Annotated in this window: 86 protein-coding genes, 1 tRNA gene and 1 pseudogene (2 of these 88 only partly in view); 43 read left to right on the top strand and 45 right to left on the bottom strand. The window is 73.7% G+C overall.

Annotated features, from left to right (window positions below; genetic code table 11):
• Positions 1-494 carry the 5' portion of a pyridoxamine 5'-phosphate oxidase family protein gene (locus ABZ945_RS01495; protein ID WP_361262096.1) on the bottom strand. It extends 97 nt beyond the left edge of the window, so 494 of the gene's 591 nt are visible here — the first part of the coding sequence; the start codon lies at positions 492-494; the stop codon falls past the left edge of the window.
• 142 nt (positions 495-636) lie between these two features.
• Here ABZ945_RS01495 and ABZ945_RS01490 point away from each other — a divergent pair, with 142 nt between their 5' ends.
• From ABZ945_RS01490 to ABZ945_RS01480, 3 genes are all read left to right on the top strand, one after another.
• Positions 637-1,896 (top strand): low temperature requirement protein A, encoded by a 1,260-nt coding sequence (locus ABZ945_RS01490; RefSeq protein ID WP_361262093.1) that lies wholly within the window; start codon positions 637-639, stop codon positions 1,894-1,896.
• 68 nt (positions 1,897-1,964) lie between these two features.
• Positions 1,965-3,053 carry a P1 family peptidase gene (locus ABZ945_RS01485; protein ID WP_361262891.1) on the top strand — a complete coding sequence of 363 codons (1,089 nt, stop codon included), beginning with the start codon at positions 1,965-1,967 and terminating at the stop codon, positions 3,051-3,053.
• A gap of 150 nt (positions 3,054-3,203) precedes the next feature.
• Positions 3,204-3,962 carry a DUF6227 family protein gene (locus ABZ945_RS01480; protein ID WP_361262090.1) on the top strand — a complete coding sequence of 253 codons (759 nt, stop codon included), beginning with the start codon at positions 3,204-3,206 and terminating at the stop codon, positions 3,960-3,962.
• A 264-nt stretch (positions 3,963-4,226) separates the two neighbouring features.
• Here ABZ945_RS01480 and ABZ945_RS01475 read toward each other — a convergent pair whose 3' ends face one another.
• Positions 4,227-5,786 carry a DHA2 family efflux MFS transporter permease subunit gene (locus ABZ945_RS01475; protein ID WP_361262888.1) on the bottom strand — a complete coding sequence of 520 codons (1,560 nt, stop codon included), beginning with the start codon at positions 5,784-5,786 and terminating at the stop codon, positions 4,227-4,229.
• Positions 5,787-5,984: 198 nt separating this feature from the next.
• Here ABZ945_RS01475 and ABZ945_RS01470 point away from each other — a divergent pair, with 198 nt between their 5' ends.
• A complete protein-coding gene (locus tag ABZ945_RS01470; RefSeq protein ID WP_361262087.1) occupies positions 5,985-7,052 on the top strand; it encodes a YafY family protein in 1,068 nt (355 codons plus the stop codon).
• A gap of 336 nt (positions 7,053-7,388) precedes the next feature.
• On the opposite strand, the gene ABZ945_RS01465 is transcribed toward ABZ945_RS01470, so the two are convergent.
• Entirely contained in the window at positions 7,389-8,399 is a 1,011-nt protein-coding gene (locus ABZ945_RS01465; protein WP_361262084.1) for a sigma-70 family RNA polymerase sigma factor, read from the bottom strand.
• Between the two features lie 400 nt (positions 8,400-8,799).
• Positions 8,800-9,606: a class III extradiol ring-cleavage dioxygenase gene (locus tag ABZ945_RS01460; protein WP_361262081.1), complete on the bottom strand. Its 807-nt coding sequence runs from the start codon at positions 9,604-9,606 to the stop codon at positions 8,800-8,802.
• A 109-nt stretch (positions 9,607-9,715) separates the two neighbouring features.
• Between ABZ945_RS01460 and ABZ945_RS01455 the strand changes: the two genes are divergently transcribed.
• Entirely contained in the window at positions 9,716-10,285 is a 570-nt protein-coding gene (locus ABZ945_RS01455; RefSeq protein WP_361262078.1) for a MarR family transcriptional regulator, read from the top strand.
• Between the two features lie 11 nt (positions 10,286-10,296).
• Here the strand turns inward: ABZ945_RS01455 and ABZ945_RS01450 are convergent, their stop codons facing one another.
• The 3 genes from ABZ945_RS01450 to ABZ945_RS01440 all read right to left on the bottom strand — a co-directional run bounded on the left by ABZ945_RS01450 (position 10,297) and on the right by ABZ945_RS01440 (position 13,088).
• Positions 10,297-11,460, bottom strand: coding sequence for a putative sulfate exporter family transporter (locus ABZ945_RS01450; RefSeq protein WP_361262075.1), 1,164 nt, complete (start codon positions 11,458-11,460; stop codon positions 10,297-10,299).
• Positions 11,460-12,080, bottom strand: a complete 621-nt coding sequence (locus tag ABZ945_RS01445; RefSeq protein ID WP_361262072.1) for a cysteine dioxygenase family protein — start codon at positions 12,078-12,080, stop codon at positions 11,460-11,462. Before ABZ945_RS01445 ends, ABZ945_RS01450 begins: the two co-directional genes overlap by 1 nt.
• A 102-nt stretch (positions 12,081-12,182) precedes the next feature.
• Positions 12,183-13,088, bottom strand: coding sequence for a LysR family transcriptional regulator (locus ABZ945_RS01440; RefSeq protein WP_361262069.1), 906 nt, complete (start codon positions 13,086-13,088; stop codon positions 12,183-12,185).
• 408 nt (positions 13,089-13,496) lie between these two features.
• Between ABZ945_RS01440 and ABZ945_RS01435 the strand changes: the two genes are divergently transcribed.
• Together ABZ945_RS01435 and ABZ945_RS01430 are read left to right on the top strand one after the other, a co-directional pair.
• Positions 13,497-14,801 (top strand): M6 family metalloprotease domain-containing protein, encoded by a 1,305-nt coding sequence (locus ABZ945_RS01435; protein WP_361262066.1) that lies wholly within the window; start codon positions 13,497-13,499, stop codon positions 14,799-14,801.
• Positions 14,802-14,969: 168 nt separating this feature from the next.
• Positions 14,970-15,431, top strand: coding sequence for a hypothetical protein (locus tag ABZ945_RS01430; RefSeq protein WP_361262063.1), 462 nt, complete (start codon positions 14,970-14,972; stop codon positions 15,429-15,431).
• 5 nt (positions 15,432-15,436) lie between these two features.
• On the opposite strand, the gene ABZ945_RS01425 is transcribed toward ABZ945_RS01430, so the two are convergent.
• A complete protein-coding gene (locus ABZ945_RS01425) occupies positions 15,437-17,095 on the bottom strand; it encodes a class I adenylate-forming enzyme family protein (RefSeq protein ID WP_361262885.1) in 1,659 nt (552 codons plus the stop codon).
• Positions 17,096-17,374: 279 nt separating this feature from the next.
• Here ABZ945_RS01425 and ABZ945_RS01420 point away from each other — a divergent pair, with 279 nt between their 5' ends.
• The 9 genes and pseudogenes from ABZ945_RS01420 (at position 17,375) to ABZ945_RS01380 (ending at position 26,536) form a co-directional block, all read left to right on the top strand.
• The gene (locus tag ABZ945_RS01420; RefSeq protein WP_361262060.1) at positions 17,375-18,613 is read left to right on the top strand and encodes an FAD-dependent monooxygenase; all 1,239 of its coding nucleotides are present in this window, start codon (positions 17,375-17,377) and stop codon (positions 18,611-18,613) included.
• Positions 18,614-18,848: 235 nt separating this feature from the next.
• On the top strand, positions 18,849-19,487 hold the full coding sequence (locus ABZ945_RS01415) for a hypothetical protein (protein ID WP_361262057.1): 639 nt from the start codon (positions 18,849-18,851) through the stop codon (positions 19,485-19,487).
• A 41-nt stretch (positions 19,488-19,528) separates the two neighbouring features.
• A complete protein-coding gene (locus ABZ945_RS01410) occupies positions 19,529-20,698 on the top strand; it encodes an inositol-3-phosphate synthase (protein ID WP_361262054.1) in 1,170 nt (389 codons plus the stop codon).
• Complete coding sequence (locus ABZ945_RS01405; RefSeq protein ID WP_361262051.1) at positions 20,695-21,549, top strand: SCO3242 family prenyltransferase; 855 nt, start codon at positions 20,695-20,697, stop codon at positions 21,547-21,549. Before ABZ945_RS01410 ends, ABZ945_RS01405 begins: the two co-directional genes overlap by 4 nt.
• Positions 21,546-22,512 (top strand): annotated as a pseudogene (locus ABZ945_RS01400) (sugar phosphate isomerase/epimerase family protein). Before ABZ945_RS01405 ends, ABZ945_RS01400 begins: the two are co-directional and overlap by 4 nt.
• Entirely contained in the window at positions 22,494-23,114 is a 621-nt protein-coding gene (locus ABZ945_RS01395; protein ID WP_361262882.1) for an EboA domain-containing protein, read from the top strand. The pseudogene ABZ945_RS01400 and the gene ABZ945_RS01395 overlap by 19 nt, the downstream one beginning before the upstream one ends.
• The gene (locus ABZ945_RS01390; protein ID WP_361262048.1) at positions 23,084-23,956 is read left to right on the top strand and encodes a TatD family hydrolase; all 873 of its coding nucleotides are present in this window, start codon (positions 23,084-23,086) and stop codon (positions 23,954-23,956) included. Before ABZ945_RS01395 ends, ABZ945_RS01390 begins: the two co-directional genes overlap by 31 nt.
• Positions 23,953-25,113 carry a metabolite traffic protein EboE gene (gene eboE / locus ABZ945_RS01385; RefSeq protein WP_361262045.1) on the top strand — a complete coding sequence of 387 codons (1,161 nt, stop codon included), beginning with the start codon at positions 23,953-23,955 and terminating at the stop codon, positions 25,111-25,113. Before ABZ945_RS01390 ends, eboE begins: the two co-directional genes overlap by 4 nt.
• Before the next feature lie 16 nt (positions 25,114-25,129).
• Positions 25,130-26,536: a nucleotide pyrophosphatase/phosphodiesterase family protein gene (locus ABZ945_RS01380; protein WP_361262043.1), complete on the top strand. Its 1,407-nt coding sequence runs from the start codon at positions 25,130-25,132 to the stop codon at positions 26,534-26,536.
• Here the strand turns inward: ABZ945_RS01380 and ABZ945_RS01375 are convergent.
• From ABZ945_RS01375 to ABZ945_RS01335, 9 genes are all read right to left on the bottom strand, one after another.
• Positions 26,466-27,254 (bottom strand): AfsR/SARP family transcriptional regulator, encoded by a 789-nt coding sequence (locus ABZ945_RS01375; protein WP_361262040.1) that lies wholly within the window; start codon positions 27,252-27,254, stop codon positions 26,466-26,468. The genes ABZ945_RS01380 and ABZ945_RS01375 overlap by 71 nt on opposite strands.
• Positions 27,255-27,317: 63 nt before the next feature.
• A complete protein-coding gene (locus tag ABZ945_RS01370; RefSeq protein ID WP_361262037.1) occupies positions 27,318-28,199 on the bottom strand; it encodes an ABC transporter permease in 882 nt (293 codons plus the stop codon).
• 7 nt (positions 28,200-28,206) lie between these two features.
• The gene (locus tag ABZ945_RS01365; protein WP_361262034.1) at positions 28,207-29,184 is read right to left on the bottom strand and encodes an ATP-binding cassette domain-containing protein; all 978 of its coding nucleotides are present in this window, start codon (positions 29,182-29,184) and stop codon (positions 28,207-28,209) included.
• Positions 29,181-29,612, bottom strand: coding sequence for a lasso peptide biosynthesis B2 protein (locus ABZ945_RS01360; protein WP_361262031.1), 432 nt, complete (start codon positions 29,610-29,612; stop codon positions 29,181-29,183). Before ABZ945_RS01360 ends, ABZ945_RS01365 begins: the two co-directional genes overlap by 4 nt.
• On the bottom strand, positions 29,609-29,869 hold the full coding sequence (locus ABZ945_RS01355; protein ID WP_361262028.1) for a lasso peptide biosynthesis PqqD family chaperone: 261 nt from the start codon (positions 29,867-29,869) through the stop codon (positions 29,609-29,611). Before ABZ945_RS01355 ends, ABZ945_RS01360 begins: the two co-directional genes overlap by 4 nt.
• The gene (locus ABZ945_RS01350) at positions 29,866-31,701 is read right to left on the bottom strand and encodes an asparagine synthase-related protein (protein WP_361262025.1); all 1,836 of its coding nucleotides are present in this window, start codon (positions 31,699-31,701) and stop codon (positions 29,866-29,868) included. Before ABZ945_RS01350 ends, ABZ945_RS01355 begins: the two co-directional genes overlap by 4 nt.
• Before the next feature lie 84 nt (positions 31,702-31,785).
• Entirely contained in the window at positions 31,786-31,914 is a 129-nt protein-coding gene (locus ABZ945_RS01345) for a lasso RiPP family leader peptide-containing protein (protein ID WP_361262022.1), read from the bottom strand.
• 166 nt (positions 31,915-32,080) lie between these two features.
• Positions 32,081-32,854, bottom strand: coding sequence for an ABC transporter permease subunit (locus ABZ945_RS01340; protein ID WP_361262019.1), 774 nt, complete (start codon positions 32,852-32,854; stop codon positions 32,081-32,083).
• Positions 32,851-33,831, bottom strand: coding sequence for an ATP-binding cassette domain-containing protein (locus ABZ945_RS01335; protein WP_361262016.1), 981 nt, complete (start codon positions 33,829-33,831; stop codon positions 32,851-32,853). Before ABZ945_RS01335 ends, ABZ945_RS01340 begins: the two co-directional genes overlap by 4 nt.
• Positions 33,832-33,960: 129 nt before the next feature.
• On the opposite strand from ABZ945_RS01335, the gene ABZ945_RS01330 reads away from it, so the two are divergent.
• Together ABZ945_RS01330 and ABZ945_RS01325 are read left to right on the top strand one after the other, a co-directional pair.
• Positions 33,961-35,166: a sensor histidine kinase gene (locus tag ABZ945_RS01330; RefSeq protein ID WP_361262013.1), complete on the top strand. Its 1,206-nt coding sequence runs from the start codon at positions 33,961-33,963 to the stop codon at positions 35,164-35,166.
• A complete protein-coding gene (locus ABZ945_RS01325; RefSeq protein WP_361262010.1) occupies positions 35,163-35,897 on the top strand; it encodes a response regulator transcription factor in 735 nt (244 codons plus the stop codon). The genes ABZ945_RS01330 and ABZ945_RS01325 overlap by 4 nt, the downstream gene beginning before the upstream one ends.
• On the opposite strand, the gene ABZ945_RS01320 is transcribed toward ABZ945_RS01325, so the two are convergent.
• The 9 genes from ABZ945_RS01320 to ABZ945_RS01280 form a co-directional block, all read right to left on the bottom strand.
• A complete protein-coding gene (locus ABZ945_RS01320; protein ID WP_361262007.1) occupies positions 35,845-36,585 on the bottom strand; it encodes a response regulator transcription factor in 741 nt (246 codons plus the stop codon). The two genes, ABZ945_RS01325 and ABZ945_RS01320, sit on opposite strands and share 53 nt — an antisense overlap.
• Positions 36,586-36,656: 71 nt before the next feature.
• Positions 36,657-37,316 carry a hypothetical protein gene (locus ABZ945_RS01315; protein WP_361262004.1) on the bottom strand — a complete coding sequence of 220 codons (660 nt, stop codon included), beginning with the start codon at positions 37,314-37,316 and terminating at the stop codon, positions 36,657-36,659.
• Positions 37,313-38,200 (bottom strand): ABC transporter ATP-binding protein, encoded by an 888-nt coding sequence (locus ABZ945_RS01310; protein ID WP_361262001.1) that lies wholly within the window; start codon positions 38,198-38,200, stop codon positions 37,313-37,315. The genes ABZ945_RS01315 and ABZ945_RS01310 overlap by 4 nt, the downstream gene beginning before the upstream one ends.
• Positions 38,201-38,246: 46 nt before the next feature.
• Positions 38,247-39,596 (bottom strand): PLP-dependent aminotransferase family protein, encoded by a 1,350-nt coding sequence (locus ABZ945_RS01305; protein ID WP_361261998.1) that lies wholly within the window; start codon positions 39,594-39,596, stop codon positions 38,247-38,249.
• Positions 39,589-40,704, bottom strand: coding sequence for an alpha-hydroxy acid oxidase (locus tag ABZ945_RS01300; protein ID WP_361261995.1), 1,116 nt, complete (start codon positions 40,702-40,704; stop codon positions 39,589-39,591). The genes ABZ945_RS01305 and ABZ945_RS01300 overlap by 8 nt, the downstream gene beginning before the upstream one ends.
• On the bottom strand, positions 40,701-41,765 hold the full coding sequence (gene hppD, locus ABZ945_RS01295) for a 4-hydroxyphenylpyruvate dioxygenase (protein ID WP_361261992.1): 1,065 nt from the start codon (positions 41,763-41,765) through the stop codon (positions 40,701-40,703). The genes ABZ945_RS01300 and hppD overlap by 4 nt, the downstream gene beginning before the upstream one ends.
• A 47-nt stretch (positions 41,766-41,812) precedes the next feature.
• Positions 41,813-42,034 carry an MbtH family protein gene (locus ABZ945_RS01290; RefSeq protein WP_361261989.1) on the bottom strand — a complete coding sequence of 74 codons (222 nt, stop codon included), beginning with the start codon at positions 42,032-42,034 and terminating at the stop codon, positions 41,813-41,815.
• Positions 42,035-42,055: 21 nt separating this feature from the next.
• Positions 42,056-54,946: an amino acid adenylation domain-containing protein gene (locus ABZ945_RS01285; RefSeq protein WP_361261986.1), complete on the bottom strand. Its 12,891-nt coding sequence runs from the start codon at positions 54,944-54,946 to the stop codon at positions 42,056-42,058.
• 53 nt (positions 54,947-54,999) lie between these two features.
• A complete protein-coding gene (locus ABZ945_RS01280) occupies positions 55,000-56,229 on the bottom strand; it encodes a cytochrome P450 (protein WP_361261982.1) in 1,230 nt (409 codons plus the stop codon).
• 541 nt (positions 56,230-56,770) lie between these two features.
• Here ABZ945_RS01280 and ABZ945_RS01275 point away from each other — a divergent pair.
• The 7 genes from ABZ945_RS01275 (at position 56,771) to ABZ945_RS01245 (ending at position 72,776) form a co-directional block, all read left to right on the top strand.
• A complete protein-coding gene (locus ABZ945_RS01275; protein ID WP_361261978.1) occupies positions 56,771-67,237 on the top strand; it encodes an amino acid adenylation domain-containing protein in 10,467 nt (3,488 codons plus the stop codon).
• Positions 67,225-68,970, top strand: a complete 1,746-nt coding sequence (locus tag ABZ945_RS01270; protein ID WP_361261975.1) for a condensation domain-containing protein — start codon at positions 67,225-67,227, stop codon at positions 68,968-68,970. Before ABZ945_RS01275 ends, ABZ945_RS01270 begins: the two co-directional genes overlap by 13 nt.
• Before the next feature lie 228 nt (positions 68,971-69,198).
• Positions 69,199-69,696 carry a hypothetical protein gene (locus ABZ945_RS01265; RefSeq protein WP_361261972.1) on the top strand — a complete coding sequence of 166 codons (498 nt, stop codon included), beginning with the start codon at positions 69,199-69,201 and terminating at the stop codon, positions 69,694-69,696.
• Entirely contained in the window at positions 69,696-70,874 is a 1,179-nt protein-coding gene (locus tag ABZ945_RS01260) for an MAB_1171c family putative transporter (protein ID WP_361261969.1), read from the top strand. The genes ABZ945_RS01265 and ABZ945_RS01260 overlap by 1 nt, the downstream gene beginning before the upstream one ends.
• Positions 70,871-72,055 (top strand): amidohydrolase family protein, encoded by a 1,185-nt coding sequence (locus ABZ945_RS01255; protein ID WP_361261966.1) that lies wholly within the window; start codon positions 70,871-70,873, stop codon positions 72,053-72,055. The genes ABZ945_RS01260 and ABZ945_RS01255 overlap by 4 nt, the downstream gene beginning before the upstream one ends.
• 83 nt (positions 72,056-72,138) lie before the next feature.
• Positions 72,139-72,214: transfer RNA gene (locus tag ABZ945_RS01250), tRNA-Arg, on the top strand.
• Between the two features lie 175 nt (positions 72,215-72,389).
• A complete protein-coding gene (locus tag ABZ945_RS01245; protein ID WP_361261963.1) occupies positions 72,390-72,776 on the top strand; it encodes a hypothetical protein in 387 nt (128 codons plus the stop codon).
• 71 nt (positions 72,777-72,847) lie between these two features.
• On the opposite strand, the gene ABZ945_RS01240 is transcribed toward ABZ945_RS01245, so the two are convergent.
• On the bottom strand, positions 72,848-73,432 hold the full coding sequence (locus ABZ945_RS01240) for a snapalysin family zinc-dependent metalloprotease (RefSeq protein ID WP_361261960.1): 585 nt from the start codon (positions 73,430-73,432) through the stop codon (positions 72,848-72,850).
• 365 nt (positions 73,433-73,797) lie between these two features.
• Between ABZ945_RS01240 and ABZ945_RS01235 the strand changes: the two genes are divergently transcribed.
• On the top strand, positions 73,798-74,964 hold the full coding sequence (locus ABZ945_RS01235) for a S1 family peptidase (RefSeq protein WP_361261957.1): 1,167 nt from the start codon (positions 73,798-73,800) through the stop codon (positions 74,962-74,964).
• 26 nt (positions 74,965-74,990) lie between these two features.
• Here the strand turns inward: ABZ945_RS01235 and ABZ945_RS01230 are convergent, their stop codons facing one another.
• Together ABZ945_RS01230 and ABZ945_RS01225 are read right to left on the bottom strand one after the other, a co-directional pair.
• On the bottom strand, positions 74,991-76,652 hold the full coding sequence (locus ABZ945_RS01230; protein WP_361262879.1) for an MFS transporter: 1,662 nt from the start codon (positions 76,650-76,652) through the stop codon (positions 74,991-74,993).
• Between the two features lie 771 nt (positions 76,653-77,423).
• Positions 77,424-79,670 carry a serine hydrolase gene (locus ABZ945_RS01225; protein ID WP_361261954.1) on the bottom strand — a complete coding sequence of 749 codons (2,247 nt, stop codon included), beginning with the start codon at positions 79,668-79,670 and terminating at the stop codon, positions 77,424-77,426.
• A 506-nt stretch (positions 79,671-80,176) separates the two neighbouring features.
• On the opposite strand from ABZ945_RS01225, the gene ABZ945_RS01220 reads away from it, so the two are divergent.
• The 3 genes from ABZ945_RS01220 (at position 80,177) to ABZ945_RS01210 (ending at position 82,611) form a co-directional block, all read left to right on the top strand.
• Positions 80,177-80,902 carry a GPP34 family phosphoprotein gene (locus ABZ945_RS01220; RefSeq protein WP_361261951.1) on the top strand — a complete coding sequence of 242 codons (726 nt, stop codon included), beginning with the start codon at positions 80,177-80,179 and terminating at the stop codon, positions 80,900-80,902.
• Positions 80,903-81,261: 359 nt separating this feature from the next.
• Positions 81,262-82,131: a helix-turn-helix transcriptional regulator gene (locus tag ABZ945_RS01215; protein WP_361261948.1), complete on the top strand. Its 870-nt coding sequence runs from the start codon at positions 81,262-81,264 to the stop codon at positions 82,129-82,131.
• 285 nt (positions 82,132-82,416) lie between these two features.
• Positions 82,417-82,611: a DUF397 domain-containing protein gene (locus ABZ945_RS01210; RefSeq protein ID WP_361261945.1), complete on the top strand. Its 195-nt coding sequence runs from the start codon at positions 82,417-82,419 to the stop codon at positions 82,609-82,611.
• Positions 82,612-82,733: 122 nt separating this feature from the next.
• Here the strand turns inward: ABZ945_RS01210 and ABZ945_RS01205 are convergent, their stop codons facing one another.
• From ABZ945_RS01205 to ABZ945_RS01195, 3 genes are all read right to left on the bottom strand, one after another.
• Positions 82,734-83,864, bottom strand: coding sequence for an ADP-ribosylglycohydrolase family protein (locus ABZ945_RS01205; RefSeq protein ID WP_361261942.1), 1,131 nt, complete (start codon positions 83,862-83,864; stop codon positions 82,734-82,736).
• A gap of 182 nt (positions 83,865-84,046) precedes the next feature.
• On the bottom strand, positions 84,047-86,650 hold the full coding sequence (locus ABZ945_RS01200; protein ID WP_361261939.1) for a bifunctional FO biosynthesis protein CofGH: 2,604 nt from the start codon (positions 86,648-86,650) through the stop codon (positions 84,047-84,049).
• 54 nt (positions 86,651-86,704) lie between these two features.
• A complete protein-coding gene (locus ABZ945_RS01195) occupies positions 86,705-87,532 on the bottom strand; it encodes a TIGR03619 family F420-dependent LLM class oxidoreductase (protein WP_361261936.1) in 828 nt (275 codons plus the stop codon).
• Between the two features lie 85 nt (positions 87,533-87,617).
• Here ABZ945_RS01195 and ABZ945_RS01190 point away from each other — a divergent pair, with 85 nt between their 5' ends.
• The 3 genes from ABZ945_RS01190 to ABZ945_RS01180 all read left to right on the top strand — a co-directional run bounded on the left by ABZ945_RS01190 (position 87,618) and on the right by ABZ945_RS01180 (position 90,754).
• Entirely contained in the window at positions 87,618-88,055 is a 438-nt protein-coding gene (locus ABZ945_RS01190) for a hypothetical protein (RefSeq protein WP_361261933.1), read from the top strand.
• Positions 88,042-89,160: a helix-turn-helix transcriptional regulator gene (locus tag ABZ945_RS01185; RefSeq protein WP_361261930.1), complete on the top strand. Its 1,119-nt coding sequence runs from the start codon at positions 88,042-88,044 to the stop codon at positions 89,158-89,160. The genes ABZ945_RS01190 and ABZ945_RS01185 overlap by 14 nt, the downstream gene beginning before the upstream one ends.
• Positions 89,161-89,242: 82 nt before the next feature.
• Positions 89,243-90,754: a CehA/McbA family metallohydrolase gene (locus ABZ945_RS01180; RefSeq protein WP_361261927.1), complete on the top strand. Its 1,512-nt coding sequence runs from the start codon at positions 89,243-89,245 to the stop codon at positions 90,752-90,754.
• A gap of 9 nt (positions 90,755-90,763) precedes the next feature.
• Here the strand turns inward: ABZ945_RS01180 and ABZ945_RS01175 are convergent, their stop codons facing one another.
• The 3 genes from ABZ945_RS01175 to ABZ945_RS01165 form a co-directional block, all read right to left on the bottom strand.
• Positions 90,764-91,081: a cupin gene (locus tag ABZ945_RS01175; protein WP_361261924.1), complete on the bottom strand. Its 318-nt coding sequence runs from the start codon at positions 91,079-91,081 to the stop codon at positions 90,764-90,766.
• Between the two features lie 197 nt (positions 91,082-91,278).
• Entirely contained in the window at positions 91,279-92,853 is a 1,575-nt protein-coding gene (locus ABZ945_RS01170) for an APC family permease (RefSeq protein WP_361261921.1), read from the bottom strand.
• A gap of 312 nt (positions 92,854-93,165) precedes the next feature.
• Complete coding sequence (locus tag ABZ945_RS01165) at positions 93,166-93,780, bottom strand: pentapeptide repeat-containing protein (protein ID WP_361261918.1); 615 nt, start codon at positions 93,778-93,780, stop codon at positions 93,166-93,168.
• A 225-nt stretch (positions 93,781-94,005) separates the two neighbouring features.
• On the opposite strand from ABZ945_RS01165, the gene ABZ945_RS01160 reads away from it, so the two are divergent.
• Both ABZ945_RS01160 and ABZ945_RS01155 read left to right on the top strand, forming a co-directional pair.
• Positions 94,006-97,146: a BTAD domain-containing putative transcriptional regulator gene (locus ABZ945_RS01160; protein WP_361261915.1), complete on the top strand. Its 3,141-nt coding sequence runs from the start codon at positions 94,006-94,008 to the stop codon at positions 97,144-97,146.
• Between the two features lie 272 nt (positions 97,147-97,418).
• Positions 97,419-97,670, top strand: coding sequence for a hypothetical protein (locus tag ABZ945_RS01155; RefSeq protein ID WP_361261912.1), 252 nt, complete (start codon positions 97,419-97,421; stop codon positions 97,668-97,670).
• Positions 97,671-97,885: 215 nt separating this feature from the next.
• On the opposite strand, the gene ABZ945_RS01150 is transcribed toward ABZ945_RS01155, so the two are convergent.
• Positions 97,886-98,467 (bottom strand): hypothetical protein, encoded by a 582-nt coding sequence (locus tag ABZ945_RS01150; RefSeq protein WP_361261909.1) that lies wholly within the window; start codon positions 98,465-98,467, stop codon positions 97,886-97,888.
• A gap of 136 nt (positions 98,468-98,603) precedes the next feature.
• Here ABZ945_RS01150 and ABZ945_RS01145 point away from each other — a divergent pair, with 136 nt between their 5' ends.
• Entirely contained in the window at positions 98,604-99,317 is a 714-nt protein-coding gene (locus tag ABZ945_RS01145) for a hypothetical protein (protein ID WP_361261906.1), read from the top strand.
• Positions 99,318-99,326: 9 nt separating this feature from the next.
• On the opposite strand, the gene ABZ945_RS01140 is transcribed toward ABZ945_RS01145, so the two are convergent.
• Together ABZ945_RS01140 and ABZ945_RS01135 are read right to left on the bottom strand one after the other, a co-directional pair.
• Positions 99,327-101,735 (bottom strand): PQQ-binding-like beta-propeller repeat protein, encoded by a 2,409-nt coding sequence (locus ABZ945_RS01140; RefSeq protein WP_361261903.1) that lies wholly within the window; start codon positions 101,733-101,735, stop codon positions 99,327-99,329.
• A gap of 246 nt (positions 101,736-101,981) precedes the next feature.
• Entirely contained in the window at positions 101,982-102,833 is an 852-nt protein-coding gene (locus ABZ945_RS01135; protein ID WP_361261900.1) for a VOC family protein, read from the bottom strand.
• 491 nt (positions 102,834-103,324) lie between these two features.
• Here ABZ945_RS01135 and ABZ945_RS01130 point away from each other — a divergent pair, with 491 nt between their 5' ends.
• The 4 genes from ABZ945_RS01130 to ABZ945_RS01115 all read left to right on the top strand — a co-directional run bounded on the left by ABZ945_RS01130 (position 103,325) and on the right by ABZ945_RS01115 (position 105,429).
• The gene (locus tag ABZ945_RS01130) at positions 103,325-103,972 is read left to right on the top strand and encodes a TetR family transcriptional regulator (RefSeq protein WP_361261897.1); all 648 of its coding nucleotides are present in this window, start codon (positions 103,325-103,327) and stop codon (positions 103,970-103,972) included.
• A gap of 226 nt (positions 103,973-104,198) precedes the next feature.
• Positions 104,199-104,870 carry a pyridoxal 5'-phosphate synthase gene (locus ABZ945_RS01125; RefSeq protein WP_361261894.1) on the top strand — a complete coding sequence of 224 codons (672 nt, stop codon included), beginning with the start codon at positions 104,199-104,201 and terminating at the stop codon, positions 104,868-104,870.
• Between the two features lie 41 nt (positions 104,871-104,911).
• The gene (locus ABZ945_RS01120) at positions 104,912-105,145 is read left to right on the top strand and encodes a hypothetical protein (RefSeq protein ID WP_248634820.1); all 234 of its coding nucleotides are present in this window, start codon (positions 104,912-104,914) and stop codon (positions 105,143-105,145) included.
• 20 nt (positions 105,146-105,165) lie between these two features.
• Positions 105,166-105,429 (top strand): CopG family transcriptional regulator, encoded by a 264-nt coding sequence (locus ABZ945_RS01115; RefSeq protein WP_361261890.1) that lies wholly within the window; start codon positions 105,166-105,168, stop codon positions 105,427-105,429.
• Between the two features lie 135 nt (positions 105,430-105,564).
• On the opposite strand, the gene ABZ945_RS01110 is transcribed toward ABZ945_RS01115, so the two are convergent.
• Genes ABZ945_RS01110 through ABZ945_RS01100 form a run of 3 tightly spaced genes read right to left on the bottom strand, consistent with a single transcriptional unit; the run spans position 105,565 to position 107,670 of the window.
• A complete protein-coding gene (locus tag ABZ945_RS01110) occupies positions 105,565-106,575 on the bottom strand; it encodes a BtrH N-terminal domain-containing protein (protein WP_361261887.1) in 1,011 nt (336 codons plus the stop codon).
• Between the two features lie 28 nt (positions 106,576-106,603).
• Positions 106,604-107,158 carry a hypothetical protein gene (locus ABZ945_RS01105; protein ID WP_361261884.1) on the bottom strand — a complete coding sequence of 185 codons (555 nt, stop codon included), beginning with the start codon at positions 107,156-107,158 and terminating at the stop codon, positions 106,604-106,606.
• A gap of 20 nt (positions 107,159-107,178) precedes the next feature.
• On the bottom strand, positions 107,179-107,670 hold the full coding sequence (locus ABZ945_RS01100; RefSeq protein ID WP_361261881.1) for a nuclear transport factor 2 family protein: 492 nt from the start codon (positions 107,668-107,670) through the stop codon (positions 107,179-107,181).
• 56 nt (positions 107,671-107,726) lie between these two features.
• On the opposite strand from ABZ945_RS01100, the gene ABZ945_RS01095 reads away from it, so the two are divergent.
• Positions 107,727-108,107, top strand: coding sequence for a hypothetical protein (locus ABZ945_RS01095; RefSeq protein WP_361261878.1), 381 nt, complete (start codon positions 107,727-107,729; stop codon positions 108,105-108,107).
• 68 nt (positions 108,108-108,175) lie between these two features.
• The gene (locus ABZ945_RS01090) at positions 108,176-109,444 is read left to right on the top strand and encodes an NAD(P)/FAD-dependent oxidoreductase (protein ID WP_361261875.1); all 1,269 of its coding nucleotides are present in this window, start codon (positions 108,176-108,178) and stop codon (positions 109,442-109,444) included.
• A gap of 26 nt (positions 109,445-109,470) precedes the next feature.
• On the opposite strand, the gene ABZ945_RS01085 is transcribed toward ABZ945_RS01090, so the two are convergent.
• The gene (locus ABZ945_RS01085) at positions 109,471-110,130 is read right to left on the bottom strand and encodes a TetR/AcrR family transcriptional regulator (RefSeq protein WP_361261872.1); all 660 of its coding nucleotides are present in this window, start codon (positions 110,128-110,130) and stop codon (positions 109,471-109,473) included.
• 147 nt (positions 110,131-110,277) lie between these two features.
• Here ABZ945_RS01085 and ABZ945_RS01080 point away from each other — a divergent pair, with 147 nt between their 5' ends.
• Positions 110,278-111,144, top strand: coding sequence for an alpha/beta hydrolase (locus ABZ945_RS01080; protein ID WP_361261869.1), 867 nt, complete (start codon positions 110,278-110,280; stop codon positions 111,142-111,144).
• A 27-nt stretch (positions 111,145-111,171) separates the two neighbouring features.
• Here the strand turns inward: ABZ945_RS01080 and ABZ945_RS01075 are convergent, their stop codons facing one another.
• Entirely contained in the window at positions 111,172-112,473 is a 1,302-nt protein-coding gene (locus ABZ945_RS01075; RefSeq protein ID WP_361261866.1) for an MFS transporter, read from the bottom strand.
• Positions 112,474-112,544: 71 nt separating this feature from the next.
• On the opposite strand from ABZ945_RS01075, the gene ABZ945_RS01070 reads away from it, so the two are divergent.
• On the top strand, positions 112,545-113,588 hold the full coding sequence (locus ABZ945_RS01070; RefSeq protein ID WP_361261863.1) for a helix-turn-helix domain-containing protein: 1,044 nt from the start codon (positions 112,545-112,547) through the stop codon (positions 113,586-113,588).
• On the opposite strand, the gene ABZ945_RS01065 is transcribed toward ABZ945_RS01070, so the two are convergent.
• Entirely contained in the window at positions 113,484-114,761 is a 1,278-nt protein-coding gene (locus ABZ945_RS01065; RefSeq protein ID WP_361261860.1) for an MFS transporter, read from the bottom strand. The two genes, ABZ945_RS01070 and ABZ945_RS01065, sit on opposite strands and share 105 nt — an antisense overlap.
• Before the next feature lie 316 nt (positions 114,762-115,077).
• Positions 115,078-115,343 carry the final stretch of a DinB family protein gene (locus tag ABZ945_RS01060; RefSeq protein ID WP_361261858.1) on the bottom strand. The gene runs 367 nt beyond the window's last position, so only the last 266 of its 633 coding nucleotides appear in the window; its start codon lies off the right edge, out of view; the stop codon is at positions 115,078-115,080.

Below are 115,343 nucleotides of genomic sequence, written 5' to 3'. Positions count from 1 at the left end.
GTGCGGATGGTGTCGCCGAAGCCGTGGAAGGTGCCGTCCGGCGAGGTGATGTGGTCCCCGTACTGCTCCTCGAACGCGGCGATGACCTCGTCCTGCCGCGCCGGATCCGTCACCCGTTCCGCCACGCCCTCGACCACGATGTCGAGGCCTTCGGAGAGCGAGGCGTGCCCCGTGGTGAGGGCGCAGTGGGGGTTGCCGGCCAGGTTCCTCGCCTTCTGCTCCCCCGTTCCGGTGCTGAAGTGCAGCGCCCCGTCGTGCCAGGCGGCGATCAGCGGGGTGACGTGCAGTCGGCCGTCGGGCCGGACCGTGGTGATCCAGAAGACCTCGGCGTCCCGCATGCGACGCTGGGCCTCGGCCCAGTCGGTGGCGGTGACGCTCTCGGCTCCCGGACGCGGGTTGAGCGCGGCGCTGTAGCGGGCGTCGAGCTCGGTCCTGGGCTGCTGGCCGGGCCGGCTCCCGGGCTGCTGCCGGCTCCCGGGCTGCTGCGGAGTCATGCGGCGCTCCCTTCCGTCTCCACAAGAGGCTATGCAGGACCGCCCGGTGGCGCATGGGCACGCCGCCCGGGTCATGACGGCCGGGGGTCTGCCGCCCTGAGGTCCGTAGGCGAGGGGCGGAGGTGTCTGGTGTGCTGGGGGCATGACATCCACACCACCCGAGCACCCGCTGCGTCCGCTGGTGGCGCGCAGCCGCCAGGAGGCCCACCGGGCCGCCACCCCGCTGGAGCTGTTCTTCGACCTCTGCTTCGTCGTGGCGGTCGCGCAGGCCGGGGCGGGGCTGGTGCACGCCGTGGCCGAGGGCCACGCGGGCGAGGGCGTGGCGAACTACGCCATGGTCTTCTTCGCCATCTGGTGGGCCTGGATGAACTTCTCCTGGTTCGCCTCGGCGTACGACAACGACGACGCGCTCTACCGGGTCGTCACCCTGGTGCAGATCGCGGGCGTGCTGGTGCTGGCGGCCGGGGTGAGCCGGGCCTTCGAGGAGCACGACTTCCTGGTGGTCTGGCTCGGCTACCTGGTGATGCGGCTGGCGATGGCCACGCACTGGTTGCGCGCCGCCCATCACGCCTCCGGGCCCGAGCGGACCATGGCGCGGCGGTACGCGGGCGGGGTGCTGCTCTGCCAGGTCGGGTGGACGGCGCTGGTGCTGGCGCCGGAAGGGGCCCGCCCCTGGGTGTTCCTGGTGATGGCGCTGGCCGAGCTGGCGGTACCGCCGCTCGCCGAACGGCACCACGCCTCCAAGTGGCACCCGCACCACATCGCCGAGCGGTACGGGTTGTTCACCATCATCGTGCTGGGCGAGACGATCGCGGCGGCCACCGTGGCGGTGAAGACCGGGGTCGCGGAGAGCGACGAGCTGGCCGAGCTGCTGCCGATCGCGGTGGGCGGGCTGCTGCTGGTCTTCGCCGCCTGGTGGGTGTACTTCGTGGTCCCGGCGCACCAGCGGCTGCTCTCCAGCCGCCAGGCCTTCATCTGGGGCTACGGCCACTACGGCATCCTCGGCGCGGCCGCGGCGATCGGCGCCGGGATCGAGGTCGCCGTCGAGCAGGCGGTCGGGGTGGCCCATCTGTCGGCGACGGCCGCCGCGGCGGCGGTCACCCTACCCGCGGCGCTGTATCTGCTGCTGGTCTGGGGGCTGCACGCGCGGTACTTCAAGGCGGGGATGGCGCAGCAACTGGTGCTGCCCTGCGCGGCGCTGGGGATTCTGCTCTGCACCCTCGCCGGGAAGTGGGGGGTGTTCGCGGCGGGGCTGGTGGCGGCGGGCGCGGTGGTGGTCGGGGTGTCGCTCACGGCGCGGGCGGCTCGGGCGGCCAAGGCCAAGGCGGAGGCGGAGGCGGAGGCGGAGGGGCGGGGAAACCCGGGCGCGGTGGACGGTGGGCGTGGTACGCAGGAGGGATGACACACGCTGATGGCAGCGCTGGGATGGACGGAGCCCGGATGGACGGGGGCCGGGAGGACGAGGGCCGGATGGGCGGAGGCCGGGGGGACGAGGGCCGGGGGGACGGGGTCCGGAAGGACGGGGGCCGGGCCGATGGGCTGACGGATGTTCCTGGGCTGCGGGTGGGGCATGCCCGGGTGCCGGGTGAGCGGGCGTTGAGCGGGACGACGGTGGTGCTGGCCCCGGAGGGCGGCGCGGTCGCGGCGGTGGATGTGCGCGGTGGTGGGCCCGGCACCCGGGAGACCGACGCGCTGGATCCCCGTAACGTCGTCCAGCGCATCGACGCCGTGGTGCTGACCGGCGGCAGCGCCTACGGGCTGGAGTCCGCGGCCGGGGTGATGGCCTGGCTGGAGGAACGGGGCCGCGGGGTGCGGGTCGGGCCGGACCCCGCGCAGGTGGTGCCGGTGGTCCCGGCGGCCTGTGTGTTCGACCTCGGCCGCGGCGGCGACTGGCGGGCCCGCCCGGACCCCGCGACCGGCCGGGCCGCCGTGGAGGCGGCGGCCGCCTCCGCCGAGGGCGCCCCGGTGGAGTGCGGGAACGTGGGCGCGGGCACCGGCGCGGTGATCGGCGGGCTCAAGGGCGGGGTGGGCACAGCAGCCATGGTGCTGCCCTCCGGGCTCACGGTGGGCGCCCTGGTGGTGGCCAACGCGGTGGGCTCGGCGGTGGACCCGGACACCGGGGTGCTCTACGGGGCCTACGGGGACGGGCCGTTGACCGTACCCGATCCGGCCGTTCACGCCGCCGCGGTGCGCCGGCTGGCGGAGGCGGCCGGGAAGCGGGGCGGCCCGCCGCCGCTCAACACCACGCTGGCGGTGGTCGGCACCGACGCCGAACTGTCCCGCGCCCAGGCGCGGAAGCTCGCGGGCACGGCGCACGACGGCATCGCGCGCGCCGTACGGCCGGTGCATCTGCTCAACGACGGGGACACGGTGTTCACCCTGGCGACGGGCGCCCGGCCCCTGCCGGAGGCGGACGGTCCGCTGGCGCTCAACTCCCTGCTGTCGGCGGCCGCGACGGTCGTGACCAGGGCCATCGTCCGGGCGGTGCGGGCCGCGGAGCCGGTATCCGGACCCGGCGGTGACTTCCCCTCGTACCGGGAGCTGTGGCACCGGAGGTAGGGCAGGACGGGTACCCGGGGCGGGCTCGGGGGGCGCGGGAACTCGCCATGCGCGCCCTTCGTTTCGCGGAAGCCGGGACACGTTGTCAGACCCAGGGACTACCTTGAGCAAGCATCGTGTGACACGCGGCGACGGCCTGGAGATTCACTCTTGAACGTTCCGGATGAGCAGTACGAGACGACCGAGACGCATGTCGAGCGCCTGCTGGGGCGGGCGCTGAACTCCTTCGACCTGCCGGACTTCCTGGTCGACCGGCTGGACTCGGCGCTGGCCCACGCCAGTTCGCTGCACTCCTGCGTGCACAGCGGCCCCCGGCACCGGCTGACCCACCGGCACACCTATCTGCTGGCGGACGGCTCCTCGTTGACCCTGTGGGAGCTGGTGCACAACACCGGGCGGGACGGCCGCGACCAGCACGAGCTGTATGCCGATGAGACGGAGTTGCGGCTGGCGGCCTCCCGGCTGCCGGACGGGTTCGGTGCCTGGCCGCACCCGGCCGGGCTCTCCCTCGACCTGGACACCCTGGAGGTGCCGCAGGACACGGTGGCGGTGTACGGGCGCCCGGCGGTGGCCCCGTGGACCTGCGAGCCGGACGGGGCGGCGGACCACGCCCGCCGGGTGCTGCGCCGCGCGGAGAACGCGGACCGGCCGGGCGAGCGGACGGCCGCCCGGCTGCGGGGTGCCTTCGCGTACCACATCCGGCAGGTCTTCGGCCGCCAGTGCGGGCCGGCCGACCGGTACATCGGCTTCACCCTGTACGAGCACGCCTTCCTGCTGCTGGACGGCAGCGAGACCAGCCTCTGGGAGGTAGAGCACACGGCGACCCCCGACGGCCGCCATATGTGCGAGGTGTACGAGCACGAGCGCGCCGCCCGCGAGGCGATGGAGCACCGCGCCCGGGTGCGGTGAGCCCACGGAGCCGATTCTTCAGCGGGGCCCGGTCCTTCGGGCCCAGCCCCTCCCGGGGGCCAAATCCCTCCCGGCGCCAAGTCCCTCCCGGGGCCCGATCCTGCGGCGGGACTGCCTACGGCCCTCGGGTGGTGTCCCGCATGCGGTGAACCGCCGAGGGCCCCGGGGGTGACCCGGGACCCTCGGCGGCCGGTCAGCGGCCGGGCGCCCCCGGCCGGACACCGACCGGGCGGGGGCCTGCCCGGCCCCGCTGGGGAGCGTGGCTCAGCGGCCGCCGCCCCGACCCGCCGAGACGGGCTCCCGGTCGGCCTCGGCGGCTTGGGCGACCTTGGTGGCCTCGGGGGCATCGGCGACCTTGGTGGCCTCGGTGGCGCCAGCGCCCCCTTCGTTCCCGGCGGGCGCCGGTGCGGAGGCGTCCGGCTCCAGGCCGGCGGTCTCCTGGTGCTGCTTGGGCCGGCGCGGCAGGGCGAACATCACCAGGAAGATGGCGCCGAGCACCGCCGCGACCACCCACAGCGCGCCCTGGAAGGCCTCGGTGAACGCCCCGCCGACCTCGGCCGGGGTTCGCGGTGCCGCGTCGTCCACGGTGTCGAAGAACACCACCGACACCAGGCCGAGTCCGAGCGCGGTACCCATCTGCTGGGTGGTGTTGATGAGCCCGGAGGCGGAGCCGGCGTGCTCGCGCGGCACCTCGGAGAGCACCGCGTCGGTCAGCGGGGCGACGATCAGGCCCATGCCCGCGCCCATGACCACCAGCGGCAGGATCATCTGCCAGGAGTGGATGCCGGTGCCGTACCGGTCGGCCTCCCAGATGTAGAGCAGCAGTCCGGCCGCCATCGTCAGCGCGCCGGTCTGGAGCACCTTGCGGCCGAAGCGCGGTACCAGCTTCTGCACCGAGATGCCCGCCGCGACCGAGACCGCGATGGAGAACGGCACCCCGGTCAGACCGGCCCGCAGCGGGGTCCAGCCCAGTCCGATCTGCATGTACAGCGTCCAGACCAGGAAGAACACACCCAGGACGACGCCGAAGGTGAGCTGTACGGCGATACCCGCGGCGAAGCTCTTGACCTTGAACAGCGACAGCTCGATCAGCGGCGAGCCGTCCTTGCGGGCCTTGTACCGCTCGTACGCCACCAGGACCGCGAAGACCAACGGGCTGGCCAGCATGCAGAGGTGGCCCCAGAGCGGCCAGCCGAGCTCGCGGCCTCGGGTGAGCGGGTAGATCAGCATCAGCAGGCCCAGCGTCACCAGCGCGACCCCGACCAGGTCCAGCCGGAGGGCCCGGCCCGCCTTGGACTCGGTGATGTACTTCCGGCCGAGGATCAGACCGGCGATGCCGACCGGCAGGTTGATCAGGAAGATCGGCCGCCACTCCAGGCCGAAGAGGTTCCACTGGGTGAGCAGCGCGCCCAGCAGCGGGCCGGACACCGCGCCGAGCCCCACGATCGCGCCGAACAGGCCGAAGACCTTGCCGCGTTCATGCGCCGGGAAGGTGACATGGACGATGGCGAGCACCTGGGGCACCATCAGCGCGGCCATCGCGCCCTGGAGCAGCCGGGAGGCCACCAGCATCTCCGGGTTGGCGGCGAAGCCGCAGAGCGCGGAGGCGAGGGTGAAGCCGGCTATCCCGACCAGGAACAGCCGCTTGCGGCCGTAGATGTCGCCGAGCCGTCCACCGGTGATCAGTCCGGCGGCGAACGCCAGCGCATAGCCCGCGGTCACCCACTGGATGGCGCCGAAGGAGGCGGACAGGTCCCGCTCGATGCTGGGGATGGCGATGTTGACGATCGTCACGTCGACCAGGTCCATAAAGGCCGCGGTCATGACGATGGCGAGCGCCAGCCAGCGGCGCCGGTCGCCCGGGGGCGCGGCGGCCTCCGGGCGTCCGGCGGGGCTGATGTGGCCAGTGGTGCTGGTGGGGCCAGCGGGATGGCTGAGCTTGGTGGGGTGGTCGGTCATGGGAACACCGTAGGTGGCCTTTAGGCCAGCAAGCGTCCTAATAGGCGGGCCATGATGGACGGTATGACGGACACCCCGGCACGGCTGCTGACTCTGCTGTCCCTGCTCCAGACGCCACGTGAATGGCCCGGCAGCGAGCTGGCCGGACGCCTCGGCGTCTCGGCCCGTACCATCCGCCGCGATATCGACCGGCTCCGTGAGCTGGGCTATCCCGTGGAGGCGACCCGCGGCGCGGTCGGCGGCTACCGGCTGGTCGCCGGGGCGGCGATGCCGCCGCTGCTGCTGGACGACGAGGAGGCGGTCGCCATCGCGGTGGGGCTGCGCGCCGGGGCAGGGCACGCGGTGGAGGGGGTGGAGGAGGCCTCCGTACGGGCGCTGGCCAAGCTGGAGCAGGTGCTGCCGTCCCGGCTGCGGTACCGGGTGTCCGCGCTCCAGCACGCCACCGCCCCGCTGGTGCGCGGTGACGGGCCGACCGTGGCGCCCTCCACGCTGACGGCGCTGGCCTCGGCGGTCACCGGGCACGAGCGGCTGCGGTTCGGCTACCGGGCGGCGGACGGGACGGAGACCCGGCGGCTGGTGGAGCCGTACCGGCTGCTCGCCGCGGGCTGGCGCTGGTATCTGGTGGCGTACGACGTGGAGCGGGCGGACTGGCGGACCTTCCGGGTGGACCGGATCACCGAGCCGTTCCCGACGGGGGCGCGGTTCACCCCGCGCGAGCTGCCGGTGGAGGCCCGGGGCGACAACCGGCGGCTGCTGGGCATCTCGGAGAACCGGGAGCGGGTGGACGGCCGGGAGGGCCCGGAGAATCTGGTGGACGTCACCTTCCAGGCGCCGGCCGACCGGGTCCGGGCCCGGGTGCCGGACTGGCCGGAGCCCGAGGAGACCGGCCCGGAGAGCTGCCGGGTGCGGATGGCGGCGCCCGGGTCGGCGGGCGCGGTGGAGTGGCTGGCGCTCCGGCTCGCGGGGGTCGGCCACCCGTACACGGTGCACGGCCCGGCGGAACTGGTCGCCCGCACCGCCGCCCTCGGCGCCCGCCTCACCGCGGCGGCCGGTACGAGACCGGAGGGCCAGCCGGAGGGCCACACGAGGCCCGAGGCCCGCACGACGCCCGAGGCCCGGTCGGCGCCCTAGGCCCGGTCGGCGCCCTAGGCCCGGTCGGCGCCGGAGGCCCGTACAAAGCCGTAGGCCCGCACAAAGAGTCGTAGGCCCGTACAAAGCCGGACGCCCCAGCGCCGGACGCCCGCACGGTGCCGGACGCCCGCACAACGCCGTAGGCCCGCACGACGCTGGACGCTCGCACAAAGCCGGAGGCCTCGGCACCGGAGCCCCGCCCGGACCCGGAGGCCCCGGCGGCCGGCTGAGCCTCGGGGTCTCCTCCGCATGCCCGCCGGCATCAGGCGGCCGGGGTCAGGCGGCCGGGGTCAGACGGCCGGCATCAGACGGCCGGGGTCAGGCAGCAGTCCGGGGTCAGGCGGCCGCGTCGAAGCCGGTGTCGTGGGCCATCCGCTTCAGCTCCAGCAGCGCGTGCTTCTCGATCTGCCGGATCCGCTCACGGGTGAGGCCGTGCTCCTTGCCGACCTCGGTGAGGGTGCGCTCGCGGCCGTCCTCGATGCCGTACCGCATCCGGATGATCGAGGCCGTACGGTGGTCCAGCTGGCCGATCAGGTCCTCCAGCTCCTCGCTGCGCAGCAGGGTGAGCACGGACTGCTCCGGGGAGACGGCGGAGGTGTCCTCCAGCAGGTCCCCGAACTGCGTCTCGCCCGCGTCGTCCACCGACATGTTCAGCGAGACCGGGTCGCGGGCCCAGTCGAGCACATCGGTGACCCGCTCCGGGGTGGAGCCCAGCTCACCGGCGATCTCCGCGGCCTCCGGGTCGCGGCCGTTCTCCCGGTTGAACTCGCGCTGCACCCGGCGGATCCGGCCCAGCTCCTCGACCAGGTGGACGGGGAGGCGGATGGTGCGGGACTGGTCGGCGATGGAGCGGGTGATGGCCTGGCGGATCCACCAGGTCGCGTACGTGGAGAACTTGAAGCCCTTGGTGTAGTCGAACTTCTCCACGGCGCGGACCAGGCCCGCGTTCCCCTCCTGGATGAGGTCGAGCAGGGGCAGCCCGCTGCGCGGGTAGCGCCGGGCCACCGCGACGACCAGTCGCAGGTTGGAGCGGATGAAGACGTCCTTGGCACGCTCGCCCTCGGCGACCAGGCGCGCCAGCTCCTCGTGGGAGGCGCCGGCGGCGGCACCGCCCTCCGCGGCCTCGGTCTCGCCGTCCAGGATCTGCCGGGCGAACACCCCGGCCTCGATCGTCTGGGAGAGCTCCACCTCCCTGGCGGCGTCGAGCAGCGGCGTACGCGCGATTTCGTCGAGGTACATGCCGACCAGGTCGCGGTCGGCGATCTCGCCCACGGCGCGAACGCTGCGTGCCCGGTCGGAGGTCTCACCGGCGGTGGACTGACGACGGGCGACGGCACGGGTTGCCATGCGAGCTCCTTGCTGAGTAGCCGAGTAGGTCGCGACACCCTTCCGGGTGCCCTGCATCCGACGGAAACAACGACTGGAATCCGGACAGAATTCCCATGCCGCCCCTCGTTTTTCGCGATCATGCAGTACCCTGTCGGGCCGCCAGCACGGGCGCGGTATGAACGATCAAGGAGAGGCGCAGGTCAGACGGATGCGAAGGCCGACCTCAGGGCCCTCAGGAACCTCTACCGCCACGGGGTGACTGAGACCGCCGTCACCCTCGGCGCCGAGCCCGTCACCCCGGAACGGCACCTTTCGCGCCCCGCCCCTTTGGAAAGCCCCGCTCGGAACGCTCCCACTCGAAAGACGGATCGCACCGGCTCCGGGTTGCCCCGCGGCCCCGGCGACCCCGGCAGCGGGGTCAGCCGTACTGCACCGAGCGCTTGGCCAGCCCCATCCAGAAGCCGTCGATGACGCTGCGCCCGCCGTCCAGCTCCCCGGCCGCGTCGGCGGCGCCGAGGGTGACGAAGAGCGGGGCGAAGTGCTCGGTACGGGGATGGGCCAGCGACCCGGCGGGCGAGGCGTGCGCGAAGTCCAGCAGCGCGTCCACGTCCCCGGCCTCCAGAGCCGCCCGCCCCCAGTCGTCGAACTCGGCCGACCAGCCGGGCGTCCCCTCGTAGCGCAGGGCGGCCAGGTTGTGGGTGAAGAAGCCGCTGCCGACGATCAGCACGCCCTCGTCGCGCAGCGGGGCGAGCCTGCGGCCCACCTCCATCAGCCGGGCCGGGTCCAGGGTGGGCAGGGAGATCTGGAGCACCGGGATGTCGGCGCCGGGGTACATCTCGACCAGCGGGACGTACGCGCCGTGGTCCAGCCCCCGGTCCGGGACGTCCGCCACCGGCATCCCGGGGGCGCGTAGCAGCTTGCGTACGGAGTCGGCGAGCGCCGGTGCGCCGGGCGCGGGGTAGCGCACGCGGTAGTAGTGCTCAGGGAAGCCCCAGAAATCGTAGACCAGGGGGATGGTGTCGACGGCGCCGAGGGCGAGCGGCGCCTCCTCCCAGTGGGCGGAGACCACCAGGATCGCGGCCGGCCGCGGCAGGGCCGCCGACCAGGTGGCGAGCTGTCCGGGCCAGAGCGGGTCATCGGCGAGCGGGGGCGCCCCGTGGGAGAGATAGAGCGCGGGCATGCGCTCGGTGGCGCCGCCGAGGCTGCCGGTCGTGGTGGTGGCCATGGCGGTGCTCCTTACCGAAACTGCGTTTCACGCTGTACTTGAACTTTCAACCTCCCTCGCACCGTAGCGCCATATAATCAAATATTCAAGAAGTCATAGAGTGGGACATATGAACCGGGCACCTCACGCTGCGACCGCCTCCGACCTCGACCCTCACGACGAAGGCGACTCCGCCCAGGCCCCACGGGCCCCACGGGCCCCGCGCTGGCTCAGCGACGAGGAGCAGCGGGTGTGGCGGGCGTATCTGCACGCCACCACCCTGCTGGAGGACCATCTCGACCGGCAGCTCCAGCGGGACGCCGGGATGCCGCACGTGTACTACGGACTACTCGTCCACCTCTCCCAGGCGCCCCGCCGCCGGATGCGGATGACCCAGCTGGCCAAGGACGCCAAGATCACCCGCTCCCGGCTCTCGCACGCCGTGGCCCGGCTGGAGAAGAGCGGCTGGGTGCGGCGGGAGGACTGCCCCTCGGACAAGCGCGGCCAGAACGCGGTGCTGACCGAGGAGGGGTACGCGGTGCTGCGCCGCAGCGCGCCCGGGCATGTGAACGCCGTACGGCAGGCGATGTTCGACCGCCTCACCCCGGAGCAGGTCGGCCAGCTCGGGGAGATCATGACGGTGATGGCCGAGGGGCTCCAGCCCGCCGACCCCAAGGCCGATCTGCCCTGGCTGCGGTGACCCTCACTGGGTCAGGTGGTGAGCAGCACGCCCGCGTAGGCGGCCGCCGCGATCAGCACCCAGGAGGTCAGCCCCAGCACCGCCACCTTGGCTCCGGTCCGGGCCAGCGAGGGCAGATGCACCGCGCTGCCCAGTCCGAACAGGGCCGCCGCCAGCAGCAGTTCCTGGGCGTGCCCGGCGCCGGTGAGCACCGGCTCGGGCAGCACCCCGGTGGTGCGCAGCGCCACCATGGCGAGGAACCCGGCGACGAACAGCGGCACCAGGGGCGGCCGCCGCCCGGCCCCGCCCCGGCCGGCGCCCGCGGCCCCTTCCCGTACGCCCGCGTCTCCGCCCCGGTCGCCCGCGCTTCCCTCCCGTACGCCCACGCCGGCGGCCCGGCGCCGGGCGGTCAGCACCAGCATCGCGACCAGCGGGGCGAGCAGCGCCACCCGCATCAGCTTGACCAGCACGGCCTCGCCCAGCGCCGCCGGACCCGCGGTCTGCGCGGCGGCCACCACCTGGCCGACATCGTGGACGCCCGCGCCGACCCACCGCCCGAACTGGGCGTCACTCAGACCGAGCGGTCCGTGCAGCAGCGGCAGCACGGCGATCGCCAGGGTGCCGCAGAGGGTGACCAGAGCGACCGCCGTCGCCGCGTCCTCTCGGCCCTGCTCCCGGTCCTCCTCGCTCTCCGCCCGGTCCCGGACCGCGCTGACCGCGCCGATCGCGGAGGCCCCGCAGATGGCGTACCCGGCCGCGATCAGCAGCGGCTGGTCCCCGGGCAGCCCGAGCCGCCGCCCCAGCCACCAGGTGCCGGCCAGGGTCAGCCCGACCACGCCGACCACCATGGCGACCGTCCGCCAGCCGAGGCCGGCCACGTCCGAGAGGCTCAGTTTCAGGCCGAGCAGCACCACCCCGACCCGCATCAGCCGCTTGGCGGCCAGGGTGAGCCCGGCCCGGCAGCGCCCGCGCAGTCCCTCCCGTACCCGGGGGGTGTGCGCGGCGGCGATGCCCAGCACCACGGCCACGGTGAGGAAGGGGACGGCCGGCAGTGCCCGGTGCACCAGCCAGGCGGCGCCCACCCCGGCCGCCGCCACCGCCAGCCCGGGCCACGGCCCACTCGCCCACCACCGGCCGGTGGCCGGGCCCGCGCCCGCAGTACGGGGCCGGGTGGTGGTCCGATCCAGGAGGGCCATCAGCGGTCGGCCGGGAGCCGGTACACACGGCGGACGCTGCTGCCGAGCCGGGTGATGTCGGCACCGTAGACATGGAGCGATATGGCCGTGTCCGTACCGCCGTTGCACACCCGGTGGATGTCGCCGGGCGGGGCGAAGGCGGTGACCGTACCGGCCGTGCTGACCAGGTCGCCGGCCGCCTCCAGCCGTGCGCCCGGACCGCCCGGGCGGTCCGGGACCAGCCGGTAGCGGCGCTCGTGCTCCTCGCCCCGGTGGATCCCGGTGACGCACCAGGAGACATGGTCGTGGATCGAGGTCTCCTGGCCGGGCAGCCAGACCAGGGCGACCAGCGAGAACATCCCGTCCGGCTCGGCGTGCAGCACATGCTGGCGGTAGTGGTCCGGGTCGCCCTCGCACTGGGCGGGGGTGAGCAGGTCCGGCGCGGTGAGGTGCGGCCGCAGCGCGTCGGCGACCAGCCAGGCGGTGGCCTCCGGCGGCAGCCCGCGGTCCACCGCCGCGCGGATACCGCCGACGAGCGTCCGCAGCCGGTCGGTGGTCCGGGCGGTGGTCCCGTCGCTGGTCCGGGCGGTGGCCCGGTGGGTGGTCCGGTCGGCCGTCGTGGAGCTGGCAGTGGGGGTCATGACGGCAGCGTCGACGCGCGCGGGCGGGGCCGTCCAAGGAGGGTCCGTTGGCGGGACCCCAACGCCCGCTTATGGGTCGGCCGTTCTCGTACGGGACGGGGCTCAGCAGCCCACCCGGGCCTCCGCCGCCGTGGTGATCTCCTCCAGCAGCAGCGCGGTGGCGGGGATCCGCAGATGGTCGCGGAGCGCGTACGCGTAGACCTGGCGGCGGGTGTGCGGCTCCAGGATCCGCCCGGTGACCTGGCCGTGGCAGAGGAAGGACAGCACCAGCGACGGCACCATGGCGATGCCCACCCCCGCCGCGACCAGGCTCTGCAGCACCAGGTTGTCGTCCGTGGTGCAGGCGATCTCCGGGGTGAAGCCCTCCTCCGCGCAGGCGTGCACGAAGTAGGTGCGGCAGCGGGCGCAGCCGGCGATCCAGCGCTCCCCGGCCAGGTCCGCGAGGCGTACGGAGCGCCGCCGGGCCAGCGGGTGGCCCACCGGCAGCAGCACCGTCAGCGGGTCCTCCATCAGCCGGACCCCGGCCAGCTCCTCCGGGGCGTCGATCGGGAAGCCCGGGTAGTCGAAGGCGATCGCGATATCGCACTCGCCCCTGGCCAGCGCCCGCAGCGAGTCCGGCGGCTCCTTCTCGCTCAACTCCACCATCACACCCGGGTGCTCGTCCCGGACCCGGGCCATCGCGCCCGGCAGTATGGTCGCCGCCGCGCTGGGGAACGCGCAGACCCGCACCCGTCCGGACCGCAGCCGGGCGATGGCGTCGATCTGCTGCTGGGCCACCGCGAGGCTGTCGAGTATGGGACCGGTGTGCCGGGTGAGCGCCTGCCCCGCCTCGGTCAGCCGCAGCCCGCGTCCGATCCGGGTGAAGAGCGCGGTGCCGACGTCCCGTTCCAGCGCCTTCATCTGCTGGCTGACGGCGGGCTGGGTGTAGCCGAGCGCGCGGGCGGCCGCCGTGTAGGAACCGGTCCTGACCACTTCCTGGAAGGTCCTGATGTACCGGGAATCGAACACCCGGGCAGCATAAGCCGACGGCGGGCGGGTCGAGAGGGACGGGCGGAGAGGGGGCCCGGAACCATAAGCGGAAATTGGGGTACGGAATCCGCCCTCTCCCGGCCCCCGCCCCCTCCCGACCCCCTGCCCCTTCCGGTCCACCGCCCGACCGCACCCCCTGCCGCTCCCCCGGCCCGGCAGCCGACCGCGTCCTCGGCCCCTCCCGCCCCCCTGCTACCGGCCGACCGCATCTCCTGCCCCCGACCTCCACCGCCATGCGCGCGGGGTCCCGGCCCACGCCTCCGCCGCCGGGAATTCCACCGATCGGATCAGCCCGGCGCGCGCCGGTGCGCCACCCGGCTGACGCTGAGCGCAGGGAGCGCAGCCCGGATCCGGCCGGCTGCCGGACGGGCGAAGGCGGGCGTGGGTATGCGGCAAGCACTGCGGCTGCGGCCGCCACTGCGGCGAATACGCAGACCGATCGCCCTGGGCGCGGCCACCACACTGGTGGTCGCCGGGCTGGCCACCGCCAGCGCCACGCTGCCCGACCCGTCCAGTGCCTCGGGCGCCGGGCCGATATCCGCCCGGGAGGCCGCCGAGGACCGGGGGCTGGACCCCTGCCGGATCGAGCCGCCGCTGGGCGTGCAGCTCTCCGAAGGGGTGCCGACCGGCTCCGGCTACACCCGCTCCACCGGCCAGGTCCGCTCCCTCAACCTGATGGTCGACTTCTCGGACGCGCCCGGGGACGGCCCGGCGATGAAGCGGTTCTCCGAGTTCTTCCCGCAGACCGAGCGGTGGTTCCGCGCCAGCTCGTACGGGCGGCTGCGCTACCGTGCCGAGACCCCGCTGCCGGACTGGCTGCGGATGCCGGCGCCCTTCTCCGCGTACGGGATCGAGCGCGGTTCGCCGTACGAGCCGGGGTACCGCCAGCTGGTCCAGGACATCGTGGCCGCCGCCGACCCCAAGGTGGACTTCAGCACCTACGACCTGGTCAACATCCTGGTCACCCCGAACGCCGGGCCGTCCGCCCTGGACACCGTCCTCTCCGTGACCTTCTCCGGCAACGGGGAGGCCCCGCAGGCGGACGGCACCCCGCTCGCCAACACGTCCTTCGTCTACAGCCGCCAGGACGACGGCTCGGGCAGCTACCACGAGACCGGCTTCCGGGTGCTCCCCCACGAGAACGGCCATGTCTTCGGGCTGCCGGACCTGTACACCGCCGAGGGCGGCGGCGCGGTCGGGCACTGGGACATCATGTCCGAGGACTGGGGGGCCGACAACGACATGCTGGGCTGGCACAAGTGGAAGCTCGGCTGGCTGGACGACAAGCAGATCAAGTGCGCCGCCGCGCCCGGCAGCCGGGACTTCACCCTCACCCCGCTGGCCAGGAAGGGCGGCCCCAAGCTGGCCTTCGTCCCGCTCACCCCGGAGTCCGGATACGCCATCGAGGTCCGCACCCGGGCCGGCAACGACGAGGCGGTCTGCGATCCGGGCGTGCTGATCTACCACGTACGCGCCGACGTGGACACCGGCCAGGGCCCGATCACCGTCGCCGACAGCGACGAGGAGAGCGGCGGCTGCACCCGCCGCCCCAACGTCCACGCCGAGCTGTCGGACGCCCCGTTCCGCCCCGGTGAGTCCTTCGCCGACCACGAGGCCGGCCTGCGGATCACCGTCCTGGGCGAGAACCGCCGCACCGGCGCCTACCGCGTCCGCGTCACCCGCGCGTCCTGAGCGGAGCCTTCCACCCGCGGCCCTCCGTTCCGGCGCAGGGGACGGAAGTCGGGCGGCAAGACGGTCGTACGGTCGTGGCGGAGCTGGATCTGCCGGCGGGGCGCCCGGCCCCGTAGCCGTCCTGGGGAGGGAATCCGGCGTAACCGCGGCCGGTAGGGTCAGTGGATCATGGAGACTCTGGTCCTGTCGGCCACCGCGTTGACCGCCCTCGTCCTGCCGAACATGCTGGTGTGGCGGCTGGGGCGGCGAGCGAGGGTCCCCCGATGGATCCGGGCCATGTTCCTGGTGGCCGGGTGGATGACGGTGATCCTCGGCTTGACCCTCGCACTGCGTGCGCAGCCCTTCCTGTTTCCCGAGACATCGCCCTGCGGCAGGGAGATGATGCCCGTCTCGCGGTACTTCCCGCCCGACTCCTTCTGCCTCCACGCGGACGGGGAGTTGCGGACGGTCAACGGGCCGGACGCCAGGTTCTTCTTCTGGGCCGCCGTCGGCACCACCGTGGCGATGGTGGTCGCCGCCGCTGTCGTCGTCGGTAGGCGGCGGCTACTCGCCCCCGAGCTATCCGGCGACCCGGCGAGCCCCGCCGGCCCACTCCGGCGAGCCCGGCGCCGGTGGCGGGCCGGCCGGTAGCGGCCCTACGCGTCCGGATCGCCGCCGAGCCCGGCCCGCAGCTCGCGCTTCAGGACCTTGCCGGTGGCGTTGCGGGGTAGCGGGGCCTGCTGGATGCGGATGTGCGCCGGGACCTTGAACGGGGCGAGGCTGCCCGCGACATGGGCCCGCAGCTCCTCCTCGTCCGCCGCCGCGCCCTCGCGCAGCCGGACCACGGCGGCGACCTCCTCGCCGAGGCGCGGGTGCGGTACGCCGAGCACGGCGGCGTCCAGGACGTCGGGATGGCCGTGCAGAGCGGTCTCCACCTCCACGCAGTACACGTTCTCGCCGCCGCGGATCACCATGTCCTTGAGCCGGTCCACGATGGCGACCCGGCCGCCCTCGTCCACGGTCGCCAGGTCGCCGGTGCGGAACCAGCCGTCGGGGGTGAACGCGGCGGCGGTCGCCTCCGGGTCCTCCCAGTAGCCGCGGACCAGGGACTGGCCGCGCAGCCACAGCTCGCCCACCTCGCCGTCCGCCACCGGTTCCCCGTCCGCCGCCGCGATGCGCACCTCGGTGGCCGGGGTGGGCCGTCCGACCGCGCCCGGGTGGAGCCGGTAGTCGTCCCCGGAGTGGGAGAGGACTCCCCCGCTGGTCTCGGTCAGGCCGTAGCCGTTGCGCGGCTGGACCGGGCCCGTGCAGCGGGCGGCGATGCCGGGCGGCGCGGCGGCCCCGCCGGTGCCGAGCAGGGTGAGCGGTCCGAGTCCGCGCGGGTCCGCCTCGGCGGCGTCCAGCAGCTGGAGCGCGGTGGTGGGGACGCCCGCGTAGTGGGTGACGCCGTGCGCGTGGACGAGGTCCAGGGCGTGCCGGGCGTCCCACTTGCGCATCATCACCAGCGTGCCGCCCGCCGCCATCACCGCGTACACCGAGGTGAACGCGGCCACATGGAAGAAGGGGAAGGTGGTGAGGGAGACGGGGGTGGGGCCGAGCCCGGGCACGGTCCCGGCCTCCAGGGCGGCGAGCGCCACGTGGTAGCGCGGGTTGGCGGCCGCCCCGGCCTGGGCGAGGTGGGTGGCGACGGCGCCCTTGGGGCGGCCGGTGGTGCCGGAGGTGTAGATGATCGTTGCGTCGTCCTCGGGCCGTACGTCCACCTCGGGCGGCCCGAGCGCGGGGTCGGCGGCGGGCAGGTCCTCGTACCGCTGTTCCTTGTGGCCCTCCTCCGCGTGGAAGACGAGCAGGTGGGCCGCGTGCTCGGCGGCCCAGCCCCGTACCCGGGCGACCCGCTCGCCGTCGACCAGCAGTAGCCGGGGCCGGCAGTCGTCCAGCGCGTACCGGAACTCCTCCTCGGTCCACCAGCCGTTGAGCGGTACGGCGACGAGTCCGGCCAACTGGGTGGCCCAGAAGGCGATCTGCCACTCGGGGTGGTTGCGCATCGCCACCACGGCCCGGTCGCCCCGGCGCAGCCCGTACACCTCGGTGAAGTGCCGTGCGAGCGCGCAGGCGGCGGCGAAGAACTCCCCGTAGGTGTAGGTGCGTTCCTCCGCCACCAGGAACGGCCGCTCGCCGTACGCCCAGGTCACCTCGGCGAACTCGCGCAGGGTGCGGGGCCCGTCCGCGTAGATCCGCCGGCCGTCCGGCCCGGTGGTGGTGGCGAAGGGCGCGCCGGGCGCGGTGAGCAGCGCGGCGGGGTCGGTGCCGCGGTGCAGGTGGTCGGCGAGCGGTTCGACCGGGTCGGCGAGCGGTTCGGCGGGATCGCTGTGCGGCACGGCGGGTCGCCCTTTCCTTCGTGTCTCCGAGCGTCGTGACCCCGGCGCCCGACCTAAGCGCTTGCTCATGCCCTCGCGACGCTATGCCCGTACGGCCCGTACGTCAAGGTAGATGCATATGCCACCCACCCGGCCTCGATCCGCCGGATTCCGCTGGGCACTGTTCCGGGACGGGTCATTCTGATACCAAGAAACCTCTGCCGGAGAATGGAGATCGACATGTCCTCGGAAAGGTACGCCATGCCTCGGATAGCCATCGTGGGGGCAGGGATCGGCGGTCTGGCCGCCGCCGTTGAACTACTGAAGGCGGGATTCCGGGTGGAGGTGTACGAGCAGTCACCGGAGTTATGCGACGTCGGCGTCGGACTTCACCTGGGGCCCAATGGAAGCCGCATCCTGCACCGGATGGGACTGGCCGGCCCACTGGCCCGGGAGGGCGTGCGTCCGGACAGCCTCGAAATACGCGACTTCTCGGGTGGGGGCACCCTGGTGAGGCAGCCCATGGGTGCCTGCTGGGAAAGGGAGTTCGGGGCGCCGTACTACACGATCCGCCGTGCCGATCTGCATCGGATGCTCGCCGGCCGGGTGCCGCGGCGGCACCTGCACCTGAACCGCCGACTGGTCCGCTACGAGGACCGCGGCGGTGAGGTGCTGCTGGAGTTCGCCGACGGGACCAGGGCCGGAGCCGACGTACTGGTCGGCGCCGACGGTATCCACTCGGTGGTCCGCAAGGCGGTGGCCGGTGATGACACCCCGGTGTTCTCCGGGAACCACGCCCTGCGCGGCACCGTCCCGGCCTCGGCCGTGCCGAGCCTGCCGCCCCGCACGCTGCTCGTCTGGCCCGGACCGACCGCACGGCTGCTGCTGTCCCCCGACAGCGGGGGGCGGGAGTGGACGTTCGTCGGGGTGTTCCAGAGCCCCGAGGGTGTCGGCGATGAGGCCGGGTCCTGGGTTTCGGGCGGCGATCCAAAGGACGTAGAGAAGCTCTTCGGAGGATGGAACCCGCAGGTCAAGGAGGTGGTATCGGCGGTGACCGAGGTCAGTCGCTGGGCTCTGTACGACCGTGAGCCACTGCGGCGGTGGACCCGGGGCCGGGTGACCCTGCTCGGTGACGCGGCGCACCCGATGCTGCCGCACCACGGCCAGGGGGCCAGCCAGGCGCTGGAGGACGCGGTCGCCCTGGCGCACGCTCTACGCCGGGGGCCGTCGGGTCTGCCGCGGTATGAGGCCGTCCGCAGAGCGCACACCGCTCGGGTACAGCTGGGCTCGCGCGGCAGTGGCTCCCTGCGGATGCCGCAGGCACCGCCGGAGCGCTCAGCCGTGAAGGACGGCGGCCGCGCGCTGTCCGGCCTGGTCAGCGAGGTGGCGTGGATCTACCGCTACGACGTGGCGGCCGCGCTGGGGCCGGCCGCCGGGGAAGCTCCCGTGGAAGGGGCGTCACCTATAGAAAAGGTGTAGGGATTCTTCAAGGAGGTCCCTCTACGTTCTCTTGTGCAGCTCATTCGCCGGCCGAAGAGGGAGTCGCTCCATGCCGCCACGCGAAATCGCACCGGAGATCAGCAGAAGGGACGCGCTCCGCTCGTCCTTGGGAATTGCTGCCGGCGTCGGCATTTCGGCCTCCGGAATGGCGTTCGCGACCCCTGCCGCGGCCGCGGACCGTAGCACGGCCACGAGGTTTCCGGACGTTCCGGGAATGCATGGCGACCGACGCGCCAACGAGATGTGGTACCAGTTCGACGAGGTGACCAAGTACAAGTCGGACCGGGAACTCACCGATGCGTACATCGCCATCGGCAAACTCTTCGAAGGCGACATCGAGCGCAGTGTCCTGGCGAAGTGGCAGGCGCTCAGCCCGTCCCCGGAGTACCCGGCGAACTTCGCCCGGTTCGTCGCTCCGGCGAAGGAGGCGTTCGCGGTGGTGTCCCGGGCGCAGCTCGACGTCTTCGACGCGTACTACCGACGGCGGGGCGCGGGCCTCGCCTCGGCGTTCGTCGACTTCGGCCAGGGTGTGCTGTTCGATCCGCGCAGGGCGGACGTCGAGTCCGAGGTGCACACGATGGACGGCAACCCGCCGAGGGGTTACCACGTCTGGCACGCCTACATCCGCGCCATGCTGCTGCTGGGCGTCGACGTGGGGCGCTGGGAGTCCATCGCCCGGTACAACGCCCTGGCCTGGGCCGTCCAGTCGGTGGCGAAGCCGGCCCTGCGGGCGGTCAATCCCCCGCTGCCGAAGGCCACCGTGGCGCGGCTGGCGGCCACCTGGCTCCCGCGCGACGCGCGCCGACTCGACGGGGACTTCCAGTCGTTCCCCTACCCCGGGCAGTGCCGGTGACCGGATCGTCCGGGAGACAGCGGGAGCGGGGGGTGGGGAGCGTGACTCCGCGAACCGGAGTGTGGCTGGTCGGGGCGCGTGGTTCGGTGGCGACCACCACGGTGGTGGGGGCGGCGGCGCTGCGCGCCGGGCTGCTTCCCCCGACGGGCTGTGTGTCCGCTCTGCCGGCCTTCGACGGGCTGCCGCTCCCGCGCTTCGACGCGCTGGTGTTCGGCGGGCACGACGTGGCGGGGACCGACCTGCCGAAGCGGGCCGACCAGCTCGCGCGGGCGGGCGTCATCCCGGGTGGACTGCCCGAGTTGCTGCGGGAGGAGCTGCTCGCGGCCGACGCGGAGATCCGACCCGGCGCGGACGCCGCCGACCACCGGGTGCCGGGTGACGCCGTCGACGCGCTGGCGGCGGATCTGGTGGACTTCCGTGCCCGCAACCGCCTGGACCGCGTCGTCGTGGTCAACGTCGCGACCACCGAGGCCCGGCCGCGCGCGCACCGGGCGTGGGAGTCGTGGCGGGAGCTGCGCGGGCAGTTGCGGCGCGAGACACCACCCGGCGAGGAGGTGCTGCCCAGCAGTTCGCTGTACGCGTGCGCCGCTCTGCTCGCGGGCTGCCCCTACGTGGATTTCACGCCCTCGGTGGGCGTCCGGGTGCCGGCCCTGGCGGAACTGGCCGTCGAGCGGCGACTGCCGTACGCGGGAAACGACGGCAAGACCGGCGAGACACTGGTCAAGTCGGCCCTGGCGCCGATGTTCGCCCATCGGGCGCTGCGGGTGAGCAGCTGGTCGGGAACCAATCTCCTCGGTGGTGGGGACGGGGCCGCGCTGGCGGATCCGGAACGCGCCGCCAGCAAGTCCGGCAGCAAGGCGCGGGTGCTTCGGGCGGCCCTCGGCCACCCGGTCGACGGCGGGGTGCACATCCACCATGTGCCGCAGCTGGGCGAGTGGAAGACCGCCTGGGACCACATCACCTTCGACGGCTTCCTCGGTACCCGGATGACCATGCAGTTCACCTGGCAGGGCTGCGACTCCGCACTGGCGGCTCCGCTGGTACTGGACCTCGCCAGGTTCACGGCCCTGGCCCATGCCGAGGGTGTGCACGGGCCCGTGGCGGAGTTGGCGTTCTTCTTCAAGGACCCGCTGGGCACGGAAGAGCACGCCCTGGAGCGGCAGTTCGGCGCGCTGGTGGACTGGGCGCAAGGCCTGGGAACCGTCCGATGAGGCCGAGTGCCGTGGTCCGCCTGGTGAGGGCCCCGGCCGCGCTCACGGTGCCAGGAGACGTGCTGGCCGGGGCCGCCGCCTCGGGCCGGCCGGCGTGCCCGGCGACGCTGGTCACCGCCGCGTCCTCGGTGTGCCTGTACTGGGCGGGCATGGCGCTCAACGACTGGGCGGACCGGGACCTCGACGCCGGGGAGAGACCCGAGCGTCCCATCCCGTCGGGGCAGATCAGCCCCCGGGCGGCGCTCACCGTCGCCTGCGGGCTCACCTGTGCGGGGCTCTGCCTCGCCGCGGTGGCGGAGGGCCGGCGCGGCCTGCTGACGGCACTGCCGCTGACCGGTGCGATCTGGGCGTACGACCTGATGCTGAAGGACACCGCCTGGGGTCCCGCGGGCATGGCCGCCACCCGGATGCTGAACGTGCTCCGCGGCGCCGTGCGGGGCGGGGCGCTCCAGGCGCTGCCCGCCGCGGCGGTCGTCGGAGCGCACACCCACGCGGTGACGCGGCTCAGCCGTCATGAGGTGGGAGGCGGCCCGCGATCGGCACCGGCCGCCGCGCTCGCCGCGGGCGGCGCGATCGGCGCCGGGACGGCACTGGCCGGACGCCGGAGCGGGCTCGCCGACGCGGAACTGCTCGCCCTGGCCTATGTCTGCTGCTGTGCGCCGGCGCAGCTCGACGCGGTCCGCTCCCCCACGGCGGCCGCGGTACGGCGGGCCGTCGGCGCGGGCATCCACGCGCTGCTGCCCCTGCAGGGCGCCCTGATCGCCAGGTCCGGATCGCGGAGGGCGGCGCTGACCGTGGCCGCCGGGTACCCCCTGGCCAGGCTGCTGGCCCGGAAGGCGGCGGTGACATGACGGGCCCGGGCCCCGGGGCGGGACCGCGCTTCGGCTACGGCACGAACGGCTTCGGCGACCACTCGCTGGACGAGGCACTCGCGGTGGTCGCCGACCTGGGATACGAGGGTGTGGGGCTGACGCTCGACCGGCGCCATCTGGATCCGTACGCGGGCGACCTGGCCCGTCGTCTCCCCCGGCTCGCGCGACGGCTGGACCGGCTGGGCCTGGAGGTCGTCATCGAGACCGGCGGCCGGTACCTGCTCGACCCCTGGCACAAGCACCATCCGACGCTGCTGTCGGCCGAGGGGGCGGAGCGCCGGGTCGACCTGCTGTCCCGCGCCGTGCGGATCGCCGCCGAACTCGGTGCGCCGGTGGTGTCGCTCTGGAGCGGTACCGCGCCGGAAGGGGAACCGGACGCGGTGCTGTGGGACCGGCTCAGGGACGGATGCGACCGCGTCCTGGCGGAGGCCGGGCGCCACGGGATCACCCTGGGCTTCGAACCGGAACCGGGCATGTTCATCGACACCCTGGACCGTTTCGACAAGCTGCACGCCGGGCTCGGCGCACCTGAGGGGCTGGGCCTCACTCTCGATATCGGGCACTGCCGTTGCCTGGAGCCGCAGTCGGTGCCGGCGTGTGTACGGCGGGCGGCCACGCGGCTGGTGCACGTCCAGATCGAGGACATGCGGCGGGGCGTCCATGAGCACCTGGAGTTCGGCGAGGGCGAGATCGCGTTCCCTCCCGTCCTGTCCGAACTGCATGACGTCGGGTACCAGGGGCTCGTCTCCGTCGAGTTGCCGCGCCACAGCCACTCCGCCCCCTACAGCGCCCGCCGCTCGCTGGACTTCCTGCGGGCCGCGGCGCCGCCGGCCTCCGGCCTCGCCGCCCGGTTGCCCGCCCTCGCGGCCCAGTGGCTGGCCGACGCCCGCGACGACGTCCGTGCGGACCCCGGCACGGTGGCGATGCTCTTTCCCACGGTGAGCCGGTGCTGCGGCCGCGGTCCGCTGCCCGGTACGGACCCGACGCCGTTCGAGTGGACGGTCGACGACGCGGTCAGGGCGCTGCTGATCGACGCGCTGCCGCTGAGCGGACCCCCGCTGTACGAGGTGCTCTCCCGCCTCTACCAGGAAGGGGACACCGCCGAACGCCGAGCCGTCCTGCGGGCCCTGCCGCTGCTCGATCGGGGTGGGCGCGTCGGCGATCTCGCCCTCCCGCTGGTGCGCGGGGCACTGCGTACCCACGACCCGGCCCTCATCACGGCGGCGCTGGGCCGGTACGCGGCCGACCGCCTCGACGACGCGGGCTACCGGCAGGCCGTGCTCACGTGCGTCTTCAGCGGCATCCCGACGGCCCGCGTCGAAGGCCTCGGCGAACGGACCGACCCCGAGCTCGTGAGAATGCTCGCCGACTTCGCCCGGGAGCGGCTGGCGGCGGGCCGTGACATCCCGGACGACATCCGGCCGCTGCTGCGCTCCCATCCCGAAGCCGCGGCCACAGCCGGGCTTCCGGGTGACCTGCTCCGTACCGCCGACACCTCCCAGGGACGACCGCCATGCGCATCTTCGACCCCCATGTCCATATGACTTCGCGGACCACCGACGACTACCAGGCGATGGCGGCGGCGGGCGTACGGGCCCTGGTCGAGCCGGCCTTCTGGCTGGGCCAGCCGCGCACCTCCGTCGCCAGCTTCGTGGACTACTTCGACAGCCTGCTGGGCTGGGAACCGCACCGCGCCTCGCAGTTCGGCATCCGGCACCACTGCACCATCGCGCTCAACCCCAAGGAAGCCAACGACCCCCGCCTGACGGGTGTGCTCGACCTCCTGCCCCGGTACCTGCTCAAGGACGGCGTGGTCGCCGTCGGGGAGATCGGCTACGACTCGATCACTCCGGAGGAGGACGAGGCGCTCGTCCGGCAGCTGGGTTACGCCGACGCGTACGACCTGCCGGTCCTCGTGCACACGCCGCACCGGGACAAGGCGGCGGGCACCCGCAGGACCCTCGACGTGATCAGGGAGTCCGGCATCGACCCCGCCCTGGTCCTGGTGGACCACCTCAACGAGGTCACGGTGCCGTTGGTCGCGGACACCGGCTGCTGGATGGGCTTCTCGATCTACCCGGGAACGAAGATGAGCGAGGACCGGATGGTCCGGCTGCTGGGTGAGTACGGAACCACCCGGATGCTCGTCAACTCCGCGGCCGACTGGGGGCGCAGTGACCCGCTGAGCACCCGGAGGACCGCTGACGCGATGCGCGCGGCCGGCTTCGGCGCGGACGCCGTCGACACCGTGTTCTGGCAGAATCCGGTCGCGTTCTACGGGCAGAGCGGACGGCTCCGGCCGGAGCCCCCGCGGTGCCCGGCGCCCGGCGCCGGCGCGGACTTCGCCGGCAACTCCATCCGCCGAGGCGAGGCGCCGGCCCTGTGAGGTTCACTCATCCCGACGGTTCGGTGGTCCACCTCTCCTACTGCACCAACGTCCACGCCGCCGAGGACTTCGACGGGGTCCTGTCCCAACTGACCCGCTACGCGGAACCGGTACGCGAACGGCTCGGCACCGACCGGCTGGGACTGGGGCTGTGGCTCGCCCGCCCCGTCGTCACACGACTGCTCGCCGACCCCCGGGCGCTCGGCACACTGCGCCGCGAGCTCGGCCTGCGGGGCCTTGAGGTGGTCAGCCTCAACGCCTTCCCCTATGCCGGGTTCCACGCGCCGTCCGTCAAGAAGGACGTCTACCGGCCCGACTGGACCGACCCGCGGCGGCTCGCCTACACCCTCGACTGCGCCAGGGTCCTGGCCGCGCTGCTCCCCGGCGACGCGCTGCGCGGAAGCATCTCCACGCTGCCGATGGCCTGGCGGGAACCCGCTTCGGCTCAGACGCCCCACATCGCCCGGCGGTACCTGGAGTCGCTCGCCGTCGGTCTGGGAGACCTCGCCCGGCGCACCGGGCGCACCGTCAGGGTCGGCCTGGAACCCGAACCGGGCTGCCTGATCGAGTCGACCCTCCAGGCGACGGAGTCGCTGGCGGGGCTCGACCGGGAGCGGATCGGGATCTGCCTCGACACCTGCCATCTCGCGGTGGGCTTCGAACAGCCGACCGAGGCGCTTCGGCGGCTGTCCGGAGCCGGCCTGGACGTCGTCAAGACGCAGGCGTCCTGCGCCCTGGAGGCGGCCGACCCGTCGGACCCGGCCACCCGTGCCGCGCTGGGCCGTTTCGCCGAGCAGCGATTCCTCCACCAGACCAGGGAGCGGGGAGCGGGCGGCCGGCCGGCGGCGGTCGACGACCTGCCGCAGGCCCTGGCCGGAGAGCTCCCGGGCCGGGACCCCTGGCGGGTCCACTTCCACATACCTGTGCACCAGCAGCCCCAGCCCCCGCTGGGGACCACCCGGCCCGTGCTGCTCGACGCACTGCGTGCTCTGCTCGGGGGCCCGACCGCCGTCACCGACCACGTCGAGGTCGAGACGTACACCTGGTCCGTGCTGCCCGGCGCGCGCGAGGGGGACAGCGGGCTCGTCGAAGGCCTCGCCGCCGAACTGGACTGGACCCGCCGTGAGATGACCGCGCTCGGACTGCGGCCGATCTGAACAGGAGCGCCCTTCCATGCCCCACCCGCTGCTCGTCCTGGACGTCGTCGGGCTCACCCCCCGGCTGCTCCCCCATATGCCGAACCTGACGGCGGTGAAGGACCGGGGCTTCGCCGCCACGCTGGACCCCGTCCTGCCCGCCGTGACCGCCACCGTGCAGTCCACCTTCCTCACCGGCGAACCGCCCGCGGTCCACGGGGCTGTCGGCAACGGCTGGTACTTCCGCGAGCTGGGCGAGGTCCTGCTGTGGCGCCAGCACAACCGGCTGGTCGGCGGCGAGAAGATCTGGGACACCGCCCGCAGGGCCAGCCCGGGTTACACCGTCGCGAACATCTGCTGGTGGTACGCGATGGGGGCGGACGTCGACTGGACGGTGACGCCTCGCCCGATCTACTACGCGGACGGCCGCAAGGAACCGGACTGCTACACCCACCCGCCCGCTCTGCACGACGAACTCACCAGCAGGGGCGGTGGCTTCCCGCTGTTCTCCTTCTGGGGGCCGGGCGCCTCGCTCACCTCGTCGCGGTGGATCGCCGGAGCCGCCCGTTACATCGCCCGCCGGTACCGGCCCGACCTCGGTCTCGTCTATCTGCCGCACCTCGACTACGACCTGCAGCGCCATGGCCCGAACGGGCCGCAGGCCATCCGTGCCGCCCGTGAACTGGACCACGTCATCGGACCGCTGCTGGCCGACGCCAGGGCGGCCGGAACCACCGTGGTGGTGCTGAGCGAGTACGGCATCACCGAGGTCAGCCGACCGGTGGACGTCAACCGGGCGCTGCGCCGGGCAGGGCTCCTGCACGTCCACACACAGGCCGGTATGGAGTACCTGGACCCGTGGACCTCCCGGGCCTTCGCGGTCGCCGACCACCAGCTGGCGCACGTGTACGTACGCGATCCCGCCGACCTCCCCCGGGTGCGGGCGCTGCTGCGGGAGCTGGACGGCGTCGCCACCGTGCTGGACGGCGACGGGAAGCGGGCGCACGGCCTCGACCACGAACGCTCGGGGGAGCTGGTCGCCGTCGCCGAGGCCGACGCGTGGTTCACGTACTACTACTGGCTCGACGACGCACGGGCCCCGGACTTCGCGCGCCTGGTCGAGATCCACCGCAAGCCCGGCTACGACCCGGCGGAACTCCTCTTCGACCACACGGACCGGCTGGTCAAGCTCCGCGCGGCGGCCGCCCTGGCACGGAAGAAGGCCGGACTGCGCTACGCCCTGAGGGTGGTCCCGCTCGACCCGTCCCGGGTCCGGGGCAGCCACGGGAGGCTGCCCGACGACCCCCGGGACGGGCCGGTGCTGCTGTGTGACGATCCGGCCCCGGCGCGCCGGGCCATCGCGGCGACCGAGGTCAAGGACCTGCTGCTGGAACTGGCCGGAGTGCGGGCGGTGGCGCGCCCGGGAACGCGAGCTCGCCGCTGAGCACCGCCTGGTGCGTGAGGGTGAGCGCACGGCCGGGTGGGACTCCCAGCTCCTCGTCGAGGAGCCGGCGGCCGCTGTGGAAGACGGCCAGCGCGTCGCCCTGCCGCTCACTGCGGTAGAGGGCAGTCATCAGCTGGGCGCGGAAGCGCTCCCGCAGCGGGTAGTGGGCCACCAGATCGGTCAGTTCGGCCACCACACCCAGATGCTCGCCCCGTGCCAGGTCCGCTTCGACGCGGCACTCCAGGGCAGCCATCCGCGCCTCGTGCAGCCCGGGCTCGGCCGCCTCGCGCAGGAACCTGGTGGTGTCGGCGAGCGCCGACCCGCTCCACAGGGCGAGGGCGGAGCGCAGCCGCTCGGCCGCCGGTGCGTACCGCCCAGCCCGGAGGTCGTCCTGGCCGAGCCGGCCCAGCCGTTCGAACTCGTACAGGTCGACGGGGCTCTCCCCGGTGCGCAGCAGATAGCCGGGGCGCCGGCGCACCAGCTCGGCCCCGGGGCCGAGCACCCTGCGCAGCCGGGACACATAGGTGTACAACTGGGCGGCGACGGTCGCCGGTGCGTCGTCGCCCCACAGCAGCGCGATGAGCCGGCTGTCCGGCACGACGGTGCCGCGGGCCAGCACCAGCGCGGCCAGCAGCGCCCGTGGTTTGGTCCCCTCCAGTGCGGTTTCCCGGCCTTCGGCGCCACACAGGCGCACCGGGCCGAGGACGCGGAATCGCATGCTCTCCCCCAGATTTCTCGGTGAAGCGGTCCCGCCGGTCGTACGCGAGCGGGTACCGCCGGGTCAGTCGGTACGCGCGAAACGGCGCGCGGCCACGGCCAGTCCCCCCAGCGCGAGCAGCGCGATGAGCGACAGTTCCAGGGCCACCGGCGGCGTCCACCCCCACCACTGGGGCCCCGCGTCCGCACCGGCCAGCCCGGTGCCGCCGGGCAGGGTCCGCCGCAGGGCGTCCACGCCGTAGGTGAGGGGGTTGACCAGGACCGCGGCGTTCAGCCACCCGGGCAGCTGGTGGACGGGGAACAGCGCGCCCGACAGGAACAGCAGCGGCATCGCGCACAGGCCCATCACGATGTCGAACGTCTCCGGCCGTCTGATGCAGACGGCTCCCAGGACGCCCACCACGGTGAACGACAGGGCCACCAGCCCCAGGACACCCAGTGCGAGCAGCAGGTGGAGACCGTACGGCACGCCCACCACGCCCGCCATCAGCAGCATCGGCAGGGCGTAGGCGGCGCCCGTCGTCGCCCCGCCCAGGCATATCCCGCCCAGCAGCGCCTCGCGCCGTACGGGGGCGACCAGCATCTGGCGCAGGAAGCCCGCCTGCCGGTCCCACACGATCAGCGCGCCGGTGGTCAACGCGGGCCCCTGTACCACCATCAGCAGCACCCCCGGGAAGAGGTACCGGCGGAAGTCGCCGGCGCCCGTTCCCGTACCGGGTGGGTCCAGCACGGAGTTCAGCCCCGAGCCGAGGATCAGCAGGAACAGCAGCGGCATGACGAGGCTGGTGGCGATCCGGAGCCGGTTGCGGACGAACCGGATCATCTCCCGGCGCCACAGCACCCGCACGGTGTGCAGGTCCCTGCGCACTCCGGAACGCCGCGGCGGGCTCGGCGCCGCCGCCGTGTTCCGGGACTCCGTCTCGCGCGACGCATCGGTGGTGGACATGGGCTGACTACCTCCTGGGGCCGGCCGTCGAAGTCGCGTCGGGGCCGCCGGTGTCCCGGATGGTGCGCCCGGTGTAGTGCAGGAAGACATCGTCCAGGGTCGGCGGGGTGGCCGTCACCGAGTGGATCGGCACGGTCAGTTCGGAGCACAGCCGCGGGATGAACGCGGCGCCCTCCGCCACCCTGAACCGCAGACCCTCCGCGCTCGCGGCCGCCTCGATGCCGAACCGGGTGCGGAGCGCCCGCGCCGCCGCCCGGTCGTCGCCGGTGCGGATCTCGACCAGGTCGGAGGCGATGACCGCCTTGAGGAGGGCGGGGCTCTCCTCCACCAGCAGCTTTCCGCCGTCCATGATCGCCACCCGCCCGCAGTGCTCGGCCTCGGCGAGGTGGTGGGTGGTCAGGAAGATGGTGACGCCGTGCTCACGGGGCAGCCGGCGCAGGTACTCCCAGATCACCCCGCGGGTCTGCGGATCGAGACCGGTGGTCGGCTCGTCGAGGAACAGCACCCGCGGGGAGTGCAGCAGCCCGCGGGCGATCTCCAGCCGCCGCTGCATGCCCCCGGACAGCGTGCGGACCGCGGCGTCCCGGCGGTCCGCCAGATCCATCAGCTCCAGCAGATGGCCGATCCTGTCCTCCGCGCGGCGGCGCGGCACGTCGAAGAGGTCCGCCTGGAACCGCAGGTTCTCCGTGACGGTCAGCTCCCGGTCGAGGGTGGTCTCCTGGAAGACCAGGCCGATGCCGCGCCGCACCTCGTCGGCGTCCCGGACGATGTCGTGCCCGGCCACCGCGGCCCGGCCCGACGTCGGCCGCAGCAGGGTGCACAGCATGTTGATGGTGGTGCTCTTCCCGGCCCCGTTGGGGCCCAGGAAGCCGAAGATCTCCCCGGCCGACACGGCCAGGTCGAGTCCCGCCACGGCCTCGACCTGGCCGTACGCCTTGCGCAGCCCCTCGGCCTCGATGGCGGCCCCCGCGCCGGAGGGGGTCATCGGCGGGGCCCGCGCGGGGGACGCCGCACGCTCATCAGCGGGTGGTACAGCCGGATGTCGTCGCTCTCGCCCACCGGCTTGCCGTCCACCTCCACCCAGGCGTGGGCGACGAACGGCTGGGTGCGCACCCCCGTGCTCCAGTCGGGCCGTACCCCTCGCAGCTGGCACAGCAGCACCGTCGCCACCGAGCGCTGCAGGCAGCCCTGCCCGGCGCAGCGCGAGCTGACCGCGACCACGGCCCTGCGTGCCGCCAGGGCCTGATCCTCCGTGGCGGGGCGGGTGCCGGCCCCGGTCACCTCCAGGAACCGGCGCAGCCTGCGCGGCGGCAGCGTGACCAGCAGCCGCGCGGCGCCCACCGCGGCGCGCGCGGTGAGGTGCCGGTGCCAGCTCAGCGCGGCCGGCTCCCCGGCCGCCACCGACATGCTCATGAGGCCACCACCAGATGCGCCGATGTCAGCGCCCCGATCAGGGTCCGGACGTCGGCGAGGGCGGCGTCCACGGCCACCGGAGCGCTCGCGGCGAGACGGGCCGCGGCCTGCTCGGGTGTCGAGCCGCCCAGGAGCAGCCGCAGCGTGGCCGCGCCGGTCCGGTTCAGCTGCCAGTAGCGGCCGTTGCGCTGGTCGAGCAGGACCAGCCCGTCCTCGGTGTCGGCGGTGGTCACATCGGGTGGCAGGTTCAGGGTCACTGCGGTTCTCCTGCGGAAAGTGGGTGCCGGTCGTGGTGGGTGTCCAGGGCGCGGAGCCACGCCTCCACGGCGAGCGTCGGCTCGAAGACGCCGAGTTGCCGTGCCAGCGGGCCCGGGGCGAGCAACCGGGCGCGCAGCGCCGCGGAGTCGACCAGGCCGCGCCCGTCGAGCCGGGAGTCCTCGCAGAGTGCGAGCAGGGCGGAGCGGTTCTGCCGCAGCCCGTCGTAGACCTCCGCGCTGAACTCGCCCTTGCTGCGGCGCTCCAGGATGCCGGAGGGCACCACCCCGCTCATGGCTGTGGCGAGCAGGGGCTTGTAGCGTCCGCGCAGGACGCGGTCCTCGATCCGGAGGCTGAGCGAGGTCTCCAGCACCCGATCGTCGAGGAACGGCGCCTCCCAGCTGACTCCGCTCCCGGACGGCGTCGAGTTCAGCTCCCGCACGGCGCAGCCGGTCAGGACCACCGCCTCCAGCAGCTGGTGGCGGTCCCGTGCCGGATCGAGGGGGCGCGGGTCGGCCGAGGCCGCTTCGCGCAGCAGGCGGCGCACGGTGCCGACGGCCTCCCCCGTCGCCCAGGGAGGCAGGTGGATACCCGCGTTCCAGCCGAGCGGAATCTCGGACGACCGGCTCGGCAGACCGTCGATCGCGTCGGCGGCCGAGGCGAGCCACTGCGCGAAGGTGGACCGGTCGGTGAGCCCGCGCACCATCGGCGGCAGACGCCAGCGGTTCCCCACCCGGATGCGGTGCAGCAGGGGGAGGCTGGTCAGGGGGTGGTGGTGGAAGAGCGTCCGCAACTGCGCCGGCAACGTGCTGAACAGCTCGTCACCGCCCACCCCGATGAGGTGCGCCGTCGAGCCCTCGGCCGTCACCCTCCGGGCCAGCGAGGCCATGCGCGTGTGGTTGCGGAACCAGGTCGGCGGCGCCTCCGCCCGGCCGAGCGCGGACTCCTCCGGGCCGGTCGCGGCCGCGAACCAGGGAGCACCCCGGGACGTGGAGAGGTGCCGTGCGTCCGGCAGGTGCCGTGCCGCCCGCTCGGCCCAGAGGCTGTCGTCGTTGCCGCCGTCCAGCGGCTGCCAGTGGTGGGTGAGCAGGTCCCCGCCCGCGGCGGCGGCGAGGAAGCAGAGACTGGTGGAGTCCATTCCGCCGGACAAATCGGCGCTGATCGTGCCCGTAGCCCGTACCCGTACGGCGACGGACTCGCTCAGTGCCTCCCGCACGGAACGGGCGGCCTCGGCGAGCGGCTGGTCGGCCGCCGGCGGATCCCACCAGCGGATCGGCCGGCTGCTCCGCCCCGGGCCCAGCTCCAGCCACGATCCGAACGGCAGTTGCTCGACACCGGACCACACCGGGCGGTTCCGCAGCGGCCAGGGGGCCGCGGGTGTCAGCATCCGCAGCGCCAGCGCGTCCTGGTCGAGGCTCGCGCCCGCGAGTTCCGCCAGCGGGCGGGGGCTGTCGCACGCCACGACCTGGGCGCCGATCCTGGCGTAGGAGATCTGCCGGACCGTGGAGAGCGAACCCTGCGCGCGGACCCGGCCGTCGACCACGGCCAGGAAGTGGAAGCCGCCGGGCAGCGTGCGGACGAGCCGGTCAAGGTCGTGCGGTGAGGACGCGCGGGCCAGTAACCGCCGCGCGAGGGCGGGATCGAGGCGCGAGTACCCGATGAGCGCGATCCGGCGCGGACCGGCCTCGACGAACGTCATCTCGTCCTCGGACCAGTCACCGACCAGCCAGGGACGCCCCGACTCGTACGCGAGGACCCGGGACCCCGTACCGCCGAGCACCCGGCCGGCGAGCGCGGCGCCGTCCTCGCTGTCCTCCAGGACCACAAAGCCCATGTCGCCTTCCCCCCGTTGCGGCTGCCGTGACCGGCGTGCGGACGCGGAGGCCGCGGGGACCCGAAGGTCCCCGCGGCCGGGGGATCAGCCCCAGATCGGGGTGCTGGCGTTGAACAGGTCCGTGTTGCCACCCCACGGCGTCCCCAGCGTGAGCTCGGAGAACTCGCCGACCTCGACCAGGGTGGGGATCTCGTAGATGTCCTGCTGCTCCATGTGAAGCCACCATCCTCAGTGAAGAATTGGAGACGGAGAACCCCGCGGAGGCGGGCTTCCCGTGATCTCCTGGACGGCTTCACCCTAGGTTTCCCAGGCGCCTGGGTTCATGGGACCGCGAGCCCATTCCGGCCCCGGGTTTCCGGCCCCGCCGACCGCGGCGGGGTCAGGCGTCGCGGCGCCGGAGCGCCAGATAGCCGCCCAGCAGGATCACCGCGTTCCAGGCCAGCATCACCAGGAGCCCGGTGCCGGGTCCCAGGGCCGACTCCTCGTCGGGCACCACCTCGACCATGCGCATGGCCGCCTGGTCGGGCAGGAACTGGGCCACAGGCTGCAGCGCGGAGACGTTGTTCAGCATGGGGGACACGAAGAAGAACAGCGGGATCAGAACGACCAGCGACGGCACCGAGCCGCGCAGGATCGCCGCGACCCCCATGGCGAGCGAGCAGACCAGGGTCAGGTAGAGGCAGGCCCCGGTCACCGCGCGCAGCACCCCGGGCTCGGTGATCGTGGTGCCGTGCGGGCCCAGTGCCGACTGGGCCAGGAAGAAGCTGAGGCAGACCGTGACCACCGACACCACGAAGGCCGCCAGCGTTCCCGAGAGCCACTTGGCGAGATAGAAGGCGCCGCGCCGGGGCACCGCTGCCAGCGAGGGGAGGATGGTGCCCGACGCGTACTCGCTGGTGACCAGCAGCACGCCGTAGGCGAGCAGGACGATCTGCCCGAAGCCCAGCCCGATGAAGCCCGAGTAGACCGGGTCGAAGTTCCGCTGCTCCGCGATCGGCATCCGGTCGAAGGTGTTGCCGACGGCGAAGGCGAACGCCACATTGGCGCCGACGGTGATGACGAACGTCGCCAGCAGGAGCCAGGGCGTCGACCGCAGGGTGCGGGCCTTGGTCCACTCGGAACGCAGCACCGCCCCGGAGTGTGTCAGGCTCATGCGTCCTCCTCCGTCCTCTGTCGCCGGGCCGGGGACCCGTCGTGGCCGCGGTAGTCGACCGCGCCCGCGGTGAACTTCATGAACGCCTCCTCCAGGGAGGCGGACTGGGTGCTGACCTCGTGCACGGTCAGCCCGTGGGCGGAGATCAGTTCGCCGATGACCTCGGCCTGTGCCCCGACCGCTTCCAGCGCCCCGTCCATGCCCGTCAGCACGCGGACGCCGACCGTGGCCAGGGCTTCCCGCATACGTTCCGGCTCGGGCGTCCTGATGCGGACGAAGCTGCGCGAGTTGGCCTCGATGAAGGCGGTCACCGAGGTGTCCGCGAGCAGCCGTCCGCGGCCGATGACGACGAGGTGCTCCGCGGTGAGGGCCATCTCGCTCATGAGGTGGCTGGAGACGAAGACCGTCCGCCCCTCGGCCGCCAGGTTCCGCATCAGGGTGCGGATCCACAGCACGCCCTCCGGGTCGAGGCCGTTGACCGGCTCGTCGAGCAGCACGATCCCGGGGTCCCCCAGCAGGGCCGCCGCGATACCGAGCCGCCCGCCCATACCCAGCGAGAAGGTGCCGGCGCGCCGGTCGGCCACGCTCTCCAGGCCGGTGAGCCCGAGCACCTCGGCCACCCGCGAGCCGGGGATCCGGTTGCTCCGGGCCAGGTAGAGCAGGTGGCCGCGGGCCGTTCGCCCGCTGTGGAAGGACTTCGCGTCCAGTAGTGCCCCGATCGTGCGCAGCGGCTCCCTCAGTGCCCCGTAGGGGCGGCCGTCGATCAGGACTTCGCCGGCACTGGGCCGGGTCAGGCCCAGCATCATCCGCATGGTGGTGGACTTCCCCGCTCCGTTGGGACCGAGGAAGCCCGTCACCTGACCGGGGCGCACCTCGAAGGAGAGATCGTCGACGACCGTGGTGCGCCCATAGCGCTTTGTCAGTTCCCTCGCGTGGATCACCCCCACCACGCTTCCGTACGCCGCCCCTCGCGGCATCGCGCCGGCGGGTGAGCTTCGGCATGGCCCAGGGGCGCAGGCACGCCGTGCGCGGCGGTCGTCGTCAGACCTGGGTAGGGCTCCCCAGGGTGGAGGCGGGACGGTGCGGGTGCCCGGTACGGTCGGAGAGTGGAACTCCGCTCCCCGCTGCCCCTGTTCACCCGCGGCCTCGGCCGTGGCTCGCTGATCGCCCTGGACTGCGCGGCGGCGGGCGCGTACACGGCGCTGCTGGTGATCGCGCGGCTCACCGGGGAGCCGCCGACGGCCCGCGGATCCCTGCTGCCGGTGTGGGCGGAGTGCCTGGTCATCGCCGCGACCGCGCTGCCCGTCGCGGTACGGAGGGTGTGGCCGCTGCCCGTTCTCGGCACGGTGCTGGTGATGACCGCGGCGTCCATCGTGCTGGACACGATGCGGGATCCGTTCGTCGCCAGCGCCTGTGCCCTCTACACGGTCGCACTCGAAAGCCGCGGCGGCCTGCGCGTGTTCACCGCGTCGGCGGGCCTGCTGGGCCTGGCCGGTGTCTTCGCCCGTCCCCTCGCCTCGGTGCCCTACTGGTGGCTGAACGGCCCGGGCCTGATCCTCTTCGGCTGGGCGACGATGGGCGCCGCATGGGTGGTCGGCCGGGCGGTCGCCGAGCGGCGGGCCTACGCGGCCGGCCTGGCCGAGCAGTCGGCGCAACGGGCGGTGGCCGAGGAGCGGCTGCACATCGCGCGCGAGGTGCACGACATCGTCTCGCACAGTGTGGGCCTGATCGTGGTCAAGGCGTCGGTCGCCAACCATGTCGCCCGGTCCAGGCCCCAGGAGGCGTACGACGCGCTCCGGGTCATCGAGTCGATCAGCCGCGGCGCGCTGAGCGAGGTGCGGGTGCTGCTCGGGGTGCTGCGCTCGGGAATCCCCGGTCAGGCCCCGGCGGACACCGAGAGCGCCTCGGCGTTGGGCGTGGACGCCCTGCCGGAGCTGGCCGAGCGGACGTGTAGCGCGGGCGTCGAGGTGGACCTGCGGGTCCTCCACGCGGACCGGCTGCCCGAGGGGGTGGGGCGCTCGGTCTTCCGGATCGTGCAGGAGGCGCTGACCAATGTCGTGAAGCACGCCGCCCCCACCCGGTGCCGGGTGGTGGTCGAGGCGACCGCGGACGAGGTGAGCGTCGAGGTCGCCGACGGGGGACGGCCGGGTGCGGGCGCGCGGACGCGGCCGGGCGGGCAGGGGCTGGTGGGGATGCGGGAACGCGTGGAGGCCTACGGCGGCACGTTCTCCTCCGGCACCCTGCCGGAAGGGGGCTTCCGGGTGACGGCCCGCATCCCCTTCGCACGCGTGGAGGGCGGGGTCCTGCCATGAGCCGGGACGACGAGATCCGCGTGGTGGTGGCGGACGACCAGGCTCTGCTGCGAGGCAGCTTCCGGGTCCTGGTGGACAGCGAGCCGGGCCTGCGGGTGGTCGGTGAGGCGCGCACCGGGGCGGAGGCGGTGGAGCTCGCCCGGGTCCGGCGGCCCGACGTCCTGCTGATGGACGTACGGATGCCGCAGACGGACGGGATCGAGGCGACCCGGCTCATCCGGAGCTCGCCGGAGGGTGCCGGTACCCGGGTCCTCATCCTGACCATGTTCGATCTCGACGAGTACGTGTACGACGCGTTGCGCGCCGGTGCCAGCGGCTTCCTGCTGAAGGACACGCAACCCGACGAACTGCTGCGGGCCATCCGGGTGGTGGCGGCCGGTGAGAGCCTGCTGGCGCCCTCGGTGACCCGCCGCCTGATCGCCGAGTTCGCCGCCCGGCCCGAGCCGGCGAGGGTGCGCACGGCCGAGCTGGAGGGCGTGACCGAACGCGAGCGGGAGGTGCTGCTGCTGATCGCCCGCGGTCTCTCCAACTCCGAGATCGCCCGGCGGATGTGCGTGAGTATGGCCACCGTGAAGTCCCATGTGGGCAGGCTGCTCGCCAAGCTCGACGCGCGGGATCGGGCCCAACTCGTCATCGTTGCCTACGAGTCAGCCCTGGTGGCGGTGGAGGGAGTGCCGCTCAGCCGAGACCGGCGTCGCGGGCCCGGACGGCTGCCGCCACCCGGTCGGTGACCCGCAGCTTGGCGAACAGGCTGGTGATGTGGTTGCGCACGGTCTTGTTCGACAGCACCAGGGTGCTGGCGATGCGCTGGTTGTCCAGACCCCGCGCGATGAGGTCGAGGATCTCGCGTTCCCGGTTGGTCAGTTCGGGGAAGGCGGCACGGGCCGGAACGCCGTGCACGGCGGAGAAGTACGCGCCCAGCCGCTCCGCCACGGGCGGACTGAACACCGCTCCCCCGGCCGCGACGATGCGGATCGCCCACACCAGCTCCCGCGCCGCGACGTTCTTGAGCAGATAGCCGCGGGCTCCGGCACGCAGGACCGCCACGACCGACTCGTCGTCCGGGCCGGCACCGATCGCGATGACCCGGGGGCCTCCGGCGAAGCGCTCACCGATCCTCTTCGTGATGTCGACTCCCGAGGCGTCGGCCATCTGCAGATCGACCAGGATGACATCGGCGCCGATCCGCTGCCGGGCCAGCAGCTCCACCACCTCGTCCCGGTTCGACGCCTCGGCGATCACCCGCAGGCCATCGGCGCCCTGCAACGCCATGCGCACCCCGTCCCGGAACAGCGGTTGGTCGCCGATGAGCATGACGCGTAACCCCACCTCGTCATCCGGCCCGTCCGCGCCTTCCGCGGCGTCCCGCGCGTCCATGCCGCGCGCCGCGGCGTCGTCCAGGGTCGAACAGCGCACCATCTCCGAACTCCTCCCGTTGGATGCTGATGACGTCGGTGCCGGCCGACCCGCCTCGGACCCTCCGCGGTGGCCTACTCTCTGCGCCCGGCGACGAACTGGGCGATGGCCGTGAACACGGCCAGGACGAGGGCGGAGACCAGCAGCATGCCGCCCGCGGACGCCAGCAGTTCCGCCGCGTCGGACTCCGTCGCCATCAGGGTGAACAGCCGGTTGACCGGGGGCATGCCCTTGGCGAAGAGGGCGGCCATCACCAGGGCGAGCGCGGCCACCAGCGCATACCCCTGGCGCTTGAAGACCGGACGGGAGCACAGCACACCGATGGCGACGCCCACCAGCGCACAGGTGAGCTGCGCCTCGACCCCCAGCAGGAGATCGGCCGCGGTGACCGTGTGGCTGCCCAGCCACAGAGGGAACAGCAGGCCGAAGACCATCAGGACCAGGCAGCTCAGCAGAGCCGTCCCGATCGCCGCCAGCAGCACCTTCAGCGGCCGGCCGCCGGACGTGACGACGACGATCGCCCGCTGGGCGGGGTCGTCCAGGCTCATCAGCGCGACGGTGAGCCAGGTCGAACAGACGAACAGCGCACCGGCGGAGGAGGCGTAGGCGGGAGGCAGCGGACCGCTGCCGTTGACGGTCAGCACGCCCATCAGGCCCATGAACAGCAGCAGCGGGGCGAGGTAGCGCTGGGTGAGGACCACGGTCGCGAAGGTGTAGCGGATGAGCGCGATCACCGCAGGTCTCCCCCGGTCACGGCGTCCGGCATCCGCTGGTCGAGCACCGTCCCGGTCACCCGCTCCACGGACCAGCCGTGCCCCAGGGCGGTGTACAGCAGTGCGTCGGCGCTCTCACGGGCCACTCTCAGCCGCACCCCGGGCGCGTCCCGGCTCACCGCCAGCACGCCGGGCAGCTCCTCCCAGACCAGGTCGCCGGGGGCCGGGCCGCTCGGAGAGGGGGTCAGGACGATGTCGGACGAGGGCCGGTGCCCGCTCGGCCGGGGCTCCGGCCCCAGCAGGGCGACCCGCCCCCCGCCGACGGCATACGTCCGCGTGGCCCGGGCCCGGGTCACCGACTCCCGGTGGTCGGTGAACAGCACGGTGCCCCCGGCACTCGCGACCTCGGTCATGATCTCGGCCAGTACGCCGTGGGCGTCGGCGTCGAGCCCCGACCACGGCTCGTCCAGGACGAGCAGCCCGGGCTCCACTAGCAGGGCCTGGGCCAGTGCGACCTTCTGTGCGTTGCCCTTCGACAGGCTCCGCAGCGGTGCCTGCTCGCCGCCCACCAGGGCGAGCCGGTCCAGCAGCCGATGGGCCCGCGACGAGGCGGCCGAGGTGGTCAGTCCGCGCACCCGCCCCATGTGCGTCAGATACGCGACGGCCGACATCCGCTCGTTGGGGGAGAAGCGGTCGGGGACGTAACCCACCACCGCCGGCCGGGCGGCGACCCGGCCGGCGGTCGGCCGGGACAACCCCACCGCGATCCGCAGCAGGGTCGACTTCCCCGAACCGTTCCCCCCGGCGAACGCCACGACCTCTCCGGCGGGGGCCTCGACATCGATGTCTCTGAGAATCCAGTCGCCACGGCCGTAGCGCTTGCCCACTGCTTCGAGTCGTAACAAGGGAACTCCCCTATGTCCGGTATCGCGGCCCCCGGTTGCCTGCACATTACGGTGCCGATCCTCCGCCGCGCACATGTCCCGCGCCCCTGGCGGAAGCACAGCCCCGGTCCGCGAACAGGGCGGCGAGCCGGTCCAGCCCGTCCTCGACCTCTTCCGGGGTGAGCGCACTCACCGAGAGCCGCAGCTCGTGGGTGCCGCCCGGCCCTCCGTAGAAGTGGCACATCGGCGTCCAGAGCACGCCGTACCGCCGGGCCGAGAGTTCCAGCAGCTCGTCGTCCACCTCGAAGGGCACGGTGACGCAGACGAAGAACCCGCCGGCCGGGACGTTCCAGGACACGCCCCGGGCGGCGCCGAACCTGGCCTCCAACCCGGCCAGAACCTGGCGCAGGTTGCGCCGGTAGACCTCCCGTTCCCTGCTGTTCGCCCTGTCCAGGCTGTAGTGGTGCTCCAGCAGGGCGCCGCCGACCACGGCCTGGGCCAGAGGCGAGGTGTTCACCGTCACCATGCTCTTGATCTTCGAGAGCTGGTCCGCGAACAGGCCCGGCGCACCCCGGGCGTCGCGCACCCGCTGATCGGCCACCACGTACCCGACCCGCGCTCCGGGCAGTACGGTCTTGGCGAACGACCCGAGGTAGACGACCCGGCGGCCGGTGTCCAGCGCCTTGAGGGTGGGGGGCCTCCCCCCGCCGGCGTGGAACAGGCCGTACGGGTTGTCCTCCAGGAGCAGGACGCCCTCCCGCGCGGCCACGCCCAGCAGTGCGCGCCGGGTGGCCAGGTCCATGCTCAGGCCGGACGGATTGGCGAAGTCGGGCATCACGTAGCACGCCCGCGGCCGCTGCCCCCGCTGCCTGGCGGCGCGAATCCCCGCCACCAGGTCGTCCAGGTCGATCCCCGCCGCGCCGCCGGCCACGGGCAGCACCGGCATGTCGAGCAGCCGTGCCGCACCGGTCAGCCCGACGTACGTCGGTGAGACGGCAAGCAGGACGTCACCGGCCTCCGCCCGCAGCGCGCGCAGCACCAGGAACATCGCCTCCTGGCAGCCGACGGTGACCACGACCGACTCCGGATCGGCCTCGATGCCCTCGTCGCGGGCCAAGGAGCGCGTGACGAGGCGGTGGATGACGCCCTTGGTGCGGCCGTACTGGCACAGCGTGCGGCCCACCTCCTCCGGTGTGTAGCCGAGTTCGCCGGCCAGGTGCTCGCCGAAGATCCGCAGCCGGCGCTGGACGGACTCGAGGTCGAAGAACCGCTCGGTGGGGCGGCCCGGCGCGAAGGACAGCGCGTCCGGATAGCGCCCGGTGATCTCGTTGAGGAAGTTCATCGAGACGAGCGCCGGGTCCTCCAGCGATCCATGCAGATCGGCCGTGACCAGGTCCGCGGGCTCCGCGTCAGGCATGGGCCCTCATCCTCTCCGTACGCAGGCCGGCCACCGCTCTCACGTCGGCGCAGCCGGCCAGTGCCATGCCCTGGGCCAGTTCGCCGCGCACCAGGGACAGGACGCGCCGCACGCCGTGCTCACCGTGTGCCGCCAGGCCCCACAGCACCGGTCGGCCGAGCAGGACCCCCCGCGCCCCGAGGGCCAGTGCCCGGAGCACGTCGGTGCCGCCGCGCACACCGCTGTCCAGCAGGACGTCGCACTCGGTGGAGACGGCCTCGGCCACCGCGGGCAGCGCCCGCAGGCTGGGTACGGCGCCGTCCAGTTGGCGTCCTCCGTGGTTGGAGACCACGACCGCGTCGGCGCCCGACTCCACCGCCGTACGGGCGTCCCGCGGGTCCAGGACGCCCTTGACCACCAGGGGCAGCGACGTCCTGGCCCGTAACTCGGCCAGATCCCGCCAGGACATTCCCGGCGCGAAGGCCGCGCTCGTGTGCACGGCGAGCGCCGAGTCACCGCCGTACCCGCGATGCGCCTCGCTCTCCGGCCCGGTGTCCAGGTTCGCCGCCCGCACATGGTGCGGAAGCGTGAAGCCGTTGCGTACGTCCCGGAGTCTGCGGCCCATCAGCGGCACGTCGACGGTGACCATCAGTGCCTGACAGCGGGCCGCCTCGGCGCGGGCGATGAGCTCATGGTTCCTGCCGCGGTCGCGCAGCCAGTAGAGCTGGAACCAGGTGGTGGCCCCGGTGGCGGCGATGTCCTCCAACCGGTGGCTGCTGAGGGTGCTCACGACGAACGGGACGCCCGCCGCGCGCGCGGCCCGGGCGGCGGCAAGCTCGCCGTCCCGGTGGACCAGGCGCTGGTACGCCATGGGGGCGACGGCGACGGGCAGGGCGGCGTCGCTGCGGACCAGCCGGGCGCGGGGGTCGGCTTCGACGACGCCGGTGAGCATCCTGGGCACCAGCGCGATGTCGGCGAACGCGGCCCGGTTCGCGGCGAGCACCGCCTCCGAGCCGCTGCCACCCTCCACGAAGTCCCAGACGGCGGGGTCCAGCGCGGCCCGGGCGGCGGTGCGGATGTCCTCCAGACACACCGCCGCCGGGGCTGTCACCGCCGGGGCCGTGGTCATCCCTGCTGCTCCGCTTCGACGGCCTCGTACAGCGCCTTGATGTTCCCGCTGCCGAAGGTGGTGGCTCCGGCCCGCTCGATGACCTCGTAGAACAGCGTTCTGCGGGGGTGGGCCGACCTGGTGAAGATCTGGAAGAGCTGCCCGGCGTGGTCCTCGTCGGCCAGCACGTCCAGGGCGGCGAGCTCCTCGGTGGAGTGCCGGGACAGCCGCAACCGGTCGCCCAGCAGGCGGTAGTAGGCGGCAGGGGTGGTCAGGAAGTCCACGCCCCGTGCGCGCATGGTGCCCACCGCCTCCACGATGTCCTCGGTCCGGAAGGCGATGTGCTGGACTCCGGCGCCGCCGTGGTTCTTGATGAAGAAGTCGATCTGCCCGGGTTCCCTGCCGGTGTCGGGCTCGATGAGGGTGAGCGTCACCGTGCCGGAGGCGTTCTGCACCACCTCCGAGTCCATCGCCTGGGCGCCGATGACGATCTTCTCGGTGAAGGTGTTGCGGAAGTTCAGGACCTGCTCGTAGAACCGCACGACGGGCTGGAGCCGGCCGGGTTCCAGGCACACCGCGAAGTGGTCGATCTCCAACAGCCCGGTCGGGGCCGCGGGCTCGCGGCCGTGCGCCGGCGCGAAGCCCGGAAGCCGGTGCTCGGGGACTCCCTCCCGGCGCTCCACGAAAGTGTGCCGGACATCGCCGAAGGCCGTCACCGAGGCGGTGACCACGCCCTCGCGCTCGACGGGCGGGGCGGCCGGCCGGGCGCCGCGGCGGACGGCCTCGGCGTGGGCGGCGGCGGCGTCGGGCACCGCCAGGGCGATGTCGGCGACCCCCTCACCGTGCCGGTGGAGGTACACGGCGGCGGGGTGGTCCTCGGCCACCGGCTCGGTGAGCACCAGCCGGATGCGCTCGCGGCCGACCAGAGCGGAACGCGCCCCGTCCTGGTCGGCGGCCCTCGCCTGGAGCGCGAAGCCGTAGGTGCGGGCGAGTTCGGCGACCCTGGCGTCGAGATCCTCGACGTACAGCGTCACATGGTCGACGGACAGTTCCTCGAATCCCGTGGTGCGTAAGTCGTTCACAGTCGTTTCCCCCGTACGAGTGTCATGGTGCGATCCGCCGGTGCGGGTCAGCCACCGCTGCGTTCCATCGCCTCGATCAGGCTGGTGGGCCGCATGTCCGTCCAGTTCTTCTCCACGTAGTCCAGGCAGGACTGGCGGCTGTCCTCGCCGAACACCGTGGCCCACCCGGCCGGTACGTCGGCGAAGGAGGGCCACAGCGAGTGCTGCCCCTCGTCGTTTCGCAGGACCAGGTAGGTGCCGTCCTCGTCCTCGAACGGGTTGGTCGCCATATGCTCTGTCTCCTCTGCTGATCAGGTGTTGTCAGTAGGGTTCGCGGCCGGCTCCGCGGCAGGACCGCGGGCCAGCTTCCGGGCCAGTACGGGGCCGATGACGCTCAGCGCCCCGGGCCGGGTCATCTCCTCGTGGCCGTACGCCACGGAGTGCCGCTCCAGCCGTCCGCCGAGGTGCGGCAGCCACAGCCGGGCCGTCAGTGATCCGGTGGCGTCCCGCTCGGCGGCGAAGTGGAGCAGGTCACCGTCGAACATGCCCGGTGTGAAGGCGCGGGCCGCCTCCGTGGTGCCGAGGTAGACCGCGACCAGCCGGTCCATCGCCGCGTCGTCCAGGCGGTGCCCGCCGGCCTGGGCACGCACGGCCTGGACCACCTCCGCACGGACCGGTGCCGGCGCGGCGGTGCCCGCCAGCGGATAGCTGTCCAGTACGGCCAGCAACGCCACCTCGGCGCCCTCGGCCCTCAGCCGTACGGCCATCTCGTGGGCGATCAGCCCGCCGGCCGACCAGCCGACGAGGTGGTAGGGGCCGTGCGGTTCCACCTCGCGGATTCGCCGCACGTACCGCGCGGCCGTCTCCTCGATCGCGGTCGGCCGCTGCGCCCCGTCCGAGAGGCCTGGCGGCTGGAGTGCGTAGAGCGGATGGCGGTCGGGGATGTACCGGGTCAGCCCGGCGAACGACCAGCCCAGCCCACTGGCGGCCGGGACGCAGAACAGCGCGGGCCCGCCGGCCCGGCGCAGCGGCAGCAGCGTGTCCAGCCCCTCCCCGGCCGTGCCGTCCCGGGTGTCCAGCCGCTCGGCGAGCTCGGCGACGGTCGGCGCCTCGAACAGGCTCCGCAGCCCGACCTCCACGCCGAGCGCCTCGTGCAGGCGGCCGATGAGCGCGGCGGCCAGCAGCGAGTGGCCGCCCAGCGCGAAGAACCCGTCGTCGATCCCGACCGCGGCCACCCCGAGCACCTCCGCGAACAGGTCGCAGAGCAGCTCCTCGCGCGGTGTGCGCGGAGCGCGGCCCGTGGTCCCCGCGGCGAGGCCGGGGGCCGGCAGCGCCCGGCGGTCCAGCTTGCCGTTGGGGGTGAGCGGGAAGCGCTCCAGTGGCACGACGGCCCCCGGCACCGAATAGCCGGGCAGGGTCCGGGCGGCGTGCCGCCGCACCGCCGCGGCGTCCACGCCGCGTCCGGCGGCGGGCACCACATAGCCGGTCAGCGTCGGGCCGCCGGGCCCGTCGTGCGGCAGTACGGCGGCCTGCGCGACGTCCGGATGGGCGAGGAGCACGGCCTCGACCTCGCCCGGCTCCACGCGGAACCCGCGTACCGACAGCTGCTGGTCGACGCGGCCGGCGAAGTGCAGTCGGCCGCCCCGGTCCCAGCGCACCAGGTCTCCGGTGCGGTACAGCCGGGCTCCCGCCGGGCCGTAGGGGTCGGCTACGAAACGTGCCGCGGTCAGCGCCGGGCGACCGGCGTATCCGCGGGCCAGTCCCGGCCCTCCGACGTACAACTCGCCGGTCACCCCGGGTGGTACGGGGCGCAGCCGGGCGTCCAGGACGTGGACGCGGGCGCCGCCCAGCGGCCGCCCGATGGTGGGGCCGTCCTCCCCGGCCAGCGGCTCGCTCATGGTGGCGCACACGGTGACCTCGGTCGGCCCGTACGCGTTGACGAGCCGCCGGCCCGGCGCCCACCGGCGTACCGCGTCCCTCGAAAGAGCGTCACCGGCGGTGACCAGGGTGGTCACGGACGCCAGCGCTTCGGGCGGCAGCAGCGGCAGGGCCGCGGGCGGCAGCGTCACATGGGTGATCCGGTGCCGGTCGAGCACCTCGGCCAGGGGGCGGCCCGGGGTCAGCTCGTCCTGGTCGGCGAGGACCAGTTCCGCGCCGGACAGCAGCGCCACGCAGACCTCGGAGAAGGCCGCGTCGAAGCTCGGGGAGGCGAACTGGAGCACCCGGTCCCCCGCCCGTATCCGGAACCGCTCGATCTGCCGGACCGCCAGGTTGGCCGTGCCCGAGTGCGTCACGACAACACCGTTCGGCCGTCCGGTGGAACCCGAGGTGTAGATCACATAGGCCGGGTGGGCATGCCGCAGGGGCGCGATGCGGTCGGCGTCCACCGGATCGGTGCCGGGGGCGGCGGCGATCCGGGCGGCGGTGTCCGGATCGTCCGGCAGGAGGGTGGCGGTGTCCCCGGGGAGCCGGCCCGCGAAGGAGTCCAGGATGCCCTGGCGGGTGACCAGCAGCGCCGGGCGGGCGTCGGCGAGCATCGCGCGGATCCGCTCGGCCGGATAGCCGGGATCGACGGGCAGGTAGGCGGCCCCCGACTTCAGCACACCGAGCAGGGTCTCGATCTGGCCGGTCGAACGCGGCAGCTCCAGCGCCACCAGGCTCTCGGGTCCCATCCCGCGCCCGATCAGGGTGTGCGCGATCCGGTTCGCACGCCGGTTGAGCTCCGTGTAGGAGAGAGTCGTCCCGCCATGGCGCAGCGCCACGCTGTCCGGCGTCCTCGCCACCTGGGCCTCGAACAGGGCGGTCACCGTGTCCGCGGGCGCCGGTGCCGCCCGCGTCCCGCCTCGGCTTTCGATGGTCCGGAGCTCGTCCGGCAGCATGATCCGGGCGGCGCCGATCGGCCGGTACGGGGCGCTGGTGAGGTCGTCCAGCAGCCCGGCCAGCCGGGTGAGCAGCTCCTCGGCGGTGGTCTCGTCGAAGAGGTCCGAGCTGTAGCGCAGTTCGACGCGGATCCCGGTGGGCCGGGACGCCTCGAAGGTCTCGCCGAAGGTGAACTCCAGGTCGAACTTGGCGACTCCGGGATCCACGGCCACCTCGGTGGCGGTCAGTCCCGGTAGCCCGGGCCTCGGCGGTTGGTGGTCCCGCACCGTCGCCAGCACCTGGAACAGCGGGTGCCGGGACAGGTCGCGTTCCGGGTTGAGTGCCTCCACCAGTCGCTCGAACGGCAGGTCCTGGTGGGCGAGGGCTTCCAGGGTCCGCTGCCGTACCCGCTGGACCAGCTCACCGAACGCGGGGTCGCCCGAGGTGTCGGTGCGCAGCACCAGGGTGTTGACGAAGAAGCCGACGAGCCCGTCGAGCGCCGCGTCGACGCGACCGGCGACGGGTGTTCCGACGGGGATGTCGGTGCCCGCGCCGAGCCGGGTGAGCAGAGCGGCCAGACCCGCCTGCAGCACCATGAAGGGGGTCGCGCCGTTCAGCCGGGCCAGCTCCCGGACCCGGTGGTGCAGTGCGGCGTCGAGATCCGCGGTGACGGTGCCACCGCGATGGCCGGCCACGGCGGGGCGGGGGCGGTCCGCCGGCAGCGTCAGCTCCCCGGGTATCCCGGCCAGTGCGGTACGCCAGTAGGCCAGTTGCCGGGCGGCGAGGCTGCCGGGGTCGTCCTCGGAGCCCAGTGCCGCGCGCTGCCACAGCGCGTAGTCGGCGTACTGGACCGGCAGCGGCTGCCAGTCGGGGGCCCGGTGGGACAGCCGCGCCCGGTAGGCGGTCCCGAGCTCCGCGGCCAGCGGGGCGAGCGAGGCACCGTCGCAGGCGATGTGGTGCAGCACCAGCAGGAGCACGTGGTCAGCCGGACCGAGCCGGAACACGGTGGCGCGCAGGGGGAGGTCGGTGGTCAGGTCGAAGCCGTGCCGCACCGCTTCCGCGAGCCCGGCCGCCAGTTCCTCCGCACGGATGTCCACGAGCGTGGGCCGGGGCGCGGCCGCGCCTGCGTCCCGCACCAGCTGGCAGGGGACCCCGCGGGCCTCCGGGTAGACCGTGCGCAGCGTCTCGTGCCGGTCCACCAGGTCGGCCAGGGCCGCCGTCAGCGCGTCCGGGTCGAGGGACCCGGTCAGCCGCAGCGCCATCGGCACGTTGTAGGTGTCGCCCGCGCCGTCCAGCCGGTTCAGCAGCCACAAGCGCTGCTGCGCGTACGACAGCGGCAGCCGGTCCGGCCGCCGGGCCGGGACCAGGGGCGCCCGGGAGGCGGAGGTCCCGGCGAGCCGCTCGGCGAGCCCGGCGGGGGTGGGCGACTCGAAGACCGCCCGCAGGGCGAGTTCGGCGCCGAAGGCCGTACGGACGGCGTTGACCAGCCGGGTGGCCAGCAGGCTGTGGCCGCCGTGGTCGAAGAAGCTGTCGTCGGCCCCCACCGAGGGCACACCGAGGACGTCCGCGAACAGCGCGCACATCAGTTCCTCCGCGGAGGTGCGCGGGGCGCGGCCGGGTGGAGCGGCGGCGAAGTCGGGAGCGGGCAGAGCCGAGCGGTCGAGTTTGCCGTTGGCGTTGACCGGCAGGGCGTCCAAGACGACGGTCGCGGCCGGTGCCATGTGCTCCGGCAGGGTGGCGGTGAGGTGGCGGGTCAGTTCCTCGTGCGTGGGCCGGGTGCCCGGCGCCGTGGTGACATAGGCGACGAGGCGCTGCTCACCGGTGGCGGTGGGGCGGGTGGTGACGGTCGCGTGGGTGATGGCGGGGTGCCGGGACAGGACGTTCTCGATCTCGCCGGGTTCCACGCGGAACCCGCGGATCTTCACCTGGTGGTCGGCCCGCCCCAGGTAGTGCAGGACGCCCTCGCCGTCCCAGCGGGCCAGGTCGCCGGTGCGGTACATGCGGGAGCCCGCGCGGCCGTGGGGGTCCGGCACGAAGTGGCGGGCGGTCAGGCCGGGCCGGCCGAGGTAGCCGTCGGCGAGCTTGGGGCCCGCCAGGTAGAGCTCGCCGGTGACGCCGGCCGGCACCGGACGCAGCCAGGGGTCCAGGACGTAGGCGCGGGTGCCGGGCAGCGGCCGGCCGATGGGCGGGGCGCACACCTGTCCGGGACCGGTCTCGTACCAGCCGGTGGCGTAGACGGTGGACTCGGTCGGCCCGTAGAGGTTGGCGATCCGGACCCCGGGTGCCTGCTGCCGCAGCCTGCGGACCAGTCGCTCCGGAAGCGCCTCCCCCGCCAGGACGAGGCGGTGGCAGTCCAGGGGCGTGCCCGCGTCCAGCAGCGAGGAGACGACCGACGGCACACCGCTGACCAGGGTGCCCGACCACGGCCGCTCGGCCAGTGCCAGCAGGTCCCGCACCACCTCGACGCGGCCGCCTGCCAGCAGGGGCGCGAAGATCTCGAACACCGATACGTCAAAGGACAGCGAGGTCGACGCCAGCACCTCGGCCAAGTCCCGGGCATCGACGCGCCGCACCGCCCAGGACAGGAACTCCGACATGGCCCGGCGGGAGACCACCACGCCCTTCGGACTGCCGGTCGATCCCGAGGTGTAGATCACATAGGCGGGGAACGCGCCCGGCTCGGGCATGCCCGCGGTGAGCGGTGTGTCCGGCAGCCCGGCGAGCTCGTGGACGGTGCTCGGGTCGTCCAGCGCGAGGACCGCCGCCCCGGCGGCGACGGGCAGCCGGTCCGCGACCGAACGCTCCGTCACCACCAGGCGCGGAGCCGCGTCGGCCAGCATGAACGCGATCCGCTCCACCGGATGTCCCGGCTCGACCGGTACATATCCGGCGCCTGCCTTCAGCACCGCCAAGACGGCCACCACCATCGCGGCGGACCGCGGCACCGCCACCGCCACCAGATCGCCCGGGCGCACACCCCGCGCGTGCAGAAGCCGGGCCAGCCGGTCGGCCCGGCCGTCGACCTCCGCGTAGGACAGTGCGGTGCCGTCGCAGACGAGGGCGGTGGCCCGCGGCGAGACGGCGACCCGGGCCTCGAACGCCGCCACCACATCCGTCACGGGGCCGGGGTCGACCGTGCCCGCCCAGGCGCCCGTGATCCGGTCGCGCTCCTGTGGCGAGAGGATGTCGACGGCACCGAGCGGCAGCCGCGGGGCGGCGGCCACGGCCTCCAGCAGGCGGACGAACCGCTCGGCGAGCACGGCGACGGTGTCCCGGTCGAAGAGGTCGGCGCTGTAAGCGATATGCCCGGTGACCCCGCCCGGGGCCCCGCTGCCGTCGAGGCGCTCGCTCAGCTGGACGTCCAGGTCGAACTTCACCGAGGTGAGCTCGATGTCGGGGACGCTCACCCGCAGTCCGGGCAGGCGGATCTCCGGTGCGGCGCCACTGCGCAGTGCGAGCATCCCCTGGAAGAGCGGGTGCCGCCCCAGCGAGCGGGGCGGGTTGAGCACCTCGACCAGTCGCTCGAAGGGCACGTCCGGATTGCCGTAGGCGGCCAGGCCGGCCTCGGCCACGCGGTCGACCAGGTCGGCGAAGCCGGGGTCGCCCGAGGTGTCGGTGCGCAGCACCAGGGTGTTGACGAAGAAGCCGACGAGGTCGTCGAGCGCCGCGTCGTCGCGGCTGGCGACCGGGGTACCGAGTGGGATGTCCGTGCCGGCGCCGAGCTTGGTCAGCAGGGCGGCCAGTCCGGCCTGGAGCACCATGAACAGGCTCGCATGGTGCTCCCGCGCCAGGCGGCTGAGGCTCCGGTGCAGGGCGGGGCCGATCTCCAGGGGCACGGCCCCGCCGCGGTAGCCGAACTCGGCCGGCCGGGGCCGGTCCGCGGGCAGGGCCAGTTCGGCGGGCAGCCCGGCGAGGGCCTGCCGCCAGTAGGCCAGCTGGGCGGAGATCCGGCTCTCCGGGTCCTGCTCGCTGCCGAGCACCTCGCGCTGCCACAGGGTGTAGTCCGCGTACTGGACGGCCAGAGGCGGGAAGCCAGGCGCGGTGTGCCCGGTGCGCGCGGCGTAGGCGGTGGCGACATCGCGGGCGAACGGGGCCATGGACCAGCCGTCGCCGGCGATGTGGTGCAGGACGACCAGCAGGATGTGCTCGTCCTCGGACAGGACGAGCAGATGGGCCCGCAGGGGGAGTTCGCGGGCGAGGTCGAAGCCCTGCCCGCACCGGGCGGCGACGGTCTGCCGCCAGGTCGCCGCGTCGGCCTGGACCACGTCGAGTCCGAAGGGGGTGTCCGCCGTGTCGTGGACGAGCTGGCAAGGCTCGCCGTCGGTCTCGGGGAAGGTGGTGCGCAGGCTCTCATGCCGGTTCACCACATCCCGCAGCGCCTGTGCCAGAGCCCGCCGGTCGAGGTCGCCGGCAAGCCGCAGGGCGACCGGGATGTGGTACGCGCCGCCCGGCTCGCCCAGGCGGTTCAGGAACCACAGCCGCCGCTGGGCGTACGACAGCGGCACCCTCTCCGGGCGCCGCGCGGGCCCTAGGACGGGCCGCGCGCCCGCGACCGGGCCGAGGCGCCGGGCGAGCTCCGCCACGGTCGGCGCCTCGAACACGGCCCGTACGGTCAGCTCGACGCCCAGGGCCGCACGCACCGCGTTGACCAGGCGGATCGCGAGCAGCGAGTGACCGCCCAGGGCGAAGAAGCCGTCATCGACCCCGGCACCGGGCACGCCGAGCACCTCGGCGAACAGCCGGCACAGGGTCTCCTCCTCGGGCGTGCCGGGGGCACCTCCGCGGACGTCGGCGGCCGGATCCGGGACGGGCAGGAGGGCGCGGTCGAGCTTGCCGTTCTCGGTGACCGGCAGCGAGGAGAGCACCACGAAAGCCGAGGGGATCATGTAGTCGGGCAGCCGGCCGCGCAGGAAGTCCCGCAGGGAGGCGGTGAACCGGCCGGACTCGCGGAAGGCGACCGGGTCGTTGGTGAGTCCGCCGCCGTACGTCTGCTCGCCGTCACCCGGGTGCGTGACGAAGGGGGCCGTCGGGGAGCCGACCGACGGGGCCAGGAACAGCGCGTCCAGCCGGCCGTCGGCGTCGTCGTCGGTCCAGGTGAGCGCGGTCCGGTAGCCGAGTTCCGCGCCGAGCCGGGCCAGGTCCTCGGGGTCCACGCCCTCGGTGCCGGCGTGGGCCTGCCGAAGGTGCGTGAGGTCCTCGCCCGCCAGCAGCGCCCGGGCGGCCGCCGCCTCGGCCGCCGTGCGGGCGTTCGGCACACCGGTGACCCGCAGCCCGGCCGGCCGGCCGCCTTCCAGCCGGACCCGCAGCGCGGCCAGACTCTTGACGTCGTCGGCCCAGCTCAGCACTGGTGCGTCGGTCACGGTGACCAGGTCTGCGGGCTCCTTGCGGTGCAGGACGACGTCGTAGCGGTACCGGCTGAGCTCGTTGTGGAAGGCGCCGCCCTTCACCCGGATGTCCACACCGCCCACCCGCGGGTGAACGGACGCGTAGCGCTGGAAGAAGGCCGGGGAGACGAGGAGTTCCTTCTCCCGCAGCATCCGCCGGTCGACGTCCTGCCGTAGGTCGGACGTGCTCCGCGCGTCCGGGGTGCGGGCCAGCGCGACCGCGGTGTGGAAGCTGCGGAGCAGGGTGAGGTTGCGTACGTCACCGACGAACACCGCTCCACCCGGGGCGAGCAGGCCGACTGCCTTGTCCAGCACGGACTCCAGATACCCGGCGTGCGGAAAGTACTGGGTGACCGAGTTGACCACCACGGTGTCGAAGTAGCCCTCGGGGAGGCCGTCCACGTCGTCGGCCGCCTGGACCCGCAGCTCGACCCGGTGGGCGAGCTCCGGGCGGTCGCCGAGCCCGGCGCGGAGACCGGCGACGGCCTCGGCGGAGAAGTCGGTCGCCCAGTAGGCCTCGCACTCCTCCGCGAGCCGGCTCAGGATCAACCCGTTGCCCACGCCGATCTCCAGCACGCGCCGGGGCCGCAGCGCACGGACGCGGTCCACGACGGACGCCCGCCACTCCCGCATCTGCTCCAGGGCGAGCGGTTCGCCGTCGTAGCTGCTGTCCCAGCCGGAGAAGTCCTCGCCGAACCCGGCCCCGGTGTCCCGGCCGTACATGCCGTCGTAGAGCTGCCGCCATTCGGTCACCTGCTCGCGGCCGCCGGCTTCCCCACGGTCCGAGCCGGGCCGCCGGTCGGCCACCACATAGCCGACGAGGCGCTGTTCGCCGAGGTGGTCGGGACGGGCCAGGACCTCGGCCTCGCGCACGTCCGGGTGCCCGGCGACGGCCGAGGCCACTTCGCCCGGCTCGACGCGGAACCCCCGGATCTTCACCTGGTGGTCGGCGCGTCCGGCGAACTCCAGCTGCCAGTCGGCGTCCCACCGCGCCAGGTCCCCGGTGCGGTACATCCGGCTCCCCGGCGGGCCGAAGGGGTCCGCGACGAACTGCTCGGCGGTCCGGCCGGGAAGGTCGTGGTAGCCGCGGGCGAGGCCGGCGCCGGCCAGGTGGACCTCCCCGGTCACCCCCTGCGGCACCGGCCGCAGCCGGGCGTCGAGAAGGTACAGGCGGGTGTTCGCCAGCGAACGCCCGAGGGGCACGGCCGCGCCCGGCTCGTAGGGCGCGCGGACCGCGTACTGCGTCGCGCACAGCGTGGCCTCGGTCGGCCCGTACAGCTGCCGCACCACCGCGCCCGGGGCGTGCTCCAGGACCCGCCGCACCGCCACCGGTGAGACGACGTCGCCCCCGGTGAGGACCTCCCGCACCCCCGCGAGGCAGTCGGGGTGGTCCTCGGCGAGCACCCGGAAGAGGCCCGCGGTGAAATGCACCGCGGTGATCCGCTCCTGGCGGATCTGGCGGGCCAGCGCGCCGGTGTCCAGCCGTCCGGGGGGCGCGAGCACCACCAGGCCGCCGGACAGGAGGGTGACCCACAGCTCGTAGTCGGAGATGTCGAAGGCGTACGGCGCGTGCAGCAGGACGCGCTCGTGGTGCCCGGTGTCCCAGCAGGGGTCGGCGGCCAGCTCCAGGACCTCCCGGTGGGCGACGGCCACGCCCTTGGGTGTGCCGGTGGAGCCGGAGGTGTACATGATGTAGGCGAGCTGGTCCGGGTGGACGGGCACGGCCGGTGGGCCGGAAGGCCCGCCGGCCGGGGTGGGGCCGTCGTCGGGGACGTGGTCGCCGAGGGCGTTGCCGCCGACGTTGTCAGCGGGGACGTCGTCGCCGAGGACCACCACGGCCGCGCCATGGGCGAACCGGCGGCCGAGCATGGCCCGGTCGGTGAGCAGCACCTTCGCCCGGGTGTCGGCCATGACCCACTCCAGCCGCTCGGCGGGGAAGGCCTCGTGCAGCGGCACGTACGTGCCACCCGCCTTGAGCACGGCGAGGACGGCCACCGCCAGCTCCGCGGAGCGTTCCAGGAACACGGCGACCCGGCTCTCCGGGCCGACGCCGAGCCGGACGAGCCGGTGGGCCAGCCGGTCGGCACGCTCGTCCAGCTCCTCGCGGGTCAGCTCGCGGCCGCCCGTGCGGATCGCGGCGGCCCCGGGGTCGGCGGCGGCCAGCTCGGCGAAGCGCCCGTGCAGGGTGCCGGTGGGGCGGGGCTGCCCGCTCCCGGTGCCGAGCAGGCGGTCGCGCTCCTCGGCACCGAGGATGTCGATCGCGCCGATGCGCTGCCGGGGGTCGCGGGCGACCGACGCCAGCAGGCGGGTGAACCTCTCCGCCAGCCTCGCGGCGGTGCCCCGGTCGAAGAGGTCGGTGCTGAACTCCAGGACCCCGGTGACCCCCGCGGGCGTGTGGCCGGGACCGAAGGTCTCCGAAATGTCGAACGCCAGGTCGAACCGGGCGGGTCGCCACGCGTCGGGCTCCACCGCGACGGTCAGGCCGGGCAGCGTCAACTCCGCCTCGGCGTTGTTCTGCAGCGCGAGGAAGACCTGGAACAGGGGGTGCTGGGACAGCGACCGGGCCGGGTTGAGCAGTTCGACGAGCCGCTCGAAGGGCACGTCCTGATGGCTGTAGGCGGCGAGCGCGGTGTCGCGCACCCGGCGCAGGAGGTCGCTGAACCGCGGATCCCCCGAAGTGTCGGTGCGCAGCACCAGGGTGTTGACGAAGAAGCCGACCAGCTCGTCGAGCGCGGCGTCCGTGCGGCCCGAGACGGGGCTGCCGACGGGGATGTCCTCGCCCGCGCCCAGCCGGGTGCACAAGGTGGCGACGGCGGCCTGCAGCAGCATGAACAAGGTGACGTTGTGGCGCTGGGCCACGTCGAGCAGGCGGGCGTGCAGCTCCGGGCCGAGCCCGATGTCCACGGTGTCCCCGCGGAAGCTCAGCCTGCGCGGCCGCGGCCGGTCGGTGGGCAGGGGCAGCTGCTCGGGAAGGCCGTCCAGCGCATGCCGCCAGTAGTCGGTCTGGGCCGCCAGGGCGCTGTCCGGGTCGCCCTCCTCGCCCAGGACCCGGCGCTGCCAGAGGGCGTAGTCGGCGTACTGGACGGGCAGCGGCCGCCATTCGGGGGCCCGGCCGCCCAGCCGGGCCGCGTAGGCGGTCCCCAGATCGCGGGCGAGCGGCGCCATCGACCAGCCGTCGCCGGCGATGTGGTGCAGGACCAGCAGCAGGACGTGCTCCTGCGGCCCGAGCGGGAACAGGTGCGCCCGTAAAGGGAGATCGGTGCCGAGGTCGAAGCCGAGCGCGGTGGCGGCCGCGAGGGCCCCGGGCAGCTCCTCCTCGGTCACCGGGGCGACGGTCAGCGCGGGCCGGGCGCCGGGCGCGTCGAGGACCGACTGCCGTGGTTCGCCGCCGGTGTCCGGGTAGACGGTGCGCAGTGACTCGTGCCGGGCCGTCAGGTCGGCGAGCGCCTGGCCGAGCGCCGCGCGGTCCAGCGCGCCGGTGATCCGCAGCGTCGCGGGGATGTTGTAGGCGGCGCCGCTGTCCTCCAGCCGGTTAAGGAACCACAGCCGTCGCTGGCCGTGGGAGAGCGGTAGCTCCGCGGGCCGGTCGGCGACGGTGAGGGCGGGGCGCGGCCGGTCACCGCCGAGCAGGCGTGCCGCCAGCGCCCGTACCGTGGGCGCCTCGAACACCGCGCGGACGGGGAGCTGGACGCCCAGCCGGGCACGGACGCCGTTGACCAGACGGGTGGCGAGCAGCGAATGGCCGCCCAGGTGGAAGAAGTCGTCCTCCGCGCCGACGCCGGGCAGACCGAGCACCTCGGCGAACAGCCCGCACAGGATCTCCTCCTGCGGGGTGCGCGGCACTCGGCCGGTGACCGCGGCGGCGAAGTCGGGCGCGGGCAGGGCCCTGCGGTCGAGCTTGCCGTTGGGGGTCAGGGGTAGCGCGTCCAGGGCGATGATCGCGGACGGCACCATGGAGGCCGGCAGCCGCTCGGCGAGGTGGGCGCGCAGCGGTGCGGTGTCCGCCGCGCCGGCGGTGGGAGCGGGCACCGTGTAGGCGACGAGCCGCTTCTCACCGGCCTGGTCCTCGTGCACCACGACCGCCGCCTGACGGACCCTGGGGTGCTCGCTCAGGGCGGCCTCGATCTCGCCGAGCTCGATGCGGAAGCCACGGATCTTGACCTGGCGGTCGACCCGGTCGAGGAACTCCAGGCTGCCGTCCGCCCTTCGGCGTACGAGGTCGCCTGTGCGGTACATCCGGGTGCCCGCGGGGCCGAAGGGGTCGGCCGTGAAGCGCGTGGCGGTGAGGGCGGGGCGGTGCAGATAGCCCCGCGCCACGCCCGAACCGGCCAGATAGAGCTCGCCCGCCACACCAGCGGGGACCGGCCGCAGGGCACCGTCGAGCACATACGCCCGGGTGTTGGCGAGCGGGCGGCCGATGGGCGGCCGGGCGGCGTCCTCCTCGTCCAGCGCCGCGGCGGTGGACCAGACCGTCGTCTCGGTGGGGCCGTAGACGTTGGTGACCTCGCGGGCGGACGCGCGCAGCGCTCGCGCCAGGTGCCCGGGCAGAGCCTCACCGCCCACGAGGACCCGCAGCCGCTCACCGTCCGCGGGGTGCCCGGAGTCGAGCAGGCTCCGCCAGAGCGCGGGGGTCGCTTGCATGACGGTGGCGCCCGAGGCCGTGATGAGCTTGCCCAACGCCTCGGGGTCCCGGCTGGTCTCCTTCGACGCGAGCACGACCCGCCCTCCGCTGACAAGCGGGAGCAGTAGTTCCAGATTCGCGATGTCGAAGCCGAACGTCGTCACCGCCAGCAGACGGTCCTCGGGCCCGAAGGAGAGCCTGTCCCGGAAGTCCGACAGCAGGTTGACAAGGTTTTCTCCGGTGACCACGGTGCCCTTGGGCACCCCGGTGGATCCGGATGTATAGATGACGTATAAGGAATTGCCGGGATGGACGCTCTTGCTCTGTTCGAGCCGCATTCTTGGAATCCTCGCCACGGTGCCGTATGTGCTCTGCCGTCCGACTCGCTTTTTCAGCGGCGGGTGAAAAGCGTCCCAGGAAGCCGCACGGGACCCAGCACTCCGATGGATTCATGGAACTCCAGGGAGCCGTCGCGGGAAATCTCCAGCCGCTCGGAACGGCTCAGCAAGGTCTCCACGGCGATACGGGACTCCAGCCGGGCCAGCGGTGCGCCCAGGCAGTAGTGGATTCCCCTGCCGAAGGCGAGGTGGCGTCCGGCGGGGCGATGAATGTCGAATCGATCAGGGTCGTCGTAGCGCAGCGGGTCGCGATGCGCCGAGGCCAGCCAGACACAGACCGGGGAGCCGGCCGGAATCACCCGCCCGCCGAGCTCCGCGTCGCGGGTGGTCAGGCGCTGGTCGCGGACGAGCGGTGGTCGCCAGCGCAGCACCTCCTCGATGGCTCCGGGCAGCAGTGCGGGCCGGGCGCGCACCTCGGCCAGCGCGGCCGGGTGCTCGTCGAGCGCCATCACGGTGTTCGCGGTCAGCACGGAGGCGGGCAGGTACCCGGCGATCAGGAACATCCCGACGACGCCGACGATCTCCTCGTCGTCCAGGGCCCGGCCGTCCACCACCGTCGTCGCGAGCCTGCTGGTGAGGTCGTCTCGGGGATGGGCGCGCCGCTCGCGGATGTGGTGGACGAGGTACGCTCCGGCCTTGTCCACCAGGTCGGCGACGTTCCGCAGGGCGGCTTCGTCGGCGACGCCCAGCTCGCCCGCGGGACGGGCTCCCAGCAGGGCCCGGGCCCACTCCGAGATCATCGGGTGGTCGCTCTCGGGAATGCCGAACAGCTCCGCAATGACGATCGCGCTCAGCGGTCCGGCGAACTCGGCCACCAGGTCGAGGGGGGCTGTGGGGCCGCGGTCCTCGACGATGTCGTCCAGGAGCCGCTCGGCGAGGCGCTTGACGCGGGGCTCCAGCTCCGCGGTGACCCGCGGAGAGAACGCCTGGCTGACGAGCCCGCGCAGCCGGGTGTGGTCCGGCGGGTCGATCCCGACGAAGTTCCCCCGGGCCGCGCGGGCGAGCCGGCGCTGGTCCTCGGGGATGAAGTGGTTCATGTCGTTGGAGTAGGTCCGGTGGTCACCCAGAACCTGCACCGCTTCCTGATGGCGGAAGACTTCCCAGACCCCTGGCTCCCGGCCCTCGCCGACCGCCTCGGTCGCACGCCTGTCGGCCAGATAGGCGAAGAACGCGTGGATGCGCCTGTCGAACGGCAGGCCTGTCAGCACGGATAAGTCAGTCACTGAAATCCCCCATGAAAGTGCGCGCAGGAAATACACCACTGACGGCACGTGAAAAAGGGGACCCTCTGCTGAAGTATCCCCCGATACACCTGCTCAGCAGTTTCCAGAATCCAGCACGACGGAACAACAGCGACGCTACCTTGATCACTTAACGAGTGTCAAGAAGGTTTTTTTCGGCCGAGCGGTGACCGGTCGGTAACGTCGCCGGCCACCTGCACCTTTGCAGAATATTCGCGGCGCAATCGACCACCGGCACCGCCACCGCGGGTGGCAAGAAATCTTCTGTCACCCGCAGAGCGCTCATGTATTGTCACCAACGCCCTTGACTTCGCTCAGGGGGTCCACGGGGGACAACGGGGGGTTGTCATCACCATGCGGCGCCGGGGAATTGATTATTCCGGTGGACCGCCTCGCTGCCTGTGATCACCGGCGTGGGCTCCCGTATCCCTGTCCCCGGCATTCACTGTGAATGGCCGGCGCCGTCCGCGGCTCCTCTGTGTCGGAGATCCGGCGCGCCGGCAGCGACCGCGAAGGAACGATCATGTCCGCTTCCCCGGACCGGCAGCTCCCTCTGACGTCCGCCCAGACCGGTATGTGGCTCGCACAGCGCTTCGCCGCCGGCCGCCTCGACTACAGCATCGCCCAGTACGTCGAGATCCGCGGCGCACTGGACACCGGCCTCCTCGTCCGGGCGGTGCGGCGCGCCGTGGGCGAGGCGGACGCCTCTCATGTGCGGTTCGCCGAGCACCAGGGCGAACCCGTGCAGATCGTGGACACCGACCGCGCCTGCTCCGTGACCCTCCTGGACCTCACCGACCGGCACCGGCCCGACCGGGCGGCGCGGCGGTGGATGGCCGAGGAGCTCGACCGGCCGCTGTCCCTGGAGGACGGCCGGGTGCTGACGCTCGCCCTGCTCAAGGTGGACGAGGAGATCCACTACTGGTATCTGCGCGGACACCACGCGGTGTTCGACGGTCTGAGCGGTGCGCTCGTCGTGCGGCGCGCCGCGGACGTCTACACCGCTCTGGCCGAGGACCGCCCAGTGCCGGAATGCCCCTACGGCACCCTGGAGGACCTGCTCCACGACGACCGCGCCTACCGCGAGTCCACCGCCTTCACCGCGGACCGGGCCTTCTGGACGGCGAAGTTGGCCGGGCACCGGCCCCCCGCCTCCTTCGGTCGCGCCGGGCGGGGCCGGACGCCCGGCCGGATCCGCCGGTCGACCACCCTGGGGCAGGAGCGGATCGAGGCGCTGCGGCGACTGGCGTCGCGGTGCCTGGTCACCCTGCCGGTCGTGCTCGTCGCGGCGGAGCTGCTGCGTTCTGCCCAGCTGACCGGGGAGCGGGACATCATCCTCGGCCTGCCGGTGACGGCCCGGAACAAGGCGGTGCGCGGCACCCCCGGCATGGTGTCCAACGTGGTGCCGCTGCGGCTGACGGTCGACCCGCGTGAGAGCCTGCGCGGCTTGCTGGAACGCACCGCGAAGGAGATGCGGCTCGCCCTCGCCCACCAGCGCTACCGCTTCGAGGACATCCGCCGCGATCTGAGGCTGAGTGACACCGGCGAGCCGCTGACCGGGCCGCATGTGAACCTTCAGATCTTCGACTACGACCTGGACTTCGCCGGATCCCGGGCCGGCGTGCGCAACCTCACCAACGGCCCCGTCGAGGACCTGGCGCTGGTGGTCTACAGCGGCACCGCGGACACGTCCTGGAGCGTGGACCTGGACGCCAACGCCGAGCTCTACACCCCGGCGGACCTGGCCGTGCACCAGCGGACCGTGCTGCGGCTCGTCGACGGCCTCGCCGACGCGCGGGTGGACGAGCCGGTGGCCGCCCTCGGTGTCCTCGCCCCCGAGGAGGAGCTGCGCGTCCTCACGGAGTGGAACGACACCGCTCGCCGCTACCCCGAGGCGACCCTGCCGGAGCTGTTCGAGGCGCAGGCGTCCCGCACACCCGGCAGCACCGCGGTCGTCCACGGGAGTGACGTGCTGTCGTACGAGGAACTCGATGCCCGCGCCGACGCGCTGGCCCACGTGCTGCGCGGCTTGGGCGCCGGACCCGAGCGGCTGGTGGCACTCGCCGTCCCCCGCTCGGCCGAGCTGGTCGTCTCCCTGCTCGCGGTGCTCAAGAGCGGCGCGGCGTACCTCCCGCTCGACCCCGGCCACCCGCCCGAGCGGATCGCCGCCATGCTCGCCGACGCCCGCCCGGCGCTCCTGGTCACCACCGCCGGTACCGTCGGCCGCCTGCCGGGCACCGACCCCGTTCCGCGACTGCTGCTGGACGATCCCGGGACCCTGGACGCGCTGCGTCAGGCGCCCACCCGCCGCCCGGGTGGCGACGTCGCCACCCCCGCACTCCCGCGGAGCCCGGCCAACGTCCTCTACACCTCGGGATCGACGGGCACCCCCAAGGGCGTCGTCACCACCCACGAAGGCCTGGTGAACCGCCTGCTGTGGATGCAGGACCGCTACCGGCTCGACAGCACCGACCGGATCCTGCAGAAGACCTCGTGCGGCTTCGACGTCTCCGGCTGGGAGTTCTTCTGGCCCCTCCTCACCGGCGCCACCCTGGTGGTCGCCCAGCCGGAGCGGCACAAGGACCCGGCCTATCTCGCGGCGCTCATCGCCGAGGAGAACGTCACCACGGTGCACTTCGTCCCCTCCATGCTGAAGAGCTTCCTGGCGGAGCCCACCGCCGCCGGGTGCGTCTCCCTACGCCGGGTGATGTGCAGCGGCGAGGCGCTCCCGGCCGATCTGGTGTCCCGGTTCCACTCGGTCCTCGGCTGCGAGCTGCACAACCTCTACGGCCCCACCGAGGCGGCCATCGACGTCACCTCGTTCGCATGCGACCCCGCCGACACGTCCGGCTCCGCGCCACCGATCGGCACCCCCATCGCCAACACCCGGGTGTACGTCCTCAATCGGGCCCTGCGACCGGTGCCGCCGGGCGTCACGGGCGAGCTGTACCTGGCCGGCGCCGGCCTGGCCCGCGGCTACCTGGGCCGGGCCCCGCTGACCGCCGGGCGCTTCACCGCCTGCCCGTACGGCCCGGCGGGCGCCCGGATGTACCGCACTGGCGACCTCGCCCGCTGGGACGCCGACGGCCGGCTGGTCTATCTGGGCCGCGACGACGAGCAGGTCAAGATCCACGGCGTCCGCGTCGAACCCGCCGAGATCGCCGCCGCCCTGGTCGGGCACCCGGACGTGGGCGAGGCGGAGGTGGTCGCGCGGGAGGACGGTCCCGGCGGCGCACACCTCGTGGGGTACGTGGTGCCGGACTGGCACGCGCTGGACAGCCGCCTCGAACAGAGCCGGCGGGAGAGGGTCGAGCAGTGGGAGCAGCTCTACCAGACCATGTACGAGACCACGCCGGTGAGCGGCTTCGGCGAGGACTTCACCGGGTGGGACAGCAGCTACGACGGGCAGCCGATCCCCCGTGACGCCATGGAACGGTGGCGGGCGGACACGGTGGAACGCATCCGCGCCCTCGGCCCGCGCCGGGTCCTGGAGATCGGCGTGGGCAGCGGCCTGCTGCTCTCCCGGCTCGCCGAGAACACCGAGGCGTACTGGGCGACCGACTTCTCCGGCGCCGTCATCGACAGGCTGCGCGCGCAGATCACGGCCCGGCCGGAGCTCGCCGGCCGGGTCGAGCTCCGGGCCCGGCCCGCCCACGACTTCGACGGGCTGCCCCGCGGCTTCTTCGACACCGTCGTCGTCAACTCCGTGGTGCAGTACTTTCCGAACGCCGGCTACCTCTCCTCGGTACTACGGGGCGCTCTGGACCTGCTCGTACCGGGCGGCGCCCTGTTCGTCGGCGACGTGCGGAACCTGCGCCTGCGGCGTGCCCTGGACACCGCCGTACAGCTCGCCCAGAGCGGGCCGGACACCGGCGCCGACGCCCTGCGCCGGGCGGTCGACCAGCGGGCGATCCGGGAGAACGAACTGCTGGTCGACCCGGAGTTCTTCCACGTCCTGGCCGGGACCGAGGCCGCACGGTGCGGTGGCGTCGACATCCGGGTCAGGACCGGCCCCTACGACAACGAGCTCAGCCGGTACCGCTACGACGTCGTCCTCCACCAGCGGTCCGAGCGGCCGGTGGTCTCCATGGCCGGGGCGCCCCGCTGGCGGTGGGGCGGCGAGGTCGCCACCGCGCGAGGGCTCTCGGACCGGCTCGCCGCCGAGCAGCCGGCCATGGTGCGCGTGACCGGTGTGCCCAACGGCCTCATGGCACACGAGGCCGCGGCCGCCCGGGTGCTGTCGGCCGGCGGCTCACTCGCCGAGGTACGGGCCGAGCTGTGCCGCGCCGGCGTATCGGGCATGACGCCGCACGCGCTCCGGGCCCTCGGGGAACGACGGGGATACCAGGTCGCCGTCACCTGGTCCGGCGAGGCGGCGGACGGCGCGCTGGACGCGGTCTTCCTCCCCCCGGACGCGGGGGCCCTGACCGGCGTCCACCTTCCCGGGGACATCCGGTCCACCGGCCGGCCCCCGCTCACCAGCAACCCCGCGCTCGGCCAGGTGGCGGGCGAGCTCGGCGTGTCCCTCCGCGGTCATCTGCGGGAGGTCCTGCCCGACTACCTGGTGCCGTCGGCCGTGGTGGTCCTGGACTCGCTGCCGGTGAACGCCAACGGAAAGCTGGACCGGCGGGCGCTGCCCGCGCCCGACTTCCAGGCCCAGGTCACCGGGCGGGCTCCGCGCACCGCGCGCGAGGAGTTGCTCTGCGGCCTGTTCGCCGAGGTCACCGGCCTCCCCGCGGTCGGCATCGACGACAGCTTCTTCGACCTCGGCGGCGACAGCATCAGCTCCATCCAGCTGGTCAGCCGCGCCCGGCGCGCGGGTCTGGTCATCTCGCCGCGGGATGTCTTCCGGCACAAGACGGTCCTCGCCCTCGCCGAGGTGGCCACGCCCCTGTCCGCGGCCGTCGGCGAACGCCCCGGGGACGGGGTGGGCGAAGTGCGGTGGATGCCGATCACCCACCAGCTGCACGCCCTGGACGGCCCGGTCCGGCGCTTCCACCAGTCCACGGTCCTCCGGGTCCCGGCCGGCCTGCGCGAAGAGGCGCTCACCGCCGCGTTGCAGAGCCTCCTCGACCACCATGGCGCGCTCCGTCTGCGGATGGCGGACGAGGACCGTGCGTGGAAGTTCGACATCCCGGGACCCGGTACCGTGACCGCCGTCGGTCTGCTGCGCCGCGTCGACGTGACCGGACTGAGCGGCGACGCGCGCCGAACCGCCGTGGCGGAGCGAACCGCCGAGGCCGTGGACCGGCTCGACCCCTCGGGCGGGGTGATGCTCCAGGCCGTCTGGTGCGACGCCGGACCGGACGAGGCGGGCCACCTGCTGCTGGTGGTGCACCACTTCGCCGTCGACGGCGTCTCCTGGCGCATCCTCCTCCCCGACCTCGCCCAGGCCTACGCGGCACACGCGAGAGGCCGGCGGCCGGTGCTCCAGCCGGTGGGCACCTCGGTGCTCCGGTGGGCCGAGGCGCTGCACCGGCTGGCGCACGAGCCCGCGCGCGAGGCCGAACTCCCCCTGTGGTCCGCGATGCTCGACGGTGCGGACCCGCCGCTGGGGCGGCGCGCCCTGGACCCGGCGCGCGATGTCCACGCCCGCCGCCGCATCCTGTCGTCGACGCTGTCCGGGCCACCGGCCGCCGAGGTGCTGACCGGCGTGGCCACGGCGTTTCACGCCGAGGTCAACGACGTGCTGCTGACGGCGATGGCGCTGGCCGTTCAGGACTGGCGCCGCCGCCGCGGGCTTCCGGGCTCCGCCGTGGTACTCGACGTGGAGGGACACGGCCGCGAGGACGTGGTGGACGGGGCGGACCTGTCCCGCACCGTCGGCTGGTTCACCAGCCTCTTCCCCGTACGCCTCGAACCGGAAGTGCGTGACTGGGACGGGGTGTGGGCGGCCGGACCGGCGGTCGGGGCGGCGCTGAAGCGGGTGAAGGAACAGCTTCGGACCGTGCCCGACCACGGCCTCGGCTACGGGCTGCTGCGCCACCTCAACCCGGCCACGGCCGGGGTGCTCGCCGGGGCGGCCCGCCCGCAGATCGGCTTCAACTACCTCGGCCGGTTCACCACCGGGGCCGGCCCCTCCGACTGGGAGCCGGACCTCGGGTTCGGCGGCTTCTCCGGCGGCGCCGACCCCCGACTGCCCCTGGCGCACGCCCTGGAACTTGACGCCTTCGCCGAGGACGGCCCCGGAGGGCAGCGGCTCGTGGCCCGCTGGTCGTGGGCCGAGGAGCTCTTCTCCGAGGAGGACGTACGGGACCTGTCCCGCACCTGGTTCACCGCCCTCGAAGCCCTCGCCGCCCACGCCCGAAACCCCGGCAGCGGCGGACGCAGCCCCTCCGACCTGCCGTTCGTCACGCTCACACAGAAGGAGCTCGACCGGCTGGAGGGCGAGGCGCCCGGCCTGGTGGACGTACTGCCGTTGACGGCGTTACAGAAGGGGCTGGTGTTCCACGCCGCGTACGACGACCAGGCCCCAGACGTGTACCACGTCCAGCTGGGCATCGACCTGGAAGGCCCGCTGGACGCCGGGGCCCTGCGCACCGCCGCCGAGACGCTGCTCGGCCGCCACGGCAACCTCCGCGTCGCCGTGCGGCAACCCGGTGGGGCCGGCCACGTCCAGGTGGTGCCCGACCGGGTGGACCTGCCGTGGGTGGAAGCCGAGGCCGCGGACACGGCGGAGGCCGACCGGCTCGCCCGGGAGGACCGGTCGCGGCGCTTCGACCTGGCGAACGCGCCGCTGCTGCGCTTCACCCTGGTCCGCCTCGGTGAGGACCGGCACCGCTTCCTGTTCACCACCCACCACCTCCTGCTGGACGGATGGTCCATGCCCCTGGTGATACGGGAGCTGTTCACCCTCTACGCCGCCCGGGGGGACACCCGTGCCCTGCCGCCCGCCGTCCCCTACCAGGACTACTTCCACTGGCTCACCGCACAGGACGTTCCCGCCGCCGAGCACGCCTGGCGCACCGCGCTCGCCGGACTCGACGGACCCACCCGCCTCGCCCCGCACGCCGACAGCCACGCGACGGTCACCCCGCGCCATCACATCGCACGGCTGCCGCGTGAGCTGACCGAAGCCGTCACACGCCAGGCGCGCCGCCACGGCGTCACGCTCAACACCGTGGTGCAGGCCACCTGGGGGCTGCTGCTGGCCCGGATGACCGGGCGGGAGGACGTCGTCTTCGGGACGACGGTGTCGGGCCGCCCGCCGGAGGTACCCGGCATCGAGACGATGGTCGGGCTGTTCATCAACACCCTGCCGGTACGGGTGCGGCTCCGGCCGTCCGAGACACTGCTGGACCTGGTGACCCGCCTCCAGCAGGAGCAGGCCGAGCTGTCGGCGCACCAGCACCTGGGCCTGGCCGACATCCGGCGGCTGACAGGCATCGGCGGCGAACTCTTCGACACCCTCACCGTGTTCGAGAACTACCCACTGGACCCGGATGCGCTGCCCGGCGCGCACGGGCTGCGCGTCACCGGTGTGCGGACCCGCAACGACGTGCACTACCCGCTGACCCTGATCGCCCTGCCCGGTGACGAGCTCGCCCTGGACTTCGGCTACCGCCCGGACCTGTTCACCGAGGACGAGGTCCGGCTCCTCGCCGAGCGCTGCACCCGGCTGCTGCGGACCTTCGCCCACGCCGGCCCCGAGCTGCTCTGCGACAACGTCGACCTCCGCTCGGAGGCGGAACGGCGACAGCTGCTCGACGGGTGGGACGGCGCACCGCCCACCGGACCCGTGCCCGGTGTGGTCGAGCGGTTCGAAGCCGCGGTGGCGGCCTCCCCGGACGCCGTGGCGGTGGTGTGCGGGCCGGCGCGGCTGACGTACGCGGAGCTGGACGCACGGGCGAACCGGCTGGCGCGGGTACTGCGGTCGCGGGGCGTCGGCCCGGGCGATCTGGTGGCAGTGGCCCTACCGCGGTCGGCCGACATGGTCATCGCGGTGTTCGCGGTGCTCAAGGCGGGCGCGGGCTATGTTCCGCTGGACCCGGCCCACCCGGCGGACCGGATCGCGTTCATGCTGGACGACGCCGTCCCCCGGCTGGTGGTCACCGACCTGTCGGTGACCGGGGCGCTGCCGGGCACCGCCGTCGAGACCCTGGTGCTGGACGACCCCTCGTGCGTACGGGAGACGGCCGCGGCGCCCGGCGGGCCGCTGTCCTCCGAGGAGCTGGGCGGCGCGGTCCCCGAGGGAGCCACCGCGTACGTCATCTACACCTCGGGGTCGACGGGTGCGCCCAAGGGGGTGGTGGTCCCGCACCGGGCGATGGCGGTCTTCCTCTCCTGGGCCGTGGCGGAGTTCGGGCCCCGGGACCTGGCCTCGGTACTGGCGTCGACGTCGCTCTCGTTCGACGTGTCGGTCTTCGAGATCTTCGCACCGCTGCTGGCCGGGGGCCGGATCGAGGTGGTGCCGGACCTGCTGGCACTGGCCGAACGGCCCTGGTCGGGGACGCTGGTGAGCGGTGTGCCGTCGGTGGTGGCGGCGCTGCTGGAGGCAGGGGCGCACCTGGAGTGCGAGCGGCTGGTACTGGCCGGGGAGGCGCTGCCCGAACAGGTGATGCGACGGCTGCGGGCCGACGCGCCCGGGGTGCGGGTGGCCAACCTGTACGGCCCCACCGAGTCCAGCGTGTACGCCACCGGCTGGTACGAGACCGGTCCGGCCGAGGTGTCGGCACCGCCGATCGGACTCCCGCTGCCCGGCACCCGGGCGTATGTGCTCGACGGACGGCTGCGGCCCATTCCGGCGGGAGTGACCGGAGAGCTGTATCTGGCCGGGCCGAAGGTGGCCGACGGCTATCTGGGCCGACCCGGACTGACGGCAGGCCACTTCGTACCCGACCCCTTCGGCCCGGCCGGTACGCGGATGTACCGCACCGGCGACCTCGCCCGCCGGGACGCCCAGGGGGTGCTGCACTACCTGGGGCGCGCGGACCACCAGGTCAAGGTCCGGGGCTTTCGTATCGAGCCGGGTGAGATCGAGACCGTGCTCGCCCGCCACCCCGCCGTCACCCGGTCCGTCGTCACCACCCGTACCGCCACGACCGGGGAGCACCGGCTCGTCGCCTACTACACGACGGCCTCGGACGCCCGTCCGTCGCGGGAGGAGCTGGCCGGTCACCTCGGCACCACGCTGCCGGAGCACATGGTCCCCTCGGCGTTCGTACCGCTCGACGCCCTGCCGCTGAACGCCAACGGCAAGGTGGACCGGGGTGCTCTGCCCACCCCCGTCCTCCACACCGAGGCCGGGGGACGCGCCCCGCGCGACGCGCGGGAGGAGCTGTTGTGCGCGCTGTTCGCGGAGGTCCTCGGGCTGCCCGAGGTCGGCGTCGACGACAGCTTCTTCAGCCTCGGCGGCGACAGCATCACCTCTCTCCAGCTCGCCGGCCGCGCCCGCAAGGCCGGGCTGGTGATCACGCCCAAGGACGTCTTCCACCACAGGACCGCGGCCGGACTGGCGGCCGCCGCCCGGGCCACCGTGCCGACGGCCGTGGAGCGCCCCGAAGACGGCGTGGGCGACCTGGAGCCCCCACCCATCGCCCACCATCTGCGGGAGCTCGGCGGTCCGGTGCGGCGGTTCCACCAGTCCGTGGTGGCCCGGGTCCCGGCCGGGCTGCGCCGGCCGGCGCTCACCCGCGCGCTCCAGACGGTCCTGGACCACCACGGTGCGCTGCGCATGCGCTTGCGCACGGCCGGATCATGGACCCTGGACGTCGCCGAGCCGGGCACCGTCCCGGCCGAACCCCTGCTGCGCCGAGTGGAGCTGCCGCCGTCGGACGCCCTAGGGCGCGAGGCCCTGCTCCGTGAGCAGACGGCACAGGCCGTGGAGCGCCTCGACCCCGAGGCCGGAATGATGCTCCAGGCCGTCTGGTGCGACGCCGGACCGGACGAGGCGGGCCACCTGCTGCTGGTGGTGCACCACCTCGCCGTCGACGGCGTCTCCTGGCGCATCCTCCTCCCCGACCTCGCCCAGGCGTACACGGCCCACGCGGAAGGCCGGCAGCCGGAGCTGGAGCCGGTCGGCACCTCGCTTCGGCAGTGGTCCCGGCGGCTGCGCGCACTGGCCGAGAGCCCCCAGCGGGCCCGGGAGCTGGAGCTGTGGTCCCGCGTGCTGAAAGGCCCGGACCCGCTGCTGGGACGGCGGGGCCTGGACCCGCGGCGCGATGTGGTCGCACAGCGCCGGACCCTGTCTGTGACGTTGCCCCCGAACTGGACCGACGAGGTGCTGACCGACGTGGTCCGGGTCTTCCACGCCGAGGTCAACGATGTCCTGCTGACGGCCATGGCGGTGGCCGTGCAGGACTGGCGCCGCCGCCGCGGGCAGCCGGACACGGCCGTCCTGCTCGATGTGGAAGGCCACGGCCGCGAGGACCTCGTGGACGGAGCGGACCTGTCCCGTACGGTCGGCTGGTTCACCAGCCTCTACCCGATCCGCCTGGTGCCGGGCGTGGACGACTGGGGCGAAGCCTGGGCCGCCGGCCCGGCCATCGGCGCGGCGCTGAAGCGCGTCAAGGAACAGCTACGCGCTGTGCCCGACCACGGCATCGGCTACGGCATGCTGCGCTACCTCAACCCCACCACGGCCACCGCGCTCGCCCAGGCCCCCCGACCCCAGATCGGCTTCAACTACCTCGGCCGCCTCACCACCGCCGATCCCGCCCCTTGGGAACCCGACGACGCCTTCGGCGGCTTCTCCGGCGGAGCCGACCCCGGCCTCCCCCTGGCCCACTCCCTCAGCCTCGACGCACTCACCCGGGAGGGCCCCGACGGCCCGCTGCTCGTCGCCCGCTGGTCCTGGGCCGCAGGCGTCCTCACCGAGGCCGAGGTCCGCGACCTGGCCGAAACCTGGTTCAGGGCCCTGCGGACGCTGGCCGAGCACGCCCGCAACCCCGACACCGGCGGCCGCAGCCCCTCCGACCTGCCCTTCCTCACCCTCAGCCAAGACGACATCGACCAGCTCCAGGAGGAGCTCGACGAAGCATGGGAGATCTGATGCCGCCCCGTAACGGGCCCAGGATCGAAGACGTCCTGCCGCTGACGGCACTCCAGCAGGGGCTGGTGTTCCACGCCGCCTACGACGACCAGGCTCCCGACGTCTACCACGTGCAGCTGGCCATCGAACTCGAAGGCCCCCTGGACGCCCCGGCGCTGCGCGAGGCCGCCCGGAGCCTGCTCGCCCGCCACGGCAACCTGCGCGTCAGCATCCGGCAGCGTCCCCAGGGCGACAACGTCCAGGTCGTGCAGTCCCACGCACCGCTGTCCTGGACCCACGTCGAAGCCGCCACCCTGGCCGACGCCGACCAGGCCGCCCACCACGACCGGTCCCAGCGCTTCGACCTCGCCGCGGCGCCCCTCCTGCGCTTCACCCTCATCCGGCTCGGCGCGCAGCACCACCGCCTCCTGGTCACCACCCACCACCTGCTGCTCGACGGCTGGTCCATGCCCTTGGTGATGGCGGAACTCCTCACCCTCTACACCCACCGCGGCGACGCGGGCGTCCTCCCACCCGCCACCCCCTACGCCCCCTACTACCACTGGCTCGCCGGACGAGACGACCAGGCCGCCCGAGAAGCCTGGCGCACCGCCCTCGCGGACCTCCACCAACCCACCCGCCTCGCGCCCCACACCGACACCCGCACCGCCGTCATCCCCCGGCACCACACCGCACGGCTGCCGCTCGAACTGACCGAGAGTCTCACCCGGCAGGCACGCCGCCACGGCCTCACCCTCAGCACCGTCGTCCAGACCACCTGGGCCCTGCTCCTGGCACACCGGACCGGGCAGGAGGACATCGTCTTCGGCACCACCGTCTCCGGCCGCCCGCCGGAGGTTCCCGGCATGGAGACCATGATCGGCCTGTTCATCAACACCCTGCCCGTACGGGTACGCCTCCAGCCGTCCGAGACACTGCTGGACCTGATGGCCCGACTCCAGCGGGAGCAGGCCGAACTCTCCCCCCACCAGCACCTCGGCATCGCCGACATCCGGCGACTGACCACCGTCGACGGCGAACTCTTCGACACCCTCACGGTCTTCGAGAACTACCCCCTCGACCCGGACTCCCTCACCTCGGTCACCGACCTGCGCATCTCCCACCTCTACACGCACAACGACGCCCACTACCCCCTCACCCTCATCGTCACCCCGGGCGACCTCCTCACCCTCGACTTCGGCTATCGGCCCGACCTCTTCACCCCCGACGACATCCGCCGACTCGCCGAAGGCCTCACCCGGCTGCTGCGCACCTTCACCCAGGCCTCCCCGCAGCTCCTCACCCGGGACATCAGCCTCCTCACCCCGCAGGAGCGGCACCAAGCCGTGGAAGGCTGGAACGACACCGCCCGCGAACTGCCCCCGGTCGCGGTGCACGAACTCTTCGAGGCGCAGGCGAGGCGCTCGCCCGAGGCCATCGCCGTGGTCTTCGAGGACCAGGAGGTCACCTATGCCCAGCTGGACGCGCGGGCGGACGAGCTGGCCGATTCCCTGCGCGCCTTCGGCATCGGCCCCGAAGGACTCGTGGCGCTGGCGCTTCCCCGGTCCGTCGAGATGCTGGCGTCCCTTCTCGCCGTGCTGAAGACCGGCGCCGCCTACCTGCCGATCGACCCCGACTACCCGGCCGACCGCATCGCCCACATGCTCACCGACGCGGCCCCGGCCCTCGTGATGGCCACCGAGGCCACACAGCACCTCGCCGAAGCGCACGGCACTCCGCGACTCCTCCTGTGAAGACCGGCCGAGTGCCCCGCCGGTGCCCGGCCGACTCCGGGCACCGGCGGCGCCCTCCGCGTACTCCACACCCCCGGATTCCGCACGCTTCCCCGACCCGGCCCCGAGATCCGCCGACCCGCTACCGACCGCCGGCCCCGGGCGGATCATGTCCGATTTCCCCCTGTACCCCGCCCCGGCCCCGCTGTTACATGATCAGTGATCAGAGTGGACGTCGAGGGGACCTCCGTGCGGGAGCGACAGTTGCGTCGGTGGTGCAAGCGCGAACTGCGGAGCATGGGCTTCCGCCCGCCGCTGGACGTCAGAGGTCTGTGCACCCTCCTCGGAGACCACCGCGGTCGCGCCGTCCGCCTGCTGCCGTACCGGTTCCCCATCAGCGGCCCCTCGGGCCTGTGGATGGCCACCGCCACCACCGACTACATCTTCTTCCAGCGCGAGACCACCCGCGCTCACCAGGACCACATCATCACCCACGAGGTGGGGCACATCCTGGCCGGGCACCACGGCAGCAAACCGATCGCCGACGCCCTCGAAGGCATGGTGCCCCATCTGTCGCCCGCCGCCGTCCGCCGCGTGCTCCAGCGCACCGGCTACGACGAGGCGCAGGAGCGCGAGGCCGAGCTGGTCGCCACCATCATCATGGAACCGGCCGGACTCCTCGGCCTGGGCGCTCCCCCGGCGCACCGCGTCGCCCCGGCCCTCGGCGGCGGACCCGGACGGTTCTGATGTTCCAGATCCCCCTCATCGTCCTCCTCGCCCTCGGCGTGCTGTGGAAGGCGGTGGACCTGGCGCGCTCACCGTACGACCGGGCGCTGCGCTCCCTCGTGCTCTGCCTGCTCCTGCTGCTGACCGGCGAGGTCCTCAGCTTCCCCGAGGTGACCGCGGCCATCGACGAGGCCACCACCGCCGGTACGGGCAAGGTCGCGTACAACGCCATCTACCTGTCCGGCCTCTACGTCCTCGTCTCGTTCTTCGTCTCCTGCGCGGGTCTCCCGGACGCCACCACCCGCAGATACCGGCGGATCGACACCGCGCTGCTCGCCGGCGTCCTGATCGCGCTGACCGCCGCCATGATCGCCACGCCGGCGGGGATGCGCGCACACTCGCTGAGCACCCCGCACATGGCCGAGCCGCCCATCGCCTTCTTCTATATCCTCGGCAACGCCTACTTCGTCTACGCGTACGCGGCCTGCGCCCTGTACGCGCTGCGCTTCGCCGGCACGGTGTCGCGGCCCCTCGCGCTCGGGTTGCGGACGATGGCCCTGGGGCTCCTCGGGCTGACCGCCACGGCCCTGGGCCGCCTGGTGCTGGTGGTGCTCCGGATCGACACCCCCGGCGCCCACCAGTCGTTCAACACGGTCAACTGGTCGGTGGCCAACTGGTCCATGGGCGTCGTCCTGGTCGGCACCTGCTACTCGGCCGCCGTGCACCTGGGCAGCCGGTGGCGGTCGGCCGCCCACCACCGCCGCATGTACCGGGAGCTGACCCCGCTGTGGACGGCCCTGGCCGCCGCCTACCCGGAGATCGTGCTGGTCCGGAACCGGACAGGGCCGCCCTGGCACCGTCTGCGCAGCTCCCCCCAGCAGCGCTTCTACCGCCGGCTCATCGAGTGCCGGGACGGACTGCTGCGGCTGAGTCCGCAGCTGCGGCGCCTCGCCCCCGACGAGGACCTCGCCGGCGGCCCGCCCGACCATGTCGCACGGCTCATCGCGACGGCCCTGCACCTACGGCAGTCCACCGACGCTCCCGCCCCGGGCATCGAACTCCCCGCCACCCCGGTGGCGTCGCCCTCGCCCGCGGAGACCGGTCTGGACGCCGACGCCCGCGAACTCCTCGCCATATCCCGCGCCTTCCACACGATCTCCCCCGCCCCATCCCCCTCCCTCCGCGAGAGGAAAGCGTGAACCGGCTACTCATCACCGCGGACCGCGTCATCACCGGCCCCGCGCACCGTGCCATCCCCCAAGGCGCCGTGCTCCTCGACGCCGACCGCATCGCCGCGGTCGGCCCGGCCGCCGAACTGGACGCCTCGGTCCCCGCCGAGGTGCCGCGGCTGCGCTGCCCCGGGGCGACGGTGCTGCCGGGTCTGATCGACTGCCATGTCCACCTGGCCTTCGACGCCGGACCGGACCCGGTCCGTGCCGTGACCGAGGCGGCGGCCCCCGACCTGGCCGCCGCCATGGCCGAACGCGCCACCCGACTGCTGGCCGCCGGGATCACCACCGTCCGCGACCTGGGCGACCGCGACGCCCTCACCATCCCCCTCCGCGACTCCCTCGCCTCCGGCACCGTGGCCGGCCCCCGCATCCTCGCCGCGACCGCCCCGCTCACCTCACACGGCGGCCACTGCCACTTCCTCGGCGGCGAGGTCGTCTCGGACGACGACATCCGCGGCCGCATCGCCCGCAACGCGGCCGCCGGAGCCGACCTCATCAAGGTGATGGCCTCGGGCGGCGCGCTCACCCCCGGCGGCCCCAGGATGTGGGAACCCCAATTCAGCCCCCACCAACTGCGCCTGATCGTCCGCGAGTCCGCCCGCCACGGCCTGCCGGTGGCCGCCCATGTGCACGGCACCGAGACCATCGCCCAGTGCGTGGACGCCGGGGTCCGCACCCTGGAGCACTGCTCCTGGCGCACCGCCGAAGGCGTCGTCCACGACCCGGAGACCACCCGCCGCATCGTCGCCGAGGACGTCGCCGTCTGCCGCTGCGTCTCCGGCGACTGGCAGCTCTTCCTCAAGCAGATGGGCCCCGAACGCGCCCAGGCCATGATCGATGTCATCGGCGAGATGCGGCAGGCCGGCGTACGCTTCATCGCCGGCACCGACGCCGGCGTACCGGGCGCCCACTTCGGCGACTACGTCGGCATGCTGGAGTTCTTCGCCTCCCTCGGCTTCAGCCACCCCGAGATCCTCGACATGGCCACCACCACCCCCGCCCACGCCCTCGGCCTCACCGACACCGGCTCCCTCACCCCCGGCCTGCGAGCCGACCTCCTCATCGTCGACGGCAACCCCCTCACCACCCTCGACGCCCTCCGCCACCCCCGCCACGTCTTCACGGCCGGCCGGCCCGTCAACGCCTGACCCCCGCCACCCGGGGTACGGGAGCCCTGCCTGGCGACAGCCCGTATCGGCTACGCTAGGCACCGGATCACATCGATCTCCCCGCCTTCGTAGCTCAGGGGATAGAGCACCGCTCTCCTAAAGCGGGTGTCGCAGGTTCGAATCCTGCCGGGGGCACCATGCGTGGACGCTCTGACCGGGGTTCTCCCTCGGGCAGAGCGGTTCCTTCGGCCTCGGACTTCTCGTCCGGGGCCGTTTGCGTGAGCGGGCGTGGACCGACCTTCCCTGTGGGCGCCGGTCGGGGGCGATCTAGGATTGCGGGCGCAAAGTCATGCGCATGCCATTCGGAGGTCCTATGCCGAAGTACCGAGTCGTTCGTGCCGCCCTGGCGGTGGCCGGGGCAGTCGCCCTGGTCGCGGGGACGTCGGGTTCCGCCCATGCCGCCGATCTCACGCTGAAGGTGAAGCGCGGAGGGCACACCGTTGGGACGATGACCCATCTCGACGCGGATCCCGACACCTTCCGGGTGTGCGACACCCGGGCGGACGGATACGGGGTCACCGGCAAGCTGTACATGTACACGGCCGGGTGGCAGTTGAAGGAGACGCAGGCGGACGGTGGGGACGCCGGTTGCGACTCCTTCGACTACAACGTCGTCCCGTATGTCGGCAAGTACCTGATGAAGGTGTGCTGGGACGGTCCCGGCAACGTCTGTGTGAAGAAGGAGTTCACGGAGGACTGAGCCTTGGTGCGTGCGTGGGTGCCCGACCGCCCCAAGGGGGGTGGTCGGGCACCCTCGTACCGCGGGGTGGGTCAGGGGGCGTCGACCAGGACGCGGCCGTGGGTGGGGGCGAGGGTGGCGGCGGCGCCGTTGGCGTAGAGGGAGTCGACGCGGGCCTTCTCGGTGGCGTTGGGGGTGGCGTTCTTGCAGGTGGTGCCGGCGGACGAGCCGGACATCAGCTGGGTGCACGGGCCGGGCTTGGTGTCCGGCAGGCCGAGGTTGTGGCCGATCTCGTGGGCGGCGATACGGGTCTTGTCGTGGCCCTGGGAGACCGCCTGGCTGCCGAGTTCGACGCGGGCGGAGCCGCCGGGGCGGACCGGGCCGAGGGTGGCCTGGGGCCAGCCGCTGGTGGCGACTATCTGGATCTCGGCCCGGGTGCCCGGCGCGGCTTCGACCAGCTTCACGTTCTTGACGGTGGCGTTCCAGTTCGCGACGCCGGCCGCGATGGCCGACTCCCAGCCGGCGGCCCGGCTGTCGTCGTAGCGGAGGGTCGTCACCGCTGCGGCGGCCTTGGCGGCGGCCGGCTCGGGCGCGGGCGCGGCGGTGGCGGCGGTCGCGGCGGCCAGGGTGATCGCTGCGGCGGCGGTGGCCGACTTGATCCAGATGGAGTGCGGCATTGCGGTCCCTTCGGGGGTGGGGGGAAACGGCCCCGGCGAGGTGCGGGGAGGGGATGCGGAGGGGTGCGGTCCGGGTGGGGTCCGGACGCGGTCCTCCGGAGTGAGTCTGGGAGGACGGGGGTGTGGTGACAAGGTGTCAGGGGGTGTCAGGGGGTGATAGGGCGGGGTTATCGGGGGGCGCAAGGGGGCGGTTTCGGCCAACGTACGACGTTGGAAACATTGGCATGGACCTGATGTTGGGACGGCGCTACGCTCCACGGCGAGCGCGGATGAGAGCGCTCTCATACCTGTTCCGCCCCCCACTGTCGCAGGAACGAGCGAAGGGTCTCCCCATGAGCAGCAGGATGAGGACGTACAGAACAAGGTTGCTTGGAAGGCGAGTTCGGGTCGGGCTCGCGGTCGTCGCGCTGGTCGGGGCGTATGCCGCCGGCGGGGCCGGGTCCGCGGCCGCCGCGCCCGCCCCGGAGCGCGGCACCGCCGTCGCGCGGGCTGCCGAGCCGCTGTCGGAGGGGCTGGTCGCGGCCATGCGGCGGGACCTCGGGCTGACCGAGGCGCAGGCGGTGGCGCGACTGGCCGCCGAGGCCGAGGCGACCGCCGTGGAGGGCCGGGCCAAGCGCGCGGCGGGGGCCGCGTACGGCGGGTCCTGGTTCGACGCCGGCAGCGGGCGGCTGACCGTGGCCGTGACGGAGGGCGGGAAGACCGCGGCGGCGGTACGGGCGGTGGGCGCGGAGGTGCGGTTGGTGCGCCACAGCGAGCGGCGGCTGAACGGGGTCAAGGCCGCGCTGGATCGACTGGACGCGCCCGCCGGGGTGGGCAGTTGGCATGTGGACCCGAAGGCGAACAAGGTCGTGGTCGGCGTCGTCGCGGGCGAACGGGGTGACAACGATGTCCGGGCGTTCCTGGACAAGGCGGCCGCGGCCGGGCCCGTCGCGGTGCGGGAGGTCGCCGAGGCTCCGCGGACCTTCGCCGCGGGGACGGTCGGCGGCGACCCGTACTACACCGGCAACGTCCGCTGCTCCATCGGCTTCTCGGTGCACGGCGGCTTCGTCACGGCCGGCCACTGCGGGCGGGCCGGGCAGCAGGTGCGCGGCTGGGACAACAGCTACATCGGCGACTTCCGGGGCTCCTCGTTCCCCGGCGACGACTACGCCTGGGTGAACGTGGGCAGCGGCTGGTGGACCGTACCGGTGGTGCTGGGCTGGGGCACCGTCCCCGACCAGCTGGTCCGCGGCTCCAACGAGGCACCGGTCGGGGCGTCCATCTGCCGCTCCGGCTCCACCACCCGCTGGCACTGCGGCCGGGTCCTCGCCAAGAACGAGACGGTCAACTACAGCCAGGGCGCGGTGCACCAGATGACCAAGACCAGCGTCTGCGCCCAGGGCGGGGACTCCGGCGGCTCGTTCATCAGCGGTGACCAGGCGCAGGGCGTCACCTCCGGCGGCTGGGGCAACTGCTCCAGCGGCGGCGAGACCTGGTACCAGCCGGTCAACGAGATCCTGAACCGCTACGGGTTGCGGCTGCACACCGCCTGAGGCCCGGGGACGGCCGGCCGCACCGGCTAGCGGAACTCCTCCGGGCAGGGCGTACCACGGGGGAAGATCTTGTACGGGGCGCCGAGCCGGTAGGTGCCGGGCGCCGGGGCGATGAGTTCGGTCCACTCGTCGCCCTCGGCGTCCTCCTCGGCCTTCAGCAGGCAGCCGTGCGGGTTGGTGAACTTCCGGTTCTCGTCGTCCGCGCGCTCCTTGGACTCCTCGGTCTCCTGCGGCGGTTCGACCTTCTGGCCGCTCTCGTCGAGGAGGGAGAGCCAGGGCGAGTACGGCACCCGGATCAGCATCCGCCCCGCCTCACGGACCGTGACCGTCATCTCGCCCGCCCCGGCCCGCTGGACCGCCGCCGGAGGTTCGGCCAGCGGGGTCGGGTCCGCGACCGCGAACAGCTGCCAGTTGTCGTCCGACCACACCGGGCGCAGATACGGCTGGCCCTCCGCGACCAGCTCGGCCTCCTGCTCGGCCCCGGTGTCCGGGTCGCCCTTGGGCAGCACCACGTAGTGCACGGCCCAGCGGTGCAGCCAGTCCCGGTAGGTGACGGCGTTGAGGGTGTCGTCGTAGAAGACCGGGTTGCGCTCCATGTCGGCCTGGCGGTTCCAGCCGCGGGCCAGGTTGATGTACGGGGCGAGGGCGGACGCCTCCCGATGGCTGCGGGCCGGTACGACCTCCACCCGGGCCCGCTCGGCGCGCAGCCGCTGGAGCTGGTTGATCAGCGGCGCCGCCTCCCGCGCCCAGGAGGCGTCCGGGGCGGTGCGCACCACGTCGTCCACGCTCTTGAAGCCGATCCAGCCGTTGAGCGCCACGAACGCCAGCACCAGCGCGTACCACTTGCGGCTGCGCGGCACCGCGTACGGGAGCGCCGCCAGCAGCAGCACCCCGGCGAACAGCATCGGCAGCCGGGAGACGTTCGAGCCGACCTGCGAGTCGACCAGCCAGGTCAGCAGGGTGCCCGCCGCGTACACCGCGGCGCCGGTGCGCACGGTGCGCCAGTCCCGCGGTACGAGGAGGAGGACGACGAGGCCGAAGGCGAAGGGCAGCAGGGTGGAGGCGAAGGACATCGGCTGCGTCCCGGAGAACGGGAACAGCCATGCGGACAGGGCCACCACCACGACTGGCGCGAGCCCCAGCGCGTACGCCCCGGGGCGGCGCCGGTTGAGGAAGAGCGCGGCCGCCGCGACCCCCAGGAAGAGCCCGGCCACCGGGCTCGCGGCGGTGGCCAGCCCGGCCAGCGGGGCCGCCACGGCCGCCTTGGCCCAGCGCTTGTAGCGCCAGCGGTACGGCCAGCAGAAGACCGCCGCCACCGCGCCCAGCGCGAACATCATGCCCAGGCCGAAGGTGACCCGGCCGGACATCGCGTTGCAGAGGAAGGCGAACACCCCGGCCAGCGCGCACGCGAGCGGATTGCGCACCGCCCGCACCCGCACCAGGATCAGCGCGGTCAGCGCCGCCGAGGCGGTGCCGACGATCATCATGGTGGCCCGCACCCCGAGCAGGGACATCAGATACGGGGAGACCACGCTGTACGAGACGGGGTGCATCCCGCCGTACCAGGCCAGGTTGTACGCGGAGTCGGGATGGCGCCCGACGAACTCGGCCCAGGCGTCCTGCGCCGCGAGGTCGCCGCCGCTGTTGGCGAAGACCAGGAACCAGAGGACGTGGGTCAGCGCCGCCAGCGCGGTGGCCGCGGTGACGGGGTGCCGGAGCCAGTGCCGGGCGCCACGGGGCCGGGGCGGGACTCCGGAAGGGGCGGTGGGGGTTGGGGTGGGGGTGGGTTCGGGGGCGGTGCGGGGGATGGTGCCGGTGCCGGGCTCGTACTCGGTCCCGGGCTGCGGCTCGGATACGGTTCCGGGCTCGTACTCGGTCCCGGGCTCGGATACGGGCAGAGGCCCGGCTGCGGTCCCGGGCTCGGATACGGGCTGGGGCCCGGCTGCGGTTCCGGGCTCGGTTTCGGGCTCGGGGGCGGTACGGGGTGGGGGCGGGGTGTCGGCGGGGTGCGGCAGCCGCGTGCCGGGCACCCGGACGCGGGGGCGGGCGGCCGCGGTGTCCGCCGCCCCGCCGGTAGGGCGGCGAGTCGGCTCAGGCTCAGTGGTGGTCACTGCGGCTCGGCCCTCAGCTCTCTGCGTTTCCCCGCTCGCGCGGCTGTCGTGGCGGCGGCGGTCACGGCCGCTGTCCTGGCTCCCCGGCTGTGCTCCGCTCGCGCGGCCCCGGCCCCGGGGGTGCGGGTGCTCCGGGCCGGGCCGTCGCGACGCCCGGCAGCCGCCTCGTACCGCGGAAGACGCCTCCGCGGCACCCCTCGGTTGAGAGGCGCCGCGCCGGTGATCGGACGCTAACACGCGGGTGCCCCGGCGCTCCGGGGCACCCGCGTGGATCAGCCAAGGACGGCCGGGACCGGTGGGGTGGCCGGCCGAGGGGACGGCCGAGGCCGGTCCGGACCGGCCCGGTCGTCAGCTGATACGGGTCAGCTTGGCGCCGAAGCCCGGTTCCGCGAGCTCGCCCTGGACCGCGACCGGCACCTTCACCTGGCTCGCGCCCTCGCCGACGGTGAGCGAGCCGACCGGCGTACCCGGAGCCGCGGAGTGCGGGATCGGGCGGCCGCCGTCGGACAGCTCCAGCTTCACGGTCAGCCCGGACCAGCCGACGACCGACACGTCCTTGGTCGCGACCACCGGCGTCGTACCGCCCAGTCCGTCGTCGACCCGGCCCACCACATCGCCCTTCTTCACCACGGTCCGGCTCTTCAGCAGGTCCTGGGTGGCGATCATGGCCTCCTTGCTGGCCGCGATCGCGGTGCCCAGGATCGGCGTCTTGTACTGCGCCAGCACCGCGCCGACGATCAGCTGATCGGTCTCGCCGACCTTCTTGTGCGCGGCGAAGAGCAGATTTCCGCCGGCCTTGGTGGTGGAGCCGGTCTTGATGCCGAGCGCGCCGTTGTACGGGACGAGGTCGTTCCAGTTGCGCCACTTCCGGCCGGAGGGGTCCGTCCAGTTGGGCAGCACCGTGATCTTCATCAGCGCCGGGATCTCGACCAACTGCTCACCCAGCTTGACCTGGTCCTCCGCCGTGCTGACGGTGGACGCGGTCAGCCCGGAGGGGTCGGTGTACGTCGTCTTGGTCATGCCCAGTTCCTTGGCGGCGGCGTTCATCTTCTTGACGAACGCCTGCTCTGAACCGGCGTCCCAGCGGGCCAGCAGCCGGGCGACGTTGTTGGCGGAGGGGATCATGATCGCCGCGATAGCGTCATGCAGCGAGATCTTGTCACCCTCCTTGAGGGTGTTCACCGTCGACTCGCCCTGCGCGTCGTAGCCGCCCTCCTTCTCCGCCAGCGCGTCCACCTCGATCATCGGGCCCTTGGTGCCCTTCTTGATCGGGTGGTCCCGCAGGATGACGTAGGCCGTCATCGCCTTGGTGACGGAGGCGATGGGCACCGGCTTCTGCTCGCCGAACGAGTCGACGGTGCCGAGGCCGGTCGCGGACATATAGCCCTGGCCCTCGCCCGGCCACGGCAGCTTCGGCTTTCCGCCGTCGAAGGTGAAGGTGGGCTTGGCCGTCAGCTCCAGCGTGGGCGCGGGCAGCGGGCGCACGGCCTGCACCACGGCGAAGACCACGGCGAGCAGCAGGACCAGCGGGGTCCAGATCTTGACCCGCCGTACCGCGGTGCGGACCGGGGTCTCCGGCGGCGGCGGGGTGTTGGTGAGCTCCGCGAGCAGGTCCAGCGGCGGACGCGGCGGCAGGGGCTGCTGCCGGGTCTGCTCCGGCCCGAGGGAGGCGGGCAGCGCCGCGGTCTCCTCGGCGGGCTTCCGCTCGACGGGCTTGGAGACGGGGGGCTTCGGCTCGGCGGGCTTCCGCTCGGCGGGCTTGGAGGCGGTGGACTTCTGCTCGGCCGGCTTGGAGGCGGTGGGCTTGGAGGTGGTGGGCTCGGGGGCGGTGGGGTCGGCCTCGGGCTTCCGCGCGGCGGGTCGTACGTCGTCCGTGCGCAGCGGCACGAACTTGCTGGTCCCCTCGGCTGCCGACTCGGGCGCGGTGCGGGATTCCGCACGGTCGCCCCGGGCGGAGTCGCCCCCCTGCTTGCGTGCGGCTCCGGCGCCCGCGCCGACGGTCTTCAGCATCGTGGTCGGCTGATCGACGGGGGGCGCGGTGCGCTGGACGGCCCGGAAGATGGCGGTGGGCTGGTCCACGGGCTTCTTCCCGCCTTCGGCCCCAGCCCCCTCCCCGGCGTCCGCATCCGCGTCGGCCTCCGCGTCCGGGGAGTCGTCCGAGGTGGAACCCTCCGGCTCGCTCTCCTTCGCCTCGGGCCTGGCGGGCGCCTCGGCCACGGCGGGCTCGTCGCCGTCACGGCCCCCGGCGCCATCACGACCCTCGTCGCCGTCGCCGTCGCCGTCGTTGTCGCTGTCGCTGTCGCTGTCGCTGTCGGCCGCAGTGTCGTTTCCGCGCGGTGCGGCCGACTCAACCGCATCCTCGGCCGGCTCAGCGGCGTCCGGCTTCCCGGCATCCGGCTTCCCGGCGTCCGACCGCTCCCCAGCCCCGGCCGCCGGCTTCTCGGCCCCGGCCGCCGGCTTGCCGTCATCGGCCGCCGTCTCCCCAGCCCCGGCCGCCGTCTTGCCGTCGCCTGCCGCGGGCTTCTCGGCCCCGGCCGCCGGCTCGTCGCCATCGGCCGCCGGCTCGTTGTCGCCGCGGCCGACCCAGGCCGCCACGGCGGCGCGCAGCCGCTCATCGCCTGACCCGCCCGATTCGCCCGACCCGCTGGGCTTCCCGGAAGCGCCCGACCCGCCAGGTGCCTCCGCCTCGCGGGAACCCTCGGCGCCGTCCGCGGCGTCTTCCTCGGCGGACGCGGTTTCCGCTACGGGTTCCGCGTCCGGCGAAGGTTCAGGCGTCCGCTGGGAGGTGGTGTCCGGCGCCCGGAAGATCGCCGTCGGCTGATCGATCCCGGCACCCTCGCTCGTGTCGGCGCTCCGGTTCCCCGGCGCCGTCTCCCCCGGCGACTTCCGCTGCTCCGACCTGTCGGGGGACTCGCCCGCCACCGTGCCTCCTTCGTTCAAAGCGTTGTCCGAACCATGTACCAGTGTCCTGTGTGACCGCCCGGCTCCCTCGCTAGACGAGAACGACATACCTACTGGTTCCCGTACAAAGCACCCGGGTGCTCTCGACAGATGAATGTGAGAGGGGTCACCCTGTCATTCATCCACGCGGGGAGGCATGGATGGGCAGGAGCCGCAGAACACTTCCGGAGGAGCTTCTGCTGCTCGCTCTGGACCCGGCCACGGGTACCACAGCGCAGCCGCAGTCGCTCGACCTCGGCCTGGCCGGAGCGCAGCTAGTGGAGCTCGCTCTGGCAGGACGGATAGCCCCGGACGGGGATCGTATCGCCGTGGTGATGCCACGGCCGACCGGAGATCCGACACTGGACTCCGCTCTGGAACTGCTGCGCAGACGCGGCAGTCCGGTGCGGGCGGTCCACTGGATCGGCGGGCCCCGGCTGGGGCTGCGCCAGACCTATCTCTCGCATCTGGAACGGTGCGGCATGGTGCATGCCGTCGAGGGCCAGATGTGCGGGGTGCTGCCGACGACGCGCTACCAGGCGACGGAGACGGCGATCAGCCGGGAGATCAGGGCCCGGCTGGACAGCGCGATCCGCACCGGCGTACCGCCGGACCCGCGGACCGCGGCGCTCGCCGCGCTGGCCCACGCGGTCGGACTCGGCAAGCACCTCTACCCCGGGAACGAGGGACGCTCCTCGCGCTCCCGGCTCCGGGACCTGATCCGGCACGACCCGATGGGCGGACTGGTGGCGCACGCCGTGATGGACGTGCAGAACGGTGTGGCCGCGCAGCCCCGCCGGGGCCCCGGCGGACGTCCCGCGGGCGCGGTGCCGGCGCAGCCACGGCAGCACGGCAGCGGGTCGATGGCGCGCGCCGTGGCGCACTGACGGCGCTGACGGCGTACGGGTCCTCCGCGGACGGACCGTTCGCGCGCCGGCATGAACCACCGTGTGGGGCGGCCCCTTCGGCCGCCCCACACGCGTACCGCCCAGGCGCAACACGCGTACCGCCCACGCGCACGCCCGCGCATCTGCCCGTGGACACCCGGCGCGCAAGCCCGCGTACGCGCCCGCGCAGATGTCCGTGTCCACGCGTATGGGCGTTTTCCAGCGCGGCACCGCCATTGGTGGCAGTCTGCTGAGCAGTAGATACGCAGAGCTACTCCTGTCGGCCGAGGCCTGTGGGGACACGGGCGCGCACCGGTCGCGCCGGGAGCGGCAGTTCGACAGCCGGAGGTGCAGTGTCCGTGGCGTCCAACGTCAACCCCACCGTCAGGCGGCGCAGATTGGGCCAGGAGTTGCGCCGGTTGCGTGAGCAGAAGGGCATGACGGCGGAGGAGGTGGCGGAGCGGCTGCTGGTCTCCCAGTCGAAGATCAGCCGTCTGGAAAACGGCCGCCGCTCCATCAGCCAGCGCGATGTCCGCGATCTGTGCGGGGTCTACGAGGTGGAGGACCACCGCGTCGTCGACTCGCTGATGCAGATGGCCAAGGACTCGCGCCAGCAGGGCTGGTGGCACGCCTTCGGCGACATCCCGTACAGCGTCTACATCGGTCTGGAGACGGACGCGGCCTCACTGCGGGTGTACGAGCCCCAGGCCGTGCCGGGCCTGCTCCAGACCCGCCCGTACGCGGAGGCGCTGATCAGCGGCTCGGCCCCGGAGTGGACGGCCACCGACATCGACAAGCGGGTCAATGTGCGCCTCCACCGCCAGGACCGGATCAAGGAGGGCGCGTCGCCGCTGCGGCTCTGGGCGGTGATCGACGAGTCGGCGCTGCGGCGGGTGGTCGGCGACAAGCAGCTGATGATCGCGCAGCTGGAGTACCTGGTGGAGCAGTCCTATCTGCCGCATGTCACGGTGCAGGTGCTGCCGTTCGACATGGGAGCCCATCCCGGCATCGGCGGGCACTACGCCATCCTGGAGTTCCCGGACGCCGCGGACGCCTCGGTCGTCTACATCGAGGGCGTCACCAGCGATCTGTACCTGGAGAAGGCGAACGACGTGCAGCACTACAGCGTGATGTACGAGCATCTGCGCGCCCAGGCGCTGAACGCGGAGCAGACCCGCCAGTTCATCGGGAACGTGATCAAGGAGTACGCGGGCGGCGCCGTCCGCTGAACAGGACGTCCGCCGAACAAAACGTCTGCTGAACGAGACGTCCGCTGAACGGACTCCTCCGCACGGAGGGCGGGCACGGTACACCCGGCCCGCCCTTCGCCGGAAGTCCCAACGGAATATGCCATCCGGTCGAGTGAACGCCCGCCCCGGAGGCGGAAGTCGGCGAGTAGCGTCGATCGCGTCGGCCTGCAGAGATCCGCCAGGCCGGTACCGGCGTCTCGGCCGACTGCGCAGGCAGTCACCGGGCCGCGTCGGGTGACCCTCGCAGGAACCGGAGCACAGAACATGGCCATCATCCAGGGCGGCACGGACAACTGGACCAAGTCCTCCTACTCATACGCCAACGGCGCCTGCGTCGAGGTCAGGTCGCCGCTCGCCGCCGCTGTCGCGGTGCGCGACTCCAAGGTGCCCGCCGGTCCGGCGATCACCTTCCCCCCGACCGCCTGGAGCGCGTTCGTGCACGAGATCGCCGCGCGATGAGGGCGTGAGCCCACTCCCCCCACGAACACCGCGCCACAGCGAAGAGCCCTCTCGACTGGTCCGCCGTCCCGGCCGAGGGGGCTCCGCCATGTCCGGGCCCGCCCAGTGGGGTCGGCGGCGGCTCAGCCCCTCGGGTAGCGGGCCAGCCAGCCGGGGGCGGCGTTCTCCGGGCCGTGCAGCGCCGGGCCCTGGGTCATCTCCATCGCGAAGTCGTCGGCGAGCGCCAGGATGCTGGGCCGCCCCTCCAACTCGGCGAGCCAGGACGGCGGCAGGGCGGTCTCCCCGTGCAGGGCGCCGAGCAGCGCCCCGGTGAGGGTGCCGGTCGCCGCCGAGGGGCCGTCGTGGTTGACCGCGAGTCGCAGGCCCTGCGCGGTGTCCTCGGCGACCAGGGCGCAGTACACGGCGATGGCCAGGGCGTCCTCGGCGTGCTCCCCGTCGGTGTCACCGAGGGCGGCCAGCGCGGCCGGTCCGGGTGCCCCTCGGCGTACCGCATCCAGCGCGTTCCCCAGCGCCTCGGCCACCGGTTCATGGCCGGGGCGCTGGGTCAGCTGGGCCTGGGCCCGCCGGGCCGAGGCCTCCACCGTCTCGCCCCGGGCCAGCCCGTGCACGATCACCGCGAAGGCGCCCGCGGAGAGGTAGGCGGCCGGGTGGCCGTGGGTCTGGGCGGCGCACTCCACGGCGAGCTGGCTCACCAGTTGCGGCTCCCAGCCCACCAGCAGCCCGTACGGCGCCGAGCGCACCAGGGCCCCGGCATCGCGCGCGGCCGGGTTCTTGGGGCGGTCCAGGGTGCCGAGGACCTCGTCGGCGAGACCGGTGAGGGTGGCCCGGGGCGCATCGCGGCGGACGTACAGCCACTCCTCGTTGGCCAGCCAGCCGTTGTCCTTACGGCGCTCGTCGGGGCCCCAGTCCCGCTGGGTGGCCGCCCAGCGCAGATGGGCCCGGTGGATGTCGGTCGGCGGGTGCCAGGCACCGGTGTCCCGGCGCACCTGGGCGCGGATCAGCCCGTCCACGGTGAACATGCTCAGCTGGGTGGCCGCGGTGACCGCGCCCCGGCGCCCGTAGGCGGGGGCGAGGTCGGTGAGCCCGGCGGGGCCGTGCGCCTCGCGGATGGCCTCGGTGGACAGGGTGTCCACGCCGGCCCCGAGGGCGTCGCCCACCGCGGCGCCGAGCAGGCAGCCGCGTACCCGGGAGCGGAAGTCCTGCTGCTGGGTCCGGCCCCAGACAGCCGCGGTCGCCGCGATCGCCGCACTCACCTCGCGCCCTCCGCCTCCCCGGCCCGCCCGGCACCGCACCGGTTGCCGCTTCTGGCCTGACATGTGCACCCTCAAGCCGGGCGCCGGAGCCTGCACTGTAATCCAAGGGGAGCGGAGCGGTCCGGGTACGCGGAGTGAACGGCCGGATCAGGCCGGGCCGGGCCCCGTCGCCGGCCCGGGGGTCAGTCGGTCAGCACCGGCAGCAGCGTCGGCAGATGCCCGTCGGAGGCGGCCGCCGCCCGCTGCCGCTCCTCGGGGACCTCCCCGTACAGGGTGGTACGCGGCCGGGCGGGGCGGCCCGCGGCCTCGGCGATGGCCACCAGGTCCCGTACCGACTTGTAGGAGCCGTAACCCGATCCGGCCATCCGGGAGATGGTCTCCTCCATCAGGGTGCCGCCCAGGTCGTTGGCGCCCGAGCGCAGCATCTCCGCCGCCCCCTCACTCCCCAGCTTCACCCAGCTGGTCTGGATGTTGGTGATGTGCGGGTGCAGCAGCAGCCGGGCCATGGCGGTCACCGCCCGGTTGTCGCGGACCGTGGGGCCGGGGCGGGCGATCCCGGCGAGGTAGACCGGTGCGTTGGTGTGGATGAACGGCAGGGTGACGAACTCGGTGAAGCCGCCGGTCTCCTGCTGGATCCGGGCCAGGGTGCGGAAGTGGCCCAGCCAGTGGCGGGGCTGGTCCACATGCCCGTACATCATGGTGGAGGACGACCGCAGCCCCAGCTCATGCGCGGTGCTGACCACCTCGATCCAGGTGGCCGCGGGCAGCTTGCCCTTCGTCAGCACCCAGCGGACCTCGTCGTCCAGGATCTCCGCGGCGGTGCCCGGGATCGAGTCCAGCCCCGCCTCCTTGGCCGCCGTCAGCCACTCCCGGATCGACATCCCGGTCCTGCTCGCCCCGTTGACGACCTCCATCGGCGAGAAGGCGTGCACATGGATCCCCGGCACCCGCTCCTTCACCGCCCGGGCGATGTCGAAGTACGCGGTGCCGGGCAGGTCCGGGTGGATGCCGCCCTGCATGCACACCTCCACCGCGCCGACCTCCCAGGCCTGCGCGGCCCGGTCGGCGACCTGCTCCAGGGAGAGGGTGTAGGCGTCGGCGTCGGTGCGGCGCTGGGCGAAGGCGCAGAACCGGCAGCCGGTGTAGCAGACATTGGTGAAGTTGATGTTCCGGGTGACGACATAGGTGACGTCATCCCCCACCACCGACTTCCGCAGCTCGTCGGCGACCCGGCAGAGCGCGTCCAGCGCGGGCCCGTCGGCGTGCAGCAGCGCGAGCGCCTGCTCGTCCGTCAGCCGTGTCGGATCGTCGGCGGCGGTCGCCAACGCCCCCCGCACATCGGTGTCGATCCGCTGCGGCACCATCCCCGGCGCCGCCGCCTCCCGCAACGCCCCCCAGTCGCCGTACACCTCATCAAAATCTTCCCGCCGGTCCCCCGTCCGCCCCTCCCCGTCGATCTCCACATGCAGATCCGTCCGCCCACTCGCCGTGAACGCCTCGTCCGGCTCCTGCCAGGGGCGGCCCACGACGGGCGCGTCCGGCACCGCCAGCCCGGTCTCCGGATCGGCCAGGGCCGTGACATGCGGCAGCAGCCGAGGATCCAGCCAAGGCTCCCCCCGCCGTACGAACTCCGGGTACACACAGAGCCGTTCGGCCAGCCGGAACCCGGCCTCCCCCGACTTCCCCTCCAACGTCTCGATCTGCGGCCAGGGCCGCTCCGGGTTCACATGGTCGATGGTGAGCGGCGAGATCCCGCCCCAGTCGTCGATGCCCGCGCCGATCAGCCGCCCGTACTCCTCGTCCACCAGGTTCGGCGGGGCCTGGAGGCAGGCCGAGGGGCCCATGATGTGCCGGGCGACGGCGATGGTGGCGACCAGGTCGTCCAGCTCCGCGTCCGGCATCCCGCGCATCGCGGTGTCCGGCTTGGCGCGGAAGTTCTGGATGATCAGCTCCTGGATGGAGTGGTACGCGCGCGCCACCCGCCGCAGCGCGAACAGCGACTCCGCCCGCTCCTCGTAGGTCTCCCCGATCCCGATCAGCAGCCCCGAGGTGAACGGCACCGAGGACCGCCCCGCGTCCTCCAGCACCCGTACCCTGACCGCCGGTTCCTTGTCCGGCGACCCGTAGTGCGGCCCACCCGGCTCGCTCCACAACCGGGTCGCCGTGGTCTCCAGCATCATCCCCATCGACGGGGCCACCGGCTTCAGCCGCTGGAAGTCCGTCCACGACATCACCCCCGGGTTGAGGTGGGGCAGCAGCCCGGTCTCCTCCAGGATCCGGATCGCCATCGCCCGTACGTACGCGATGGTGTCGTCATAGCCGTGCGCGTCCAGCCACTCACGCGCCTCCGGCCAGCGGTCCTCCGGCTTGTCCCCCAGGGTGATCAGCGCCTCCTTGCACCCCAGTTCGGCGCCGCGCCGGGCCACCTCCAGCACCTCGTCGGGCGACATGAACATCCCGTGCCCGGCCCGGCGCAGCTTGCCGGGCACGGTGGCGAAGGTGCAGTAGTGGCACTTGTCCCGGCACAACCGGGTGAGCGGGATGAAGACGCTCTTGCTGTACGTGATGGTGCCGGGCCGCCCGGCCGCCGCCAGCCCGGCGTCCCGCACCCGGGCCGCGGAGGCCGTCAGGTCCGCGAGGTCCTCGCCGCGCGCCTGGAGCAGTACGGCGGCCTCCGACACATCGAGCGCGACCCCGTCCCGGGCCCGCCTCAGCGCACGGCGCATCGCGTTGGCCGTCGGGGCGGTGGGAGCGGCGGGGCGGCGTACGGGCTGGTCATCCGTCATGTCCCCGAGCATACGAGCCGCTCACACACGGGCCCGAGCCGCAGGGTGCACCGGTCAGAGAAACTCCGCGTACGCGTCCAGGGTCCGCAGCACCTCCGCTTCCCCCGCCGGAGGCAGCTGGACGACGACTTCCCCGATGCCCAGGTCGGCGAAGCGGGCCAGTTTCCCGGCCGAGGGCCGCACCGCGTACGGAACGATCTGCGGGCCCTCCCCTCCCCGCCCGGCCTCCTCCCAGGCAGCGCGCAGCGCCGGCAGCGCCTCGGTGAGACCGCCACCGCCGATGGGCAGCCAGCCGTCACCGTGCTCGGCGATCGCCGCGAACAGCCGGGGCCCGGGCGCCCCGCCGAACAGCACCCGCGGCGCCCCTCCGGCCGGCTTGGGATACGCGTACGAGGCCCGGACCGCCGCCGTGCGCCCCTCGTACCCAGTCGGCTCATCCGCCCACAACGCCCGCATCAGCCCGATCCGCTCATGCACCGCCCGCCTCCGCGACCCCCACTCCACCCCGTGGTCCTCCGCCTCCTCCCGGTTCCACCCGTACCCCACCCCCAGCGTGAACCGCCCACCCGACAGATGGTCCAGCGTGGCCACCTGCTTGGCCAGGTCGATCGGGTCATGCTGCGCGACCAGCGTGATCCCGGTGCCCAGGGCGATCCGCTCGGTCACCGCGGCGGCCTGCGCCAGCGCACTGAACGGCTCCAGCGTCCGCCCGTACTCCGGCGGCAGCTCGCCCCCAGCCGGGTAGGGCGTAGTGCGCTCGACGGGGATATGGGTGTGCTCCGGCAGATACAACCCGGCGAACCCACGCTGCTCCAGCTCCTGGGCGAGCCGTACCGGAGTGATCGTCTGGTCGGTCAGAAAGACCGTCGTCGCGATGCGCATACCGGCCAACGTACGGCGTGCGGGGGCGACTGCCGAGACGCGCGACGGAACCGTTCGACGGGTACCTGCCCGGTAACCTCCGGACATGGCCGACCCTCACGTCAGCGGCGAAGTCCACCACCGAGCGTGCGGTATCTGCCCCGGGCGCCGGCACCCGGTCGGTGAGTTCGACGTGTTCGAGCGTCCCACCCCCGAGGCCCCGTTCAGCCCGGCCGACGGGCACCGGTACCTCGGCGACGGGACGCCGGTCTGCGTCCACCCCGAGAAGGTCGGACTCCCGCCCGGCCGGTACAAGAGTGAGGGCGCACCGCTCGCGGTCGAACTGGACCTGCCATCCGACCCCTCCCAGGTGGCCGCCTATCTGCACGGGGTGTTCCACGGGGCCGCGCCGGTCCTGCTGGACGACCTGATCGGCCAGGCGTCCGAGCAGCTCCGGCGCGCCTTCCCCGAGTTGGACGCCCTGTCCGTGCTGCGCCAGGCCCTCGCATCGTGGGAGCACTATGGACGGCATGAGGATCGGTGACCTGATCAGAGACCTGCGCAAGGCGCGTGGTTGGTCCCAGGCTCGGTTGGCGTCCGAGGTCAACGACGCCTACGGCACAGCCTTGGGGCGGGAATACGTCAGTAGCTGGGAGCGCTCCAAGCTGCCGCCCGGCCCGTTCTACCTCCGGGTCCTCTCCGCCGTCCTGGACGTACCCCTAGCCGTGCTTGAGGACGATGTGAAGCGCCGAACTTTCATGACCGACGTCGCCGGTGCCGCCATAGCGCCGGTCGTCGCCTCCGATCTGCTCACCCTGGGCTTCGCCGCCCGCCTGCGTGGAGGGCCCTCCGCTGAAGCTTGGGAAGCGAAGCTGGCCACCTACGGCACCGAGTACATGTCGCTGGGAGCGGCGGACATCCAGCGGCGGGTGGCCGGTGAGCTGGTCGCCGTACAGCAACAGCTCGAACAGCCCCGGCTGTGGTCGGTCGCCTCGCGGCTCATGACCCTGTACGCGAAGACCTTTCCCGGGTCGGACGGCACCAAGGCGGTCCACTGGTACCGGATGGCCGCGGAGGCGGCGGATCAAGCGGGGGACGAGGAGACCCGCGTGTGGGTGCGGGGGCGGGCCGCCATCGCCCTGGGCTACGAGGGGGCCGCCTTGGGCGTGGCCGACGTTCTCGCCGACCAGGCCATGGCGATCAGCCGCAAGCCGTCCCTCGGTCTGCTCAACGCGATCATGGGGAAGGCCCATGCCGCCGCCGTGAGAGGTGATTACGGCGCGGCCCGGGAGCTGGCCGAGGACGGCCGCCGGGTCTTCGACCGGGCAGGCTCCTACGAGCAGACCTCCGACTATGCCGTGCCGTGGTGGCGCATGAACGTCTTCCTCTCGCTCCTGCTGGCGAGACTGGGAGATGAACGCGGAGCGGTCGAGGCGCAGGAAGAGGCGGCGAAGGAACTGCCCGGAACCCTGCCTCGGTTCGCCACGCACCTGGAGCTGCACCGGGGGCTGATGCTGGCACGGAGCGGTGACCGTCCGGCAGGACTGAACCACGCGCGGGCCGCCATGGCCGCCCTGCCGCCGGAGAAGCACTCCCTCACCTTGCGTCTGCTGCTGGCGGAGATCGGGCAGGGGGCCGCCCCCGGCTGAGTACCGGCCGCTTCCGGAAGCAGTCGTACGGATGTCGTCCGGGGGCGTTCCGCGGTTCACCGGGCTCCGGCAGGCTGCCGTTATGACGATACGCAGGCGGGAGTTCGCGGTCGGGGCGGCGGGGGCGGTGGCGGCCGGGGTCGCGGGGTCGGTGGGGGCGGCGGAGGCGGCTCCCAGGTCAGCGGCGGAGGCGGCGGGGGTCACGGTGCTGCGGGGGACGTTGCGGCCGGGGGCGCCGGACTGGGTGTATCTGCCGGTGGAGGTGGCGGCGGGTACGGCGGAGGTGCGGGTGTCGTACGCGTACGAGCGGCCGTCGGTGCCGCCCGGGACGGCGGGGAACGCGCTGGACATCGGGCTCTTCGACGAGCGGGGCACCGCGCTCGGGGGCAGGGGCTTCCGGGGGTGGTCGGGCGGGGCGCGGGCGGAGTTCTTCGTACGGGGTGACGAGGCCACGCCGGGGTATCTGGCGGGGCCGGTGCGGGCGGGGACCTGGTACGTGCTGATCGCCCCGTACTCGATCGCGCCGGAGGGGCTGGCGTACACGGTGACGGTGACCTTGACTCCGGGGCCGGCCGGGCGGACGCCGCGTGCGGTGTATCCGCCGGAGAGGGCGCGGGGGCGGGGGCGGGCCTGGTACCGGGGGGACTGCCATCTGCACTCGGTGTACTCCGACGGCCGGCGCACCCCGGCCGAGATCGCCGCCGCGGCCCGCGCCGCCGGGCTGGACTTCATCAACTCCGCCGAGCACAACACCCACTCCGCGCACGGGGCCTGGGAGGGGTTGTGGGGTGATGATCTGCTGATACTTGTGGGTGAGGAGGTCACCACGCGTACGGGGCATGTGCTGGCGGTGGGGACGGATCCGGGGACGTTCGTGGACTGGCGGTATCGGGCCCGGGACCGGCGGTTCGGGCGGTACGCGGAGGTCATCCGGCGGGCCGGCGGGCTGGTCGTACCGGCCCATCCGCACGCCACCTGCGTCGGCTGCGCCTGGAAGTTCGGCTTCGGCGAGGCGGACGCGGTGGAGGTGTGGAACGGCCCGCACACCGCCGACGACGAGGTGGCGCTGGCCGCCTGGGACGCCGCGCTCACGGCCCGGCGCGGCGGCGGCTGGCTGCCGGCCATCGCCTCCAGCGACGCCCATCGGGAGCCGGACCGGGTGGGCTCGCCGCAGACCGTGGTGCTGGCGGACGAGCTGTCCCGGGAGGCGGTCCTGGCGGGGCTGCGGGCCGGGCGCAGCTATCTGGCCGAGTCCTCGGCGGTGACGTTGTCCCTGGTGGTGTCGGGGCCGCGCGGGCAGCGGGCGGGGATCGGGGGGCGGCTGCGTACCGCCCGGGCGGACGACCCGGTCACCGTACGGCTGGAGGTGTCGGGCGCACCCGGCCGCACCGCGCATCTGGTCACCGACCAGGGCACCGTGCACACGGTGGTGCTGCCGGACTCCGCCACCGGGGCGGTGGAGTGGACGACGAGCGCCGCCCGTTCCGCGTACGTCCGTGCCGAGGTCCGCCATCCGTCGGCGGTACCGGGGCTGCCGGGCACCCCGGTGGGGCTGACCAACCCGGTGTGGCTGGGGGGACGGGAGGGGGAGTAGGGCGGGACCTCAGTCGTTGACGGCGGTGAGCAGGAAGGCCGCGTCGGTGACCGCGGTGACGCCGTGCCGTTCGGGCGGCAGCAGATAGAGGGCGCCCATGGTCAGCTCCACGTCCCCCGACTGGGCGGTCACCCGGATGACTCCGCGCAGCACCTGGAGGGAGGCGGCCGGCGGGGTGTTGTGCTCGTCCAGCGAGGTGCCGGCGGTCAGCGCGATCACGGACTGCCGCAGCGGCTGCTCGCGCACGATCAGGTTGGCGCTGCGCCCGTGCTCGTCCCGGTGGGCGGCGATGAGGTGTTCCTCGGCGATGGCGTTGAGATCGTACATACGGTCCACCTTGCCCGGCGGGACGGCCGCCCGCACGCCTACGGCCCGCTCGCATGCGTACGGCTGCCCGCCCGCGTACGCGTACGGGTACGGCGGGAGCAGGCGCCTACGCGGAAGGGCGGGCATCGCGCCGTCCCGCGATGCCCGCCCTTCCTGCCTGGTGCGGCGACCGTCCTGCCCGGTGCGGCCGCCGGGGGTCAGTCCTCGACGACCAGGGAGGGGGTCTCGCGGGTGAGCACCTCGCCGCGGAAGAAGGCGGGGCTGCGGCGCTGCATCACCAGCATGATCACCACTCCGGCGAGCAGCAGCCCGACGCCGATCACGAAGACCGAGCCGATGCCGAGGACGGAGGAGCCGGAGCCGTGCGCCGGGTCCCAGCTGTCGTAGAGCGTCTTGACGAAGACGGCGGTCAGCATCAGCCCGCCGAGCGCCGGCAGCACGCCCTTGAGCAGGGCGTCCTTCGCGGAGGCGGTCAGCTCCCGGCGGAAGAACCAGACACAGGCGAAGGCGGTCAGCGCGTAGTAGAAGCAGATCATCAGGCCGAGCGCGTAGATGGTGTCGACCAGGACGTTCTCGCTGACCAGGGTCATCACGGCGTAGAAGGTGCCGGTGGAGACGCCGGCGATGACGGTGGCCTTGCCGGGGCTCTTGAAGCGCGGGTGGACCTTGGTGAAGGAGTGCGGCAGGGCCTCGTAGGTGGCCATGGCCAGCACGGTGCGGGCGACCGGGATGAAGGTGGTCTGGAGGCTGGCGGCGGCGGAGGCGAGGACCGCGACGAACAGGGTGACGCCGAGGACGGGGCCCATGACCGGGCCGGCGAGGGCGGCGAAGACGTTGTCGGAGGTCTCCGGGTTGGCGAGGCCGAGGCCGCTCTCGCCGGAGCCGACGATCATCTGGGCGGCGATGCCGGTGGCCAGGTAGGAGCCGATCAGCACCACCATGGTGATCATGGCGGCGCGGCCGGGGGTGCTGGCGCTGCCGGTGGTCTCCTCGTTGGTGGCCAGGCAGGCGTCCCAGCCCCAGTAGATGAAGATCGCCAGGGAGAGTCCGGCGGTGAAGGCGGAGAAGGACTCGACGGCGAAGGGGTTCAGCCAGGTCCAGGAGAAGTCCACGCCGGTCGGGAAGTCGGCGCTGCCCACCTGCCCGAACGCCATCACCACGAAGACGGCGAGGACGAGGAGCTGGAGGCCGACGAGGGCGTACTGCACGCCCTTGGTGGCCGTCATGCCCCGGTAGCTGATCGCGGTGGCGATGGCGATCAGGGTCAGGCAGGTGAGGATGTGCGCGGCCTTGTTGTCGTCCAGGGCGGCGACGGAGGGACTGCCGGTGATCTCACCGGCCAGGAGCCAGAAGTACGAGGTGGCCACGCCGGCCAGGTTCGACAGGACGATGATCGTCGCGATGACCAGACCCCAGCCGCACATCCAGCCGACCCGGGGGCCGAAGGCCTTCACCGTCCAGGTGAAGGAGGTGCCGCAGTCCGGCATCACCCGGTTGAGCTCGCGGTAGGCGAAGGCGACCAGCAGCATCGGCAGGAAGCCGGCCAGGAAGACGGCGGGCATCTGGAGCCCGACCTCCCCGGCGGTGGGGCCGAGGGTGGAGGTCAGGCAGTACACGGGGGCCACGGTCGAGATACCGATGACCGCGCTGCCGAGCAGCCCGACGGAGTTCCCGCCGAGGCCCTTGCCGCGCACCTCCGTGGTGGTGTCACCCGGCATGGTGACGCCCCTTACCGTGTCTCCGGCCTGGGGCCGCGCTTCCACCTGAGTCATGAACGAGACGTTAAATGCTGCGGTTTCCATATCCGGAGTGCGGAAGTTCGCGATCTTTGCCTTGCATTCACAGGGGCGGGGCGGCTATTGGTCGGGGAATGGAAGAGTGGGTGGCGCCGCCGCCCAGCCGATCAGGGGGCGTCCAGCACACCGTCCGGTATGCGGGAACCGCAGGGCTGTCCGATTTGCCGGTTTCAGAAATTTCCCGTGCGTTTCGCTGCGCGTTGCGGCGTGCGGGGTGGGTGACGGCCATCGCGGTGCCGCCACCCCCGTCCGGGGCCGGTCCGCGCCGGGTCACGCGGCGGTACGCGCTCACCCCACCCGGTAGCCGAGGGCCGTCGCCAGCAGGGCCGCCTGGTCCAGGTCGATCCGGGTCCCGGAGGCCTCGGCCGTACGCGCGTCCAGCGCCGACAGGTCGCTGCCCCGCAGATCGGCACCGGCCAGCCGCACCCCGCCCAGCGCCGCCCCCGACAGATCGCAGCGGGTCAGCACCGTGCCCTCCAGCCGCGCCCCGGTGAGGTCCGCCTCGCGCAGCCGCACCCCGTCGAAGGAGGCCCGGCGCAGGTCGGCGCCGGGCAGTGCCGAGAAGGACCAGTCACCCCCGTCCACCGCCAGCAGCCCGAAGGTGGTCCGCTCGAAGCTCGCGCCGACCGCCTTGCACCCCTCGAAGCGGGCGTCGAAGAAGGAGCAGCCGCGGAAGACGCAGTTCACGAAGGCGGAGCCGGTGTGCCGGGAGGCGTTGAACGCCACCCCGGAGAAGACGCACCCGTCGAAGACGGCGCCCTCCCCGACCACCTCCGTCCAGTCCAGGTCATAGAAGGTGTACCCCTCGTACACATCCCGCGGCCCCAGCTCCCGCCCGTACCAGTCCTCATCCCGTACCACCCGCCCGCTCCCCGCCCCGGGGGTGCCGTGTCGATCAGCCATCCCTCCATTGAAACCGCCACCACTGACAGCGCCGTCCCCTCTGACAGCGGCCGCGGACAGGAGGTGGCGGCTGGGGCGGTGTGCAGGTGCGGTGCAGAGCGGGGTCGGTGGCAGGGCCCCTACTGACGCGTCCGGCACCGGCAGGGCAGACTGTCCGGGGCGGAGCCGACCGCGCGGGGCCGTGGGAAGCGGAACCGGCGGGCGAGAGGGGCAGCAGGGGGAGCTATGGACCGTGAGCACGGGCCGGAGACGCCGCCGGTACAGCCGCCGCCGCAGCGGACCGGAACCCATGACGTAGACAGCACGGCCAGCGCGGCCAGCGCGGCCAGCGCGGCCAGCGCGGCCAGCCAGGAGTACGGGGCGGGGAGCGGGTTGCGGTTCACCGTGCTGGGGCCGGTGCGGGTGGTACGGGACGGCGAGGCGCTGCCCTCCGGTTCGCCCCAGCAGCGGGCGCTGCTGGCCGCGCTGCTGCTGCGCGAGGGGAGCACCGCGACGGCGGCCGAGCTGATCGACGGCATCTGGGGCGAGCGGCCGCCCACGCAGGCGCTGGCCGCGCTCCGTACGTACGCCTCCCGGCTGCGCAAGGTGCTGCCCGCCGACGCGCTGGTCAGCGAGTCGGGCGGGTACGCGCTGCGGATCCCGCCCGGGTCGGTGGACCTGCCCACCGCCCGGGGCCTGGCCGACCGGGCGGGCAAGGCCCGGGCCGCGGGCGACCGCGGCGGGGCGCGCGAGCTGCTGGCCCGGTCGCTGGAGCAGTGGGACGGCGAACCGCTCGCCTCGGTGCCCGGCCCGTACGCCGAGACCCAGCGCACCCGGCTGGCCGAGTGGCGGCTGACCCTGCTGGAGACCCGGCTCGAACTGGACCTGGAGTGCGGCCGGCACGCCGGCACCGTCTCCGAGCTGACCGCGCTGACCGCCGCCCACCCGCTGCGGGAGCGGCTGCGCGAGCTGCTGATGCTGGCGCTGTACCGGGGCGGCCGGCAGGCCGAGGCCCTCGCCGTGTACGCCGACACCCGCCGGCTGCTCGCCGAGGAACTGGGCGTCGACCCGGGCCCGGAGCTGGCCCGGCTCCAGGAGCGCATCCTGCGCGCCGACGAGGAGCTGGCCCGGTCCGCCGAGGAGTCCGCCCCGTACACCGGCCCCACCCGGCCCGCTCAGCTGCCCGCCGCCGTACCGGACTTCACCGGCCGCGCCCCCTTCGTCCGCGAGCTGGGCGCGCGGCTGGCCGGCGGCGCGGAGGGCACGGAGGCGGCCGAGGGAAGGGGCGATGGTCCGGGGGCCGGGTCGGTGATGGCCGTCTCGGCGCTGGCCGGGATAGGCGGGGTCGGCAAGACCACGCTCGCCGTCCATGTGGCGCACGCGGCCCGGCCCGGCTTCCCCGACGGCCAGCTCTATGTGGACCTGCAAGGCGCCGGGCCGCGTCCGGCCGAGCCCGAGGTGGTGCTCGGCGCCTTCCTGCGCGCCCTGGGCACCGCCGACACGGCCGTACCGGACGGCCTGGAGGAGCGGGCCGCGCTGTACCGCTCGACGCTGGCCGGGCGGCGGGTGCTGGTGCTGCTGGACAACGCCCGGGACGCCGCCCAGGTCCGCCCGCTGCTGCCGGGCACCGCCGGGTGCGCCGCGCTGGTCACCAGCCGGGTGCGCATGGTGGACCTGGCCGGGGCGTATCTGGTCGACCTGGACGTGATGGCGCCCGACGAGGCGCTCCAGCTGTTCACCCGGATCGTCGGGGCCGAGCGGGTGGGCGCCGAGCGGGAGGCCTCGCTGGACGTGGTCGCCGCCTGCGGGTTCCTGCCGCTGGCCATCCGGATCGCCGCCTCCCGGCTGGCGGCCCGCCGCACCTGGACGGTGTCCGCGCTGGCCGCCAAGCTCGCCGACGAGCGGCGCCGGCTGGACGAGCTGCGGGCCGGCGACCTGGCCGTGAAGGCCACCTTCGAGCTGGGCTACGGCCAGCTGGAACCCGCCCAGGCCCGCGCGTTCCGGCTGCTGGGGCTGGCCGACGGGCCGGATGTCTCGCTGGCCGCCGCGGCCGCGATGCTCGACCTGCCCGCGGAGGAGGCCGAGGAGCTGCTGGAGTCCCTGGTGGACGCCTCCCTGCTGGAGTCCGCCGCGCCCGGCCGCTACCGCTTCCACGACCTGGTACGGCTGTTCGCCCGCTCCTGCGCCGAGACCGGGACGGGGGCCGGGACGGGGGCCGGGACGGGGGCCGGTACCGGGGCCGCTCACGGGGCGGCGGGCCGGCCGGAGGGGGCGGCGGCCCTGGACCGGCTGCTGGGCTTCTATCTGGCCACCGCCGCCCGGGTGTACGCCATCGAGCGGCCCGGCGACCGGCTGGTGGACCGGCTGGAGCCGGCCGGGTACGCCGGGCTGGACTTCGACGACCGGTACGCGGCGATGGACTGGCTCTACGCCGAGGCGCACTGCCTGCTGGCCTGCGCCCGCCAGTCGTGCACCGGCGCCGCCGCCGAGCCGGAGCGGCTGCGCCCCGCGGTGGACCTGCTGTGGGCGGCCCAGGATTTGGCCGAGTCCGGCGCCAACGCCCAGCAGTACGAGGCCGCCGCGGTCACCGCCCGGGAGGCGGCCCGCGCCGCCGGGGACGCCCGGGCCGAGGGCCGGGCCCGTACCGCGCTGACCAACGTCCACCTGGTCGCCGGACGCTACGACGAGGCCGACGAGGAGGCCCGCGCGGTCCGGAGGCTGGCGGTGGCCAGCGGGGACGCGGCGCCGGTCTACTGGTCCGACAACGACCGCGGCATCATCGCCCTCAACCAGGGCCGCTACCCGGACGCCGAGGAGCTGTGGCAGCGCGCCCGGGACGGCGCGCGGGCCGACGGCAACGCCTCCGTGGAGGCCAGCGCGGTGTGCAACCTGTCCCGGCTGCACGGCTTCACCGAGCGACGGGACAGCGCGGTCCAGCTGGCCCGCGAGGGGATCGCCCTGTACCGGCGGATCGGCAGCGACATGCGGTTGGACAACGCCCGGTACGCGCTCGGGGTGGTCCTCTCCCACGGCGGCCGGTACGCCGAGGCCCTGGTCGAACTCACCGAGGCTGCGCACGGGTTCGGCCGCAACCGGCAGTGGCTGTGGCAGGGCACCGCGTACTTCCGTATCGCCGAGGCCCAGTTGGCGTCCCGGCGGGCGCCGCTGGCCGCCCAGCACGCGGAAGAGGCGCTGTCGCTGGGCTGCATCGGCGGCGATCGGATGCGGGGCAATGTGCTGACGGTGCTCGGCCGCGCGCTGGACGCCCTCGGCCAGAGCGACCGGGCGCGGGCCTGCTGGCAGGAGGCGCTCGCCCTCTACGAGCGGCTGGGCGCCCCCGAGGCCGATCGGGTCCGCACCCTGCTGACCCCGCTCGCCGCGGCCTGAGTACGATCGGCGGGCCCCGGGAACGGCCAGCAGGGCCCGAGCACGGCCGGGGGCGCTTTCGCCTCCTGCCCCACCTGGGCGTTCAGCGTTCGTTTATGCGCGTCCGGCACTGTTCCTACCACGATCCGCCGCGTCGGGGGGCAGGCGGATCGCCTGGGGGCCGTCACTAGGGTGGACGGTCCTGAAGCGCCCGTTCGGCGACCGCGGGGGGAGCCGCCGGACGGGCGTCTCGTTCCCGCCGGCCCCCACCAGGCACCACCAAGGAGCACAGCATGAGCAACGCCGCAGAGCAGCCGACCGCGCAGCCACTGGACCACCACACGCCCGCGCCGCCCAAGAACGCCGCGCAGCCGCTGGACCACCACACGCCCGCGCCGCCCAAGAGCGCGGCACAGCCGCTGGACCACCACACCCCGGCACCGCCGAAGGACGCCGCGCAGCCGCTGGACCACCACACGCCCGCGCCGCCGAAGAACGCGGCGCAGCCGCTGGACCACCACACCCCGGCACCGCCGGCGCGCTAGGGCGAACCGAGCCGAGCCCATCGGTTCGCCGCACCAGGGGGGAACGAGGCCGCGACGGGAGGGGACCCGTCGCGGCCTCGCCGTGTGCGCCGCGCCGCCCTCTCGTCCCGTACCGCCCTTCGTCCCGTACGCCCTTCGTCCCGTACGCCCTTCGTCCCGTACCGCCCTTCGTCCCGTACGCCCTTCGTCCCGTACGCCCTTCGTCCCGTACCGCCTCAGGCCCGCTCGGCCGCCGCCGCGCAGCGGACGACCCGGTCCACCGCCTGGGGCCGGCCCATCCGCAGCTCGACCGCCCGGCTCTCCCCCGCGTCCAGGGTGAGCGAGGTCCGCGCCCGGTCGACCACCTTCCCCCGGTCGTCCAGGAACTCGATCCGTACCGCGAACCGGGACTCGACGGCGGCGCGGGAGGTCACCCGGACCGTGGCCGTGGTGTCGTCGCCCCCGCCCTTCCGCTTCCCCTTCCTCGCCCCGGTCCGCTTCCGGGCGCCGGCGTCCTCCACGCAGTCGACCACCGCGACCGCCACGTCCTCGCCGGTGGAGGCGGAGGGGGTGGGCGCGGCCGTGGTGTCGCCGCCCGAGCCGCTGCCATGGTCGTCGTCGGAGTAGTCGCTGCCGTGACCGCCGCCGCCGTTGCCCTTCTTGGAGCTGGAGCAGCCGCCGCCCCCGCCGGAGCCGCCCCCGCCCTTCCTCGCGCCGAGGCCGCTCTGGAAGCCGGTCAGTGCCAGCACCACCGCCAGCAGCACCACCGTGAACCGCAACCGCCTGCGTACCATCTCCGCACCCCCGTGCTGTGTCATGTTCCCGTCGTACGACCCGGCCAGGTTAGCGGCCCGCTCGCGGCGGCCGCCCGGACGGGCCCCGCCCTGTGGCAGCCGCGCGGGCTCCGGCGTACGTTCGGGAACGGACCCGACCGGCGTCGGCAGGAGGCCGAGCATGATCCGCAACGCCGTCGGCTCGCTGCTCGCCCTGGTGGGCGCCGCGGCCGCCGTATGGAGCCCCTTCCTCGCCTGGTACAACGGCCGCGCCGGTCGCGACTACGCGATCGCCGACCTGTTCGGCGGCATCACCGGGAGCGAGCCCGCGCTGATCGCCTCGCTGCTGCTGCCGTTCGCCTTCGCGGCGCTGCTCACCATGCTCGGGATCGTGCTGCGCTCCCGGCTGGTGGTGGCGCTCGCCGGGCTGGTGGTGCTGGGCTTCACCGTGCTGTGGATGGTCCGCCAGGGGCAGGCCGCCGACAGCCTGAGCATCGAGCCGGACGGCACCGGGCTCGGCTGGGGCGTGGGCGCCGCCGCGGCCGGCGGGCTCCTGCTGCTGCTCGCCGCCGCGCTGATGAGCGGGCGCCGAGGGGTGCGGGGCCGCCGCCGGGCCCGCCGGGGGCGGGAAGAGGCCCCCGAGGGCCGGTACGAGGACCCGTACCAGCAGCCCCATCCGCAGCCGTACGAGCAGCAGCCGTACGGCGATCAGTACGGCGGTCCCCAGGGCCACCCCGGCCCGTACGACGGTCAGCAGCCCCCGTACCCGCACCAGGGCCAGGACCAGCCGACGCGCTCCTACGGGCCGACGGACACGCCCCCGTACGGGCAGCGCTACGACGGGCTGGACGAGCACCGGCCGCCCCCGGACGAGGACGGCCGACCGCCGCGGTAGCCACCGGCGCTAGCGTGCCGTGCCGCCGCGGCCGGTCGCCGTGCCCTTGACCGCGTCCAGCGCGTAGACGCAGCGGTCCTTGCTGCACGCGTACACCACACCCGCCCGGGCCACCAGCGAGCCGGTGATCTCGCCGCCGGTGGTGAGCTTCCAGCGCAGCTGCCCACCGGCCGCGTCCACCGTGTAGAGGACATGGTCGGCCGAGCCGAAGTGCAGCCGGCCGTCGGCGACCACCGGGGCGCCGATGATCGGGCCGCCGGCCGGGAAGCGCCACTTCGGGGTGCCGGTGACCGCGTCCAGGGTGTAGAGCGCGCTGCCGCTGCCCACGTGCACATGGCCGTCGGCGACCAGCACCGGCTCGGTGGACTGACGGGACTCGGTGGCGATCCGCCAGCGGTCCTTGCCGGTCGTCGCGTCCAGCGCGTACACGGTGCCGAGGTAGTCCGCCAGATAGACCCCGCCGCCGGTGACCGCCGGGCCCGGGGCGAAGGCGGGCGGCGAGAGGAAGACCGCGGGGGCCTCGAAGTGCCAGCGCACATGCCCGGAGGCGATGTCCACCGAGAGCACCCGGGTGCCGGCCGCCACATAGGCGTAGCCGTCCTCCGCGGTGGTCACCCGGACCGGCGCGCCCCCGCAGGAGGCGGCGTCGCCGATGGGGTAGGACCAGCGCTCGATACCGGTGCGGGCGTCCAGGGCGCGCAGCCGGGCGTCCTTCCAGACGAAGACGGTGTCCCCGTGCAGGGCGGGCCCCGCGTCGGCGGTCTCGAAGTCGGTCTGGGCGCCGGTGACCTCCCACAGCCGGGAGCCGTTGGAGGCCTCCCAGCCCTGGACGCCGCCGCCCCGGGTGCCGGTGACCACGGTGCCGCGGTCCACGGCGAGCGAGTACACCCACGCGTCGGTGTTCAGCCGCCACCGCTCGGTGCCGTCCAGGGCGTCCAGCGCGTACAGCGAGGGGCCGTCGGAGGCGTGCACCCGGCCGTTCTCGACCGCCATGGTCCAGGCGACCTCGCGGGTCTTGAACTGGCGTCGCCCGGTGGCCGTGTCCAGCGCGTGCACCTCGAAGGAGGTGACGTAGAGCAGGTCGCCGTCGACGATCGGGGTGCCCCAGACGTCGTTGGACATCCGGAACCGCCAGGGCCGCCAGCGGCCGGGACCGGTGGGCTCCTGGGCGGGCATCGGCGGCACGGACGGCGGTACGGGGGCGGGGGCGGCCCCGGTGACCGGCGCCCCCGCGCCTCCGCCTCCTGCTCCGGCTCCGGCTCCGGTGAGCCCGGCCGGGCGCCGGATCCAGCCGGTGGCGGGTCCGGCGTCGGCGACCACGGCCGCGCGGGTGTCGGCGACCCGCGGCCCGGGGCCGATCGGCACGGGACCGGCGCCGAGGCGCACCGGGGCGCCGGGGGCGCGTGCGTGGCCGGTGCGCGGGTCGGCGCCATGGCCGCCGGGCCCGTGCCCGGGCCCCGGGGCGGGCCGGGAGGGCGGTACGGGCGGTGGCGCGGAGGGCATCGGCGGGGGCGGCGGCGGGTTGGGGCGGCCGCCGCGGCGGGCCTCGATCATCGCGGTGGAGCGCGCCGGCAGCCAGGCCGAGGCGGTGCCGCTGTCGTCGCCACCGGCGAAGAGGTGCGGGGCCAGCTGGGACTGGAGGTCGGCCGGGGTGGGCCGCTGGGTGGGGTCCTGGTTCATACAGGACTCGATGAGCGGCCGCAGCTCCTCGGGCAGGCCCTCCAGGTCGGGGCCCTCGCGCAGCAGCATGAAGACGGTCTCGACCGGATTGGCGCCATGGAACGGGGCGTGTCCGGTGGCGGCGAACACCAGGGTCGAGCCGAGCGAGAAGACATCGCTGGCGCCGGTGACGCTGCGGGAGTCGCGGGCCTGCTCGGGGGACATGTAGGCGGGTGTGCCGACGGCGACGTTGGTCATGGTCAGCCGGGTGTTGGAGACCCCGGAGGCGATACCGAAGTCGATGACCCGGGGCCCGTCCTCCACGACCAGGACGTTGGAGGGCTTGAGGTCGCGGTGGACCAGGTCGGCGCCGTGGATGGACTGAAGGGCCTCGGCGATGCCGGCCGCCAGCCACCGTACGGCCTGGGCGGGCAGCGGCCCGCACTCGTTGACGATCTCCTCCAGGGAGGGCGCCGGGACGTAGGCGGTGGCCAGCCAGGGCACGGCGGCCCGGGGGTCGGCGTCGACCACGGCCGCGGTGTAGAAGCCGGAGACCGCCCGGGCGGCCTCCACCTCGCGGGTGAAGCGGACGCGGAACAGCTGGTCGTCGGCGAGCTCGGTCCGTACGGTCTTGATCGCCACGCGCCGGCCGGACGCCGACCGCGCGAGATACACCAGGCCCATGCCGCCGGCCCCGAGCCGGCCCAGCACCTCGAAGGGCCCGATGCGTCTCGGGTCGTGCTGCGTCAGCTGGTCCACTTGCCTGCCACCTCCCCGTGGGGGCCCTTGGATGGTCGGCCCCCGTGGACCCCGATTCTTCCTGTCCGAGGCGGCGGTTGCGAACCCGGGGGCGTATCGGGGTGTCATGCCCTTTTCCGGACCGGAAGCGGGTAGTGAGGGTGGTGTCAGGCGTCCCCTGGTGGCGTCACGGCCGCCTTGGGCCCGTCAGGCCGCCCTTGGGCCCGTCAGGCCGCCCCTGGGGCCCGTCAGGCCCTTGGTAGCGGCTCAGGCCGCCTTGGGCTCGGCCAGCACGGCGAAGACCGCGCCCTGGTCGTCGGCGAGGAGCGCGATCCGGCCGTACGGGGTGTCGAACGGCGGTTCGTTGATCCGGCCGCCCAGCTCGGTGGTGCGGGCGGCGGTCTCGTCGCAGTCGGCGACCGAGAAGTAGACCAGGAAGTGGGCGGGCATCGCGGCCGGGAAGGCGTCGGTGATCACGCTGCGTCCGCCGACCGCGTTCTCGTCGCTGGCCCGCGTCCCGGCCGGCGACCAAACCCGGAAGTCCACGGTGGCGTCGTCCAGGTCGTGCACCTGGAAGCCGAACACCGTCTCGTAGAAGGCGTCCACGCTGTCCTTGTCCCGGGTGTAGACCTCGGTCCAGCAGAAGGAGCCCGGTTCGCCCTGCCGCTCGAAGCCGCTCTGCCCGCCCGCCTCCCAGAGCCCGAAGACGGCGCCGCCCGGGTCGGCGGCCTGGGCGATGACGGCCAGGCCGCCGGCGAGCGGCACCGGGTCGGTGATCACCAGTCCGCCGGCCTCCGTCACCCGGCGCGCGGCGGCCGGAGCGTCGGGGGTGGCGAAGTAGACGTTCCAGGTGGTGGGCATGCGGCCGTCCCGCTTGGGCGCGAGCGCGGCGACCCGGCGGCCGTCCCGGTAGGCGGTGGCGTACGGGGCGGCCTCCCCGGAACCGACCCGGTCGACGCCGTCCCGGACCCGGTCGGCACCGTCCGGCCCGAGTGCGCCGAGCCCGTCGGCCTCCTCGAAGGACCAGTCGAACAGGCCCCCGTAGAAGCGCTTGCCGGCCCGGACGTCGGGCAGCAGCACGTCCGCCCAGCACGGGGTGCCCTCTGCGAATGCGGCCATGGACCGATCCCTTTCCCTGGAGCGCCGGAACGCCGGAACGCGGAACGTCGCAACGCCAGATCATCGCAACGCCGGAACGTCGCAACGCCGGAACGTCGCAACGCCGGACGTCGCAACGCCGGAACGTCGGAACGCGGAACATCGGAACGCGGAACGCCGGGGCGATCCAGCGGGCCCGCCCGGCTGCTTCCACTGCTTCCACTGCTTCCACCGCCTCCACGCTAAAGGCGCATCGGGCGCCGCGCAGAAATGAATGCTCCGGCTTTCACCGCACCCGGGGCACCGAAAGCCCGGTAAAACCGGTGAAAGCGGCACCCTCGGCGGCGATCGCCACCGGATTTCCCGGCCGTCCTCGTGACGCCTCCCGAGTGATCCCGCCGGCCCCTTCTCCTCCCCTCCACTCCTCGCTCCTCCCCGCTGATCTTCATCCCCTCTCACCCCATTGCAGTCGGCCGAATAGCGCCCCGATCATCCGTCGGTAAGCTGACGGCATGACAGGACAAGTACGTACCGTCGACGGCCGCGTGGCCGGCCGGCGTGGCCAGGCGACGCGGCAGAAGCTGCTCGACTGCCTCAGCGAGATGCTCGGCTCCTCGCCGTACCGGGACGTCAAAGTCATCGACGTCGCCCGTAAGGCGGGGACTTCTCCGGCGACCTTCTACCAGTACTTCCCCGACGTCGAGGGCGCGGTCCTCGAAATCGCGGAGGAAATGGCGAAGGAAAGCGGCGAGCTGGCCGATCTGGCCTCCGGCCGTTCCTGGGTCGGCAAGGCCGCCTGGACCACCTCCGAGGAGCTGGTCGACGGATTCCTCGACTTCTGGCGCCGCAATGACGCGCTGCTTCGGGTGATCGACCTGGGCGCGGCGGAGGGCGACAAACGGTTCGCGAAGATCCGGATGAAGATCCTCGGTTCGGTGACCTCGGGAATCTCCGACGCGGTCAAGGAACTCCAGGCCAAGAACCGGGTCGACAAGGACGTCAACGCGGCGGCGGTGGCGGGCGCCCTGGTCACCATGATGGCCGGTGTGGCCTCCCAGCCGAAGGCCTTCCAGGCCTGGGGTGTGAAGCAGGCCGAGGTCAGACCCAATCTGGCGCTGCTGGTGCATCTGGGCATCACCGGCAAGAAGCCCACCCGCTGAGCCACCCCGGCCGCCACCCGTGCAGTAACGTTCCGCCACCTCGCCCGGCGGCCCCTGGCGACCTCTGGCGGCCCCGCCCGCCGATGTGCCCTGCCGCCCGTCGGCGCCCCCCGCCCGACGGCCCCGCCCGCCCCCGCCGCCGGTCCTGTCGCGGCGCGGGGCGGACATGTCTCTCGCACCGCCGCCCGCACCCCGCCGCCCCGGCGGCGCCCCGCATCATGTCCCCATGGACCAAGCCCGTTTCGACGAGATCCTGCGCGCCCAGCCGGTCTGGGACACCGAGTTGCCCTCCTTCGACCCGGACCGGGCCCCCTCGGCGCCGCTGCCCCTCTTCCACGACTGGTTCGCGGCCGCCGCCGAGGCGGGGCAGGCCGAGCCGCACACCATGTCGCTGGCCACGGTGGACGCCGAGGGGCGCCCGGACGCGCGGATCGTCATCCTGCACGGCGCCGACGAGCACGGCTGGCACTTCGCCACCCACGCCACCAGCGCCAAGGGCCGCCAGCTCGCGGCCGCCCCGGACGCCGCCCTCTGCTTCTACTGGCCCGCCCAGGGCCGCCAGATCCGGGTGCGCGGCACGGTGGTCTCCGGCACCCCCGAGGAGGCGTATGAGGATCTGCACGTCCGCTCCACGGGTGCGCTGGCCGCGGCCCTGGTCGGCCGCCAGAGCGAGGTGCTGGACTCCCTCCCGGCGCTGACCCGGGCGAGCGAGGCCGCCTGGGAGCGGGCCCGGGCCGAGCCGGAGACCTCCGCCGAGACCTGGACGGTCTACGCGCTGACCGCGACCGAGGTGGAGTTCTTCCAGGGCGACGCCCGCCGCCGCCATGTACGCCTGCGCTACCGGCACGGGGAGGACGGCGACGGCGTCGGCTGGGTACGGGAGTTGCTCTGGCCCTAGGAGGCCACCACGCCCCGCGCCCACTCCGCTACCCTGCGCGCATGCCACAGCACTCGACTCCCCGCACCCCGGCCCGGTCCCGGGCGTTCGCGCTCACCGCCGGCGCGGCGACCGCCCTGCTGGCCGCGACGGCCGCGCAGCTGCTGCTCCCCCACGCCGCGGCGACCCAGACCCGCCACACCCTGGCCGAGCCCCCCGCCCCGTACACCCCCACTCCCCCACCGGCCCCCGAGGAGGGCTGGACGACGCACATCTATGCGCCCGATTGGCGATGACGAAGCGGGAGGGTAGCGGGATGCCCGGCCCTACCGGCAGGTACTCCATCACCATGCCGCGCGGCCTCACGGAGGCCGCCCGGGCTCGCGGCGGCCCGTCCGGCCCGTCCGCCTGCGTGACCGCCGCCGTCGCCCGCCGGATCGAGCGTGACGCCCTCGACGAGCTCATCACCGTCGCCGAGGCCGAACACGGACCCATCGGCGAGGAGGAGGTCCAGGCACTGCGCGATCGGCTTCACCAGGCCCACGGGCGTCAGGGGTGGAGCGGGGTGAACACCGCGTGAACCGCCCCGGCTGCCCCGGGACCGGTCATGGTCCTCACCCTCGGACCCGGAGGACCCGGACCCGCGGGCGGCCGCCCGGTGCGGTGGCCGTCTCACCGTGATCAAGGTCTGACCGGACGGGGGACGGGGGATGCGTCAGCGCCCCAGCCGGCTCAGCTCCCCCATGGCCTCGCGTTCCAGGCGGGCGAGCTCGGTCAGCAGGTCGCCCGCCTGTCCGAGGCCGTGCTCCTCGCCCGTCTCGCCGGCCCGGGCGATCAGTGCCGCGACCTCGGTCCACCCCTGCGCCGCCTCGGCGTACAGCCGGTGCCCGGTCCGCAGGCGACCGCTGTCCAGCAATCCTGCGCACTCGGCGAGGAAGTCGCGGTAGAGGTTGCGGAAGAGGGCGCCGCCGGTGCCGCCCTCCTCCATCAGCAGGGCGGCCCGCGGCAGGTCGCGCGCCGGGTCGGCGGCCCGCCGGAACCAGCCGCGCACCAGCTTTCCGGCCTTCTCGATGCCCCGGTGGCCGAGGTTGGCGATGGGCGGGGCGAGGAAGGCGTCCGCGCAGGCGGTGACGGCCGGGACGATCGCGTCCGGCAGGGAGGGCGGGTGTGCCGGGGCGGTGAGGGTGAAGGACCGGTGCCGGGCGGTCATCGGGCCGCGCTCGGCGCGGGCCCGGGCGAGCCCGGTCAGACTGGTGGACACCCGGCCGCCCTGCTGGGCGGTGTCCACCAGATACGCGTCCGTGTCGTCGTAGCCGTAGAGGGCGACGACGTGCCCGCCGAAGTGCGTCTTCGGTGTGAAGTAGTCCAGGTGGTAGCTGTCGAGCTGGAGTCCGACGGGCTGCCCGGCCTCCAGCGGCGCCACCACGTTCTCCCAGGCCCTGCGCGGGGAGGCGGTCTCCCGGACCCGGAGGTCGAGGCCGAGCCGGGCGGCCAGGTTCCTGGTGAGCTCGAACGGCTTGACCCGGCCTCCCAGAAAGGGGACGTCCATGCCCTTGGCGTCCCAGTAGACGAAGGACAGTCCGGAGCCGAGCCCGAAGAGCATGGCCTCGGACAGGTCGAGCCCCTGGTGCCGCAGCAGCACCCCCAGGGCCGTGGTCTCGCAGTGCCGGGTCGCCCGTACGTCGACCCGGACCGCCTTCCTCACCTCGTACGCTCGCTCCTCCACACCACCATGATGGCCCGGCCGACCCGCCTCACCCCGGGGTCGCGTCGCGCCAGGCCGCCTCGAACTCCTCGGCGCCCGTCTCCCAGGACGCGTACCGCGGGTCCCAGAGGTCCATCGGCGGATTGAACAGCCAGTCCTCCGGGGTGGTCCGTACGGAGCTGCCGTCGGCGGCCACCTCCACCTGGCGCAGCCGCCGGCCGTCCGGCCCGAGCTCGCAGACCAGACAGCTCCCGTCGCCGTCCTCCTGCCACCGCAGATACACCCGCTCCCGCCCGGCCAGCGCGCCGAACCCGGGCTCACCGCGCTGGGCCTCCCGCTGGGCCCGCAGCGAGCTGAGCGCGTCGGGCCCGGGCGCGTCCAGGTCCACCTCCTCCAGCCCCCAATCCGCCGCGCGGGCGCGGGTCTCCGGGTCGGTGACCACCTCCACCTCGGCGACCTCGCGCGGGATCTCCTCCGCGGAGGCGGCCCACACCCACCACCACACCCCGCCCATGCCGTAGTCATGGACCACCAGGTGCCGTGTCTTCCCCGCCGCGGTCTCCGCCGAGGTCTCCGTGTCCGCCACCGTCTGCCCGTCCCCCACGCGTCCTCCTGCCGGGACCACTACTCCCGATCGCCGGCGTCCCAGTCCTCCGGCAGCCGGGGCCCAGTGCCCCGGGTCCATACCACCCGCAGCGCCGAGCCGGAGATCCGCCAGCCCTCCGCCGTCCTGACCAGCTCCGTCACCGTATGCCCCGCGGAGACGAACACACCCCCAGAGCCGTCCCCCGAGCCGTCGGCCAGTACATGGGTGCTCAGCTGGGCGCCCCGGGCCGTGGCCCGATCACCGTCCACCTCGATGACGTTGCCGGTGCCCAGGTGCACGGTCCGGTCGAACAGCGCCATGGCCCGCCGGATCCGGGCCAGTACAGCGCTCCGGCCGCGGACGGTGCCCACGGGCATCTCGGCGCTGACGTCCTCGGCATAGAACCTCCGCGCCCACTCCTCGTCGAACACCCCCTCGTCCAGGGAGCGCAGATAGCGGTCCAGCAGATCGGTGATCTCCGCGCGGTCGGTCAGCGCCTGCAACTGCCGCCGCATCTCCTCGGTGTCCATACCGGCAGACTTCTGCCTCAAGCGCGGTTGAGGTCAAGCGGCCTACTCTTCTGCCCATGCCGAGTATCAGGGTGGGGAACGACACCGATCGCATGCTCACGGTCCGGGTGGAACCGCTGGGCGAGGACTTCTGGTTGAAGCCTGGCGAACGCCTCACCCTCGTCGCCCGGGCTCCGGAGGGCCCGGACTCCGGCGAACCGCCCTTCGAGGTCACCCAGCACGACAGCGGTGTGAACGTATGGAGCCACCTGGACGTCGAGCCTGTCGCCTACGACGGGTCGGGCACCGAAGTGCACTGCGGCCACCAGCGGCCCGCCGAGCCGCCACCCCCGGGCGACGAGACGGAGTACCTGCTGAGCAGCCCCGCCAACGCGCGCCGTCTGGCGGAGTCGATCGAGGAGTTGGAGGGCGGCGGCCGCACCCCCGCCCCCACGTGACCGGATCGCAACCGAACCCCCTCTTGACCGAGACCCACCACGTGAACGCCCGGTTACGCTCGGCGTTCATGACCGATCGCGCCGAGCAGCCTGACGAGCAGAGCCCCCAGAAGCACCCCGAGCCGCCCGTGTATGTGGTCGGCGGCGGGCCCGGGGGGCTGGCCGTGGCGGCGGAGCTGGGCAGACACGGGGTGCGGACGGTCGTCCTGGAGAAGGCGGACGCGGTCGGCGCCTCCTGGCGCGGGCACTACGACCGGCTGCGGCTGCACACCACCCGGCGGCTGTCCGGGCTTCCGGGGCTGCGGATGCCGCGGTCGTTCGGGCGCTGGGTGCGGCGGGACGATGTGGTCCGCTATCTGGAGAAGTACGCCGAGGTGCACCGGCTGGACGTGGTGACCGGGGTCGAGGTCAGCCGGATCGAGCGGGAGCCGGACGCGGGCGGCTGGGTGCTGTACGCGAGCGGGGGGCGGCGGCTGGTCGGGCGGGCCGTGGTGGTGGCGACCGGGTACAACCACACCCCGAGGGTGCCGGACTGGCCCGGGAGCGAGGCGTACCAGGGGGAGCTGGTGCACGCGGGGGCGTACCGCGACCCGGCGCCGTACGCGGAGAAGGACGTGCTGGTGGTGGGCGCCGGGAACACCGGTGCCGAGATAGCCGCCGACCTCGCCGAGGGCGGCGCGGGGCGGGTGCGGCTGGCGGTGCGGACGGTGCCGCACATCGTGCGCCGCTCCACCCTCGGCTGGCCCTCGCAGCGGACCGCGCTCCTGGTGCGGCGGCTGCCGGTGAGGCTGGTGGACCTGGCGGCGGGTCTGCTCTGCCGGGTCGCGATCCCGGACCTGTCGAAGCACGGGCTGCCCCGGCCGGACACCGGGCTGTACTCACGGGTGCGGCAGGGCGCCATCCCGGTGCAGGACGTCGGGCTGATCGCCGCCGTACGGAGCGGCCGGGTGGAGATCGTGGCCGCCGTGGAGGGCTTCGACGGCGGCGAGGTGGTGCTGGCGGACGGCAGCCGGATCGCCCCGGACGCGGTGATCGCGGCGACCGGCTACCGGCGCGGTCTGGAGGGGCTGGTCGGGCACCTGGGCGTGCTGGACGAGCGGGGGCGGCCACGGGTGCGGCGGGCCCGCTCGCCCCGGTCGGCGCCCGGGCTGTACTTCACCGGCTACACCAACCCCATCAGCGGGATGCTGCGCGAACTCGCCCGGGACGGGCAGAAGATCGGCGGTCGGATCGCCCGGCGGGAGGCCAGGGCCTCGGTGCGACGGGACCGCCGGGAGGCCCGGGCGGCCGAGCGGGAGCGCCGCTCGGCCCCGGTACGGGGCGCCGCCCAGCGCTGACCCGCCCCGGGCACCCGGCCGGGCGGCTACGCGGTGGCGGTCGAGGGGAGCGGTGGCCGCGATGCCGGGGGCGCCGGAGTGCGGTACGCGGCGAGGAAGACCCGCACGCCCGCCTCGGCGTAGTGGTCCAGTTCGGCCTCGGTGTGCACGGGGCCGCCGGTGAACATGGCCTGGTTCACCGGGATCCACAGCAGCAGGCCGGCGAAGTGGTCGGCGGCCAGCATCGGGTCGTCGATCCGGAGCAGCCCCTGCTCGGCGAGGCGCCGGAAGCTGCCGGCCAGGCTGGCAAGGCCCCGTTCGAAGCCCTGCCGGTACCAGGAGGCGCCCAGTTCGGGGAAGGCGTCGGCGTTGGCGATGATCAGACGCCGGAGCCGGAGCACCTGCGGCTGGGTGAGCGCCCGCAGGAACTCCCCCGCCACGCGGGTCAGTTCGGCCTCCAGACCGGCGGCGTCGGCGGGGATGTCGGACACCAGGTCGATCACGCCCTCCACCCGGTCGGTGGTGGCGAGGACGATCTCGGCGAACAGCTTCTCCTTGTCGGCGAAGTGCTTGTACACGGTCTGCTTGGAAACGGCGGCCAGCCGCGCGATGTCGTCCATGCTCGTCCCCGCGTAGCCCTTGTCGAGGAACACCGCGGTCGCCGCCTCCAGGATCGCCTGGTGCTTGCGTGCTGAACGGCTGTCCATCGTCCTCCCCTTCCCTCTTCCTTGCCCTGCCCCGGAAAGAGTACTGGACTGACCAGTACTCAGATGGGTACTGTACCGTCCAGTTCCGAAGAGGCGCCGGGCAACGGGTCCCGCGCTCGGACTTCTGACGACGGGGGTGGGTCCGCGATGGACGGCATGCGCACGGACGGCAGCACGGACACGGCTGTACACGGGAACGTGGCGGGGGACGAGGTGACCTCGGCGGACGGCACGGTGATCGCGTACCGGCGGCAGGGCTCGGGCCCCGCGGTGGTGCTGGTCTGCGCCGCCCTGATGACCCAGGGCGCCTACGCCCCACTCGCCGCGCTGCTGGCCGAGCACTTCACCGTCCACACCTACGACCGCCGCGGCCGCGGTGACAGCGGGGACGCGGCGGAGTACGACGTCCAGCGCGAGATCGAGGACCTGGACGCGGTGATCGGGCGCGCGGGTGGCGAGGCGATGGTCTACGGCATCTCGTCCGGCTCCGTGCTCGCTCTGGAGGCGGCGGCCCGGGGCAGCGCGATCTCCCGGCTGGCGCTGTACGAGCCGCCCTTCATCGTGGACGGCAGCCGCCCGCCGCTGCCCGAGGAGTACGTCGAGCACCTGAAGGCGCTGGTGGCCGAGGAGGCGTACGGGGACGCGGTCGCCTACTTCATGACCGCCGCCGTCGGTATGCCCGGCGAGATGGTGGCGGGAATGCGCCAGTCGCCCTTCTGGGCCGGTATGGAGGCCGTCGCCCGCACCCTGCCGTACGACGGGCAGGTCATGGGCGACACCATGTCCGGCCGCCCTCTCCCCCTGGACCGCTGGCGGTCGGTGACCGTTCCGGTCCTGGTCGCCAGCGGTGGCGCCGGGGAGGCGTTCATGCGGACCGGGGCGGAGGAACTGGCCCGTACGGGCGAGAACTTCACCACCCGCACCCTCCCCGACCAGGACCACAACGTGGACCCGGCGGCGCTGGCCCCCGTCCTCCTCGACTTCTTCGGCGCCGCCGCCCCCGCCGGGCGGTAGAGCGGACCCGGCCGCACCGCGCCCCCGTCACGCCGTCACGGCGGGGGCCCGGCGCCCGGGGCGGAGCACCAGGGCCATCAGGGCGGCCGCCGCGCACAGGGCGCCGGAGGCGTACCAGACGAGGTCATAGCTGCCGAAGACGTCCCGGGCGACGCCGCCGAGGAAGGCGACGAGGGCGGCGCCGACCTGGTGGGAGGCGAGGACCCAGCCGAAGACGATGGCGCCGTCCTCGCCGTAGTGCTCCCGGCACAGGGCGATGGTGGGCGGGACGGTGGCCACCCAGTCCAGGCCGTAGAAGACGATGAAGAAGACCATCGGCGGGTGGACGGCAGGGGCCAGCAGCATGGGGAGGAAGAGCAGGGAGACCCCGCGCAGGGCGTAGTAGACGGCGAGCAGCCGGCGGGTGTCGAAGCGGTCGGTGAACCAGCCGGAGGCGATGGTGCCGAGGACGTCGAAGACGCCGATCACCGCGAGGAGCGAGGCGGCGGCCGTCATCGGCATCCCGTGGTCATGGGCGGCGGGTATGAAGTGGGTCTTGACCAGGCCGTTGGTGGTGGCCCCGCAGATCGCGAAGGTTCCGGCGAGCAGCCAGAACGGCCCGGTGCGGGCGGCGCGCAGGAGGACGGCGAGCGCGCGGCGGGCCGCCCCCGGGACCGGCGGCGGCTTGGGGACGAAGGTGTCGGAGCCGTACGGGGCGAGCCCCACGTCGGCGGGGTGGTCGCGCAGCAGCAGCCAGACGAACGGGACGACGGCGAGCGCGGTCAGCGCCACGGTGATCGCGGCGGGCCGCCAGCCGTGCCGCTCCACCAGCCAGGACAGCAGCGGGAGGAAGACCAGCTGGCCGGAGGCCCCGGCGGCGGTGAGGATGCCGGTCACCAGTCCGCGCCGGGCGGTGAACCAGCGGCCGGTGACGGTGGCGGCGAAGGCCAGCGCCATGGAGCCGCTGCCCAGTCCGACCAGGACGCCCCAGAAGAGGACCAGTTGCCAGGCCGCGGTCATCCAGACGGTGAGCAGCGAGCCGGTGGCGATGACGCAGAGCGCCACCGCGACGACCCGGCGGATGCCGAAGCGGTCCATCAGCGCGGCGGCGAACGGCGCGGTCAGCCCGTAGAGGGCGAGGTTGACGGAGACCGCGAAGCCGATGGTGCCGCGCGACCAGTCGAACTCGTGGTGCAGCGGCTCGATCAGTAGTCCGGGCAGCGAGGCGAAGGCGGCGGCGCCGACGATCGTCACAAAGGCGACGGCGGCGACCGCCCAGGCGAGATGGAACCGGGGCGCGCGGGACGGGGGCGGCAAAGGAGTGGTGGGCGGCGGGGTCGTCTGGGTCACGGGTGACAGCCTTCCGGCCGCCGGACCATCGGACGAGTGGCCTGAATGACAGCGTTCGCTAGGATCGGGCCATGAGTGGGAGAGATGAGGGGCGTACGGGGGCGGGGGCGCCGCATCGGGTGGTGGTGCTGGCGCTCGCCGGGCTGCTGCCGTTCGAACTGGGCATCCCGCACCGGATCTTCGGCAGGGCGGTCGATAGTGCGGGGCGGCCGCTCTATACGACGGTGACCTGCGGGCTGGCGGCGGGACCGGTGCGCACCGACGCCGACTTCGACATCCGGGTGGAGCACGGTCCCGAGGCGCTGGCCACCGCCGACACGGTCGTGGTCCCCGCCTCGTACGAGCTGGGGCCGGTGTACGCGCAGGGGCGGCTCACCCCCGAACTGGCCGCCGCGCTGACGCACATCCGGCCCGGCACCCGGCTGGTGTCCATCTGCACCGGCGGGTATGTGCTGGCCGCCGCGGGCTTTCTGGACGGGCGCCCGGCGACCACCCACTGGTCCTCGGCCGAGCACTTCCAGCGGCTGTTCCCCGCCGTACGGGTCGACCCGGATGTGCTGTTCATCGACGACGGGGACGTGCTGACCTCGGCCGGGGTGGCGGCCGGGATCGACCTGTGCCTGCACATCGTGCGGCGCGACCACGGGGCGGCCGTCGCCAACGCGGTGGCCCGTCGCACGGTGGTGCCGCCGCATCGGGACGGCGGGCAGGCCCAGTTCATCGACCGGCCGGTGCCGGACGAGCGGCTGGCGACCACCGCGGCGGCCCGCGCCTGGGCGCTGGACCGGCTGCACCAGCCGCTCCAGCTGCGGGACCTGGCCGGGCAGGAGTCGATGAGCGTACGGACGTTCACCCGCCGCTTCCGGGAGGAGGTGGGCGTCAGCCCGGGGCAGTGGCTCACCCGGCAGCGGGTGGAGCGGGCCCGGCAGCTGCTGGAGTCCACCGATCTGCCGGTGGACCAGGTGGCGCGGGACGTCGGCTTCGGTACCGCGCAGTCGATGCGGGCGCACCTACTGGCCGTGCTCGGCGTTCCCCCGACGGTCTACCGCCGCACCTTCCGCGCCCGCGCCCCGCGGGACGTCGGGCCGGAGGCCCGGCAGGGAGCGCGGCCGTAGCAGCCGGCGCTCGCCGAACGCGCCTCCGGCGGTGAGGAGCAGCCCCAGACCGACGGCCGCCAGGATCGCGGTGGACGGGGCCACCCAGTGCAGCAGCGCTCCGGCGAGCGCCCCGCTGACCGCGTACCCGGCGCCCACGAAGGCGTAGTTCACCGAGAACCCGGCGGCCAGCAGGCTCGGTGGCAGCACCTGGCGGAGCTGGAGGTTGCGGGCCAGCCCGATCACCGACTGGCAGACCCCGGCCAGCAGCAGGGCGGCGCCCACAGCGGCGAGCCAGGGCAGCAGGGCGACGGCCACCACCAGGGCGAAGACCACCGGCAGGATCGCCAGGCACTGGACGGCGGGGCTGCCGGGCAGTGGGCGCAGCCCGTAGAGGAAGGCGCCGAGGGCCATCCCGACGGCGTACCCGGCCAGCAGCGGCCCGGCCCAGCCGATGGCGACCGACCGCTGCTCCAGCAGGGCGGGCAGGATCAGCTCGGCGAGCGCCAGCACCGACAGGCTCGCCGCCCCCAGCACGTACACCGGCCAGGCGCGGGCCAGCCGCCGGGTCCGCGAGGCGCCGGCCGGGGCCCCGTCGGCGTCCGGCCCGTCCGGCTCGGCGGGCCAGCCGGCGGGCAGCGCCCACAGCCCGGCGACCGAGGCGGCCATCAGCACACCGGCCAGCAGCATCGGCGCGCACGGCACGACCCCGAGGGCCAGTCCGGTGGCCGCGGCGGGCGAGACGGCCCAGATGCCCGAGACCAGCATGGTCTCCAGGCTCATCGCCGGGGCGACCGCACCGGGCGGCACCATCCCGGCGAGCACGGCCCGCAACCCGCCCGAGGTGGCCGCCGGGACGGCCCCCGCGAGGAACGCCAGGACCCCCAGCAGCGCCGGGTGGCCGCCTTGCGCCAGGCCGAGCCCGAGGAAGGCGGCCGCCCCGCCGGCGAGCCCGCCGACCAGCTGGGGGCGGGCGTTCTCCGGCCGCATCCGGGTGCCGAGCACCGGCGCCCCGACGATCTCGCCCAGCACATAGGCGGCGGCCAGCACCGCGCCCAGCGAATACCCGCCGGGCCGTTCACGGACCATCAGCACCAGCGCCAGCGGGGCCATCGCCACCGGCAGCCGCGCCCCCACGGAGACGGCGCACCAGACGAGAACGGGCCGGGTGGCGAGTGATCGGTATCCGGGCATGGCACCGAACGTATCGAAGGGTGCCGGTGCCGGGTCCACCGAATTCCCCCGCCCAGCGGCCGCCGGGTCGGTGGGCGCCCAGCTCAGCGGCCCGCGGCGGCGTCCTGGGCGGCACCCCCGGCGTCCGGCGTCCCGGGCAACCTTGCCGGCGGCGATCCGCCCGGGACGGGCGCGTCCGGCGTCCAGGCGGCCCCGGACGCGAGGGGCGGCAACCCGCGTGCGGCGGGCGGTCGAGCAGACCGGAAGCGGCCCGGGACTCCACTGCGGGGCAGGCCGAAGGGTCCCGGCCGCCCGATGGGCGCCCCCGGGCGCCCGCTCAGCGACCCGCGGCGTCCTGGGCGGCCTGTTCCAGGCGGGCGCGGTGCTCGGCCCACCACGTCTCGTCACCGGGCGGGATGTTGGCGGACGCACGGGTCGCGCCCACGCTGCCGTCCAGGGACTCGCGCAGGATGTCGGCGTGGCCCGCGTGCCGCTGGGTGTCGGATATGACTCGCACCAGGATGTGGTGCAGCGTCACCTCGGCCCGCTCCTCGGGCCACCAGGGCACCCGGCCGACCGCGTCCAGCGGCAGCGCGCCGACCG

The sequence above is a fragment of the Streptomyces sp. NPDC046887 genome (genome assembly GCF_040644755.1).
GTDB lineage: Bacteria > Actinomycetota > Actinomycetes > Streptomycetales > Streptomycetaceae > Streptomyces > Streptomyces lichenis.
The sequence above is the reverse complement of the archived record's forward strand: the minus strand, read 5'-3'. Positions and strand labels throughout refer to the sequence as shown.

Bases quoted from the DNA above. Each gene is read 5' to 3' on its own strand.
- ABZ945_RS01490 (WP_361262093.1), top strand. From the start codon at position 637: ATGACATCCACACCACCCGAGCACCCGCTGCGTCCGCTGGTGGCGCGC.
- ABZ945_RS01485 (WP_361262891.1), top strand. From the start codon at position 1,965: ATGGGCGGAGGCCGGGGGGACGAGGGCCGGGGGGACGGGGTCCGGAAG.
- ABZ945_RS01475 (WP_361262888.1), bottom strand. From the start codon at position 5,786: ATGACCGCGGCCTTTATGGACCTGGTCGACGTGACGATCGTCAACATC.
- ABZ945_RS01470 (WP_361262087.1), top strand. From the start codon at position 5,985: ATGACGGACACCCCGGCACGGCTGCTGACTCTGCTGTCCCTGCTCCAG.
- ABZ945_RS01465 (WP_361262084.1), bottom strand. From the start codon at position 8,399: ATGGCAACCCGTGCCGTCGCCCGTCGTCAGTCCACCGCCGGTGAGACC.
- ABZ945_RS01460 (WP_361262081.1), bottom strand. From the start codon at position 9,606: ATGGCCACCACCACGACCGGCAGCCTCGGCGGCGCCACCGAGCGCATG.
- ABZ945_RS01455 (WP_361262078.1), top strand. From the start codon at position 9,716: ATGAACCGGGCACCTCACGCTGCGACCGCCTCCGACCTCGACCCTCAC.
- ABZ945_RS01450 (WP_361262075.1), bottom strand. From the start codon at position 11,460: ATGGCCCTCCTGGATCGGACCACCACCCGGCCCCGTACTGCGGGCGCG.
- ABZ945_RS01445 (WP_361262072.1), bottom strand. From the start codon at position 12,080: ATGACCCCCACTGCCAGCTCCACGACGGCCGACCGGACCACCCACCGG.
- ABZ945_RS01435 (WP_361262066.1), top strand. From the start codon at position 13,497: ATGCGGCAAGCACTGCGGCTGCGGCCGCCACTGCGGCGAATACGCAGA.
- ABZ945_RS01430 (WP_361262063.1), top strand. From the start codon at position 14,970: ATGGAGACTCTGGTCCTGTCGGCCACCGCGTTGACCGCCCTCGTCCTG.
- ABZ945_RS01420 (WP_361262060.1), top strand. From the start codon at position 17,375: ATGTCCTCGGAAAGGTACGCCATGCCTCGGATAGCCATCGTGGGGGCA.
- ABZ945_RS01415 (WP_361262057.1), top strand. From the start codon at position 18,849: ATGCATGGCGACCGACGCGCCAACGAGATGTGGTACCAGTTCGACGAG.
- ABZ945_RS01405 (WP_361262051.1), top strand. From the start codon at position 20,695: ATGAGGCCGAGTGCCGTGGTCCGCCTGGTGAGGGCCCCGGCCGCGCTC.
- ABZ945_RS01395 (WP_361262882.1), top strand. From the start codon at position 22,494: ATGCTCTTTCCCACGGTGAGCCGGTGCTGCGGCCGCGGTCCGCTGCCC.
- ABZ945_RS01390 (WP_361262048.1), top strand. From the start codon at position 23,084: ATGCGCATCTTCGACCCCCATGTCCATATGACTTCGCGGACCACCGAC.
- ABZ945_RS01380 (WP_361262043.1), top strand. From the start codon at position 25,130: ATGCCCCACCCGCTGCTCGTCCTGGACGTCGTCGGGCTCACCCCCCGG.
- ABZ945_RS01375 (WP_361262040.1), bottom strand. From the start codon at position 27,254: ATGCGATTCCGCGTCCTCGGCCCGGTGCGCCTGTGTGGCGCCGAAGGC.
- ABZ945_RS01370 (WP_361262037.1), bottom strand. From the start codon at position 28,199: ATGTCCACCACCGATGCGTCGCGCGAGACGGAGTCCCGGAACACGGCG.
- ABZ945_RS01365 (WP_361262034.1), bottom strand. From the start codon at position 29,184: ATGACCCCCTCCGGCGCGGGGGCCGCCATCGAGGCCGAGGGGCTGCGC.
- ABZ945_RS01360 (WP_361262031.1), bottom strand. From the start codon at position 29,612: ATGAGCATGTCGGTGGCGGCCGGGGAGCCGGCCGCGCTGAGCTGGCAC.
- ABZ945_RS01350 (WP_361262025.1), bottom strand. From the start codon at position 31,701: ATGGGCTTTGTGGTCCTGGAGGACAGCGAGGACGGCGCCGCGCTCGCC.
- ABZ945_RS01345 (WP_361262022.1), bottom strand. From the start codon at position 31,914: ATGGAGCAGCAGGACATCTACGAGATCCCCACCCTGGTCGAGGTCGGC.
- ABZ945_RS01340 (WP_361262019.1), bottom strand. From the start codon at position 32,854: ATGAGCCTGACACACTCCGGGGCGGTGCTGCGTTCCGAGTGGACCAAG.
- ABZ945_RS01335 (WP_361262016.1), bottom strand. From the start codon at position 33,831: ATGCCGCGAGGGGCGGCGTACGGAAGCGTGGTGGGGGTGATCCACGCG.
- ABZ945_RS01325 (WP_361262010.1), top strand. From the start codon at position 35,163: ATGAGCCGGGACGACGAGATCCGCGTGGTGGTGGCGGACGACCAGGCT.
- ABZ945_RS01320 (WP_361262007.1), bottom strand. From the start codon at position 36,585: ATGGTGCGCTGTTCGACCCTGGACGACGCCGCGGCGCGCGGCATGGAC.
- ABZ945_RS01305 (WP_361261998.1), bottom strand. From the start codon at position 39,596: ATGCCTGACGCGGAGCCCGCGGACCTGGTCACGGCCGATCTGCATGGA.
- ABZ945_RS01300 (WP_361261995.1), bottom strand. From the start codon at position 40,704: ATGACCACGGCCCCGGCGGTGACAGCCCCGGCGGCGGTGTGTCTGGAG.
- ABZ945_RS01290 (WP_361261989.1), bottom strand. From the start codon at position 42,034: ATGGCGACCAACCCGTTCGAGGACGAGGACGGCACCTACCTGGTCCTG.
- ABZ945_RS01285 (WP_361261986.1), bottom strand. From the start codon at position 54,946: ATGCGGCTCGAACAGAGCAAGAGCGTCCATCCCGGCAATTCCTTATAC.
- ABZ945_RS01275 (WP_361261978.1), top strand. From the start codon at position 56,771: ATGTCCGCTTCCCCGGACCGGCAGCTCCCTCTGACGTCCGCCCAGACC.
- ABZ945_RS01270 (WP_361261975.1), top strand. From the start codon at position 67,225: ATGGGAGATCTGATGCCGCCCCGTAACGGGCCCAGGATCGAAGACGTC.
- ABZ945_RS01260 (WP_361261969.1), top strand. From the start codon at position 69,696: ATGTTCCAGATCCCCCTCATCGTCCTCCTCGCCCTCGGCGTGCTGTGG.
- ABZ945_RS01245 (WP_361261963.1), top strand. From the start codon at position 72,390: ATGCCGAAGTACCGAGTCGTTCGTGCCGCCCTGGCGGTGGCCGGGGCA.
- ABZ945_RS01240 (WP_361261960.1), bottom strand. From the start codon at position 73,432: ATGCCGCACTCCATCTGGATCAAGTCGGCCACCGCCGCCGCAGCGATC.
- ABZ945_RS01220 (WP_361261951.1), top strand. From the start codon at position 80,177: ATGGGCAGGAGCCGCAGAACACTTCCGGAGGAGCTTCTGCTGCTCGCT.
- ABZ945_RS01210 (WP_361261945.1), top strand. From the start codon at position 82,417: ATGGCCATCATCCAGGGCGGCACGGACAACTGGACCAAGTCCTCCTAC.
- ABZ945_RS01200 (WP_361261939.1), bottom strand. From the start codon at position 86,650: ATGACGGATGACCAGCCCGTACGCCGCCCCGCCGCTCCCACCGCCCCG.
- ABZ945_RS01195 (WP_361261936.1), bottom strand. From the start codon at position 87,532: ATGCGCATCGCGACGACGGTCTTTCTGACCGACCAGACGATCACTCCG.
- ABZ945_RS01190 (WP_361261933.1), top strand. From the start codon at position 87,618: ATGGCCGACCCTCACGTCAGCGGCGAAGTCCACCACCGAGCGTGCGGT.
- ABZ945_RS01185 (WP_361261930.1), top strand. From the start codon at position 88,042: ATGAGGATCGGTGACCTGATCAGAGACCTGCGCAAGGCGCGTGGTTGG.
- ABZ945_RS01180 (WP_361261927.1), top strand. From the start codon at position 89,243: ATGACGATACGCAGGCGGGAGTTCGCGGTCGGGGCGGCGGGGGCGGTG.
- ABZ945_RS01175 (WP_361261924.1), bottom strand. From the start codon at position 91,081: ATGTACGATCTCAACGCCATCGCCGAGGAACACCTCATCGCCGCCCAC.
- ABZ945_RS01170 (WP_361261921.1), bottom strand. From the start codon at position 92,853: ATGACTCAGGTGGAAGCGCGGCCCCAGGCCGGAGACACGGTAAGGGGC.
- ABZ945_RS01165 (WP_361261918.1), bottom strand. From the start codon at position 93,780: ATGGCTGATCGACACGGCACCCCCGGGGCGGGGAGCGGGCGGGTGGTA.
- ABZ945_RS01160 (WP_361261915.1), top strand. From the start codon at position 94,006: ATGGACCGTGAGCACGGGCCGGAGACGCCGCCGGTACAGCCGCCGCCG.
- ABZ945_RS01155 (WP_361261912.1), top strand. From the start codon at position 97,419: ATGAGCAACGCCGCAGAGCAGCCGACCGCGCAGCCACTGGACCACCAC.
- ABZ945_RS01150 (WP_361261909.1), bottom strand. From the start codon at position 98,467: ATGACACAGCACGGGGGTGCGGAGATGGTACGCAGGCGGTTGCGGTTC.
- ABZ945_RS01145 (WP_361261906.1), top strand. From the start codon at position 98,604: ATGATCCGCAACGCCGTCGGCTCGCTGCTCGCCCTGGTGGGCGCCGCG.
- ABZ945_RS01135 (WP_361261900.1), bottom strand. From the start codon at position 102,833: ATGGCCGCATTCGCAGAGGGCACCCCGTGCTGGGCGGACGTGCTGCTG.
- ABZ945_RS01130 (WP_361261897.1), top strand. From the start codon at position 103,325: ATGACAGGACAAGTACGTACCGTCGACGGCCGCGTGGCCGGCCGGCGT.
- ABZ945_RS01125 (WP_361261894.1), top strand. From the start codon at position 104,199: ATGGACCAAGCCCGTTTCGACGAGATCCTGCGCGCCCAGCCGGTCTGG.
- ABZ945_RS01120 (WP_248634820.1), top strand. From the start codon at position 104,912: ATGCCACAGCACTCGACTCCCCGCACCCCGGCCCGGTCCCGGGCGTTC.
- ABZ945_RS01115 (WP_361261890.1), top strand. From the start codon at position 105,166: ATGCCCGGCCCTACCGGCAGGTACTCCATCACCATGCCGCGCGGCCTC.
- ABZ945_RS01100 (WP_361261881.1), bottom strand. From the start codon at position 107,670: ATGGACACCGAGGAGATGCGGCGGCAGTTGCAGGCGCTGACCGACCGC.
- ABZ945_RS01095 (WP_361261878.1), top strand. From the start codon at position 107,727: ATGCCGAGTATCAGGGTGGGGAACGACACCGATCGCATGCTCACGGTC.
- ABZ945_RS01090 (WP_361261875.1), top strand. From the start codon at position 108,176: ATGACCGATCGCGCCGAGCAGCCTGACGAGCAGAGCCCCCAGAAGCAC.
- ABZ945_RS01085 (WP_361261872.1), bottom strand. From the start codon at position 110,130: ATGGACAGCCGTTCAGCACGCAAGCACCAGGCGATCCTGGAGGCGGCG.
- ABZ945_RS01080 (WP_361261869.1), top strand. From the start codon at position 110,278: ATGGACGGCATGCGCACGGACGGCAGCACGGACACGGCTGTACACGGG.
- ABZ945_RS01070 (WP_361261863.1), top strand. From the start codon at position 112,545: ATGAGTGGGAGAGATGAGGGGCGTACGGGGGCGGGGGCGCCGCATCGG.
- ABZ945_RS01065 (WP_361261860.1), bottom strand. From the start codon at position 114,761: ATGCCCGGATACCGATCACTCGCCACCCGGCCCGTTCTCGTCTGGTGC.